Source organism: Pantoea sp. VS1 (assembly GCF_002207995.1).
Lineage (GTDB): Bacteria > Pseudomonadota > Gammaproteobacteria > Enterobacterales > Enterobacteriaceae > Pantoea > Pantoea dispersa.
This window is the reverse complement of sequence record NZ_NHZE01000045.1, coordinates 115344-228930: the sequence shown is the minus strand read 5'-3', so window position 1 is coordinate 228930 and position 113587 is coordinate 115344. Positions and strand designations below refer to the sequence as shown.

General features: G+C 57.5%; 107 protein-coding genes (2 of these 107 only partly in view). 57 read left to right on the top strand and 50 right to left on the bottom strand.

Annotated features, from left to right (window positions below; all coding sequences use genetic code 11):
- The 3 genes in view from CBW22_RS17820 to CBW22_RS17810 are tightly spaced (at most 14 nt apart) and all read left to right on the top strand, a layout consistent with a single transcriptional unit that may run on beyond the window.
- On the top strand, nt 1–1910 hold the 3' portion of the coding sequence (locus tag CBW22_RS17820) for an ABC transporter permease (protein WP_058781082.1). Its footprint begins 313 nt before the window's first position; the window shows 1910 of its 2223 coding nt (coding positions 314–2223); its start codon lies beyond the left edge, outside the window; the stop codon is at nt 1908–1910.
- Nucleotides 1907–2968 carry an ABC transporter ATP-binding protein gene (locus CBW22_RS17815; protein ID WP_021508950.1) on the top strand — a complete coding sequence of 354 codons (1062 nt, stop codon included), beginning with the start codon at nt 1907–1909 and terminating at the stop codon, nt 2966–2968. The genes CBW22_RS17820 and CBW22_RS17815 overlap by 4 nt, the downstream gene beginning before the upstream one ends.
- Nucleotides 2969–2982: 14 nt before the next feature.
- On the top strand, nt 2983–3783 hold the full coding sequence (locus tag CBW22_RS17810; RefSeq protein WP_021508951.1) for an inositol monophosphatase family protein: 801 nt from the start codon (nt 2983–2985) through the stop codon (nt 3781–3783).
- A gap of 113 nt (nt 3784–3896) precedes the next feature.
- Here CBW22_RS17810 and CBW22_RS17805 read toward each other — a convergent pair whose 3' ends face one another.
- Complete coding sequence (locus CBW22_RS17805; protein WP_058770305.1) at nt 3897–4535, bottom strand: LysE family translocator; 639 nt, start codon at nt 4533–4535, stop codon at nt 3897–3899.
- Between the two features lie 373 nt (nt 4536–4908).
- On the opposite strand from CBW22_RS17805, the gene CBW22_RS17800 reads away from it, so the two are divergent.
- The gene (locus CBW22_RS17800) at nt 4909–6018 is read left to right on the top strand and encodes a lactonase family protein (RefSeq protein ID WP_031279983.1); all 1110 of its coding nucleotides are present in this window, start codon (nt 4909–4911) and stop codon (nt 6016–6018) included.
- A gap of 8 nt (nt 6019–6026) precedes the next feature.
- On the opposite strand, the gene CBW22_RS17795 is transcribed toward CBW22_RS17800, so the two are convergent.
- On the bottom strand, nt 6027–6914 hold the full coding sequence (locus CBW22_RS17795) for an alpha/beta hydrolase (RefSeq protein ID WP_176428141.1): 888 nt from the start codon (nt 6912–6914) through the stop codon (nt 6027–6029).
- Nucleotides 6915–7098: 184 nt separating this feature from the next.
- Here CBW22_RS17795 and CBW22_RS17790 point away from each other — a divergent pair, with 184 nt between their 5' ends.
- The 7 genes from CBW22_RS17790 to CBW22_RS17760 all read left to right on the top strand — a co-directional run bounded on the left by CBW22_RS17790 (nt 7099) and on the right by CBW22_RS17760 (nt 15194).
- Complete coding sequence (locus CBW22_RS17790; protein ID WP_088517374.1) at nt 7099–8523, top strand: hypothetical protein; 1425 nt, start codon at nt 7099–7101, stop codon at nt 8521–8523.
- A 340-nt stretch (nt 8524–8863) separates the two neighbouring features.
- Nucleotides 8864–10069, top strand: coding sequence for an SfnB family sulfur acquisition oxidoreductase (locus CBW22_RS17785; RefSeq protein ID WP_088517373.1), 1206 nt, complete (start codon nt 8864–8866; stop codon nt 10067–10069).
- Nucleotides 10070–10078: 9 nt separating this feature from the next.
- Nucleotides 10079–11281: an SfnB family sulfur acquisition oxidoreductase gene (locus CBW22_RS17780; protein WP_088517372.1), complete on the top strand. Its 1203-nt coding sequence runs from the start codon at nt 10079–10081 to the stop codon at nt 11279–11281.
- The gene (locus CBW22_RS17775) at nt 11278–12639 is read left to right on the top strand and encodes an LLM class flavin-dependent oxidoreductase (RefSeq protein ID WP_088517371.1); all 1362 of its coding nucleotides are present in this window, start codon (nt 11278–11280) and stop codon (nt 12637–12639) included. Before CBW22_RS17780 ends, CBW22_RS17775 begins: the two co-directional genes overlap by 4 nt.
- A 20-nt stretch (nt 12640–12659) precedes the next feature.
- Nucleotides 12660–13460, top strand: a complete 801-nt coding sequence (locus CBW22_RS17770; protein WP_088517370.1) for a MetQ/NlpA family ABC transporter substrate-binding protein — start codon at nt 12660–12662, stop codon at nt 13458–13460.
- Between the two features lie 2 nt (nt 13461–13462).
- Nucleotides 13463–14560 (top strand): methionine ABC transporter ATP-binding protein, encoded by a 1098-nt coding sequence (locus CBW22_RS17765; RefSeq protein ID WP_088517369.1) that lies wholly within the window; start codon nt 13463–13465, stop codon nt 14558–14560.
- A complete protein-coding gene (locus CBW22_RS17760) occupies nt 14544–15194 on the top strand; it encodes a methionine ABC transporter permease (protein ID WP_021508962.1) in 651 nt (216 codons plus the stop codon). Before CBW22_RS17765 ends, CBW22_RS17760 begins: the two co-directional genes overlap by 17 nt.
- Nucleotides 15195–15201: 7 nt before the next feature.
- On the opposite strand, the gene CBW22_RS17755 is transcribed toward CBW22_RS17760, so the two are convergent.
- Nucleotides 15202–16104 carry a LysR family transcriptional regulator gene (locus CBW22_RS17755; RefSeq protein ID WP_058759045.1) on the bottom strand — a complete coding sequence of 301 codons (903 nt, stop codon included), beginning with the start codon at nt 16102–16104 and terminating at the stop codon, nt 15202–15204.
- A 100-nt stretch (nt 16105–16204) separates the two neighbouring features.
- Between CBW22_RS17755 and CBW22_RS17750 the strand changes: the two genes are divergently transcribed.
- Complete coding sequence (locus CBW22_RS17750; RefSeq protein WP_058759046.1) at nt 16205–17269, top strand: SDR family oxidoreductase; 1065 nt, start codon at nt 16205–16207, stop codon at nt 17267–17269.
- Between the two features lie 21 nt (nt 17270–17290).
- Here the strand turns inward: CBW22_RS17750 and CBW22_RS17745 are convergent, their stop codons facing one another.
- The 4 genes from CBW22_RS17745 to CBW22_RS17730 are packed head-to-tail and all read right to left on the bottom strand — an operon-like array spanning nt 17291 to nt 20292.
- Nucleotides 17291–17920, bottom strand: a complete 630-nt coding sequence (locus CBW22_RS17745; protein WP_088517368.1) for an NrsF family protein — start codon at nt 17918–17920, stop codon at nt 17291–17293.
- Nucleotides 17913–18464 carry a sigma-70 family RNA polymerase sigma factor gene (locus CBW22_RS17740; RefSeq protein WP_088517367.1) on the bottom strand — a complete coding sequence of 184 codons (552 nt, stop codon included), beginning with the start codon at nt 18462–18464 and terminating at the stop codon, nt 17913–17915. Before CBW22_RS17740 ends, CBW22_RS17745 begins: the two co-directional genes overlap by 8 nt.
- A gap of 17 nt (nt 18465–18481) precedes the next feature.
- On the bottom strand, nt 18482–19711 hold the full coding sequence (locus tag CBW22_RS17735; protein WP_088517366.1) for a protein-disulfide reductase DsbD family protein: 1230 nt from the start codon (nt 19709–19711) through the stop codon (nt 18482–18484).
- A gap of 14 nt (nt 19712–19725) precedes the next feature.
- Nucleotides 19726–20292 carry a peroxiredoxin gene (locus CBW22_RS17730; protein WP_088517365.1) on the bottom strand — a complete coding sequence of 189 codons (567 nt, stop codon included), beginning with the start codon at nt 20290–20292 and terminating at the stop codon, nt 19726–19728.
- Between the two features lie 184 nt (nt 20293–20476).
- Here CBW22_RS17730 and CBW22_RS26390 point away from each other — a divergent pair, with 184 nt between their 5' ends.
- Nucleotides 20477–20632, top strand: a complete 156-nt coding sequence (locus tag CBW22_RS26390) for a hypothetical protein (protein WP_021508969.1) — start codon at nt 20477–20479, stop codon at nt 20630–20632.
- Between the two features lies 1 nt (nt 20633).
- Here the strand turns inward: CBW22_RS26390 and CBW22_RS17725 are convergent, their stop codons facing one another.
- Nucleotides 20634–21296: a TetR/AcrR family transcriptional regulator gene (locus CBW22_RS17725; protein ID WP_058770292.1), complete on the bottom strand. Its 663-nt coding sequence runs from the start codon at nt 21294–21296 to the stop codon at nt 20634–20636.
- Nucleotides 21297–21374: 78 nt separating this feature from the next.
- Here CBW22_RS17725 and CBW22_RS17720 point away from each other — a divergent pair, with 78 nt between their 5' ends.
- The 5 genes from CBW22_RS17720 to CBW22_RS17705 all read left to right on the top strand — a co-directional run bounded on the left by CBW22_RS17720 (nt 21375) and on the right by CBW22_RS17705 (nt 24869).
- Complete coding sequence (locus tag CBW22_RS17720; protein ID WP_088517364.1) at nt 21375–22892, top strand: MDR family MFS transporter; 1518 nt, start codon at nt 21375–21377, stop codon at nt 22890–22892.
- A 259-nt stretch (nt 22893–23151) separates the two neighbouring features.
- Entirely contained in the window at nt 23152–23703 is a 552-nt protein-coding gene (locus CBW22_RS17715) for a C40 family peptidase (protein WP_021508972.1), read from the top strand.
- 320 nt (nt 23704–24023) lie between these two features.
- Nucleotides 24024–24239 carry a YdgH/BhsA/McbA-like domain containing protein gene (locus CBW22_RS17710; RefSeq protein ID WP_058759052.1) on the top strand — a complete coding sequence of 72 codons (216 nt, stop codon included), beginning with the start codon at nt 24024–24026 and terminating at the stop codon, nt 24237–24239.
- A 141-nt stretch (nt 24240–24380) separates the two neighbouring features.
- The gene (locus CBW22_RS26385; RefSeq protein ID WP_165899342.1) at nt 24381–24539 is read left to right on the top strand and encodes a hypothetical protein; all 159 of its coding nucleotides are present in this window, start codon (nt 24381–24383) and stop codon (nt 24537–24539) included.
- 114 nt (nt 24540–24653) lie between these two features.
- On the top strand, nt 24654–24869 hold the full coding sequence (locus CBW22_RS17705; protein ID WP_058770290.1) for a YdgH/BhsA/McbA-like domain containing protein: 216 nt from the start codon (nt 24654–24656) through the stop codon (nt 24867–24869).
- A gap of 351 nt (nt 24870–25220) precedes the next feature.
- Here CBW22_RS17705 and CBW22_RS17700 read toward each other — a convergent pair whose 3' ends face one another.
- The 4 genes from CBW22_RS17700 to CBW22_RS17685 all read right to left on the bottom strand — a co-directional run bounded on the left by CBW22_RS17700 (nt 25221) and on the right by CBW22_RS17685 (nt 30640).
- A complete protein-coding gene (locus tag CBW22_RS17700; protein WP_088517363.1) occupies nt 25221–25499 on the bottom strand; it encodes a hypothetical protein in 279 nt (92 codons plus the stop codon).
- A gap of 175 nt (nt 25500–25674) precedes the next feature.
- A complete protein-coding gene (locus tag CBW22_RS17695; protein ID WP_088517362.1) occupies nt 25675–27612 on the bottom strand; it encodes a MacB family efflux pump subunit in 1938 nt (645 codons plus the stop codon).
- Nucleotides 27609–28784 (bottom strand): efflux RND transporter periplasmic adaptor subunit, encoded by a 1176-nt coding sequence (locus CBW22_RS17690; RefSeq protein ID WP_088517361.1) that lies wholly within the window; start codon nt 28782–28784, stop codon nt 27609–27611. The genes CBW22_RS17695 and CBW22_RS17690 overlap by 4 nt, the downstream gene beginning before the upstream one ends.
- Nucleotides 28785–28927: 143 nt before the next feature.
- Nucleotides 28928–30640 carry an ABC-F family ATP-binding cassette domain-containing protein gene (locus CBW22_RS17685; RefSeq protein WP_088517360.1) on the bottom strand — a complete coding sequence of 571 codons (1713 nt, stop codon included), beginning with the start codon at nt 30638–30640 and terminating at the stop codon, nt 28928–28930.
- A 331-nt stretch (nt 30641–30971) separates the two neighbouring features.
- Between CBW22_RS17685 and CBW22_RS17680 the strand changes: the two genes are divergently transcribed.
- Nucleotides 30972–31190: a DUF7661 family protein gene (locus tag CBW22_RS17680; protein ID WP_088517359.1), complete on the top strand. Its 219-nt coding sequence runs from the start codon at nt 30972–30974 to the stop codon at nt 31188–31190.
- A 299-nt stretch (nt 31191–31489) separates the two neighbouring features.
- Entirely contained in the window at nt 31490–32131 is a 642-nt protein-coding gene (locus CBW22_RS26805) for a hypothetical protein (protein ID WP_088517358.1), read from the top strand.
- A 232-nt stretch (nt 32132–32363) separates the two neighbouring features.
- On the opposite strand, the gene CBW22_RS17670 is transcribed toward CBW22_RS26805, so the two are convergent.
- The 5 genes from CBW22_RS17670 to CBW22_RS17650 all read right to left on the bottom strand — a co-directional run bounded on the left by CBW22_RS17670 (nt 32364) and on the right by CBW22_RS17650 (nt 37936).
- The gene (locus CBW22_RS17670) at nt 32364–34055 is read right to left on the bottom strand and encodes a HEPN domain-containing protein (protein ID WP_088517357.1); all 1692 of its coding nucleotides are present in this window, start codon (nt 34053–34055) and stop codon (nt 32364–32366) included.
- Nucleotides 34056–34392: 337 nt separating this feature from the next.
- Nucleotides 34393–35490 (bottom strand): CBS domain-containing protein, encoded by a 1098-nt coding sequence (locus tag CBW22_RS17665; protein WP_088517356.1) that lies wholly within the window; start codon nt 35488–35490, stop codon nt 34393–34395.
- Between the two features lie 594 nt (nt 35491–36084).
- Nucleotides 36085–36381, bottom strand: coding sequence for a hypothetical protein (locus CBW22_RS17660; protein WP_071813630.1), 297 nt, complete (start codon nt 36379–36381; stop codon nt 36085–36087).
- A gap of 230 nt (nt 36382–36611) precedes the next feature.
- On the bottom strand, nt 36612–37142 hold the full coding sequence (gene blc, locus CBW22_RS17655) for an outer membrane lipoprotein Blc (RefSeq protein WP_088517355.1): 531 nt from the start codon (nt 37140–37142) through the stop codon (nt 36612–36614).
- A 98-nt stretch (nt 37143–37240) separates the two neighbouring features.
- Complete coding sequence (locus CBW22_RS17650) at nt 37241–37936, bottom strand: RipA family octameric membrane protein (protein WP_088517354.1); 696 nt, start codon at nt 37934–37936, stop codon at nt 37241–37243.
- A 232-nt stretch (nt 37937–38168) separates the two neighbouring features.
- On the opposite strand from CBW22_RS17650, the gene CBW22_RS17645 reads away from it, so the two are divergent.
- Nucleotides 38169–39032 (top strand): substrate-binding domain-containing protein, encoded by an 864-nt coding sequence (locus CBW22_RS17645; protein ID WP_088517353.1) that lies wholly within the window; start codon nt 38169–38171, stop codon nt 39030–39032.
- 173 nt (nt 39033–39205) lie between these two features.
- Complete coding sequence (locus CBW22_RS17640) at nt 39206–40633, top strand: alpha,alpha-trehalose-phosphate synthase (UDP-forming) (protein ID WP_088517567.1); 1428 nt, start codon at nt 39206–39208, stop codon at nt 40631–40633.
- A gap of 24 nt (nt 40634–40657) precedes the next feature.
- Here CBW22_RS17640 and CBW22_RS17635 read toward each other — a convergent pair whose 3' ends face one another.
- Nucleotides 40658–40948, bottom strand: a complete 291-nt coding sequence (locus CBW22_RS17635; protein ID WP_021508990.1) for a hypothetical protein — start codon at nt 40946–40948, stop codon at nt 40658–40660.
- 305 nt (nt 40949–41253) lie between these two features.
- Here CBW22_RS17635 and CBW22_RS17630 point away from each other — a divergent pair, with 305 nt between their 5' ends.
- Nucleotides 41254–41637, top strand: coding sequence for a type II toxin-antitoxin system RelE/ParE family toxin (locus CBW22_RS17630; RefSeq protein ID WP_021508991.1), 384 nt, complete (start codon nt 41254–41256; stop codon nt 41635–41637).
- Complete coding sequence (locus CBW22_RS17625; RefSeq protein WP_058770279.1) at nt 41630–41956, top strand: helix-turn-helix domain-containing protein; 327 nt, start codon at nt 41630–41632, stop codon at nt 41954–41956. The genes CBW22_RS17630 and CBW22_RS17625 overlap by 8 nt, the downstream gene beginning before the upstream one ends.
- 165 nt (nt 41957–42121) lie before the next feature.
- On the opposite strand, the gene CBW22_RS17620 is transcribed toward CBW22_RS17625, so the two are convergent.
- Nucleotides 42122–43021, bottom strand: a complete 900-nt coding sequence (locus tag CBW22_RS17620) for a LysR family transcriptional regulator (protein WP_088517351.1) — start codon at nt 43019–43021, stop codon at nt 42122–42124.
- A gap of 169 nt (nt 43022–43190) precedes the next feature.
- On the opposite strand from CBW22_RS17620, the gene mgrA reads away from it, so the two are divergent.
- Nucleotides 43191–44225, top strand: a complete 1035-nt coding sequence (gene mgrA, locus CBW22_RS17615; protein WP_088517350.1) for an L-glyceraldehyde 3-phosphate reductase — start codon at nt 43191–43193, stop codon at nt 44223–44225.
- A gap of 28 nt (nt 44226–44253) precedes the next feature.
- Here the strand turns inward: mgrA and CBW22_RS17610 are convergent, their stop codons facing one another.
- Entirely contained in the window at nt 44254–45186 is a 933-nt protein-coding gene (locus CBW22_RS17610) for an AraC family transcriptional regulator (protein ID WP_254919532.1), read from the bottom strand.
- A gap of 108 nt (nt 45187–45294) precedes the next feature.
- Between CBW22_RS17610 and CBW22_RS17605 the strand changes: the two genes are divergently transcribed.
- The 3 genes from CBW22_RS17605 (at nt 45295) to CBW22_RS17595 (ending at nt 49160) form a co-directional block, all read left to right on the top strand.
- Nucleotides 45295–46329, top strand: coding sequence for an SDR family oxidoreductase (locus tag CBW22_RS17605; RefSeq protein WP_088517348.1), 1035 nt, complete (start codon nt 45295–45297; stop codon nt 46327–46329).
- Nucleotides 46330–46419: 90 nt separating this feature from the next.
- Entirely contained in the window at nt 46420–47619 is a 1200-nt protein-coding gene (locus tag CBW22_RS17600; RefSeq protein ID WP_088517347.1) for an FAD-dependent oxidoreductase, read from the top strand.
- Nucleotides 47620–47963: 344 nt separating this feature from the next.
- Nucleotides 47964–49160: a cupin domain-containing protein gene (locus CBW22_RS17595; protein WP_088517566.1), complete on the top strand. Its 1197-nt coding sequence runs from the start codon at nt 47964–47966 to the stop codon at nt 49158–49160.
- A gap of 131 nt (nt 49161–49291) precedes the next feature.
- On the opposite strand, the gene CBW22_RS17590 is transcribed toward CBW22_RS17595, so the two are convergent.
- From CBW22_RS17590 to CBW22_RS17575, 4 genes are all read right to left on the bottom strand, one after another.
- Nucleotides 49292–52372: an efflux RND transporter permease subunit gene (locus CBW22_RS17590; RefSeq protein ID WP_088517346.1), complete on the bottom strand. Its 3081-nt coding sequence runs from the start codon at nt 52370–52372 to the stop codon at nt 49292–49294.
- Nucleotides 52356–53525: an efflux RND transporter periplasmic adaptor subunit gene (locus CBW22_RS17585; RefSeq protein WP_088517345.1), complete on the bottom strand. Its 1170-nt coding sequence runs from the start codon at nt 53523–53525 to the stop codon at nt 52356–52358. The genes CBW22_RS17590 and CBW22_RS17585 overlap by 17 nt, the downstream gene beginning before the upstream one ends.
- 97 nt (nt 53526–53622) lie before the next feature.
- Nucleotides 53623–54795 carry an ATP-binding protein gene (locus tag CBW22_RS17580; protein ID WP_088517344.1) on the bottom strand — a complete coding sequence of 391 codons (1173 nt, stop codon included), beginning with the start codon at nt 54793–54795 and terminating at the stop codon, nt 53623–53625.
- Nucleotides 54792–55487, bottom strand: a complete 696-nt coding sequence (locus tag CBW22_RS17575; RefSeq protein ID WP_088517343.1) for a response regulator transcription factor — start codon at nt 55485–55487, stop codon at nt 54792–54794. The genes CBW22_RS17580 and CBW22_RS17575 overlap by 4 nt, the downstream gene beginning before the upstream one ends.
- A gap of 125 nt (nt 55488–55612) precedes the next feature.
- On the opposite strand from CBW22_RS17575, the gene CBW22_RS17570 reads away from it, so the two are divergent.
- Entirely contained in the window at nt 55613–56392 is a 780-nt protein-coding gene (locus tag CBW22_RS17570; RefSeq protein ID WP_088517342.1) for a MipA/OmpV family protein, read from the top strand.
- Between the two features lie 58 nt (nt 56393–56450).
- Here CBW22_RS17570 and CBW22_RS17565 read toward each other — a convergent pair whose 3' ends face one another.
- Nucleotides 56451–57179: an SDR family NAD(P)-dependent oxidoreductase gene (locus CBW22_RS17565; protein WP_088517565.1), complete on the bottom strand. Its 729-nt coding sequence runs from the start codon at nt 57177–57179 to the stop codon at nt 56451–56453.
- Nucleotides 57180–57280: 101 nt separating this feature from the next.
- Here CBW22_RS17565 and CBW22_RS17560 point away from each other — a divergent pair, with 101 nt between their 5' ends.
- The 3 genes from CBW22_RS17560 (at nt 57281) to CBW22_RS17550 (ending at nt 60002) form a co-directional block, all read left to right on the top strand.
- The gene (locus CBW22_RS17560) at nt 57281–57658 is read left to right on the top strand and encodes a winged helix-turn-helix transcriptional regulator (protein ID WP_088517341.1); all 378 of its coding nucleotides are present in this window, start codon (nt 57281–57283) and stop codon (nt 57656–57658) included.
- Nucleotides 57659–57938: 280 nt separating this feature from the next.
- On the top strand, nt 57939–58517 hold the full coding sequence (locus CBW22_RS17555) for a YceI family protein (RefSeq protein WP_058759072.1): 579 nt from the start codon (nt 57939–57941) through the stop codon (nt 58515–58517).
- Between the two features lie 417 nt (nt 58518–58934).
- Nucleotides 58935–60002, top strand: coding sequence for a mechanosensitive ion channel family protein (locus CBW22_RS17550; RefSeq protein ID WP_058759073.1), 1068 nt, complete (start codon nt 58935–58937; stop codon nt 60000–60002).
- Between the two features lie 307 nt (nt 60003–60309).
- Here the strand turns inward: CBW22_RS17550 and CBW22_RS17545 are convergent, their stop codons facing one another.
- Together CBW22_RS17545 and CBW22_RS17540 are read right to left on the bottom strand one after the other, a co-directional pair.
- On the bottom strand, nt 60310–61986 hold the full coding sequence (locus tag CBW22_RS17545) for a DUF4041 domain-containing protein (protein WP_088517340.1): 1677 nt from the start codon (nt 61984–61986) through the stop codon (nt 60310–60312).
- A 556-nt stretch (nt 61987–62542) separates the two neighbouring features.
- Complete coding sequence (locus tag CBW22_RS17540) at nt 62543–63184, bottom strand: HD domain-containing protein (protein ID WP_088517339.1); 642 nt, start codon at nt 63182–63184, stop codon at nt 62543–62545.
- A gap of 112 nt (nt 63185–63296) precedes the next feature.
- On the opposite strand from CBW22_RS17540, the gene CBW22_RS17535 reads away from it, so the two are divergent.
- Nucleotides 63297–64265 (top strand): GlxA family transcriptional regulator, encoded by a 969-nt coding sequence (locus tag CBW22_RS17535; protein WP_088517338.1) that lies wholly within the window; start codon nt 63297–63299, stop codon nt 64263–64265.
- A gap of 47 nt (nt 64266–64312) precedes the next feature.
- Here the strand turns inward: CBW22_RS17535 and yddG are convergent, their stop codons facing one another.
- Nucleotides 64313–65227 (bottom strand): aromatic amino acid DMT transporter YddG, encoded by a 915-nt coding sequence (yddG, locus tag CBW22_RS17530; protein ID WP_088517337.1) that lies wholly within the window; start codon nt 65225–65227, stop codon nt 64313–64315.
- Nucleotides 65228–65568: 341 nt separating this feature from the next.
- On the opposite strand from yddG, the gene CBW22_RS17525 reads away from it, so the two are divergent.
- Nucleotides 65569–66549 (top strand): alpha/beta hydrolase, encoded by a 981-nt coding sequence (locus tag CBW22_RS17525; protein ID WP_369974302.1) that lies wholly within the window; start codon nt 65569–65571, stop codon nt 66547–66549.
- A 48-nt stretch (nt 66550–66597) separates the two neighbouring features.
- On the opposite strand, the gene CBW22_RS17520 is transcribed toward CBW22_RS17525, so the two are convergent.
- On the bottom strand, nt 66598–67452 hold the full coding sequence (locus CBW22_RS17520) for a Vmh family MBL fold metallo-hydrolase (protein WP_088517336.1): 855 nt from the start codon (nt 67450–67452) through the stop codon (nt 66598–66600).
- Between the two features lie 123 nt (nt 67453–67575).
- On the opposite strand from CBW22_RS17520, the gene CBW22_RS17515 reads away from it, so the two are divergent.
- Entirely contained in the window at nt 67576–68457 is an 882-nt protein-coding gene (locus tag CBW22_RS17515) for a LysR family transcriptional regulator (RefSeq protein WP_088517335.1), read from the top strand.
- A 31-nt stretch (nt 68458–68488) separates the two neighbouring features.
- On the opposite strand, the gene CBW22_RS26800 is transcribed toward CBW22_RS17515, so the two are convergent.
- Nucleotides 68489–68620 (bottom strand): hypothetical protein, encoded by a 132-nt coding sequence (locus CBW22_RS26800; RefSeq protein WP_254919531.1) that lies wholly within the window; start codon nt 68618–68620, stop codon nt 68489–68491.
- Between the two features lie 38 nt (nt 68621–68658).
- Here CBW22_RS26800 and leuE point away from each other — a divergent pair, with 38 nt between their 5' ends.
- The 4 genes from leuE (at nt 68659) to biuH (ending at nt 73003) form a co-directional block, all read left to right on the top strand.
- Nucleotides 68659–69297: a leucine efflux protein LeuE gene (leuE, locus tag CBW22_RS17510; protein ID WP_088517334.1), complete on the top strand. Its 639-nt coding sequence runs from the start codon at nt 68659–68661 to the stop codon at nt 69295–69297.
- 254 nt (nt 69298–69551) lie between these two features.
- A complete protein-coding gene (locus CBW22_RS17505; RefSeq protein WP_088517333.1) occupies nt 69552–71000 on the top strand; it encodes an amidase in 1449 nt (482 codons plus the stop codon).
- A complete protein-coding gene (locus CBW22_RS17500; protein ID WP_021509019.1) occupies nt 70993–72303 on the top strand; it encodes a purine-cytosine permease family protein in 1311 nt (436 codons plus the stop codon). Before CBW22_RS17505 ends, CBW22_RS17500 begins: the two co-directional genes overlap by 8 nt.
- Nucleotides 72296–73003 carry a biuret amidohydrolase gene (biuH, locus tag CBW22_RS17495; protein WP_088517332.1) on the top strand — a complete coding sequence of 236 codons (708 nt, stop codon included), beginning with the start codon at nt 72296–72298 and terminating at the stop codon, nt 73001–73003. The genes CBW22_RS17500 and biuH overlap by 8 nt, the downstream gene beginning before the upstream one ends.
- Before the next feature lie 125 nt (nt 73004–73128).
- Here the strand turns inward: biuH and CBW22_RS17490 are convergent, their stop codons facing one another.
- The 9 genes from CBW22_RS17490 to CBW22_RS17450 form a co-directional block, all read right to left on the bottom strand.
- Nucleotides 73129–73923: a hypothetical protein gene (locus tag CBW22_RS17490; RefSeq protein WP_088517331.1), complete on the bottom strand. Its 795-nt coding sequence runs from the start codon at nt 73921–73923 to the stop codon at nt 73129–73131.
- Nucleotides 73924–73957: 34 nt separating this feature from the next.
- Nucleotides 73958–75109: an MFS transporter gene (locus CBW22_RS17485; RefSeq protein ID WP_217899531.1), complete on the bottom strand. Its 1152-nt coding sequence runs from the start codon at nt 75107–75109 to the stop codon at nt 73958–73960.
- 503 nt (nt 75110–75612) lie between these two features.
- Entirely contained in the window at nt 75613–75996 is a 384-nt protein-coding gene (locus tag CBW22_RS17480) for a VOC family protein (protein WP_058759086.1), read from the bottom strand.
- A gap of 72 nt (nt 75997–76068) precedes the next feature.
- Entirely contained in the window at nt 76069–76410 is a 342-nt protein-coding gene (locus CBW22_RS17475; RefSeq protein ID WP_021313439.1) for a type II toxin-antitoxin system RelE/ParE family toxin, read from the bottom strand.
- Nucleotides 76373–76615, bottom strand: coding sequence for a ParD-like family protein (locus CBW22_RS17470; protein WP_071813632.1), 243 nt, complete (start codon nt 76613–76615; stop codon nt 76373–76375). The genes CBW22_RS17475 and CBW22_RS17470 overlap by 38 nt, the downstream gene beginning before the upstream one ends.
- A gap of 117 nt (nt 76616–76732) precedes the next feature.
- Complete coding sequence (locus CBW22_RS17465) at nt 76733–77437, bottom strand: helix-turn-helix transcriptional regulator (RefSeq protein WP_088517329.1); 705 nt, start codon at nt 77435–77437, stop codon at nt 76733–76735.
- 40 nt (nt 77438–77477) lie between these two features.
- Nucleotides 77478–78794 (bottom strand): MmgE/PrpD family protein, encoded by a 1317-nt coding sequence (locus CBW22_RS17460; protein ID WP_088517328.1) that lies wholly within the window; start codon nt 78792–78794, stop codon nt 77478–77480.
- Nucleotides 78791–79942, bottom strand: coding sequence for an amidohydrolase (locus CBW22_RS17455; protein WP_088517327.1), 1152 nt, complete (start codon nt 79940–79942; stop codon nt 78791–78793). Before CBW22_RS17455 ends, CBW22_RS17460 begins: the two co-directional genes overlap by 4 nt.
- A complete protein-coding gene (locus CBW22_RS17450) occupies nt 79939–80484 on the bottom strand; it encodes a GNAT family N-acetyltransferase (protein ID WP_088517326.1) in 546 nt (181 codons plus the stop codon). The genes CBW22_RS17455 and CBW22_RS17450 overlap by 4 nt, the downstream gene beginning before the upstream one ends.
- A gap of 252 nt (nt 80485–80736) precedes the next feature.
- On the opposite strand from CBW22_RS17450, the gene CBW22_RS17445 reads away from it, so the two are divergent.
- Genes CBW22_RS17445 through CBW22_RS17435 form a run of 3 tightly spaced genes read left to right on the top strand, consistent with a single transcriptional unit; the run spans nt 80737 to nt 84360 of the window.
- Nucleotides 80737–81807, top strand: a complete 1071-nt coding sequence (locus CBW22_RS17445; RefSeq protein ID WP_088517325.1) for an iron-containing alcohol dehydrogenase family protein — start codon at nt 80737–80739, stop codon at nt 81805–81807.
- A gap of 34 nt (nt 81808–81841) precedes the next feature.
- Entirely contained in the window at nt 81842–83140 is a 1299-nt protein-coding gene (locus CBW22_RS17440) for an LLM class flavin-dependent oxidoreductase (RefSeq protein ID WP_058770255.1), read from the top strand.
- 20 nt (nt 83141–83160) lie between these two features.
- Nucleotides 83161–84360, top strand: coding sequence for an aminotransferase class I/II-fold pyridoxal phosphate-dependent enzyme (locus CBW22_RS17435; protein ID WP_088517324.1), 1200 nt, complete (start codon nt 83161–83163; stop codon nt 84358–84360).
- Nucleotides 84361–84516: 156 nt separating this feature from the next.
- Here CBW22_RS17435 and CBW22_RS17430 read toward each other — a convergent pair whose 3' ends face one another.
- Nucleotides 84517–84918: an H-NS family histone-like protein gene (locus CBW22_RS17430; protein ID WP_021509031.1), complete on the bottom strand. Its 402-nt coding sequence runs from the start codon at nt 84916–84918 to the stop codon at nt 84517–84519.
- A gap of 712 nt (nt 84919–85630) precedes the next feature.
- Here CBW22_RS17430 and fhuE point away from each other — a divergent pair.
- Nucleotides 85631–87829 carry a ferric-rhodotorulic acid/ferric-coprogen receptor FhuE gene (gene fhuE / locus CBW22_RS17425; RefSeq protein ID WP_088517323.1) on the top strand — a complete coding sequence of 733 codons (2199 nt, stop codon included), beginning with the start codon at nt 85631–85633 and terminating at the stop codon, nt 87827–87829.
- A 134-nt stretch (nt 87830–87963) separates the two neighbouring features.
- On the opposite strand, the gene CBW22_RS17420 is transcribed toward fhuE, so the two are convergent.
- Entirely contained in the window at nt 87964–88902 is a 939-nt protein-coding gene (locus CBW22_RS17420) for a nickel/cobalt transporter (RefSeq protein WP_088517322.1), read from the bottom strand.
- A gap of 124 nt (nt 88903–89026) precedes the next feature.
- On the opposite strand from CBW22_RS17420, the gene fetA reads away from it, so the two are divergent.
- Nucleotides 89027–89695, top strand: coding sequence for an iron efflux ABC transporter ATP-binding subunit FetA (gene fetA, locus CBW22_RS17415; RefSeq protein WP_088517321.1), 669 nt, complete (start codon nt 89027–89029; stop codon nt 89693–89695).
- Nucleotides 89682–90443 carry an iron efflux ABC transporter permease subunit FetB gene (gene fetB / locus CBW22_RS17410; RefSeq protein ID WP_021509035.1) on the top strand — a complete coding sequence of 254 codons (762 nt, stop codon included), beginning with the start codon at nt 89682–89684 and terminating at the stop codon, nt 90441–90443. Before fetA ends, fetB begins: the two co-directional genes overlap by 14 nt.
- Nucleotide 90444: 1 nt before the next feature.
- Here fetB and CBW22_RS17405 read toward each other — a convergent pair whose 3' ends face one another.
- Genes CBW22_RS17405 through CBW22_RS17370 form a run of 8 tightly spaced genes read right to left on the bottom strand, consistent with a single transcriptional unit; the run spans nt 90445 to nt 98852 of the window.
- The gene (locus CBW22_RS17405) at nt 90445–91293 is read right to left on the bottom strand and encodes a VOC family protein (RefSeq protein WP_088517320.1); all 849 of its coding nucleotides are present in this window, start codon (nt 91291–91293) and stop codon (nt 90445–90447) included.
- Nucleotides 91294–91316: 23 nt separating this feature from the next.
- Nucleotides 91317–91694 carry a peptidase dimerization domain-containing protein gene (locus CBW22_RS17400; protein WP_166719462.1) on the bottom strand — a complete coding sequence of 126 codons (378 nt, stop codon included), beginning with the start codon at nt 91692–91694 and terminating at the stop codon, nt 91317–91319.
- A 2-nt stretch (nt 91695–91696) separates the two neighbouring features.
- Entirely contained in the window at nt 91697–92800 is a 1104-nt protein-coding gene (locus tag CBW22_RS17395) for an alkylhydroperoxidase domain protein (protein ID WP_088517318.1), read from the bottom strand.
- 12 nt (nt 92801–92812) lie between these two features.
- On the bottom strand, nt 92813–93817 hold the full coding sequence (locus CBW22_RS17390; protein ID WP_088517317.1) for a putative FMN-dependent luciferase-like monooxygenase: 1005 nt from the start codon (nt 93815–93817) through the stop codon (nt 92813–92815).
- Entirely contained in the window at nt 93814–95424 is a 1611-nt protein-coding gene (locus CBW22_RS17385; protein WP_088517316.1) for a dipeptide ABC transporter ATP-binding protein, read from the bottom strand. Before CBW22_RS17385 ends, CBW22_RS17390 begins: the two co-directional genes overlap by 4 nt.
- Entirely contained in the window at nt 95421–96278 is an 858-nt protein-coding gene (locus CBW22_RS17380; protein WP_088517315.1) for an ABC transporter permease, read from the bottom strand. Before CBW22_RS17380 ends, CBW22_RS17385 begins: the two co-directional genes overlap by 4 nt.
- Nucleotides 96275–97219, bottom strand: a complete 945-nt coding sequence (locus tag CBW22_RS17375; RefSeq protein ID WP_176428151.1) for an ABC transporter permease — start codon at nt 97217–97219, stop codon at nt 96275–96277. Before CBW22_RS17375 ends, CBW22_RS17380 begins: the two co-directional genes overlap by 4 nt.
- A 10-nt stretch (nt 97220–97229) precedes the next feature.
- Complete coding sequence (locus CBW22_RS17370; protein ID WP_088517314.1) at nt 97230–98852, bottom strand: TIGR04028 family ABC transporter substrate-binding protein; 1623 nt, start codon at nt 98850–98852, stop codon at nt 97230–97232.
- Between the two features lie 418 nt (nt 98853–99270).
- Between CBW22_RS17370 and CBW22_RS17365 the strand changes: the two genes are divergently transcribed.
- The 8 genes from CBW22_RS17365 to CBW22_RS17330 all read left to right on the top strand — a co-directional run bounded on the left by CBW22_RS17365 (nt 99271) and on the right by CBW22_RS17330 (nt 106907).
- A complete protein-coding gene (locus CBW22_RS17365; RefSeq protein ID WP_058770234.1) occupies nt 99271–100266 on the top strand; it encodes an MsnO8 family LLM class oxidoreductase in 996 nt (331 codons plus the stop codon).
- Nucleotides 100267–100278: 12 nt separating this feature from the next.
- Nucleotides 100279–101415 carry an amidohydrolase gene (locus tag CBW22_RS17360; protein ID WP_088517313.1) on the top strand — a complete coding sequence of 379 codons (1137 nt, stop codon included), beginning with the start codon at nt 100279–100281 and terminating at the stop codon, nt 101413–101415.
- A gap of 79 nt (nt 101416–101494) precedes the next feature.
- Nucleotides 101495–102808, top strand: coding sequence for an LLM class flavin-dependent oxidoreductase (locus tag CBW22_RS17355; protein ID WP_058770232.1), 1314 nt, complete (start codon nt 101495–101497; stop codon nt 102806–102808).
- 17 nt (nt 102809–102825) lie between these two features.
- A complete protein-coding gene (locus CBW22_RS17350) occupies nt 102826–103758 on the top strand; it encodes an ABC transporter substrate-binding protein (RefSeq protein WP_058759106.1) in 933 nt (310 codons plus the stop codon).
- A gap of 9 nt (nt 103759–103767) precedes the next feature.
- Nucleotides 103768–104280, top strand: coding sequence for a GNAT family N-acetyltransferase (locus tag CBW22_RS17345; RefSeq protein ID WP_088517312.1), 513 nt, complete (start codon nt 103768–103770; stop codon nt 104278–104280).
- An 11-nt stretch (nt 104281–104291) separates the two neighbouring features.
- Complete coding sequence (locus tag CBW22_RS17340) at nt 104292–105218, top strand: amino acid ABC transporter permease (RefSeq protein ID WP_021509060.1); 927 nt, start codon at nt 104292–104294, stop codon at nt 105216–105218.
- Nucleotides 105202–105996, top strand: a complete 795-nt coding sequence (locus CBW22_RS17335; protein ID WP_058770231.1) for an amino acid ABC transporter ATP-binding protein — start codon at nt 105202–105204, stop codon at nt 105994–105996. Before CBW22_RS17340 ends, CBW22_RS17335 begins: the two co-directional genes overlap by 17 nt.
- Nucleotides 105996–106907, top strand: coding sequence for an ABC transporter substrate-binding protein (locus tag CBW22_RS17330; protein WP_088517311.1), 912 nt, complete (start codon nt 105996–105998; stop codon nt 106905–106907). The genes CBW22_RS17335 and CBW22_RS17330 overlap by 1 nt, the downstream gene beginning before the upstream one ends.
- Nucleotides 106908–107724: 817 nt before the next feature.
- Here CBW22_RS17330 and CBW22_RS17325 read toward each other — a convergent pair.
- Nucleotides 107725–109083 carry a putative bifunctional diguanylate cyclase/phosphodiesterase gene (locus tag CBW22_RS17325; RefSeq protein WP_088517310.1) on the bottom strand — a complete coding sequence of 453 codons (1359 nt, stop codon included), beginning with the start codon at nt 109081–109083 and terminating at the stop codon, nt 107725–107727.
- Nucleotides 109084–109455: 372 nt separating this feature from the next.
- Between CBW22_RS17325 and CBW22_RS17320 the strand changes: the two genes are divergently transcribed.
- From CBW22_RS17320 to CBW22_RS17305, 4 genes are all read left to right on the top strand, one after another.
- Nucleotides 109456–110016, top strand: coding sequence for a non-canonical purine NTP pyrophosphatase (locus CBW22_RS17320; RefSeq protein WP_010618047.1), 561 nt, complete (start codon nt 109456–109458; stop codon nt 110014–110016).
- On the top strand, nt 110013–110807 hold the full coding sequence (locus tag CBW22_RS17315; protein WP_088517309.1) for an SIR2 family protein: 795 nt from the start codon (nt 110013–110015) through the stop codon (nt 110805–110807). Before CBW22_RS17320 ends, CBW22_RS17315 begins: the two co-directional genes overlap by 4 nt.
- 77 nt (nt 110808–110884) lie before the next feature.
- Complete coding sequence (locus CBW22_RS17310; protein ID WP_058775925.1) at nt 110885–111214, top strand: YebG family protein; 330 nt, start codon at nt 110885–110887, stop codon at nt 111212–111214.
- A 464-nt stretch (nt 111215–111678) separates the two neighbouring features.
- A protein-coding gene (locus CBW22_RS17305) for a methyl-accepting chemotaxis protein (RefSeq protein ID WP_088517308.1) crosses the window boundary here: on the top strand, nt 111679–113587 show its 5' portion. Its footprint extends 32 nt past the window's final position; the window shows 1909 of its 1941 coding nt (coding positions 1–1909); its start codon is at nt 111679–111681; its stop codon lies beyond the right edge, outside the window.

Below are 113587 nucleotides of genomic sequence, written 5' to 3'. Positions count from 1 at the left end.
GCGGCTGGAGCTGGCTGTGGCTGGAAAACCGCTTCGGCGCGCTGCCGCAGGGACAGCCAGCGATGGGCGCTGGCGCGCTCCTGCTGCTGACCGTGTTTTTGCTGCTGTTCTCGTTTGCGCTGGCCGAACGCGGCGTGCTGAAAGGCGATGCCTTTGTGGTGGCGTCGCTGGTGCTGCTGACTGCGCTGGTTAGCATCTTCGTACTCTATCCGGTGCTCAGCATGTTTGTGGTGTCGGTGCAGGACGTTGACGGCAGTTTCAAACCGGACGGTTTGATCAGCAATTTACAGGATCCGTCGATCTGGAGCCTTGCCTGTCTGAAAGGCGGCACCTGCGGCACCGCGTGGCGCACGCTGTGGCTGGCGCTGATGACCGCCAGCGGTTCGACGCTGCTGGGTCTGGCCTTTGCCCTGGCGGCAACGCGCACGCCGCTGCCCTGCAAGAAAGCGCTGCGCATGCTGACCATTCTGCCAATCATCACGCCACCGTTCGTGATTGGTCTGGCGCTGATTTTGCTGTTCGGTCGCTCGGGCGTAGTGACGGAGCATCTGGCGGCGCTGTTTGGCATCGAGCCCGGCCGCTGGCTGTATGGCCTGACCGGTATCTGGATTGCTCAGGTGCTGTCGTTCACGCCGATTGCTTTTCTGGTGCTGATTGGCGTGGTGGAGGGCGTCAGTCCGTCGCTGGAAGAGGCGTCGCAAACGCTGCGCGCCAACCGCTGGCGCACCTTCAGCCGCGTTTCGCTGCCGCTGATGGCGCCGGGTCTGGCTAATGCCTTTTTGATCAGCTTCATCGAAAGCATGGCCGATTTTGGTAATCCGATGGTACTGGGCGGCAGTCACGGCGTACTTTCGACCGAAATTTTCTTCTCGGTGGTAGGCGCGCAAAACGATCCGAGTCGCGCCGCGGTGCTGGCGATGATTCTGCTGTGCTTCACGCTGGCCGCCTTTGTGCTGCAGCGGCTGTGGCTGGGTGGCAAAAACTTCGCCACGGTGACCGGCAAGGGCGACGGCGGCAAACATGGTCAGCTGCCGCGTCTGCTGCGCTACGGCGTATACGGCATGGTGATTCCGTGGGGTCTGTTTACCCTGGTGATCTACGGCATGATTGTGGTCGGCGGCTTTGTGCAGTCGTGGGGCCTGAACGATGCGCTGACCATCGAGCACTATGTGCGCGCTTTCCGCGTCAGCGTCAGTGACGGTCATCTGCTGTGGAGCGGCGTGGCGTGGAACTCGTTCTGGACCACGCTGGAAATTGCCCTGATTGCCGCACCGCTCACCGCCGTGGTGGGCCTGCTGACCGCCTGGCTCATCGTGCGGCAGAAATTTGCCGGTCGTCAGACGTTTGAGTTTCTGCTGATGCTGAGCTTTGCCATTCCCGGCACGGTGATCGGCGTTAGTTATGTGATGGCCTATAACCTGCCGCCGCTGGAGATTACCGGCACGGCAATGATCCTGATTGCCTGCTTTGTGTTCCGCAATATGCCAGTCGGCGTGCGCGGCGGTATCGCAGCGATGAGCCAGCTGGATAAGAGCCTTGATGAAGCGTCACTGACGCTGGGCGCCAGCAGTTTCCGCACGCTGCGCAAAGTGGTGCTGCCACTGCTGAAACCGGCGATCAGCGCGGCGCTGGTGTACGCCTTTGTCCGCGCCATTACCTCGATCAGCGCGGTGATCTTCCTTGTCAGCGCCCAGTACAACATGGCGACGTCCTACATCGTCGGGCTGGTAGAGAATGGCGAATACGGCGTCGCCATTGCTTATTCGACAGTACTGATTGTGGTGATGCTGCTGATCATTGGCGTGTTCCAGTGGCTGGTGGGCGAGCGTCGCCTGCGCCGCGTGGCGCGCCCGGTGGACGTCGCCGCGCCACCTGCTTCCCCTTCGTTAACTCAGGAGAGTGCCGTATGACCGCGATTACTGCTGGTTCCGTGGTGTTTGAACACGTCGAAAAACGCTTTGCCGGTTTTACCGCGCTGCCGGATTTATCGCTGACGGTGGAGCCGGGTACGCTGGTGACGCTACTGGGGCCTTCCGGCTGCGGTAAAACCACCACGCTGCGCCTGCTGGCCGGCCTGGAACATCCGACTTCGGGGCGCATTTTGATTGGTGGCAAAGACGTGACGCATCTGCCAGCCAACGAGCGTGACGTGGCGATGGTGTTTCAATCCTACGCGCTGTTTCCGCATATGAGTGCGCTCGACAACATCATGTACGGCCTGCAATCGTCCGGCATGAGCAAAAAGGAAGCGCAGGATCGTGCGCGCGAAGGGCTGAAACTGGTCGGGCTGGAGAGTCAGGGGCAGCGGCTGCCGTCCGAACTCTCTGGCGGGCAGCAGCAGCGTATTGCGGTGGCGCGCGCGCTGGTGCTGGAGCCGCAGGTACTGCTGCTGGATGAGCCGCTCTCCAATCTCGACGAGCGCCTGCGTCGCCGGGTGCGCACGGATATTCGTGATTTGCAGCAGCGGCTGGGCTTCACGGCGGTGTATGTCACGCACGACCAGGAAGAGGCGCTGGCGGTGTCGGATAAAATTATTGTCATGAAAGAGGGCGATATTGCTCAGCAGGGCGCGCCGGAAAGCCTGTATCACGCGCCCAATTCGGTGTTCATCGCTGACTTTATGGGCGAAGCCAATATTCTGCCGTGCGAAGTCGAACAGGTAGAAGGCAGCGAAGCGCTGGTGCGACTCGGCAGGCAGCGCTATCGCGTGCGCGGTAACGGCGTCGCGACCGGCTCCGCGCAGCTGTCGGTCAGACCGCAGTTCATTACCCTGCACAGCGGTGCTGAAGGCGCACTGCGCGGCGAGGTGACGCATGCCACCTGGCTGGGCGATCACATCGAATACGAGGTCAACACGGAACTGGGCTCGCTGTTTATCGTCGATGCGCAGATGGAGCAGCAGCTGCCGCTGGCCGCACGGGTGGCGATTGATTTTAAACCTCAGGGTCTGGCCCTGATTGCCGGTTAATTTAAGGATAACGCATGAGTGATACGAAAAATGACGCGCTGCAATCGCGTCTGCTGCTGGCCGAACGCGTCGCGCGGGCGGGCGGGGAGAAGGCGCTGGCCTACTTCAATCAGCGTGACACGCTGGTGGTCGAAACCAAGCACGACCTGCAGGATGTGGTATCACGCGCTGACCGCGAGGTGGAACAGATGATCGACCAGCAGATTCGCGCCAGCTTCCCGGACGACGGTTTTCTTGGCGAGGAGTACGGCCTGCAGCCGGGCACGTCAGGCTATACGTGGGTGGTTGACCCGATTGACGGCACCAGCCCGTTCCTCAACGGTATGCCAAACTGGTGTGTTTCCGTTGCGGTGCTGCATGACGGCGTACCGGTGATTGGCGTGATCTTTGCGCCGACCTATCAGGAGTGCTACGTCGCCGCGCTCGGCCAGGGCGCAACGCTGAATGGCCGCCGTTTGCAGGTGGACCCATCACGTACGCTGCAAAATCACGTTACCGGCTTTGGCGCTAATAGCTATGTCAGCCCGGAAGAGGTAGGCCGCCTGCTGGCGTCACTGCTGGCAGCGGGTGGCAACTTTATCCGTATCGGATCTGGTGCGCTGATGCTGGCGTGGGTGGCAGCCGGACGCGTGGTGGGCTATTTCGAACCTTACATGCACGCGTGGGATTGCCTGGCCGGTTACTGTCTGGTGAAAGAGGCCGGCGGCTGGTATCACCCGTTTAATACTGAGGGCGACCGGCTGTTGAAAGGCGCGCAGGTGCTGGCGGTGGCGCCGGGTGCACAGGCGGAGCTGAGGCGGATTGCCGGCGTTTAAGTGGTGCATTTCACGGCCGCGCGGCGTTTTTCAGGTCGCCATCCATGGCGACCTTACAACGCTTGCGCTGTCGTTACTGGATAATCGCTGATTTTTAACGATTACGTGGTGACTCAAACCGCCACGAACTCGCGGTATCCCGACCAAATCACATACACCGCGAAATAACAAAAAATCAGCGCTGAGGCGAGATACGAATACTTCAGCAGGCGCTCGCCTAACAGCTTTCCGCCCATGCTGCCGATCAGGCAGATCACACAGGTCCACACCACCCCGGCGAGGAAAAACCCGCTTAGAAACCATGAGGTTGCACCGGCATCGCTGTGGCCGATGCGGGCTATCAGCGCGCCGCCCACGCTGGCGAACCACAGAATCGCCGTCGGTGACGACATCGCCAGCACGATGCCGCGCCGAAATTCGCGCAGCAGTGAACGATAAGGCTGGGTTTCAGCCGTGGGAATATCGATTTTTTTGGCCAGCGCGGCGTAAAGCATTTTAGCGGCAAACCACAACAGTAAGATGCCGCCGCCAATCCATAACAACCAGCGCACCGGCGTAAACTGCAGTACCACCGCCATGCCAGCCATCGCCAGCAAGGCGTAAATTAAATCGCCCACGCAGGTGCCCATGCCCAGCCAGAAACCGTGCAGATAACCGCGCTGCATCGCCAGCGTCAGCATGGCGATGTTGGCGAGTCCGATATCCAGACACAGCGATAAACTCAATAAAAAACCATTAGAAAACGGCAGCATAACGTCGTGACCATCCCTGAGTTCGGTAAAGGAAAGATTAAAGCATGCGTGCCGGGGCTTTTTACACTGCTTCCTGCCATCCATAACCAAACGCTATGACCTATTAGCAAAGGCACAATTAAATAAACCGATTTGTGAAGCCGATCGGCCTGCGCTGATTTGCGCGCAGGGAATGCCACTATAGTCGTTAACGAGACGTTAACAACGTCCGTTTCAATACAAAAAAATCAACCTGGTTTGGGCGCAGGCCCGTGAAAATTCCGATTATGGTGGAAAGACAATGAGTGGATACCCAAAACCGGCAACTGGCGGTTTAGCAACAAACTTAACCGTGGCAATATCACTGGCTCTATTGACGCTGGCGGGGAGTGCTATGGCGCAGAACACGGAACATCATCAAACAGCATTAGTCGGCACCTGGACCAGTATTCCGGATGCCCCTGCGGTACAAAAGCCGGATCGACCCAGTGAAGGTTTGTATCGCATGCAGGTCAACAGCGACGGGACGCTCAAGCCGCTGGAGGTGATCAGGATGAAAAGCCCGTCGTGGATCGTTAAATCACGCGACGGGCGGTTTGCTTATACCACCAATGAAGAGAATGCCGGTGCCGTTACCGCGCTGGCGATCGATAAACAGGGCGCAGTGCGTGTGCTGAATCAGGTCGACAGCCACGGCGAGCAGCCGACGCACGCCACTCTTAGCCCGGACGGCAAATTCCTGTTTGTCGCCAACTATTCGGTGGCGAAAGGCGGAGCAGGGGTAACGGTGTTCCCGATTGCGTCGGACGGCAAGCTGGGCGAACAGGTCCAGCATTTCGCGTTCAGCGAAGGCAGCGGCGTGGTAAAAGATCGGCAGGATGGCGGCCATGCGCACTCCACCACCTTTACCCATGATGGCCGCTATCTGTATGCGGCCGATCTCGGTGACGACAAACTGCATGCCTATCGCTACCACGCGGATCGGCGAGAGCCGCTGCAGGCGGATACCAGCCGTGATGTGAGCTTTGCGCCAGGTGCGGGCCCGCGCCATATGGTGTTCTCCGCCGACGGTAAACACGCTTATGTGATTACTGAAATGGCGGGCGAAATCGTGGTGTTCCGCGTCACTGATGACCGGCTGGAACGGCAGGCACAGGTAGCGCTGAATACGCAAAACAGCAGTGCCGCCTATAAAAGCGGTGGCGGCATCATTCTCAGCCCGCAGGGTAAATTCCTGATTGCCGCTAACCGCGGATCTGACAATCATCTGCTGGTGTTTAAGATTGCCGCCGATGGCAGCCTGACAGATCCACAGCGCTATGCCGCCGACGGTATTGAGCCGCGCGCGCTGGCGTTTGATAACAGCGGTAAACACCTCTATGTCACCAACGTGTTTACCAACACCATTACGCTGTTTGATTTTGATGCGCACAGCGGCAAGCTGAGCGCGCGCGGTGTGGCGGCGAAGCTGGCAACGCCAACCGACATCAAATTCTTTAACTAACTTCCCTTTCACTCATCCGGTGCGCGTGACGGCGCACCGTCTTCCGCCATAGCCGACAGCGCGCTTTCCAGCGAAGCCGGAAACATCTGGCCGTGACTGAGCCCGGGAAACAGCTGGAAGCGAGCCGCCAGGCCGTTCTCCTGCATGCCGTCGAGAGTGGTGCGAATCCGGCTCAGCACATCGCTGACGCCAGAACGGGATTCGCCGTTGCCTTCCATCAGCACCAGCTGCTTCTGCTTAAACGATGTGGGCGTCACCGCCGCCATTTGCTGCAACAGCGTTGCGTCGCCGCGCAGGGAAGGACTGGCGGCAAAATAGCGCTGGAAAAATCCGGAGGTCAAATAGCTGTCCAGCACAAACAGCCCGCCGTAAGAGTGGCCCCACAGCGCACGCTGCTGCGCATCGATCGGCAGATTCTGTTCGGCACGCGGCGCGATAGTCTGTTCCAGCAGCTGGCGGAAGGCGGCACTGCCGCCGGCTGGCCGGCCGCGACGATCCTGCATCTGTTGTGGCGGGGTGTAATCCAGCGTGCGCGCAGCGAGATCGAACGGCAGCGGGGTCTGATAGCCTACCGCCACCAGCACCGGCGGGTTGCCTGCCGCCAGCTTCTGCAACAGTGCTTCGCTGAGATGGTTCATCACCGCGTTGCCATCCAGCATATACAGCACCGCGTAACCGTTGGCCGGTGCCGGGTTACGTGGCACCGCCGTCCACACCTTGTAGTGGCGCTGGCCGTCAGCGGAATCAAACGTGTTAACAGTGAAGCGATACCAGGCAGAGCCTTTGTCGGCAATGTTGGGTCCGAGCGGCGTCATATCAGGCCGGGCGAAACCGACAGCGGGGCTGAGCAGCAGGCTCAGCAGGGTGAACAGCGGAATGATAAGGCGATAAATCATGGCGCTTCCTTACTAGCTGGCGAGTCAATTACTTCCGTGTCACAGCGAAAGCGCCAGACAGATTAGTGATAATGATTATTAATTTCAACAACCATTTTGCACCGTCACGCGCCGTGCGGAAGTGTAAAGATTTCGTCAGGATTGCCGATAACGTAGCGGTATAATACCAGCGAGGATAGTCAGGGTGATTAACGGTATCGGACCGGGTAGTTTCTCACCGCTCCATCTCAGCAGCGCCAGCGCACGCGTGACCAGCAGCACGGCAAGCAATGCGACCCGGCAAAATAGTCTGACGGCAGACGCCTCAGCGAAAGTCACCTTTAGCGAAGCCACCGACGCCATCTCTGCGGTGTACCAGATGACGCCGGCGCGCGTCACCGCCAGCACGCCTCTTTCGCCTGATATGCAGACGCAGGCGATGGGTGCGCTGCGCAGCTCGGGCGTCAGCATGAACGGCATTGGCAGCGCGTTGCTGAGCGCACTGACGCAGCAGCGTGACGATGTCACCATCAGCGTACCGGCCAGCGGCGGCGCGCAAACTGACACGCAGAGCGCGGTGGCGCTGGAGATTACCACTCAGTCCGGCGTGAGCCTCACCCTGCAGATGACGCGGCAGCAGGATGGCGTAGCGGTGGCGCTGAAAACCACTCACGGTAAGCTGAACGATGACGAAGCTGCGGCAATTGCCAAACTTTCCGGCGCGCTGGAGAAAACCCTGAGCGGGCTGGATAACGGCAACGGTAAACTGGATGTCGGTGACCTGCTCAGTTTTGACAGTAACCAGCTGGCCAGCGTAGATCTGAAAACCGACCTGCGTCGCAGCGGCGAAGTGATGCAGTCGCTGAATCTGCATGCCGACCCGGGTTCACGCTGGCTGGGTTTCCATAATGCCGACGCCAGTTTCAAACTGACGACGGACATGCGCAGCCTGGCGCAGGCCAGCAACGCCGGTCAGCAGCAGAGCGCCCTGGCGCAGTGGAGCGCGAAATTTGATCAGGCCGCTTCGCGCGGTCACGGCGATCGCGCGGCGCTGGCACTGTTTAAGCAGGGTTTCGAGAGCTTAAACAGCACCAGCGCGGCGGCCGGCCTGGCGATGCGCACCCCGCAGGCGATCACCGTAGGCGCGCATGCGGCGCAGGCCGGTGCTATCAGCGGCCTGGCGGATTTCTCGGCCAGCTATCACCAGACGGCGCGCTCCAGCAATCCGCTGAAGCCGGAAGAAGAAGATACTTTCGCTCTGGATGTGGCGCAGCGCAGCAGCCAGCAGAAGAACGGCGATACGCAGCGCATGACGCAGGAAACCCTGTTTAAGCTGAACGCCAGTTTTCATACCGCGCTGAGCGCCAGTTCGCCGCTGGCGCTCAATGAAACCAAAGAGTCACAAAACTATCACTACCACCAGATTCACGATGAAACGCGCAGCACCACTGAGGTGACGCAGGATGCGCAGGGCAATCTCACCGCCCGTTTCGCCCGGCAGCTGACGCAGCAGGAAACGGTGAAGACCTATCAGCTGGCGAAGCTGATTGACAGCACCAGCACACCGCACAGTGAGAAGAGTGAATCGACGCGCCACTATTCCCCGGCGATGTATCTGGCGCAGGCGTAATACCAGGATAACGTAATGCCCACTTTATTGCGCCAGCCCATGGCGCAATAAAACAATAATGTCATTTATCACTATCGATAGCGGAATTAATACTTAAGATTATTCACCCGTGTCACTCAGCGTAATAACCTTGTATCTCCGCGCCCGCTAACGCCTTCTTATCCCTGATAAATTCTTTATTCTCTTTCTGCATGCCGTTTGCCGGATATAGCATAACCGCGCTCTTTACCGCTGTTATTCCCGCTGATTATCATCGCGCTCAATCTGTTATTAAATTACGGCTCTCTGCCCTGGCAGAATGAGCCTGTGAATCACAGCAAAATAAAAAGTGAATCCAGCGATGACGCAAATCAGGGCTCAACAACTTCAGCGCGCGGCGGTGATCACGTCTGACGCGGCGGCAATCGACGCTGCCCGCCACCTGGCGGAACAGGCGAAAGCCGGGGCAGCCGAACGCGACCAAAAGCGTATCTATCCGCGTGAACTGCTCGATCAGTTCACCCAGCTGGGGCTGGGCAGTATCAGCGTGCCGCGCCAGTTTGGCGGCGGCGGTTTGTCGTTTGGTACTGTGGCGGAGGTGTTCCGCCTGATCTCCGCCAGCGATCCGTCGCTTGGCCAGATTCCGCAAAACCACTTCGGGCTGATCCAGTTCATCCTGGGGGAAGGCAGCGTGCAACAGCAGCAGCGCCTGCTCAGCGCGGTGGTACAGGGCCAGCGGCTCGGCAACGGCGGTCCGGAAAAGAACAGCAAACACACGCGTGATGTGCAGGCGCAGCTGGTGTCAGGTCCGGAGGGGTTACGGCTCAGCGGTGAAAAGTTTTATTCAACCGGTGCACTGTTTGCCGACATTCTGGTGACCACCGCGCAGCAGGAGGGCCAGCCGGTGATGGCGTTCATTCCGCTGCCGACGGCAGGGGTGGAGATTATCGATGACTGGTCGGGTATCGGTCAGCGCACCACCGCCAGCGGCACGGTGAAGCTCCAGCAGGTGGCGGTCGACGCCGGTTTGACCATCGCGCTACCGTCGCCCGATAAGCCAACGCTGCGCGGTGCCGTATCGCAGCTGATCCAGGCCGCGATTGACGCCGGGATCGCCCAGGGCGCGCTGGATGAGGCGCTGGCGTTTATTCACAGCAGCTCGCGTCCGTGGGTGGACGCGGGCGTGAGCCGCAACGCTGACGATCCTTACATTCTCGCCGATGTCGGGCGTATCAGCACCGAACTGAGCGCCGCCAACGCGCTGCTGGTGCGCGCGGCGCGCGTACTGGACAGCATTGACCCGCACGCGCTTACCGCTGCGCACTGCGCACGCGCCTCCATCGCGGTTGCAGAAGCCAAAGTGCTGACCACCGAAATTGCGCTGAAAGCCAGTGAAAAGCTGCTGGAGTGGAGCGGCAGCCGCGGCACATTGCTGAAGCATGGGCTGGATCGCCACTGGCGCAACGCGCGCACCCATACGCTGCACGATCCGGTGCGCTGGAAAACGCACGCCATCGGCAACTATTACCTCAATGATGTTCTGCCCGCGCGTCATGCGTGGATTTAAGGAGCGATGATGACGCAGGTTTTCGCTAAACAGCCGGCAGCACGCATCCGCAGCGCGCAGCAGGCCCTGCAGGTGGCAGAAGAGCTGGCTGAACGCTTTCGCAGCGGCGCAGCGCAGCGCGATCGGCAGCGTGAGCTGCCACATGCTGAACTTCAGCACTATTTCCAGTCCGGCTTAGGTGCCATTACCGTGCCGCGTGCGTGGGGCGGTATTGAGATTTCCAGCGCAGAACTGGCGCAGATTTTTGTCATTCTCAGCGCTGCCGATGCATCGATCGGTCAGGTGCCACAAAATCACTTCTACGCGCTGGAAGTGCTGCGCGTTAACGGCAGCGACGTCCAGCAGCAGCGGCTGTACAACGAAGTGCTGGCGGGCGTTCACTATGGTAACGCGCTGGCGGAGTTCGGCTCTGCGGCGGCGCATCAGCGCACCACCGCCTTCAGCCAGACCGCCAGCGGGCTGCGCCTCAATGGCGACAAATTTTACTGCACCGGGGCGCTGTTTGCCGACCGCATCCCGACGCTGGCCATCGCCGATGACGGCAAAGAACAGCTGGTATTTGTGCCGCGCCATCAGCCGGGCGTGACGGTGATTGATGACTGGAGCGGTTTCGGCCAGCGCACCACCGGCAGCGGCAGCGTGCAGTTTCGTGATGTGGCGATCGCGCCGGACGATGTGGTGCCGTTTCACAGCGCGTTTGAGCGGCCGACCACCGTCGGACCGTTTGCCCAGATTATGCATGCGGCCATCGACCAGGGCATTGCCCGCGCGGCCTTCAACGACATGCTGGCTTTTGTGCAGCAGCGCGCGCGGCCATGGCCGGACAGCGGCGTCGAGCGAGCCTGTGACGATCCGCTGACGCTGGATCGCACCGGGCGGCTCGCCGCACGACTCAGCGCCGGTGATGCGTTACTGGATGTCGCCGGGGAGGCGGTCGATGTCGCCCAACGCAACCCGAGCGCTGAACACGTCGCGCTGGCATCGGTTGAAGTGGCGAAAGCCCGTGCCTGGACCACTGAGGTGGCGCTGGAAGCCGGCAACCTGCTGTTTGAGCTGGGCGGATCGCGCGCCAGCCTGCGCGAGCACAATCTCGATCGCCACTGGCGCAACGCGCGTACCCATACGCTGCATGACCCGGTACGCTGGAAATATCCGGTCATCGGCAACTATCTGCTTAACGGCGTGCTGCCACCGCGACGGGGAACGCTATGAGCCGCAAACAGATTCTGCTTAATGCTTTTAACATGAACTGCGTGGGGCATATTCACCATGGCATGTGGACCCATCCGCAGGACCGCTCAGTGGAGTTCAATTCGCTGGCGTACTGGCTGGATTTAGCGCGTCTGCTGGAGCGCGGCCTGTTCGACGGACTGTTCATTGCCGATATTCTCGGCGTTTACGATGTGTATCAGCAGGGTATCGACCTGACGGCGCGCGAGTCCATTCAGCTGCCGGTGAACGATCCGCTGATGCTGATTTCCGGCATGGCCAGCGTGACGCAGCACCTGGGCTTTGGCGTGACCGCCAATCTGAGCTACGAAGCCCCTTATCCTTTTGCCCGCCGCCTGTCGACGCTCGACCATCTGACCAATGGCCGCATCGGCTGGAACATCGTGACCGGCTATCTCGACAGCGCGGCGCGCGCCATGGGGCAGCAGCAACTGCTGGCGCACGATCGGCGCTACGACCAGGCCGATGAGTTTCTTGATGTCACTTATCAGCTGTGGGAAGGCAGCTGGCAGGACGATGCGTTGCTGGCCGACAAACAGCGCCGGCTGTATGCCGATGCGCAGAAGATTCACGCGATCAATCATCAGGGCGAATTTTATCAGGTGCAGGGCTATCACCTGAGCAGCCCTTCGCCGCAGCGCACGCCGCTGCTGTTCCAGGCAGGCTCATCCGCGCGCGGCGTGGCGTTTGCTGCGCGGCACGCCGAGTGCAGTTTCGTGAATGCCAGCTCGCCGGCGGCGCTGCGCGAGCAGGCGCAGCGTCTGCGCCACGCGGCGGTGGCGGTGGGTCGCCAGGCGGACGACTTACGCATCTTTATGGGTGTCAGCGTGATCGTCGCCGCCAGCGAACGCGAAGCGCAGGAGAAGCACCGCAGCTATCTGGAATACGCCAGTGCCGAAGCCGGCATTGCGCACTTCTCCAGCTCAATTGGCGTCGATCTCGCCGCGTTTGGCCTCGATGAACCGATTCACAGCGGCGACACGCGCGCCATTGAATCAGTGAGCAAAGCCTATAACGGCTGGACGCGTCGCCAGCTGCTGGAGCAGCATGCGCTCGGCAGCCGCTATCCGGTGATTGTCGGCAACCCGTCTCAGGTCGCCGACCAGTTGATCCGCTGGATTGATGAAGGCGACATCGACGGCTTCAATCTGACGCGCATCCTGAATCCGCAAAGCTACCGCGATTTTATTGAGCTGGTGGTGCCGGAACTTCAGCAGCGCGGCCGCTTCAAAACCGCCTATCAGCCGGGATCGCTCCGGCAAAAAATTTTTCAGCAGCAGGATCGTCTGCCCGCGCGCCACCCGGCCGCGCGCTGGCGGCCTGCGGCTGACGTTCGTTAATTTAACCTCAGGGAGTCAGGATGAAATTTGCCTCATTAGTGGCGTTGAGCGCCGCAATATTAACCGCCAGCGCGTTTGCCGCCGGTGACTACAGCGGTGCCCTCAAAGTCGGTACCACGGCGGCTTTCGCGCCGCCGCTGGAAACCGCCGTGGCTGAAGCGAAAAAGCAGGGACTGCAGGTGGAGCTGGTGGAGTTCACCGACTGGACTGCGCCGAACGTGAGCGTGGAAAATGGCGACATTGACGTCAACCTGTTCCAGCACAAGCCGTTTCTTGATAATGCCAACCGCGAGGGCGGTTTCCATCTGGTGCCGTATGCGCCCGCCATCATCAATAACATCGGGCTCTATTCGAAGAAGCATACGGCAATCGATCAGATTCCGGACGGCGGCACGGTGGCGATTGCCAATGACCCGATTAACGGTGCGCGCGGATTGCTGCTGTTGCAAAAAGCGCAGCTGATTACGTTAAAACCGGGCAGCGGGCTGAAATCCACCGTGGATGATATCGCCAGCAATCCCAAACACCTGAAAATCATCGAAGTGGAGGCGGTGCAGCTGTCGCGCTCGCTGGATGAGGTCGACCTGGCGCAGGGATATCCGCACTATCTGCGTTTGTCGAAGACCATCGACCCCAACAAGGCCCTGTTATTTGATGGCCTTGAGCATCCGGAATATGTGATTCAGTTCGTGATTCGTGACGGACATCAGGACGATCCGCGACTGAAACAGTTTGTTGATATCTATCAGCACTCGCCGGTGGTGCGCGCGAAGCTGGATGAGTTCTACGGCAAGCTGTATCAGCCGGGCTGGAGCCAGTAATCATGGTCAGCCTGACTCTTCCTGGCGAGCAGACGGCGCTGCACACCACGACGCCGGTTGCGGGCCGTGCGCATGTGCAGATCCGCGGGCTGAGCAAACGCTATGACGGCCAGTCGCAGGATGCGCTGAAGCACATCGACCTGCAGGTTAAACGCGGCGAGATTTTTGGCATCATTGGCCGCAGCGGCGCGGGCAAATCGACGCTGATCCGCTGTCTGAACCGGCTGGAAAATCCGACGCAGGGTGCGGTGGTGATTGATGGTATCGATCTCAGTTCACTGAGCGCCAGCCAGCTGGTGCAGTGGCGGCGCCGCACCGGCATGATTTTTCAGCACTTCAATTTACTGTCCGCTAAAACGGTGCGGCAAAACATTGAGCTGCCGATGAAGGTGGCCGGCATACCGGCGGCGCAACGGCGGCAAAAAGTGGATGAGCTGCTGGCGCTGGTTGGGCTGGAAGCGCGCCAGCATGCCTGGCCGGCGCAACTCTCTGGCGGGCAGAAGCAGCGCGTCGGCATTGCGCGCGCGCTGGTGCACGATCCGGAACTGCTGCTGTGCGACGAGGCAACCTCGGCGCTGGATCCGGAAACCACGCGCGCCATCCTCGCGCTGCTGAAAAAAATCAATCAACAGCGTCATATCACTATTGTGCTGATCACCCATGAGATGGACGTGGTGCACGACTTGTGTCACCAGGTGGCGGTGATCGATCAGGGTGAAATCATTGAGCGCGGTCCGGTGTGGCAGGTGTACAGCGATCCGCAGCATGAGACGACGCGGCAGTTGCTTAATCCGCAATTCGGCGCGCTGCCGGAGGCCATCCAGCCGCTGCTGACGCCACAACGTCAGGACGTGGACTCGCGTTTGCTGGTCCGGCTGCGCTACAGCGGGCAGGGCGCGCAGCCTGATCTGGCGGCGATCAGCGCACAGGTCAGCGGCGAGCTGACGCTACTGTATAGTGCGGTTGAATGGGTCGATCGCAAACCCACCGGCCAGCTGTTGCTGCTGCTGGATGCCCGGCACGACGCGCCGGCAGCCCTTACCGCGCTTCATCCGCTGGCGGACCAACTGGAGGTTGCAGGTTATGTCACTGGCTATTGATCGTTTATGGCAGGGGTTGCTGGATACGCTGCTGATGGTCGGCGTGTCGTCGCTGCTGGCACTGCTGATCGGTTTACCGATGGCGGTGATTCTGGTGGTGACCGGGCGCGGCGATCTGTTCCCCAATCCGCTGCTCAACCGGCTGCTGGGCTGGCTGGTGAACCTGTTCCGCTCGATTCCGTTTTTGATTCTGATGGTGGCGCTGATCCCGTTTACCCGCTGGATTGTCGGCACCACCTACGGCGTCTGGGCGGCCGTGGTGCCGCTGACGCTGGCGGCGACGCCGTTTTTTGCCCGCATCGCGGAGGTGAGCCTGCGTGAAGTGGATAAAGGGCTGACGGAAGCGGCGCAGGCGATGGGCTTTCAGCGCTGGCATATTGTCTGGCACGTGCTGCTGCCGGAAGCGCGGCCTGGCATCGTCAGCGGTTTTACCATTACGCTGGTGACGATGATTAATGCCTCGGCGATGGCCGGTGCGATTGGCGCCGGCGGGCTGGGCGATCTGGCTTATCGTTACGGCTACCAGCGTTTCGATATGCAGGTCATGCTCACGGTGATCGTGGTGCTGGTGGCACTGGTCACGCTGCTGCAGCTGTGTGGCGACCGGCTGTCACGCCGGCTGAACCATCGCTAAAGGCGTTTTACCTGATCTGCAGGCCGTCAAGCGCCGCCAGCAACGCGTCGACCTTCGGCAGCAGCTGTTTGCGCCGCGGCCAAATCACCGACAGCGGCAGACCGTCCGGCTGCTGCTGCGGCACAATCACTTCCAGCGCGCCGCTCGCCAGCGCGTCACGCACCAGCCATGACGGCATCTGCGCCACCCCAAGGCCAGCGCACAGCGCCTGCATTTGTGCATCCACGTCGCCCAGCGCCATGCGAGACGGCACCTGACGCCAGTGCGGATGTCCATCCTCCGTGGTGAACAGCCACGGCTTGGTACTGCCGTCAACTCGCTCGTACAGAATCGCCCGATGCTGCAGCAACTCACTCTCGCTGGTCGGTCTGCCTGCGCGCGCCAGATAGTCCGGCGCGGCGCAAAACACCATACGCTCGCGCCCCATCGGCCGGTAGCCGAGCGAGGCGGGCAGATCGGGCGAACCGCCGATGCGCACTGCGACATCAATGCCCTCATCAAACAGATCAATAAAGCGATCCGAGAAGGTCAGGCTGAGTTCCACATCCGGATGCTGCTGACAGAACGGAATCAGCAGCGGCATGACGCCGAGGCGGCCATAGGTATTCGGCACCGCCAGCCGCAATCGCCCGGAAGGAATGGTGCGCTGCGCCGCCAGTACCGCTTCGGCTTCCGCCAGCTCCTCCATAATGCGCAGGCAGGTCTGATAATAGGCGCTGCCGGCGTCGGTGAGCGTCAGGCTGCGGGTGGTGCGCTCCAGCAGGCGAGAGCCGAGCCGCGCTTCCAGCCGCGTCACGCTTTTGCTGATGGCGGAACCGGTCAGGTGCAGACGCTCAGCAGCAGCGGCAAAACTGCCGCTTTCAACACTGGCGACAAAAGGAACGATGTCTTTCAGACGCTGATCGTGCATGTATTGGTGAATCCAGTTCAGGAATGATGTGAATTAATGCCACGGCTAAGAATTTAATTCTCTATTACGCTAAGGATAACTGCAACAGAGGAGATTCGACATGCAAAAACAGGCGTTAATCGTGGGGATCAGCGGGGTTATCGGTCGTGCGCTGGCGGAAAGGCTGCAAAGTGAGGGCTGGCAGGTAACCGGTTTGTCGCGCGGACGCGGTGCCATTCCGGAAGGTTGCCGCAGTCTGACGGCCGATCTGACCGATGCAGAAGCGGTGCGCAATGCGCTGGCGCAGGAAAAACCGGATGCGCTGTTCTTTAGCGTCTGGTCACGCCAGGCGAATGAAAAAGAGAACATTCGCGTTAACGGCGGCATGGTGCATAACGTCATTGCTGCGCTCGGTGAGCGGCTGAACGGCGCGCATGTGGCACTGGTGACCGGGCTGAAGCACTATCTTGGTCCGTTCGAAGCGTATGGCAAGGGCGCGGTGCCGGTGACGCCGTTCCGCGAAGAGCAGGGACGTCAGCCGGTCGATAACTTTTACTATGCGCAGGAAGACGAAGTGTTTGCCGGCGCAGAGCAATATGGCTACAGCTGGAGCGTGCACCGTCCGCACACCATCATCGGTTATGCATTGGGTAACGCCATGAACATGGGGCAGACGCTGGCCGTTTACGCCACGCTGTGCCGTGAAAAAGGCTGGCCGTTTATCTTTCCCGGCTCGCCGCAGCAGTGGAACGGTCTGGCCGATGTCACCGAAGCCGGTTTACTGGCGGAACAGCTGCTGTGGGCGACCCGTGCTGAAGGGGCTGCCAATCAGGATTTCAACGCGGTGAACGGCGATGTGTTCCGCTGGAACTGGCTATGGCCGCGTCTGGCAGACTATTTCGGTATTGAAGCTGCAGACTATCCGGCACAGATGATGCCGCTGGAAGGACGCATGCAGGAAGCCGCAGCGGCCTGGCGTGAGATCGCTGCGCGCTATCAGCTGCGCGAAGCGGACATCGATAAACTGGCGTCGTGGTGGCATACCGATGCGGATTTGGGACGGCCGATGGAGGCGTTTACCGATATGAGCAAGAGCCGTAAAGCCGGCTTTACCGGCTATCGCGCCACGCTGGATTCCTTCACCCAGCTGTTCGACCGGCTGCGTGCGGAGCGCATCATTCCCTGATAGCGTCACTGGCCGGCCTCGTCAGGCGATCTGCACCCAGCGCCGGCCAAGCAATACGGTCAGCACGATGATGCTCACAATGGCCGCCAGGTGCTGCAGCAAATCCAACGCATGCAGGTGCACCGGATGACAGAACGCCAGCAGGCTTACCGCCATGCAGGCGACGCCCAGGCCCGCCATGGCCAGACTGCGGGCCGGATAGAGCGCCCGCGTCCGGCGCAGACTGATGATGGTCAGCAGTAGCATCGGCAGACTCACCACCAGCAGGAAAACAAAGCACGGCAGCGTGTCGTGCTGCTGCAGCGGCGTGGCCGTTTGCAGCAGACTGCTGGCGCTCAATCCCAGCCACAGCAGGCCCGGCGGCAACAGTAGCTTTGCGCTGATGCCGCGCCGCCCTGCAATGCTGAGTTCAAAGGCGCTGCGCATCGCCAGCAGCCCGAGGATAAAGGCCAGTATCAGTTGCAGCGCGGCCTGCATCGCGCCGGCCTGCGACCAGTCGGTCAGAGTGCGTGGCACCAGCAAACTGGCCGCGATGCCCGCCGGTAGCGCCAGCGCCAGCCAGCCCAGCACGCGTTTTCCGGTCGCCGGCGGGCGTTTCACCGGGCGCAGATCGCGCCCCAGTTTTTCAATCAGCAAATGATGGTCAGTCATGGTTTGCTCCAAAGCGGCGCAGATTGATGAGCGCACGGTGCAACAGCGATTTCACCGCCGACACGCTCAGATTATGGTGTGCCGCCGCCTCGTTCAGGCTCATTTCATGCAAATGAACATGCTCAACGATTTCGCGCTGACGCAGCGGCAGCTGGCTGAGATAGCCCGCCAGCTCCTGCCGGGTGTCCAGCTGCTGCTGTTCTGCCGTGCTGGCGGGATCGGCGGCCTGAGCGTCGTCAAGCGTACAGTGATGCTGGCGGCCGCGGCGGCGCAGGGCATCAATCGCGCGTGCCGAGACTATCGCCGTCAGCCAGGGCAGAAAAGGGTAAGCGGGATCGTAGGTATGGCGTACGCGATGCAGCGTAAGCAGCACATCCTGAATCACATCTTCCGTTAAGGCTTCATCGCTCAGCCTGCGCCGCACCTGCGCACGTATCACCGGCACCAGCGCCCGCAGCAGCCGGGTATAGGCACACTGATCCCCGGCCTGCGCGCGTTCCATCAGTCCGGGCCAGTTTTCACGTGCGCTATCGCCTGTGTGCATACGCTGCCTTGTTGCCGTTACGTCTTCTTCGCTGCCGCCTGGTTTAACGCATCCACTACGATGCCGGGTGTCAGCACCTGCGGCAGTACTTTCGGTGGTCCGCCATCAGCCGGATACACCAGGTACATCGGTAAACCGCCCTGACCAAACTCACTCATCACGTCATCAACGTTCGGGTTAAATTTAGTCGAGTCTGCCACCATGTACAGCGTACCGGTTTTCGCCAGTGCGGTTTTCACCGCCTGGGTCGACAGCGAGGTCTTCTCGTTCACCTGGCAGGTGATGCACCATGATGCGGTAAAATCGACAAAAATCGCTTTGCCATGCCCGCGCTGAGCAGCCACCGCCTGCGGCGTCCACGTCTGTTTGCTGACATGCGCCTGCACATCGGCTTGCAGCGCCGCGCCTGGCTTGATCAGCCCCGGCAGCGGCGCGATCACCGCAATCAGCAATATCGCCGTGACGCTGAACAGCGCTTTGTGCCCTTTTCCGGCAAAGCGGCGCTGCTGCGCCATGCCATACAGCCAGCCGGCAAACGCCAGCACCACCGAGGCGGCCAGCACAACAGCCAGCGCGCTGCTGCCCGCCTGCTGGGCCAGAATCCACACCAGCCAGGCCCAGGCACCGAGCATGGGAAAGGCCAGCCCGCGCTTAAGGATATCCATCCAGACGCCAGGACGCGGTAAAAATCGTGCCAGCGGCGGGAACAGCGACAGCAGGGTAAAGGGCGCGGCGAAGCCGAGCGCCAGCGCAAAGAAAATGGCCAGCGCAACCGCAGGGGGCTGCACCAGCGCGTAGCCGATGGCGCTGGCCATAAAGGGCGCGGCACAGGGTGTGGCTACGATGATCGCCAGTGCTCCGGTCAGCGCGGAACGCAAAAAAGCGCCGCGCTGGATGTCGATGGCCCCGACGCGCTGCACCGTTAGTCCCACCTCAAAGACGCCAAGCAGGTTAAGCGCGGCAGCCAGGATCACCAGCGACAGCAGGGCGATCACCAGCGGTGACTGTAGCTGAAAGCCCCAGCCGACCGCGGCGCCACCCGCGCGTGCGGCCAGCAGAATGCCAGCCAGCGCCATCATGGTCACCAGCACGCCGAGCAGGAATCCGAGGCCTTCCCGGCGCGCGCTGGCAGCCTGGCTTTGATGGCGCAGCAGGCCAAGCGCTTTCAGCGAAATCACCGGAAAGACGCACGGCATGAGGTTGAGGATGATGCCGCCCAAAAAGGCGGCCAGCATCGCGGTTAACATGGCTGGCCTCTCACTTACTGCGCTTGCGGATGTGCAGCGTCATACTCTTTCACTGCCGCCAGCGCTTTTTCGATGTGGGTATCCGGGTTTCTGTCGGTATAGCTCAGCAGAATATTGCCGTTGGGGGCAATCACATAAGAGGTGCGGTCAGACAGCGTTTTGCCTTTTATCTGCATCAGCGTTTTATATTCGGCGGCCACTTTGGCACCCGGATCGGCAGCTACGGCGAATTTGTCACGACACTCCAGCTTAGAAAAATCGCTGATCTGCTCGGTGTTACCGGCAGTGACGCCAATCACCGTGGCGCCCATTTTTTTGAAATCATCCGTGGCTTCGGCGAAGTCGTGCGCCTCAATGGTACAACCCGCGCTGAAGGCCGCCGGGAAGAAGTAGAGCACCACCGGCCCTTTTTGCAGCGCCTGCTGCAGCGAGAAAGTGAGCGGCTTACCGGCCAGCGCGCCCTGAAGTTCAAAGTCAGGTGCTTTGGCCCCGACGGGCAGCGCCGCGCCAGCAGCGAAGGCGGCGAGGCTCAGCGTGGTGCCGAGGGTGAGGGTAGTGATGAGATGCCTGATAGTTGTCATGATCTGCTCCTGCGGTGAAAGAGGTCCGGTTAGGGGTGTTCAGCCAGACAGTTCGCCGCAGTCGGTAAAAAGTTGCGCGGAGGGCAAAAAAAAAGCAGGGCAGATCCCTTTTTCCCGTCTCGTTTATTTATTCTTTGCGTGAAATCCTTACAATAATCGCCTGATGTTTTTTTAGGTTTTAGATATGTCTTCAACGTCTTGCGATAAACAGAACAGTGAAACCCAGCAGCTGCTGGCCTCCCTTGAACAGCACATTGCCGAGCCGCCTCCCCGGGTGCAGCCGGTGCCGGAAGATTTCTGGCAGCAGCTGGAGACGCTGACCCACGGCGACGACGCCTGACTCAGTTGCGCGGCTGTATACCGTGGCACACCATGCTCAGGGTGTGCTGCAGAATCATTTCGGTATCAAAGCCCGGCTCGTGGGCAAAGCGGGTAAAGGGCACCAGTACCATGCTGAGAATTGAGGTCATCAGCACATCGACATTCAGCTGGTTGTTCAGTAATCCCTGCTGCTGCCACTGAATCAGCAGCGCGCGAATTCGTTCGCGTCCGGCATGACCGTGACGCTGTTTCAGCGTGCCGCCCAGCCCCTGACCACTGGCGACTTCCTGCAGCCACAGCGGTGCGAACCAGTCATGACTCAGCACGATATCCGCGAACTCTTTAATAAACCCGCTGATCGCAGCGACAGGGTCACTACTCTCTTCGACAAAATGCGCTTCCAGCCGTTGCCGTAACGGCACAAAGCGTTCCGCGACCACGGTATCCAGCAGTGACTCGCGCGACTGAAAATAGTAATTCAGCATGGCCGGGCTGACGCCAGCTTTACGGGCTATGGCGTTGAGCGAGGTTTCCGCGATGCCGTTTTGCGCATACAGCGCGAGCGTGATGTCCAGCAGATGCTCGCGCTGCTGGGCATTGATTGCGCCGCCGCGTGGACGGCCCGGCCGGCGGGGTTTATCAGAAGGCGCTGTCTCGCTCTCCATCACTTTTTGTGCGGTCATCTTTACGTACTCACGGGTTTCGTGTCAGACTTCGGTTAATATTAATTGTGCATTTAATTAATTTCAAACGGTGTCGTTATGAAACCTCAATCTATCACATCGCAGCGCGACAGCGGGGCAACTAGCCCGCCTTCCATTCGCCTGCTGATGGGCGCGCTGATGCTGGTGATGCTGCTGTCCGCGCTTGATCAGACCATCGTCTCGACCGCGCTGCCGACTATCGTCGGCGAACTGGGCGGGCTGGATCGCCTGTCGTGGATCGTCACTGCTTACATGCTGGCCTCAACCCTGGTCGTGCCGCTGTATGGCAAATTTGGCGATCTGTTTGGCCGCCGAACGGTGCTGCAAATCTCGGTGGTGCTGTTTTTGCTGGGCTCGGTGCTGTGTGGGCTGGCGCAAAACATGCCGCAGCTGATTTTTACCCGCGCACTGCAGGGACTGGGCGGCGGTGGATTGATGGTTGTGAGCATGGCGGCGGTCGCGGATGTCATTCCGCCCGCCGATCGCGGCCGGTACCAGGGCCTGTTTGGCGGCGTGTTTGGTCTGGCGACGGTGATTGGGCCGCTGCTGGGCGGTTTTATCGTGCAGCACATGTCCTGGCGCTGGATTTTCTACATTAATCTGCCGCTCGGCCTGCTGGCGCTGCTGATCATTAATGCGGTGTTTAAAGCGGATAGCCGACGCAAACCTCATGAAATCGATTATCCGGGTGCGGTGTTTCTCAGCCTGGCGCTGGTGGGCGTGACGCTGTTTACCAGTGAAGGCGGCACGCTGCGCGAATGGTCAGATCCCCAGCTATGGTGCATTCTGGCCATGGGGCTGGTTGGCGTGTTGGGGTTTATTTATGAGGAGCGACGCGCGTGGGAACCCATCATTCCGCTGGATCTGTTCCGCAATCGCAGTTTTTCCCTCGCCAGTCTGATGGCGTTTATTATCGGCATGGCGCTGTTTGGCAGCGTGACGTTTTTGCCGCTTTATCTGCAGGTGGTAAAAAACGCCACGCCCACCGAGGCCGGACTACAGCTGTTACCGCTGATGGGCGGGCTGCTGGTCACCTCGATCATTAGTGGTCGCATGATTAGCCGCAGCGGGAAATACCGTTTGTTCCCCATCGCCGGGACGCTACTGGCCACAACCGGGATGGCGCTGATGACCACGCTGACGCTGGATGCGCCGCTCTGGCACATTTATCTGTTCTCCAGCGTGCTCGGCATGGGAATGGGCATGACTATGCAGGTGCTGGTGCTGGCGGTGCAAAATGCGGTGACGGCCGATCGCATCGGCGTAGCGACCTCATCGGTTACGCTGTTTCGCTCGGTGGGCGGTTCGATCGGCGTTGCGCTGTTTGGCGCTGTGTTCAGTCACGTGCTGAAATCCGGAGCGACCCGACTGATAGAGCAGGGTAACGTGCTACCGCCTTCGCTGGATCCGGTCGCCGTGAACCATTTGCCTGCAGCGCTGCGTCAGGCTTATTTGCTGGTGTTCAGCGATGCGGTGCATGCCGCATTTCAAATGGCCGCCGGCGTTATGCTGCTGGCGTTTATACTGTCGCTGCTGCTGCCGGAGTCGCCGCTGCGCGATAACGTGCGCAAATAAGCTTTCCGGTTATTTCGCAGCAGGTCCGTCGGTCAGGCTGCGGAATAAAATTTAAACGCAATTTGCCGGATAAATAAGCGCTGTCGGCGCAAAGCAGCAAAAGATATAGATTTTTATTCTAAATACATAGCGTTACCTTTCTGTAAACTTAGGTAAAAATAGTGAAGACAGCGAGAATTCGGGCGGAGACGCTTTATTTCTGCAACTTCTTTACGGTATAAATCTGCTATCCCTGTTATCCACTGTGAAACGTCACCTTATGATTGCTACTGCGGCCCGCAACCTGATTGCCTGCCTGATGTTATTAACCCTGGCTGGCTGCTCGTCTCACTCCTCGCCAGCACCGGAGCAGGAAAGTGTTGATACCTCGCAGGACGGTGGTAAACAGCCCGATTTAATTCCGGTAATAGCCGCTTTGCACGATCAAATGCATTCGTGGGAAGGCACCAAATATCAGTGGGGCGGGACGCAATTATCCGGTGTTGACTGTTCCGGATTTGTCTGGCGCACCTTAAAAGATCGTTTCAATATTCCCATGGATCGCGTCACAACGCGTGAACTGATTGCCATGGGTAAGCCGGTCGATCAGGCGCATTTACAGCCTGGCGACTTAGTGTTCTTCCGCATTAAGCATGAGCTGCACGTCGGCTTTTACGACACCGATCGCCAGTTCCTGCATGCCTCAGTCAGCCAGGGCGTGATGCGCTCGTCACTGAATAATCCGTACTGGAAATCGGTATATTTAGAAGCCAGACGACTTCCACGCGAGCAAAATTCGCAGATCAGTTTCAATTATAAAAATAAAGTCTGAGGTCAGACATCCCTCCTTAAAGCCGCGGCGCGACATTTTCGCGCCCATGCTCAGACCCATCTCCCCGTCAACCATTCGTCTCCTGTTTCAGTGACAATTCGCCTTCAACATGATGGCTGCTTTAACGCTCTGTGCCGCTTTATGGATATTGAAATCCAATCAACCTATTGATTATAAATAGTAAATTTAAATATCATGCATTAACAATTAGTGCGATCATAGTATTCGCACTAATTATCAATTTTGTAATAGTAAACATGGTTATTATTATCCCCATCGAAGGCGCAGCGCCTTCTCATCAAACACTAAGGAATATGACCATGAAAACTATCAAAACACTGACCATTGCCGCCGCCGCCGCGCTTTCCCTGATGTCTGCTGCCAGCTTCGCGCAAACCGTTTCAGCCACCTCCACCACACTGGATGGTGCCGAAGCGAAAATTGCCGCTCAGGCTCAGCAGCAGGGTGCGCAATATAAAATTCTGGAAGCCAGCACCAACAACCTGGTGCACATGACCGCTGAACTCTACAAATAACGGATGGTTGCACAGGGATGTGCCAGAACGGGTCGCCTGACGGGCGGCCTTTTTTGTCGTGCAGTCAGGCTCGCAGCGTATCAATCATTCAGGCGATATTGCTGAATTTGCAGCGCAGACTGTCTGGCAGGAGAACGCAATATGCTGAACAACGTGGATATCAACCGGCAGGCGCTGGCTTTTGCAGATGCATTACGCACGCAACGCCATGCTCACGTTCCGGTGATTCGTTTTGCCCACTGGCCGCAATTTATCGCGACGGTGCGCGCTGAGCTGGCGCAACCGGGCGATCAGAAATAATTAGCACGATCACGATAACCGCACTTATTATCAATTGCAGTATAGTAACCTGAGTTATTATTAGTTCCATCGAAGGCACACAGCCTTCAGCCACAACCATGAAGGAATAAGACCATGAAAACCATTAAAGCTATGTCAATCGCCGCTGTTGCCGCTCTTTCACTGATGTCAGCTGCCAGCTTTGCCCAGAGCGTAACCGTGACTTCCTCTACGCTGGACGGTGCAGAAGCTAAAATCGCCGCGCAGGCGCAAGAGCAGGGCGCTCAGTATAAAATTACTGAAGCCAACACCAACAACCGCGTGCACATGACGGCTGAACTGTATAACTAAGTTCAGACTGGTTCACTGCGTTAAGGCCGCCTTCGGGCGGCTTTGCTGTTTCCGGAAGGCTTGAAACAAACAAAAGCAGCAGGCTGGCGTTCGAAATTTGACCAATCCTGCTCAGCGGGCGCAACAGGCGGAGCCCAGGCGTTTATCCACAGGATAAGCCAGCCTCTTTGCACGTCAGTTGTGGATAACTGCTTTAATATCAGACCGTCAGGCGATAAACACTGAGTGGATTTCCCGACTTACACGTCGGTTATTTTGTCAGAAATGAATCCGGTTGCGGCTAAATAAACGCGAAGCGGGTGAGTTTATTTCACCATTTCAAAACACATTACGTTTGCGTAATCTGCACCGTTATTTTTTCTGATCGTCGTCAAAATGGCGAGAGGGAATCAGATTTTTCTCTCTATTAACCGGCGTTCTTTTCGACCGGCCTTTGTCCAGCAGGCAGTCGCGGCAACAGGCTATTTGCGGATGGTGGATACGCGCTACCGTCAGCGCCTGATGCACGGTATACAAAGAGCCGATAAAGCGCTTCTCTTCCTCAAATTCCAGTACGTAACAGCCTTTTTTATGCAATACCCAGCCGGCGTCCGGATCGTGACATAAATAAAAATAGTGCGGTTCTAACATAACTTACTCTCGGGCGAGTGATAGCCATCGAATAGATAATCGGTGATGTGTCTAAATTAGAGACGCGTTCAGTCTACGCCGATGATGACCTGCGGGGCTAATTGATTTAATGACTTTCGGATTAGACCTGAAATGACCGGACCAGCATGAATAATGTGCCGGTCCGGTTGTTGATTTATTCGCTGGCGAGCGCGGCGACCGGATCCATTCGTGCGGCTTTGCGCGCGGGCAGATAACCAAATATCATGCCGATGATTGTAGAGCAGGCAAACGCTGCGCCAGCCGATTGCCATGAGTAGATGGCGGTCAGCACGCCGCCAGCCAGCAGTGAAATGACCGGACCTATCACCAGCGACAGCGCCACGCCGAGCGATCCGCCCACCAGGCACACCAGCACCGCTTCAATCATAAACTGCTGCATGATGTCGCCGCGTCGCGCACCTACCGCCATGCGCACACCAATCTCGTGGGTGCGCTCGGTCACTGACACCAGCATGATGTTCATTACGCCAATACTGCCGATCATGAGCGCAATCGAAGCCACCAGTAAAATCAGCAGCGTCAGCGTGGCCGCCGCACCTTCTATCGCTTTGCGATACTTGTCCCGGTTGAACATCAGGAAATCTTTGGTGCCGTGGCGCGCCGTCAGCAGCTGGGTGAGCGATTCCACCGCCGCGCCGCTCACCACATCGTCTTTAAGTTTGATGCTGATGCTGGTGAGCGCGGTCTGACCGCTGATGCGATACATCACCGTGCTCCACGGCAGCCAGACGCTGAGACGGTTGGGCGACAGACCATCTTCATTATTGGCCACGCCAATAACCCGCACCGGCACCGATCCCAGCACAATCATTTTGCCAATCGGGCTCGGGCCCTGTTCGCCAAATAATTTATTGCGCGTGTTGATATCAATGATGATTTCCTGGCGCGCGTGCCGCTCATCGCTGAAGTTGCTGCCTTCCACCAGCTTAATGCCCTGAATGCGAAAATAGTCGACGCCCACGCCGGAAACTGAAGTTTTGGAGGCGTTGGCCATGTAGCGAATGGGCTGCGTGGCGATGATTTCTGGACTGACGGCGGCGACAAACTGCTGGCGCGCAATCACATCGGCATCGGCCATCACCAGGGTTTGTACCGGATGCGCATCGTCCTCGACATAATCGCCGCCGGCATAGATAGAAACCACATTGGTACCCAGTCCGGAAATGCTCTCCAGCGTTTTTTCCCGCGCGCCCTGGCCCAGCGCCACCACGGTGACGACGGCGGCAATGCCAAAGATGATGCCGGTCATTGTCAGTGCGGTGCGCAGGCGGTGGGCGTTCATGGCGTTCAGCGCCATGCGTAATGATTCGCGCAGCCGGTCAAGCAGACCGCGGAATCGGCTTTGCCGCTTGCGTGGCGCTGGCGTAAAGTGCGTTTTTGCGGCCGTGGCAGCGCTGCCGCTGTCGGCAAAAATCTCGCCGTCCTGAATTTCAATAATGCGTTCCGCGTGCTGCGCCACTTTCATATCGTGGGTAACGATAATCACCGTGTGACCTTCGCGGTTCAGTTCGCTGAGGATGCGCAGCACTTCTTCACCGGAGTGCGAATCGAGCGCGCCGGTGGGCTCATCGGCGAGGATAATTTCGGCACCGTTGATCAGTGCACGCGCAATACTGACACGCTGCTGCTGGCCGCCTGACAGCTCGCCCGGCTTATGCTGTTCGCGCCCCTGTAATCCGAGCCGTGCCAGCAGCTGTGCGGCGCGCTGACGGCGTGCGGTGCCGGATAAATTGGCGTAAATCGCCGGTATTTCAACGTTGCTCAGCGCGCTGAGATCCGGCATCAGGTGATAGCGCTGAAAGATAAAGCCGATGTGCTCGCGCCGCACTTGCGCCAGCGCATCGGGCGAGAGCGTGGCGGTATTTTTGCCGCCAATCAGGTAATCACCGCTGTCCGGCGCATCAAGGCAGCCAAGAATGTTCAGCAACGTGGATTTGCCTGAGCCCGAGGGGCCGATGATCGCCACCATTTCGCCGCTGGCAATCTGCAGATTAATGTTTTTCAGCACCTGCAGGGATTGCGAACCATTGACGTAGCTGCGCTGAATGTTGTGCAGTTCGATGATATTCACATCACCACCTTGTCCGCGCCCGGCTGCTGCGTGGCAAGGATCACTTTTTCCCCTAAGCGCAGCCCGCTCAGCACCTGAATGTCAACGCTATCGCTGATGCCGGTGGTGATGTAGCGCTTCTCTGGCTGATTATTTTGATCCGCGATTTCGACGTAAGTACGACCATCGCTGGCCTTTTTCGTGGCCTGCACCGGCACCAGCAGCGCGTTTTTCGCCTGGTCACGCAGCAGATTAACCTGCGCCGTCATGGAGATGCGCAGCGCATTATCCGGGTTCGGCACATCAAGCAGGGCGTTGTAATACACCGCCGCGTTCGTGCTGCTCACGGTATTGCTTTCGCTGTTACCCATCAGCGCATCATCTTTCATCACCGACTCAGGGGCCAGTTCGATGCTGCGCAGCGTGGCGTTGTAGCGTTTATCCGGATTGGCGAAGGTGGTAAACCACGCCTGCTGGCCGGGCTGAATATTGGTAATGTCCGCCTCGGAGATTTGCACTTTGATGGTCATGGTGCCGAGCTGCGCCAGTTTGGCGATGGTCGGGGCGCTCTGCACGGCGTTTACGGTCTGGCCCTGCTTCGTGACGATCGCTACCACCGTGCCGTCAATGGGTGCCATGATGCGCGTGTAGCCGAGATCGAGTTGCTTTTTATCCACTTCGATCTGGGCCTGAATCACCCGCGCCTGCTGCGCCGTCAGCTCTGCCTGGGCGATGCGCCACGCTTCGGCGGCGGTATCATAATCCTGGCGGGAAACGGCATTGGTTTTAACCATCTGCTGCAGGCGCTGAAACTGTGCCTGCTGGCGTACCAGCGTAGCCTGACGGGTCTGTAAATCCGCCTGCGCCACGCTCAGCGCCGCCTGCGCATTACGCAGATCGCTGCGCTGCGGCTGATCATCGATCTCCGCGATCAGCTGGCCCTTACGCACGTTGTCGCCGGCTTTGATATACAGCTTTTTCACCTGACCGGAGACCTGCGCACCGACGTTAACGCGCTCAATCGCGTCCATTTTGCCGGTGGCGGCAATCACGTTTTCGATGTCGCCCTGGCGCACCGCGGCGGTCATCAGCGGATTGGGTTTACTGCGTGACGCCGAATACGCCCAGAGAACCAGAATCATCACCAGCGCAGTTAGCGCGGCAAACAGCCATTTTTTCGTCATTGTGTGCATCATCGTCCCTTAAATTTAGCGAGAATAATAATCACTAAGCGGGACAAACTGGAGAAAAATTCTGCGGAATTTTGTCAGCCGCAGGGGAGTGCGCCATCCCTGGCGCAGTTTATGGGTTTGCGATACCCCGACAGTCAATCCGTTCAGAGCAGATTCAGCTGTTGCTTCAGCTGCGCAATCTCCCTGCGCCACTGCTGCTGCTGCGCCGGTTTCTGATGCTTTGCCTTACGCGCTTCGTCCTGCTGCAGCTTTTCTTCCAGCACCAGCAGCGCCTGCAACAGCGCATCCTCATCGCCCGGGCGGCCATCGACGGCGGCAGCGGCAAGCGGGTGATCGACTGGCACATGGGCGGTGGCCAGCCTGGCGGTCACCAGCGGCCAGTCGTGCCACTCGCTCAGCTGCTGCTGTTCAATCAGCCAGAAGCGATTGCAGCTGCTGGCGATCAGGCTGCGGTCGTGAGACACCAGCAGCACCGCGCCGGCGAACTGCTGCAGCGCCTGCGACAGCTCCTCTTTGCCTGCCATATCCAGATGGTTGGTCGGTTCATCCAGCAGCAGCAGCGAGTAGCGCGCCAGCGTCAGGCCGACAAACAGCAGGCGCGAGCGCTCACCACCGCTGAGTGAGGCAACCTTCTGCTGATGGCGCAGCCAGGGAAAGCCTGCGCTAATCAGTGCCATTTTGCATTGCTCATCGCTCAGCGCAGCGAAACCGTGCAATGCCGCGCTTAGTGTCTGGTCGTCACGCAACTGTTGCAGGCTCTGGTCGTAATAGCCGACGCGGGCGCGCGGATGAAACAGCGGGCTGTCGCCTTGCTGCCAGCTATGCCACAGCTGGCGCAGCAGTGAGGATTTGCCGCAGCCGTTGTGGCCGACAATCGCGATGCGATCGCCACTTTTCACCTGCAGCGCCGGCAGGGAAAAAAGGGTCGGCGCCCCGGCAGCAGGCTGAATCGACATCGGCGGCAGCGCCAGCACGCGATCCGCCTGCAGCGCTTCGCCCTGTAACTGCAGCTGCCACGGACTGCCGGCGCTGAGCGTGGTCTGCGCGGCTTTCAGCCAGTCGATGCGCTTCTCCATCTGTTTCGCTTTACGCGCCAGACCTTCGTTGTCATAGGTCCGGCCCCAGATCGCCAGCCGTTTTGCGCTGCTCTCAACCCGGGCAATCTCCTGCTGCTGTGCCTGGTGGCGCTGCGCATCGGCTTCATCCTGCTGCGCCAGCGCCTCGCGGGCGGCCGTGCAGGGCAGACGGAAAACATGCAGCGTGCGATCGCGCAGGATTGCGCTGCAGTTGGTGACGCGGTCCAGCAGCGCGCTGTCGTGGGACACCAGCACAAAGCTGCCCTGCCAGCCGATCAGAAAATTCTCCAGCCACAGCAGGGTCGGCAGGTCGAGATGGTTACCCGGTTCGTCCAGCAACAGTAAATCGGGCTGCAGAATCAGCGCACGCGCCAGCAACAGCCGCATATGCTGTCCGCCGCTCAGTGTCGCAGCATGTTGTGATTGCTGCGCTGTGCTGAAACCCAGCGTATGCAGCAGCGCCTCGGCACGCCAGCGCTCGCCGCTGCGCTGTGCTGCGGGCAGCCGGGCGATCACGCCATCCAGCAATGAGGCCCCGAATAACGTTTCCGGCAGGTGTTGTTCGATGCGCGCCAGCAGACAGTGGCTGGCTGGCGTGACGCTACCGTGACTGGCGGCCAGTTCACCGCTGAGAATTTTCAGCAGGGTACTTTTACCGCTGCCGTTGTCGCCAATCAGGCCGATGCGATCGCCTTTTTTCAGGCTGAAATCCAGGGAATGAAAAAGCGGGCCAAAGGCATTGTCGAAGCCGACGGCATGTGCGGAAAGGAGTGTGCTCATCTACTTACTCTCAAGTTGCAGGCGCAAAAAAGCCTGACGTCAGAATTTCGCTGACGACAACCCGGTAAGCCGGAGAGAAGGGATTAGATTGTCAGAACTTCGCTCAGGCGGATTATCGCAGCACGAGTGCGGTAAAACCTGAGCGGGTCCAGTCACCATAGAAGTGTGAGTAAACAAACAGTTCACACGACGGCATAGGGATCCTCCTTAGTTATCAGCAGGTGAATAAGTCAGCCGATAATAGTGGCGGTGTGCGGCTTTTTCCAGCGATTTGTATCGGCGCTGGTATAGTATGGCGTCAAAGCCTGATTGATATCACAGGAGAGTGAATATGCTGATTTATGACGTTTTTGGCCGGCACATTGGCGTTCTGCGTAAGGAGGATGGCTGGCAGGTATTTCGCGTCGACGTGACAGAAAGAAAATTCTCACGAATGTTTGATATCGCTATTCCAGATGATATGCCAGAAGACGAAATTGCAGGCTGGCTGGGTGATATCTTTCATGAAGCTGCAACCGAGCATCATCCCGATGTGAAACGCATCGAATAAAACCTGGTTATGTTGAGATGTTTGCCTTTGGCATAAAGCGGACGGTGCACAAGTATATGTCCGTTTTAGACGAGGAGCGGAAGTTCGGAAACGGGATTACTCGATAGATGAATCTAAGGTTCGTGTTAATCCTCAAGTAATAGAGTTACAGTCGAAGATACGGGCATTCTTTAGGCCGAGAACTTTTGATAGGGAGCATAATCGCTATAGAGTTTAATTTTTAAGGAGCCAGATTCTAATTAACTTTTAAAAAATGAGATAATATTTATTTCGAAATGTTGATGAGCAGGAGAAAAGCCATGATAGCGTTAATAAAGGACATCTTCAGTATCCCGGTTGTATCCGCAGTAATTCTTACCATCATCGGAGCGATTACAAAAAAGTATATTCAGTTTCATCGTAGAGATTTTTTTTCACGCTCTTCTTCCGAGCAGATAAAAGCAGTCGAATGGTTTAGAACCTCTTCTGCACCAACGTCCGATCCGTTAGCTAAGGCGGAGCAGCAGTTTCATCTACAGTCGTTCGGACTGCACAGGGATCGGGATTTATCTTATAAAATCATATGCTTCCACTCAGACCATGCGCAGTCATTAACTCCGTCCTTGAAGGCAGTATTACGTTATCAGGGCATGTATACAATTGCTGAGGGGAATATATACCCTCATAAATTCCAAAAGTGGTTAGTACCTTTTGTGTTAATATGGTTGCTATTATTTATCGGTGCTGAGGCATACAGAGGTTCTTCACAGAGTGATAGCATAGAGATTTTAAAATCTCTATTCGTCTTTGTTGTGGCTTTTATAGTATGGTGTTGGGTCGCTGCTTGTACTCTGAAAGTATCAAGAATCAGTAAAAAGCTCAATTCATACATCCCACCCGCAAACGATTTTAAATCCAGTACAAACGATTTCAGTTCAATACTCAATAATAGATATCCGTAGCCAGGCTGATCTGCTTCCCATTAATACTTATATCCGGCAGTTAACGACGTCCGCTTTTGGCACAAAGCGGACGCGTAGGCCACCGTTCGTTGTGAGCGAACAGCGACATTCGCAGTTATTCTGAGAGGCAATGCACGATATTACTAACCTTCGCCATTTATTAATGAGTTAGAAAAATTATCACATAATTGTTAATGTTTCCAAGTTTTCTTAAATAAGAGAACAAGAAGTACTAATGTTTGATGATGACTGCACCAAAGTGCTCAGTCTCTATACCACCGCTTTCAATGTATGCCTTATTCAAAATCTCAAAATCCTCATCAACTTTTTGAGAATAGATACTCTTAATATAATCAAGCAAGATAGGTATTCCGCTCTTATGCCATTTCACATGAAGATTCTCCGTGATTTCTTCATTCAGATACCATTTCCCATCTTCCTTAGAATGATCTAATATCACCATATCATAATTTTTTAAAATTATTTCTCTAGGTGGCTTAGTAAGTTTTATGAACGTAACTCCGCCGCTTAATCGATCTAATTCGCGCATGTTTAAATTTGCGTTGCGAATGAATGAACAGTGAGACTTCTGAAAGAACGAAGCGATCTCATTCTCAGAAAACCCCAACTCCAAATAGACGAAGCACATCAACAAAACTAACAAGCGGTCGCTTAGCTGCATTTCGTAACTAATATCGTTGCCTTGGCTGTGTCTTTCATATTCATCACCATGTGCTGTACTGTCACGGAGGTTTTTTATTCTATTAAAGTCACTGTCAGTAAATGAGATGGCCTTTCTAAAGCTAGTGCTGAGTTGCTCCATCAGGGCGTCATACTTTTCTCTGAGAGTAGGGAGTGATGTATTTTTCGTGCTCAGGATCGCTTTTGCCATTCCTTCATAAACAATACGGTCATCGCTGGATAAATCTCTTGATGCTGAGAAAGATTCGATTGTTTCGTGAAGTGCTTTCATAAAATCACGATTAATTACTCTACTTAGCTTGAGTTTTCTGTCGGCAGTTTTCACGCCAGCATAGATTTCCAATATTATAACTCGGGATAAAATGTCATACTCCCATGCGCCCATTTCTCCATATGAAGGCACAAGTCTGTTCCAGATGTTCCTGAAAGTATCATTGCCAAAATACTTAGAAAGTATACCCTCCCACTTTTTACCCTCAATTAAGCTTGAGAAGTCGCAGACTGCATGAAAATCATATTGTAAGGGATATTTTGCATATAATACCGATGGAAAATAGAGCCATTGATACTGTGCTGGGTTAGCATGACTAAAAACCCATACATCACGCACTGACAGTGCGTGTCCAGTCAATAGGGAAAACAGGTTGCGTAGTTCGTGAGCTAACTCTCTACATTCTGTAAAATAGAAATTCCCCTCTTTTTTTTGAATGACTAACGTGTGTTCAAATTCAAAATGGCATTTAACTGGTGATTCATTATGAGTGTTTATGTGAAAATTGGTTGTAAGAAAATAACTTTGAGAGCGAAAAGAGAACGGCTCACTAAATCTTTCCGTGCTGATATCCCTTTCCAGTCGATCGCTGTTACGCTGAAAACCTCTACGCCCCTCTATCCAGACAGATAATCCAGTCAAATGCAGTTCTATTTTATCGAATCTAGGCAGCATTTTTCCTTTGGTAAGATAATCTGCAAAAATACAACTATCTCCTAGCGTTATGCCATGCAGCGTGATGATTTCTCCTTCCGAAAGCGTGGTGCATGTAAGTTCTTCGTTATCACGAACGTGATTATAAAATTCTGTTGTATCGGGCAGCGTATCAATTCTTAACGTTGGGATCCCAAAATCACCATATTCCAGCTTTGCACAAATAATTTCGCTTTCAATATCAACATGTACGTCAACTATCTTTTTTAGGTAAAAACTATTGCTTTCACTCTTCATATTATAGTTCCTTCTATATGCAATTTTGTTTGTTCACCCATTATAAGTGTCTCTGACCAACAGATTTTTAACGAGGATAAACCGTTATAATAATCTACGCTTTTGGCACAAAGCGGGCTGACAAATAGGCGTATATACACTAAATGCGAGTAACGAAGTTCACAGATGATCTCGCAGCCAAATAGTCGCAATACTCATATTGCTTCCTGTTGATCAACGGATTACAGGTCACCCAGTGTAAGTCATTAGCTACTAAAGCGTGGCGATATTTGGTGTAGCCACCTAGCACAAACGCACAATTCGAACCTGTTACCACATTAGGTCATATACAACACTCTTATTTTCTTGACAAGCTTTGTATAGTATGAATAAACCTTACAAAGTTATGGAGGAGCTCGTGATTTTCCTCTGATATACCATCCGGATCGAAGTGCATCACGTCGTTACGAATTATCCTGACCTTATCGAGCTCTTTAGTAAAGGTTTTTTTATCTATTTGAAGTTCGGTTTTTTTCCACAACTCTGGATTTTCAAAAATTCGTATATATTCCCCAAAGGTTAAATCTGCTACTGACTCTATAACCCGCTCGCTGTCAGATGGATTAACGATGCTAACAAGCTCATCTTTCGTAAATTTCCCGTCTATCAGCTTACGAATATGATTTTCGATTTCGGAGAGTAAAAGAAAAGGTTCAGATAGCTGTCTGAACTGAGAACTAAGATCGGTAGTTGTTATAATTCCACTAATTCGTTGATCGGAAGATCGCACTAATACGTAAGCATACTCAATAATTCTAGGCAGTGCAGAAAAAATAGAGTCGCTGGCGTTTATTTCCCTGTGTGGCTTCATATAATCACGCACTACCGCAGATTCGGATTTGGTCAACGCTAGTTTTGGAGCAATGCTTTCCCAGCTAATAACACCTTTAACATCTCTCTCGCTGGTCATTACGGGTAGTTGAGAGTAGTCATGTTGTAACATCAATGTGATAGCTTCTGTTAATGTAGCGTCAGGTTTAACGGTCACTAGCTTTACATCCGATGCTTCAAGTCGGCTGACTCGGAAGGCTGGCTCAGAAAGTGCACCGGAAATTAGTTCTACTTGCGGCAGGAATACTGTTTCCGGTGTAGCCAATTCTGAGTTACTTGATTCGGTTGCTTCGTTTAAACATTCACCTGCTTCAAGAGTCATAGTGTCATTCACCGAAGGTGCATAGATCGTAATTTTTGCATCCAGCGGCACACTATCAAAATCAGGTTTGGTTTTAACTCCCAAGCTTTCTAATGCCTTGCGAATTTTGTACGCAACCATGTTGCCTCGACGCTCTGCGCCAAACCAGCTTATGAACTCTCGCACTGATATTGGGTTTGAAGACATACCTTCTTTTAGTTCACGAAGGATTTCGTCAAGTCTTTCTAGGTTTTCTACTGCCATAAATTTTCTCCATGTAGGTTGGCGGCTACTGTTAGCTTTCTGTCTTGATTCAGGCTTCTCACGCTATTTTAAAATCTGGTCGGTGAGGCTGCATTGACTTTTTCAACTTATGTCAGATTGCACCATCCCATACACATAGTTCAGGTTCCTAATGCTCAGTAAAGGAGGCCAGAATACGAATTGCCCTTACCGCTATTGCCTGCACGTTGAGTTTAGTAGATGCCTTATTCATTTAGAATTAAATCAAAATTGCCTGCACGTTGAGTTTAGTAGATGCCTTATTCATTTAGAATTAAATCAAAATGAAAAGTTTGGACAACAGGCTGCAGTATTAACCATTATTTTCCACTCGAGGCTCACTAATCGCTCCTGACATAAAGCAGGCATTTACAGCAACTCCACATATCCAGAGGCTAAGACTAACGGGCAGTGCGCAGCCAGTCCATTGTATTCCGCATATCAAAACGCTCTGGTTGAGCAAACTTACCGCCAGCCTGCTGCTGTCACTTAAAGAGTGACTGAAACCGTACATGACGGGGAAATAACTAACACCTTGGCCCGAACATGCACTTACCCCGGCAACAGGCTAGCGAATTAAGCGCCGGTTACCGTCGGCTGATGAACTTTCATCGAATCATGCTTGCCTGGATTGCACTCCTGAGTGGTACCTGGCAGATAAAATTTTCCGTCCGCATCAGGATCGGTGCCGCCGGGACATCCCGGCCTGCCGGCAGAGCCATCAGTATTACCTCCATCTGAGCCGTTTCCACCGTCAGCGCCGGATTCTCCCGCATAGCCGCCGTTTCCTCCCTGACCTCCAGCTCCTCCCTGTCCAGCGCTGACAGAGCAGGCGAACAGTGCCAAAAAGCAGGCCAGAAAATACTTACTCATTGGTAGCCTCTCGATTCGTAACGGGCAGCTCAGGCTGCCGCGGCGGGTAATACTCACGAAGAGATACACTAACATCCGTTTTATCTCTGCTGACTTAACAGATCATCAACACCCGTTTTTCAATAAAAAGTAAGGCCGTCAATTTACGCAGTGCCTGCTACTGACCTTACTCTTATTAGTGCAAGGGTAATCACTGAAGCCCGCGCGGGAGTCACTGGCGCTGCACCCACTTATCGTGACTGATTAACCCAAATCAGTTGATCGGTTGCGAAGCCCAGTTGTTGGGCATAGGCGAGATAGCGTTGTTTGACTTCAGCCGGAATGGTGGGCTGGCGCGACAGAATCCACAGATACCCCCGGTTCGGCCCGGCGACCAGTGCATACTGATAATCTTCATCCAGTGCAATCACGTTATAACCGCCATAAAAAGGTCCGAAGAACGAGACCTTCAGCGCGGCGACGTCAGGTTTACCGGTGAAGTAAGCTTTGCCTTCGCTCTCGCTCCACGCTTTTTTCTCAGGATCGTAACCGCGATTCAGCACGCTGATACCGCCGTCGCTGCGTTTGCCGTAGGTGGCGGTCACATGATCTTTACCGCGTTCGAAACGGTGATCGAGGCGGGCAATTTCATACCAGGTACCGAGATAGCGATCGGCATTGAAGTGGGTGATGGGCTGCACCCCTTTAGGTGGCGTCGGGGATTTACAGGCGACCAGAGTAACAGACAGCGCCGTGATGGCGACTAACGGCCAGATTTTCATCGCAACTCCTTTATATCTCTCAAAATCCTGTCTGAAGTATAGATAAGGATAGCGAAACCGGCGCGGCGCAAAACCTTACGCCGTTGCCGGTCTGTCGATTAACGGCGTTTCTCAACCTCATCTTCTGGCGGAATCACCGGCTCATCGATAGCGATCGATTTGCCGGATTTCAGCAGCTGAATATCCAGAATCACGTAAGTCATAGTGGTAATAAACAGCGAGATCACACTGCCAATCACGCCGCTGGTGGTGAAGGTGAAGTAGTTATACATCACCACCCAGGTGAGGCAGATAAACATCGCCAGCGCCACGGTAATCGCCGACTGCGAGTAATGCGTGGTGCGCGCCCCCATTTCATTAATCTGCAGATTCAGGTTGCAGCCGCTGTATTTTTCCAGCAGCACGATAGTGTGATCCCAGTTGTGCAGGCGGCGTGCGCTGCCGCGCGCGGCGAACAGAAACAGCAGCGACAGGAACAGACCAGAGAAGGCGATCAGGACCGGTACCGCTTCCAGCGCATAGGCAATGCTTTTATGGCTTGACGCTTGTGCGACCGCGCTCAAATCCAGCGTCAGCGAGCAGCCCAGTGCGCCATACAGGAACACAAACAGCAGCAGATAGAGCGCGTTGCGTTTCCAGTCGAGCTCTGCTTCATGATTTCTCTGTAACCGCGCATCCTGCAACGCCTGTTGCAGGCGCAGATGTTCGTCAGACGTGGAATCGATACTGGCGATCTCTTCGCCCAGTAAGCGGTGAATAAAAGGCTGATCGGCCTGATCGAGGGTGATGCGCATAAATTTTCCGCTGGCAAAATATTCGTGGCGTCAGTGTAACGTAAAACGAAGCTAACCGGGCGTCCGGTGCAGCGGCTGCGCATTTTGCCGCCGTCAACACGCACCGGGTGAAAGGAGAACAGCAATCCTTCGCATCCACCGATTGGCGATATCTGATTATTCGGGTAACGTGGAATTTCATACTAATACGTCAAAATTTTTCCCGTACCCTACGTAACAGGAGAGGTCAGTTATGTCCGTCCATTCGCCGCTCATCGGCATCGTCAGCGATGATGTCAGTCATCCGCACAGTATGCACATGCTCAAAGAAGTCACGCGTCAACTCAGTGCGCGTGATCTGCTGCCGGTGCTGCTGTGCGCCGCCACGCGCGAGGATTTTCAGGTCGCGCTGCGGAACGCGGCGTCGCTGCCGCTGGGCGGGCTGCTGTTCCTGAGCTCGCCGTGTCGGGGTGCGCAGGACATCGCCGCGCACCTGCTGCCATCGCTGCGCGCGGTGCATCTGTGCCCGAACGACAGCGCGGGCGCTGATGTGGTGGTTGCCGATGCGTATCACGCCGGGCAGCAGCTTGGCGCACTGCTGCTGTCGCAGGGCCATCAGCGTTTGGGCGCTATGCAAGTGCAGGCAAGTGACACGCCGCCGCGCCAGGTGCAGGGTTTTATTGCCAGCCTGCAGGTGGAAGACAAGACGCTGCACGCAGCACTGCACGCCGGCGCCCTTCACCGTGAGCAGGCTTATCAGGCGATGATGGCTTATCTGAAGAAAACCCGTGCGGCAGAACGCATCAATGCATTGATGTGCGAATACGACGAGCTGGCTTTTGGCGCACTGCAGGCCGTGCGCGACTTCGGTCAGGGCGCGCATATCGCCGTGGTGGGCTTTGATGATGCTGACGAGGCGCGCGGCTCCACATGGCACCTGAGCAGCTGGGCACCGCGCCGTGATTTACTGGTGACGGAAGCCCTCAACCGGCTACTGGATCAGCGTCCGGACCACAGCCGCGCCTGGCAGCAGGGTGAGTTGCAGGTGCGCCATTCGCATCACGGCAAATATGTGCCTGGCGAAATGTCGCAGTGCGGCTGCGCCATCCGTCACTGATCGCTGCAAGTCTTTCCCCCTTGGGCGCCGGGTTGATTTCCACACACTGGCGCTGATCTTTGCCGGATTTTTATATCCGCGCAGGTTTTCTTTACGCCTTTTTTATATTGCCGGCGGTTAAATCAGCGCAGCAGGCGGCACTGTGGCGCGCCTCAACCTCAAAGGGAAATATCATGCCCGGCACTATTCTGGTCACACATAATCAGCATCAGTCTTCCACGCTGGCAGCCATTTACGATCGCCTGATGGCGCGACGCGGTGGCCTCTGGGTCTGCTGGGATGGACAACGTACCGTCGCTGCGCAGGAAGCGGCGCGCACGCTTAGCTTTCAGCAGGGTAACGAATACGACAGGCTGCAGTTTGCGCTGACGCGCGCAGAATACGAAGAGGGCTATCACGGCTACGTCCATCAGGGCTTGTGGCCGGTGTTTCACCAGCGTCCGGACCTGGCACGTTTCACCAGCGCCAGCTTCCAGGCCTATCGCCAGCTGAATGCGGCTTATGCCCACGCCATCGCCGAATATGCCATGCCGGACGATGTTGTCTGGCTGCAGGATTATCACTTCATCCCAACGGTAAAAATGCTGCGTGATACCGGCTTAACTAACCGCATCGGTTTATTTTTACATCAGCCGTTTCCGTCCGGTCAGCTGTTTGAAGCGATCCCTGACTGGCGCAGCCTGGCAGAATCGCTGCTGTGCTGCGACCTGATTGGCTTCCAGACCGGGCAGGATATGAATAACTTTCTGCTGTGGCTGGAGAGCGAGTTTCGCGCTGAACGCTTAGGCAGGAACCGTCTGCGCGTGCACGGTCACATCATCACCACCGGCGTGTTTCCGGTCGGGATCGATCTGGCTGAGGTTCAGGCGTTACTTGAGAGTAACAGCTGCCAGTATATGGAACAGCAGAGCCGCGAACATTTGCCGGCCAACACGGTGCTGAGCGGCGGTCATCTCGACGACAGCGCAGGTCTGCCGTATCGCATCAGCGCGCTGGAAGTGCTGCTGCGCCATCATCCCGACTATGCGGGCAACATGATGTTATTGCAGCTGGCTTCTGCTGCCAGCGGACACCCGCACCGGCAGCAGGCGATCAGCCACAATCTGGAAAATCTGTGCGGTGAGGTTAATGGCGTGCACGGTATGCTCAACTGGTATCCGGTCAGCTATCTCAACCACGATTATCGCCGTGAGGAGCTGGCCGGGCTGTATCGCGCGGCGCGGGTGGCACTGGTGACGCCACTGATGGCGGGCATGAGCCTGATGGCGAAAATGTATGCTGCGCTGCAGGATCCCGCAAATCCCGGCGTGCTGATTCTGTCACAGTTCGCGGGTGCGGCCGAACAGATGGATGGCGCGCTGATCGTTAATCCTTACGATCCTGATGCAATGGCGGATGCCATCCATACGGCGTTGCGGCTGCCGCTCAGCGACCGTCAGAACCGTCATGCGCGCTTGCTGAATAATCTGCACCGCTATGATTGTCACTGGTGGGCCGACAGCTTCCTCGCCCTGTTAATGGATGAGCAGCAGCCGGAGAGTGTGCAGCTGTGTAGCCGTCACCTGTCGGGCGCAGGCATAAGCGGGCGGTTACGTTATTGATAAGCAGACTGGGGCAGAGCGGGGCTAATGTCGGGTGTTTTTGCCCGTATTATCACGGTTGCGAAAAATATGGGTCACGTTATCGCTACCTTTTAACGCCACTGCTTCGCCCTGTGGCGCACTTTTGCTGTTCTGCACTTCAGCAATCGCATAGCGAAACGCGCGCTGGCGTGCCGGATCGGTTTCTGATGCCGCCATCGCGCGCAGTTTTTCCAGCAGCGCGAGAGTGGTTACCGGTCCGGCTTGTTTTAACAATTGCAGCACGGCATCGCCCATGACAATGTCGGCCAGTTTTTCATCTTCACTTCTATACATAAAAGCTCTCAGTATCCGCGTTGCGTTTAGCATTGCCTGGTGCAGGTAAACCAAAGCCTAATCAACGACTGATAGTGTCGCTCTTCCTCTGTCGGAAATGTGTGACCTGCTGAGCGAAATTTTTCCCCGACAGCACCCTTAAACTTATACAACAAAAGCGCTTCTGTACAGGCGGGAGTGTCATCCCTTTCACTCTTTAGCGCTTTAATGCGCGCTGGCGTTGCAGACTGCTATTGTACTTAGTAGTATAGATGGTTCAGGCAAGGACAAGGACAGTCCTCTTCTTCATAAAGCAGGGAAACAGCATGGCCATTTATGTATTGAAGCCCTTCGACCGAAATTTCAAAGGTGACATGATTGCGGACATCAAGCTCTGTCTGGCTGCCCGCGAATTGATTGCCGGACAGTATGAGGCCAGCCTGGGGGGTGGTGTTTACAAAAAACGTATTCCGCTCGGTGCCGGCAAAAGCGGCGGAGCCAGAGCCATTGTCGCGTTCAAATCGCAAAAACATCTGTTTTTTGTTAATGGTTACGCTAAATCGACCACGAAGAGTGGCATACGTGAGATTAAAGAGGATGAGCTTAATCTCTACAGGCAGGTAGCCAGTCAACTGTTTGCCATGACGACTGAGCAGGAAAGAGCAGCGATAAAGGCGAGAAAAATGCGAGAGGTAATATGCGATGGTTGATCATCTAAAAGATCTGCAGGAAATCGCGCATGATTTTAACCCGCTGGGGGTGATTAGCGATGAGCTTACCGAAAAAATCGATTCACGTGTCAGATTACGTGAGCTGCGTACCTCTCTGCCGGTTTTACAACTGATGTCAGGCGAGGCTATTCGTGAGTTACGTGAGCGTCATGGTCTGAGTCAGGCCATGTTAGCCGCCTATATTGGCCTGTCCCCGGCCACCGTGGTGAAATGGGAGCGCGAGGAGAAAAAGCCAAATGGCGCTGCGCTGCGCCTGCTTAACCTCATTGATAGAAAGGGTCTTGAGGTGTTGCGTTAATCAATTTTTGTGGCCACAGGATAAGGTGGCCTGACATTGCGTGACACAACGAATTTGTCGTGACGCCGCAGCCAAAATCACGCTGTGACGCTGGGCTGAAGTGATGAAAAACAGGCATAGATCTTATGCCTGTTAGTATCTATCCCGCCGTTACCCGCCCCGGCGCTAATCGCTGCTGCCCAGAATATCCATAAACTCCTGCACTGGCCGGTCGTAGACGTTCATACTGCCGGGACGATCGCTGAGCCAGGCCACAGCCAGTTCCCAGCACACATCAACGTCGCTGATGCGGCAATAATGCAGCGTCGTGCTGCGCGCTTTCACTACCTGTTCGGGCAGCAGGGCAATCCCCATATTGCGCTCCACCAGACTCAGCAGGGTTTCCAGATCGCTCACTTCAAACGTCACCTTGCGGCTCAGCCCCTGCAGGGCAAAACTGTTGTCATTCACCTTGCGCGTGCCCTGGCCGGCTTCGAAATCGATGAACGACTGCTGCGCCAGGTGTGCCATGGTGACGTCCTGCTGCATCGCGGTGAATCCGGCATAATCCGCGGCGAACGCTACCACGATTTCATCGCAGGCGATGATGCGCGACGACAGCCGGTCGGAGACTTCCTCCACCGGCATAATCGCCAGATCGATCTGTTGATTGTGCACTTTTGCGTTGAGCTTCGCCGATGATCCCTGGCACAGCTTGACGTCAAAATCCGGAAAGCGACGAATAAAGGTTTCCAGTAATTGCGGCAGATCGATAAACGGCGGCACGCTTTGCACCGTGCCAATCGACAGCGTTCCGGTCTTAAGCGCCACGATCGCCGCCACTTCCTGTGACGCTTTTTCGACAACGGCGCCGATGGTTCTGGCGTAATCGAGAAACACTTTCCCGGCCATGGTCAGGCGCACCTGGCGAGTGGAGCGGATAAAAAGCGGCGTGCCCAGTTCCTCCTCCAGCTGTTTGATCGAGGTGGACAAGGCCGATTGCACAATATGCATACTCTGTGCGGCGCGGGTGAAATTTTCATGTTCCGCCACGGCGATAAAGTGCCGCATCTGGCGCAATTCCATCAGTTATCTCCATAAAAGATGAATTTAATCACAATAATGAATTTTACAGATTAACGATACGCGGTAAAAATTTGTCCGGCAATCGCCTGTTCGCCGCGCGGTTTTGCAGGAAGGCAGAACAATGTCTTCTGTGCACCTGTACGGCGGCATTTAATGAGAGGAATCTGTTATGAGTTATGTTGCATCGCCAGCGCGTTATCAGACCAACATGCAGTACCGTAAAACCGGCAAAAGTGGCCTGGTGTTGCCGCTGATCTCGCTGGGGCTATGGCAGAATTTTGGCGGCGTTGACGTATTTGAAACCGGCAGAGCGATCCTGCGCCACGCGTTTGATAACGGCATTACCCATTTCGACCTGGCGAATAACTACGGTCCGCCAGCGGGATCGGCTGAAGAGAACTTTGGCCGCTGGCTGGCGCAGGATTTTGCCCCATATCGTGATGAACTGATCATCTCGAGCAAAGCCGGCTGGGATATGTGGCCGGGTCCGTACGGTGGCCCGACCGGCACCCGCAAACATCTGATTGCCAGCTGTGATAACAGCCTGCGCCGCATGGGGCTGGATTATGTCGATATCTTCTACAGTCATCGCGTCGATCCGAATACGCCGCTGGAAGAAACCATGGGCGCGCTGGTACAGCTGCATCGTCAGGGCAAGGCGCTGTACGTCGGCATCTCTTCCCATTCGCCAGAGCTGACGCGTCAGGCCGCTGCGATTCTGGCCGATGAGAAAGTGCCGCTGTTTATTCATCAGCCCAATTACTCGATGCTAAACCGCACTATTGAGCACGGGCTGCTCGATACGCTGGCGGAGCTCGGCAGCGGTTGCATCGCCTTTTCCCCGCTGGCACAGGGCATGCTGACCAGTAAATACCTCAACGGCGTACCGCAGGGCGCGCGCGCCGGCGGCAGCGATCCGCGTCTTTCTGCCATGCTCAGCGAAGAGAACCTGGCAAAAATTCGTGCGCTTAACGCTATTGCTGAAGCGCGCGGTCAGACGCTGGCGCAGATGGCGATCGCCTGGGCGCTGCGTGATGAGCGGGTCACTTCTGCGCTGATTGGTGCCCGCACGGTTGATCAGTTAAGCGATTCCCTGCGCGCGCTGGACAACCTGACCTTTACGGCACAGGAACTGGCGTACATTGATCGCTACGCCACCGAAGGCGGGGTGGATATGTGGCGCGTCTCTTCTCAACTTAAATAATGCCCGGCGCCGCGCAACGCGGCGCGCTTTATCGCTGCGCCTGCTGTAACCGCACGGCGCGGCGAAATGCATTGGGTGACTGACCCGTTTCACGCTTAAAAGCATGGCTGAAGGCGCTCTCTGAGGCGTAACCCAGCGTCTGCGCTACCACGGCCACCGCCTCATTTTCCTCCTGCAACGCACGCTCTGCCAGCCGCATGCGCCACGCCGTCAGATAGGCTATCGGCGTGATGCCGACCACCTGGCGAAAATACTGGGCAAAACGGGTGCGCGACATGGCACAGGCACGCGCCAGTTCGTCCAGATGCCAGTTGCGCGCCGGATCGCCATGCAGCCGCTGTAACGCCGGTGCCAATCGCGCATCGTTCAGCGCCCGCAGCCAGCTGGCGGGCAGTGCGCTGCTGGTTTGCAAATGCGCCCGCAGAATCTGGATGAACAGCAGTTGTGCCAGCTGGGCCGTTGCCAGCTGCGATCCCGGCTGGACATGCTGGCCTTCCTGCACCAGTTGATCCAGCACCCAGCGGAATGACGCCGCCTGCGGTGACGCCGCCGGTACCTGAATCCAGGGAGGTAATACGTGCGTCAGTAAACGACCACTGGCAGGATCAAGCAGTACATGGCCACCGATATGGACAAAATCATCACCGCTGCCAATCGGCGCATGGCCTTTTCCTGCGCTATAAAACACGCTCATGGCGTCAACCGGCGACTCGTCCGGATGGCTGGCCAGCACGAAGGCGCGTTTAGCGCTCAGCAAGCCGACGTCGCCGGTGGCAAAGTGGAACGGTTCAGGTTCGCCTTCCAGTATGACCCAGCAACTGCCTTTGATAATGGCGAAGAATTTAATTTTATCGGGTGCAGGGAAACGCAGCGCCCAGCGTCCGCCCGCGGTAAAACCGCCGGTCAGCAATGATTCAGCGCGAACGAATCGCAGAATGTCGGAAAAGGGATCAAGGCTCATTTCTGTACTATCACGCAAGTAAAGTGCATTGGCAAGCATTCAAAATCCGCCTTCCGCCGCTTAACGTAAAGCGCGTCGAATGAACGATGCTTGTGATGAGGAAGTAAAATGAGTAATGAAAAGGTTCTGGTTACCGGCGGCAGCGGGTTTATCGCCCAGTACTGCATTATTGCGCTGCTGCAGCAGGGCTATCAGGTGCGAACCACCTTACGTGATGCCGAACGTGAAGCTGAAGTCAGGGCGCATCTGTTGCAGGCCGGGGTGGCCGCAGGCGAGGCGCTGCAATTTGTCGTTGCCGATTTAACGGCAGACGCGGGCTGGGAAGACGCGGTGGCGGGCTGTCGCTTCGTGCTGCATGGCGCTTCTCCCACCCCGACCGGCAGCCAGGTAAGCGAAGCTGACTGGGTGAATCCGGCGATTGAAGGAAATCTGCGCGTATTGCGCGCCGCGCGCGATGCAGGCGTTAAACGTGTGGTGCTGACCTCGGCGTTTGGCGCGGTCGGTATCGGACATCCAGCGGACTATCCGCGCCCCTTTACCGAGCGCGACTGGAGCGATGTCAGCGGCGATGTATGGCCCTATCAGAAATCGAAAACCCTGGCGGAACGCGCTGCCTGGCAGTTTATCGCTGAGCAGGGTAACGGTCTGGAACTGGCCACGGTGAACCCGGTGTCGGTGCTGGGGCCGGTGCTGGGTGCCGACTATTCACATTCGATTCGCATTGTGAAGGAGCTACTGGAGGGGCAGCCAGGCTGTCCTGACATCAACTCATGTTTTGTTGATGTGCGTGACGTGGCCAGTCTGCACGTGCTGGCGATGATCCACGCCGCCGCGCAGGGTCAGCGTTTCCTTGCCAGTTCGGGGCACAGTCTGCCGCTTATTGAGGTGGCGCGCACGCTCAAAACCCATCTGGCAGCAGAAGCAGAGAAGGTTTCGCTGCAGCCAATGAGTGACGCCATGGTGCGGGCGGCGGCAGCGCAAAATCCGCTGATGACGGGAATGGTAAAACTGCTGGGCGTTGATATGAACGTTAGCGCCGCTAAAGCCGGCTGGTTACTGAACTGGCACCCGCGCAGTCCGCAGGAGGCCATTCTTGCCACCGCGCGCAGCCTGATTGCGCTGGGGCTGGTAGCAAACCACTAGTCTGACTGCGGCATTTATCATCACCCTGGTGACGCGCAGATGCTATATAAATGATAACAATTATCATATATAGCGATTGATGAGGACATCATGCCGTCTCCACAGGTGATAAACGCCGACTGCTGTATCGTCGGCGGCGGTCCGGCCGGCTTAATGCTGGCCTATTTACTGACGCGCGCCGGCCTGCGCGCGGTCGTGATTGAGAAGCACGCCGATTTTCTGCGCGATTTTCGCGGCGACACCATTCATCCCTCAACCCTGGAGATCATGCACCAGCTGGGTCTGCTCGACGCGCTGCTGGCGCTGCCGCATCAGCGCGCGGAGAAGTTACAGGCGGAAGTGGGCGGGCAGGAGATCACCATGGCCGATTTCTCCCGTCTGCCGTTGCGCTGCCGTTTTATCGCCTTCATGCCGCAGTGGGATTTCCTCACTTTCCTCGCCGCCCAGGCGGCGCACTATCCCGGTTTCACGCTGCTGCAATCCACCGGTTTTGACGATTTTCTTTATCAGGATGGCGTAATCGCAGGCGTAAAAACGTTACAAGGTCACGAAATTCACGCGCCGCTGGTAATAGGCGCTGATGGCCGTCGCTCGGCGGTGCGGCAGAAAGCCGGGCTGGTAGGTAAAAGCTTTGGTGCTCCACGCGATGTGGTGTGGTTCCGGCTGGATAAACAGCCGGACGACCCCGAGCTGGGGATGGGCCACAAGGGGCCGAAGCAAAACTTCATCGTCATTGACCGCGGCGAATACTGGCAGTGTGGATTCACCATTCAGAAAGGCGAATTCGAGGCGCTGAAGCAGGCCGGGCTCGACGCGCTGAAAAATCGCATGGCAGAGGTTGCGCCGTTCAGCGTGGCGCGCATGGCGCAGCTGCAGGATTGGCAGCAGCTGAGTCTGTTATCCATCCGTATCGATCGGCTGGATAAATGGATGAAGCCCGGCGTGCTGTGCATTGGCGATGCCGCACATGCGATGTCACCGATTGGCGGCGTGGGCGTGAACCTGGCGATTCAGGACGCGGTGGCCAGCGCCAATTATCTGACGCAGCCGTTGCAAAACGGCACGCTCACGCTGCGCGATTTAGAGAACGTGCAGCGGCGGCGGCAGTTTCCGACCGTGGCGACGCAATTCCTGCAGATCAAAATGAGCAGCGGCAAGCGCCCGCGTACCACGCCCAGTAAGGTTCCGCAGCTCATCAGCCGCTATCCGTTTTTACGCCATCTGTTTGGCCGGTTGATTGGCATGGGCTTCCGCCCGGAACGGCCACGTCTCGCCGGAAAAAAAACGTAGCCGGGTAATTATTGCAATTGCGATGCTTTTGTAACATTAAATTAACTTTTGCGGCGAGCTATCATTAAAAAAATTGCTTAATCGGAGAGGGGATTTAATCACTTTGTGCCTTATTTGTCGGCTGATATAACCTGAACGTCAACGCGATCTCAACGAAGCGTAAATGGCGTGAGGCGGGTGAAGAGCGGGATTACGCGATGATAAAGGTTTTCTATTGATTTCAGCGGTGACACAAGGTTGGCGAAAGCCACAGTTTGATTATGGTTAAGGGGCATGACACAAACCATAAGAAACTGAGGAAGACGGCAGGTATGAAACTGGAAAACTTATCTCGCAGAAGCTTTATGGCCTTCGCGGCTGGTGGCACCGTGGCGCTGGCCGCCGGCAAAGTCCATGCCCACGACGGCAAGGTGGCGACTTATCCGGCGAATGATCCCAACCATCCGCGCGACCCTGGCCCGCACGATCCGGTGCGCGAAGCGCTGAATCCGGATCTGGTCGATCCGCCAGCAACCGACAGCGGCACATTACCCAACCTGCGCTTTTCGTTTAGCGATGCGCACGTGCGCAAGGGCAGCGGCGGCTGGACGCGCCAGGTGACGCAGCGCGAACTGGGCATTTCCACCACCATTGCTGGCGTCGATATGCGGCTGGATAAGGGGGGCATCCGCGAACTGCACTGGCACAAAGAGGGCGAGTGGGCCTACATGCTGTACGGCAATGCGCGCATTACCGCGCTGGATACCGCAGGTGGCTGGTTTGTCGATGACGTCGGCGTGGGCGATTTATGGTATTTCCCGCCGGGCGTGCCGCACTCGATTCAGGGGCTCGGACCGGACGGCTGCGAATTCCTGCTGGCCTTCGACAACGGCAATTTCGATGAAGACAGTACCTTTCTGCTCAGCGACTGGTTCAAACATATCCCGCCTGAAGTGCTGGCAAAAAACTTTGGCGTGCCGGCTGAGGTGTTTAACACGCTGCCCTCGCCGGAAGAGGAGTACATCTTTGCCGGGCAGGCACCGGACGGCGCGCCGGCTTCGGCGGTGAGCGGCGGGGTGAAATCGAAGCAGGTCTTCTCGCATAAAATGCTGGCGCAGAAGCCGTTGACGCTGCCGGGCGGCACGGTACGCATTACTGATTCCAGTAATTTTACGGTATCGAAAACCATCGCCGCCGCGCTGGTGGAACTGGCTCCCGGCGCGATGCGCGAACTGCACTGGCATCCCAATAACGACGAATGGCAATACTATCTGGAAGGTCAGGGGCGGATGGGCGTGTTTGCCTCGTCGGGTCAGGCGCGTACGTTTGACTTCCGCGCCGGTGATGTCGGCTATGTGCCCTTTGCCATGGGTCACTATATCGAAAACACAGGCGACAAGCCGCTGCGCTTTCTGGAACTGTTTAAAAGCGATTATTACGCGGATATTTCGCTTAACCAGTGGCTGGCCAGCACGCCACCGGCGCTGGTGCGTCAGCATCTGCATCTCAGCGACACCTTTATGAATGCGCTACAGCAGGAGAAGCATCCGGTAGTGAAATAGCCCGTGACCACGCGCAGCCGATGCTGCGCGTTCTCTCCTGATACTGTCCACATCTGGCGTGCATATCCCGCCCGAAACCCTGTGGATAAACCTTTCGTTGCCCCGTGCCAGCAGGGCTGACCAGCAGGCGGTTATTTTATGAACGGCCGCCAGCGCAGCGATTTCAGTTTGTCACGACGGGCTGCTGCCTGCATCACCAGACTCATCGCGGCGGGTAAAACCGTGAGCGTCACCAGCGTCGCCACTAACAGCCCACCGATAATCGCCAGCGCCATCGGTCCCCAGAAAACCTGACGCGAGATGGGGATCATACCGAGAATCGCTGCACTGGCGGTGAGCACAATCGGCCGTGCGCGGTGTTCGGCGGCAGCCGCAATGGCGGCATTTGGCGGCATACCTGCATCAACGTTGTTATCTGCCTCGCTGATCAGGATCACCGCGTTGCGAATGATCATGCCAGCCAGAGCAATAACACCCAGCAGCGCCACAAAGCCCATCGGTGTGCCGGTCGGCAGCATGGCCAGCACAATGCCCGGCAGACCAAAGGGCGCCATCAGCAGGGCCAGCAGCATGCGGGAAATCCGCCGCAGTTGTAACATCAGCAGCAGAAGCATGCAGAGCAGCGTGACCGGCAGGATGGCGAACACCGACTGGTTGCCCTTGTCAGACTCTGCTACCGCCCCGTCCTCGCTCAGGCGGTAACCGGCCGGCAAGCTGGCCCTGAAGGTGGCAATCAGCGGCGTGAGGGCGGCGGAGACGGCTTCCGCGCGCAAACCCGGCGCCGTATCGGTCTGTACGGTGATAAACGGCAGGCGCTGGCGTCGCCAGATAACGGGATCCTCCAGCCCCCACTGCGGTGTTGCGACCTGCGTCAGCGGAATTTTTGCGCCCGACGGCGCGGTTAGCAGCAGTCCGGACAGGCTGCTCAGGTCATGGCGCGCTGCAGCGTTGCCCTGTAGCACCACATCAATCAGCCGGTTGCGATCGCGTACCGTGGTGATCAGCGTTCCTGACCAGAGCGTATGCAGATACTGAGCAATCAGGTCAGAAGAGAGGCCGGCTGCGCGCGCTGCCGTCTGATTCACCTGCAAGGTGATTACGCGTTCGGGCTCACCGGCGGTTTGATTGACGTCACGCGTCAGCGCTGAGCTGCCGAGCGCGGCGGCCAGCCGCTCTGCCAGCTGCTGCACCTGGCGATAATCCGGACCGCTGATGCGATAACGAATCGGCCAGCCTACCGGCGGACCGAGCTCGAGCGGCGCGACGCGGGTGGTGATGTCGCTGAAATCCCGGGCAAGCACCGCATCCAGTGAGCGCTGCAGTCGTTCACGGGCGGCCAGGCTTTTGGCCACCACCACCAGCTGAGCGCTGTTTTCATCGTCCAGCAGCACATCCATGGGCAGGTAGAAGCGTATCGCACCGGTGCCGACGTAAGACGAATAGTGGTCAACATCCCGGCTGGCGGAGACAATCCGCTCAAGGCGTTGCACCTGACGCAGGGTGGCCTGCTGCGACGCGCTGGCAGGTAGCGCCAGGCTCACCAGCAGCTCCGGCCGATCGGAGGCCGGGAAAAACTCGCCCTGCATATACGTGGTACCGACGCCGGCCAGCAATAGCGCCAGCAACGCCATCGCCAGCGTCAGCATGCGGTGGCGCAGCACGCTGCTCAGCAGGCGGCGATAGAACTGGCTGAGGCGCCCGTTTCCGGCGCGGTGCTGCTTTAGCGTGGCCGGCAACAGCCAGCTGCCGGTCAGCGGTGAAAACAGCACCGCCACCAGCCATGAGCTGATGAGCGCCATCAGCACCACCGCAAACAGGGTATAGCAATATTCGCCCGCGCTGGATGCGGCAAAGCCGACCGGAATAAAACCGGCAATCATCACCAGCGTACCGGTCAGCATCGGGAAGGCGGTGGTACTGAACGCCCAGGTCGCTGCGCCGGTGCGGGAATCGCCGGCCTCCAGCCGCGCCACCATGGTTTCCACCGTGATCATTGCATCGTCCACCAGCAGGCCCAGCGCCACGATCAGTGCGCCCAGCGAGATGCGCTGCAGGCCGATACCGGCCAGATGCATGCCGATAAACGTCATGGCGAGTACCAGCGGGATCGCCGCCGCGACCACCAGGCCGGCGCGCAGTCCGAGCGAGACAAACGAAACCGCCAGCACGATGATTACCGCCTCGCCCAGCACATCGACAAATCCGCTGACCGCCTGTTGTACTACCGCTGACTGATCGGCGATGCGCGTCATCTCAATGCCGTGCGGCAGCTGGCTGGCTTCGCTCTCCATGCGCGCCCGCAGTGCCTGGCCAAAATCCAGCATGTTGCCAGTGGCGGCCATCGACACGGCCAGTCCGATGGCCGGCTGGCCGTTAACGCGAAAAAGCGGGGCAGGCGGCTCGGCGGGGCGGCGCGTGATGGTGGCGATCGCCGTCAGCGGAACATAGCGATCGTTAACGTGCAGCGTAACCGCCCGCAGGCTCGCCTCGCTGTTGAACGCGCCGCTCACGCGCAGGGCGATGTTATCGGTGGCGGTGCGCACGCTGCCCGCCGGCTCGACGACGTTCTGCGCCCGCAGCGCCTCTGCTACCTGCTGCAAATCCAGCCCCATGGCGGATAGCTGGCGCGGGGAAAAGGCCACCACCAACTGCTCTTCCTGCTCGCCCAGTAGCTGGATCTTACCCACATCCGGCAGACTCATCAGATCGCGGCGAATATCGTCCACCCGGTCCCGCAGCTCACGCGGAGAAAAACCGTCAGCGGTGAAGCCGTAAATCGTGCCAAAGGTATCGTCAAACTCATCGTTGACCGCCGGGCCCTGCACGCCCTGCGGCAAAGCCGGGGTCACATCCTGCATTTTTTTACGCACCTGGTACCAGATGCCGGCCACCTGCGCGGGTGGGGTGTCGTCACGCAGATTGACGAAAATGACCGTGCGGCCAGCGTGCGTTTCACTCTGCACATAATCCAGCCAGGGAATTTCCTGCAGCTTTTTCTCCAGCGGATCGGTGACCAGTCTGACCGTATCGTTGATGTCGGCACCTGGCCACTGCGCTGACACCACCGCAGTTTTGATGGTGAACGCCGGATCTTCGTTGCGCGAGAGCTTTTCATAGCTGACGATCCCTGCTGCCACGATCAGCAGCATAAGAAAGGCCATCAGCTGCTGCTGCTTCAGCGCCCAGGCAGAAAGGTTAAACGCCGGTTTCATGCTGATCCTCCTGGCTGCCGGCAACGCGTTCACCGTCACGCAGGCTTCTGACGCCCGCCGTGATCACCCGATCGCCCGGCATGATGCCGGCGCGAATCCATACCGCATCTGCCGTATAGCCGGCAATCGCAACCGTGCGCCGGATAACGCAGTTTTTCACCGGGTCAAGAATAAACACCGCCGGCTGGCCTGCGTGGCGGGTAAGCGCGGTGGCCGGAATCGCCATCACCGCATCTGTCGTCGCGTCGATCTGCGGCAGGGTGACGGCGACGCTGGCACCCAGCACCATCTCCGCAGGAGGATTGTCCAGTGTGATGCGCACCCGCCAGCTGCGTGTCTGGGCATCGGCCTGCGGACTGACGTCACGCAGGTGCGCTTCGGCCATCACGGACGGATTCTGCAATAGCGCAACGCGGAAACGGGCACTGGCCCGGCGATCGAGGGTTTCAGGTGTGGCAACGTCAAATACCACGTCACGGCCTGTGCCGGTCGCAACCGTAAACACCGTCTGCCCGGAGCTGACCACCTGACCGGCTGCGGCGCTGACGCCCGTCACCACGCCATCCTCAGGCGCGGTAAGGTGGGTCCAGCGCAGGCTATCCTGCGCATTTTTCAATGCCGCTTCACTGCTCTGCCGCCGCGCCAGCGCAGCCTGCCAGTCGGCGCTGGCGCTATCGAGCTGAGCACGGGCAATTGCCCCGGACGGCATCAGAAGGCGCATGCGGTGCAGATTGAGGGCCGCCACCTTTTCGGCCGCGCGGCTGCTGTTCAGCTCCGCCTGTGCGCTCGCCAGCTGATTCAGCGCGCCGGGACTGTCAAGCACGGCGAGCGTCTCTCCCTGCCTGAAGCGGCTGCCGACATCGGCGCTGCGCGTCAGAATCCGCCCCTCCAGCCTGAAACTGAGCGAGGTTTCATCGTGCGCGCGGATCTCGCCGGTCAGGGTTTGCTGCCCGGCGGGCGCGGGCGGGCCAACCGTGATGAACTTTACCGGACGCGGTGGCGGCGGCATGGGCGAACGCTTGCGGTCACAGCCGGTCAGCAGCAGGGCCGTCAGCAGCAGACAGGGCAGCAGCGGCAGCAGGGAAACCAGGTGGCGCGGGTTAAGCAGGTGGCGCACACCCTGTTTGATCAGGCAGGGAAGCTCGTCGGTCATGGCGCAATTCCTTTATCGGTATTTGCGCCATTACACCGTGCGATTATCAAGAATCCGGCGATGTTCCATCAAGAGCGTGTCAAGAAGGGCAACAACGTCAGGCGTTGCGCGGCAACAAAATCTGTATCTGCAAACCTCCCGCTGCGGGCAGCGTGGCATTAATCGTGCCGCCGTGCGCCTGGCAAATCGCCCGCGCAATCGACAGGCCCAGCCCGCTGCCGCCCGAGTGGCGGGCGCGTGACGCCTCACCGCGCGCAAAGCGCTCAAACATCAACGCCAGAAACGCCGCAGGAACGCCCGGACCGCTGTCCTGCACGATGATTTCGTAATGATCAACGGTGTTGCGCGTGCGCAGCTGCAGCTGGCTGCCGCTTCCGGCATAGCGCAGAGCGTTTTCCAGCAGGATGGTGAAAACCTGCCCGAGACGGAACGGATCGACCGGCAGTAATGTCTCCTCAGCCAGCGCTACCCCGGTGCTGATGCGCGCTTCATCCAGCTGCGGTTTGATCCACTGCAGGCGCTCGCGCAGGATATCGGCCGGGTTGCAGCGGACTTTCTCCAGCGTGAGCTGGCCGGCATCCGCCAGTGACAGCAGATGCAGCTCATCGATCAGCCGGTGCAGACAACTGAGCTGCGCCATGATCAGGGCGAGCTGACGTGAATCAGCGCTGAACACGCCATCAAGCAGCGCCTGCAGACGCACCATGGCGGCGTTGAGCGGCGACCGCAGCTCATGCGCCATGGCGACATGCGACGTACGCAGCTCTTTGTCGTAACGCGCCAGCTGGCGCGTCATCGCGTTGAAGTTGTGCGCGAACTGCACCAGTTCGGCGGGCGCTGCCGGTGTTAACGCCGCCTGCGCACCGAAGTCGCCTGCGGTCACCTGGTCTGCCGCTCGTCTGAGCTGGCTGAACTGTGCAGAAAGCGGGCGCGCGTGGCGCAGCCCGAAATAGGCAATAAACGGAATGGTCACCAGCACCAGGATGCCGACGGTGATCCAGTCCGAGGAAGCAATGGACGGGTCGGAGTAGCGTATGCCCCACCAGCTATCGATGATCTGGTGAAAGCGCGCGGGATCGCGTTCCGGATGCGCACGCAGGGCGAGAAATTCATGCAGAACCGCCGGCGGCATATGGTGCGTGATCCACAGGTACTGCACCGTGAAGCGCAGCCACATGCACAAAGCAATCAGTACCACGGTACCGATAGCCAGCGTCAGAATGCGCAGACAAAGCCAGCGCCAGAGCGTTTGTGGGGATTTTTCTGTCATGGCTGGCGGAACCGGTAGCCTACGCCGCGCACGTTGAGCAGCACGCCCGCCATACCGGCCGCCTCTAACTTTTTGCGCAGGTTATATACGTGGGTATCAATCACCCGTTCCAGCGCGTCGCTGTCCGGCATACACTGCTCCAGCAAAAACGGGCGGCTCAGCGCGCGCACCGGTGCGCGCATCAGCGTGACCAGCAGCGTGAATTCGGTTGGCGTGGTATCAACGCAAAGCACGTTACCCGAGGCCTGCGTGACGGTAACCGTCATCGCGCCGCTGTTCACCTCCAGCCCCTGCCAGCGCAGGATCTCTTCCTGCGGCGTTTTCACCGCGCTGCGCCGCAGCACTGCCTGCACGCGTGCCACTACTTCGCCGGGATGATAAGGCTTGACCACATAATCATCCGCGCCGTAGCGCAGCGCACCGATGCGATCGGGCGTATCGCCCATGGCCGTGACCATAATCACCGGCACCTCGCTGCTGCGCCGGAGTTTTGCCAGCACCTCGGTGCCGTTCAGGCCGGGCAGCATCACATCAAGCAAAATCAGATCGGGCTGCCAGCGCAGGGCCAGCTCAAGTCCGCTCAGGCCATCCGCAGCAACACGCACCGCATAATTTTCGCGCTGCAGATAGGCCTCCAGCACCTCAGCCGCGTCAGCGTCGTCCTCAATAATCAGGATATTTTTGGTCTGCATAACTCACCTTGACAGTTTCTTCATAAATCCCTGGCTGTTTGTTGACACAGCCCCGGGATACTTCGGCTTCGCGCTGCGGCTGCCCGGGTAAGGGGCGGTAAACGGACCGATGAAGAGGTGACACGATGATAACCAGAAAAACGCTGATGTACATGACCCATCTGCTACTCATGATTTCCGCTGCCGCCAGGGCGGATGGCGACGCACAGACCAGCCTGACGCTCGGCGCGGGGGCGCAATTCGCGCCACGCTACAGCGGATCGAATAAAACACGGGTGCAGCCGGTACCGATTTTCCAGGCCAGAGACGGCGCATTTTTTGCTGATGCCCAGAAAGGCATCGGGTACGACCTGCAGAGCGACAGTGGGTTTTATCTCGAACACACGCTGGGTTATGGCCTGGGCCGAAGCGATAAAGATTCAACGTGGCGCGACGGCGCCAGCCGGCTGCAAGGCATGGGAAACATCAATGCGACGGTCAATACTGCACTGGCGCTGGGCTGGCAGCTCACGCCGTGGCTGAGCGCAGAGGGCAAAGCGGTGCTGCCGCTCAGCGATGATCAGGGCGTGAACTATCAGGCATCCGTTACGCTGGTGCCTCTCCAGCGCGACAGCGATACCGTTGCACTGCAGACGGCGGCGCTGTTTGGCGATGCGCGTTATATGAATACCTGGTATGGCGTGAGCGATGTCCAGAGCAGGCGCAGCCGGTTTTCACGCTACGATGCCGGCGGCGGCTTCTACGGTATTGCGACTACGCTCACCTGGAGCCACCAGTTTGATGCTCACTGGGGCACGCTGGTCAGCGCCGGTTACAGCTGGCTGGGCGATCGCGCCGCGGACAGCCCGATCGTGTCCCGGCGCGATCAGGTCACCGGCACGGTCGGCTTTAGCTACACCTTCTGAGAAACGTTATCGGTGGCTGCACAACGCCCGGCCGGCGCGCTGTGCAGCACGACAACTATTACGCGGACATGCCGCCATCAATCACCAGTTCGCTGCCGGTAACATAGACACTTTCGTCCGATGCGAGGAACAGGGCGGCCGCCGCAACTTCGTCAGGATGGCCGAGGCGTTTGGCCGGTATCTGCGCGCTGAATGTCTGTCGTATCTCGTCGCTGACCTGGTCAAACATCGGCGTGTCCGTCGGGCCGGGACTGAGCGTATTGACGCGAATGCCGCGCGGTGCCAGTTCGCTGCTCCAGGTGCGGGCATAGGCGCGCACCGCGGCTTTGCTGGCCGAGTAAGCGCCATAGCCGGGATTGGCCATGCCGCCCGCAATCGATCCCACCAGCACGATGGCACCGCCTTCCGTCATGTGCTTCACCGCATGCTGTACGGTGAATACCATGGCACGCACGTTTAGGCCGAACGTGCGGTCAAAGTGCTCTGCGCTGGTCTCTTCGAGGCTGGCGGGTTCAGCCACGCCAGAGGAGTTCACCAGAATATCGAGACGTCCGGCGCGGGCCTGCACGGTGTCAAACAGACGGGCAACATCGTCTGCGCTGGTGAGGTCGCCCGCTATTGCCTCAATGCGGCCGCCAGTCAGCGTGACGGCTTCGGCCAGCAGCGCTTCGCGTCGCCCGGTGATGAAAACGTGGGCACCTTCCTGCACAAAACGGCGCGCGATGGCGAGGCCGATACCACTGCCGCCGCCGGTCACCAGCGCGACTTTTCCTTCGAGTTTCATGATGGCTGCTCCAGAATGAGAGGGGTGGACGGCTGATGATACATTTCGTATATTTAGTGTCAATTACGCACCTTATCTACATTAGATATACATAAGGAAACCCCATGCCGACTGATATCGCGGCGCTGCTGGCAGAGATCAACAGCACCCGTCCAATCCTGGAACAGGTCGCCAATAAGTGGTCGGTATTAATTCTGACCGTGCTGTGCACTGAACCCGCGCGCTTTAACGCGATCAAGCGCCGTCTTGATCCGATTACCCACAAGGCACTGACGGAGGCGTTGCGCCGGCTGGAGCGTAACGGCCTGATCAGCCGCCGCGTGATCGCCTCGTCCCCGGTGGCGGTGGAATATGCCATTACGCCGCTGGGCCAGACGTTGCAGGATCCGTTTGTTGCGCTGGTGAAGTGGGCCAGAGAGCAGGGCGACGCGATTGAAAAGGCACAGATTGTCTATGATCAACGTCGTGCCAGCGAAGAATAAAGCGTGGCGGCCGTCGGCTATTCAGGCGGTCTGTTAATCGCATGCTCAACATGATTTGCCGTTCTTCTCCTCGCCGCTAAATTAGCCCACATAAAAACGGACTTATTAAATTCGACTCGCCGGAATTTAATTAAGTCATTTCAGTAAATTTCACGTTGCGTTATTATTTGCGTGCGGGGAAAACGGTTAAAAATTTTGAATGGGTAAAGCAAATGATTTCAATAACACCTCAGCAGGTTTGCGCTACAGTATTAGCACTTGATTATTTGAGGATGTTTCCATGAAATTTTTGAAAAAAACGGCGCTACTTTCTCTGGTGGCATTATATGTTCCCCTGTCACATGCCGCAGCGACGGAATATAACCTTGACCCGCAACATACTTCTGTGGTGATCGCATGGAATCACTTTGGTTTCTCTCATCCAACTGCTGATATTTCTGATGTTTCCGGTCAGCTGGCTTTTGACAAAGAAAACCCGGAAAAGTCACAGGTTAATGTGACCCTGCCGTTAAAAACGATTGACACGCATGTGCCAGCGCTGACCAAAGAGTTTTTGGGTAATGAGTATTTTGACGTTAAAAAATATCCTCAGGCCACCTTCCACAGCACCCATGTGGAAAGCAAAGGCGATAATAAATATGATGTGCAGGGTAATTTAACCATCAAAGGTATCACTAAGCCGGTTGTGCTGCATGCCACGCTGAACAAGCAGGATATGCACCCTATGGTTAAAAAGCAGGCGATCGGTTTTGATGCCACCGGCGTCATCAAACGCTCGGATTTTAAAATCGATAAATATGTTCCGGCCGTGGGCGACGAAGTGACGATTACGCTCTCTACCGAGGCGTACGCCAAATAAGGCATTGCGCGCTTAATCGCGCGCTTTTTCTCTGCATCAACCTGCTGCGCTATGCGCGTGTTCAGCGCGAGCTGGCGCAACAGGTTGTCTGTACGTCTTCCCTGGGTGCAGCATCACTGCCTGCCAGCGCATTTCTCGTCAGCACCCTCTGACGCTTTGCCTCATCACCTGCCTGCAATTTCAGACCTTTAGCAATAAAGCCGAAAAAAACCACCAATTCATACCCTTGCGATGACCGCCAGCACTGCACCTGATTACCTGATGGGTTTTTACCCTGCTAACAGCGGCCAGTGAACTATATTTTTACCCACTGAAGTGCGAAATCATGGGTTTAGCAGATAACCGGCACGATAACGGTTACTGATTTTGGTGACTTATCTGACAACCGCGGTTGTTAGCTGAACAGAAGGGAATATCATGCCATTACTGCTTGGTGAGTTATCTGGTGCGCCGACATGGGTACCTGCTGTATTGCTCGTCACACTCTCGCTACTGCTGGGTTTTCTGGCCCGCTTTATTCTTCTCAGGTTTATTCGCTACTGGCAAAGCCGCGATCGCAAGCTGTTTAAATCGCTGGAAAAGCATCTGCGGGGATCGTTATTTTTATTCATTCCATTACTGCTGATCAATATGGGGATGAATTATGTGCATCTCGATCCGGGCTCACTGAGCTTTATCGCCACCACGCTTAATATCTTTATCATCTTATCGTTCTGTTCCATTTTGATTCGTCTGATTAACGTAGCGCAGGATATGTTGTTTATTCGCTACGATATCAACCTGTCGAACAACCTGCGTGCGCGTAAAATTCGTACGCAATTAATCTATGTTAAAAAAGTGGCTATCGTCATTCTGGTACTGTTTTGCCTGAGTTTAATTCTGCTCAACTTCCCTGGTGTACGTAAATTCGGCACCACCATCCTCGCGGGTGCCGGGGTCGCCGGTATCATTATTGGTTTCGCTTTGCAAAAGTCGCTGGTGAATCTGTTTGCCGGCATTCAGATTGCGTTCACCCAACCGATAAAAATTGACGATGCGGTGGTGGTCGAAAAGGAGTGGGGCTGGATTGAGGAAATCAATCTGACCTATGTCGTGGTGCGCATCTGGGATTTACGCCGTCTGGTGCTGCCCATCACCTATTTTACCGAGAATGCATTTCAGAACTGGACGCGAAATAATGCGCAAATATTGGGGTCTGTGTTTCTCTATGTTGATTACTCGATGCCGCTGGCGCCGCTACGTGAGCATTTTGAAAAAATCCTCAATGAGACGCGGCTCTGGGATCGCGAAACTCAGGTGTTACAGGTGACCGATACCACGGAAAAAACCATGACCATCCGTTTACTGATGACCGCGCAGAACTCACCGACGGCATGGGATCTGCGCTGCTATGTACGCGAGAAAATGATTGAATTCATTCAGCAGAATTACCCGCAGAGTCTGCCACAGGTGAGAGCCACCCTGACCGACGCCGACAAAGCATAGTGCAGGCTGGCGATGGGGCATTGCACGGTAGTTGCTCAGGTTGCCATTGCTATCCGGCGTCATTATCAGGGCCCTTGTCGGGGCCCTGAACAGGGCGTTTTCTCCGTCCGTTTTTACTGACTCTTTTCCTTATCCGCCTCCGCTGCCTTTGGCAGATCTTTACGCAGTTTTGCCACCTGATTCGCGCTTACCGCAGGTGCCTGATTGCCCCAGCCGTTACGAATGAATGTCACCAGATCCGCCACTTATTCCTACATTCACAATGACCTGACGTATCATCATCAGGTCATATCCTGGCTACAAAACATTATGCAACAATCAACTGTTCGCTTTCTTTTAACGCTGTGTTGCGTTCATTTTCGATGGCTAAAGACTCTCTGTACTCTTTAGCTTCTGCAGAAATTGTCCAATGCACATCAATGCTCATTTCCTGAATCGTGGATTTGATGTCTTTAATACCGACATTAAAGAACTCTTTGCGAGAGTTAACTTTGTTTACCTGTTTATCGTTAAACACTTTGTGAAGGTGGTTTTCAAGCGAAGGAGCATCATCACTGTAGATCATTGCATGTACATCGAATGAAAACGGGACGCTGGCATCGCCAAGTTCACGAACCCGGTCGAGCGGTTCGAGCCTGCGTGTCATCCCAATTTTATAAACGTTTTCTCCAAACGAGCCGATATTACTGATCACATACACATGACCTGAACGTGTTTGCTGTGCCATCGAAATTGCTCGTTGGTTTTTGGCTTCAGCTTCTTCGTATTTAATTTGTAGCTCAGCCAGTCTTTGTTCGAGGGCTATACGTTGTTCTTCGCCTGCGAGCATCAGTTCTTTAGTTGCTTTATCAATCGCCTGCTGAATTGTTTTTTCTTCTTTTTCAGCTTCTTTTATCGCTTTTTCATACTCGCGACGCGCCTTTTCTTCTTCACGCAACTGTTCTTTGATTCGTCTTTGTTCTTCTCTTTCTTCAAGCATAATTTCATTTACAGTTACTCCCCATTTAAGCTCGTTGAGTCGGGCCTGCAAGCAGATATCAGTGATCCTGGCTGACCTAAAGGCTGAACCGTTAAAATTAACAAGCTCAAAGGCATCTTTTATTTCCTGGGATAATTTGCCGTAATTGTTGTGTTTAATTTTTGAGAGGGTACTGTCGACTTTTCCATTGAAAGCATCCAGTACAAATTTGATGGCGGTGTTTCTTCTGTTTGGTTCGACGTAATCACAGCTTGCCGCTTTGTTCGTTTTGATAAGAGACTTAGTTAACTCTCTGGCTTTTTGCAGTTCTTTTCCTGCATCCGTAAATTCATAATTCTCTGCCAGTTCGTCCAAAACGCTTCGGTTTGGCACTATCCATTCATCGCCGTACCCTTCAATTTTATTTTTCATTGACCTGGCGACAGCCTGATAGGTCTCTGCAAACTCTTTCGCTTCATATGCGGAGCCAGCTATTTCCATTGCACGTATCTCTGCATCCGCGATTATTTTCATCGCATTATCATTTGCGTTGGAGATCAGCTCATCCGCTTTACTATTCGCGTTATCGAGTCGTTCTTTGGCTTTCAGGCGAGCATCACGCGCATCCTGGGTGATAGCGACAGCTTCGCTATTGGCGTTGCTTATTGTTAATGCAGCCTGTTCGTGAGCTTCGTTTACCGCTCTTGTCGCTTGTTTTTGCGCTTCATCCAATTTTTCTCTGGCAATAGCGTCAGCGGTTTTAATCTTTTTTTCCGCATCTAATACTGCATCGTGTAATTCCTGATACTGCCACAAAGGAGTGGCTTTTCCTTCAAGTTCTGCGTGGTCACGTACAGCCTGAGCTAATTTTTTCTGCGTTTCACCTAATTCTTCGCCAAGCGTATTTTTGCCGGAGATTAAAAGAGCTATTTCCTCTCGGTATTTTTTGCTTTTTTTGAAAAGTATGACAGATAAAACCGGAGCCAGAAGTGCTAATAAGAGTACTGCTACTAAAAATAATTCCATTTCAAAGTCCTTTTACTCTATCAATTTGTAACAGCTGTGCTTCCTAACTATGTTATCACTTCTATATCTGAAAAAGCACATTCAAAAATATCATTTACAGGGGAAAGTTTGAACCTGCCTCTGGGCGACCGGGGGATGAGTCTAATGAAATTGTAATGAAGAAATACCTATAGCATGGTCGAATTGTTATGAATTGATTGCTTTGGTTAACACCGTGTCCGTGCATGACCCTCTGTTAACTGAACGTACAAGGACGACCGCAAAGGCATTGCTGGAAGCAGGGGAATCAAGCCGTTTGAAACCTGCGGCGTAAGAGGTTTGGCAGCAGCGCGATGGTGCATTTTTCGGAAAAAAATGCCCGCAGAGCGGGCATAACAAAAAACTACAGGAAAAATTCTCGTCGCAACGCTTGAGCTGTGTGTTGCGTCACTATAGTAGCAACGAAAATTCTCCCCTGCTGACAATGTTCGATGAGTTAATTTTGTTGCCGGGATTCACAGCGCACGCTTCCGTCGCCATTTCTCCCGTTCGCGATGAGCTATCTCCGCTGTCCATGTTAACCCGCCCAGCGCGACTGGCGGATAATCCGGCAAAAATTCATCGGGCGAAATGCCGGTTGCTTATCAGCGATGACGTCAGCTTTCACGTTGCCGAAAGTCGTCGCCGGTTTGTGTTGAATGCCTTCATAAAATGCCTGGATAATTTCTTCTTTAAACTGTGCCGGACGGGGATGCTGCTGCACCACGGCTTCACGTTGCTCATCGCTGAAGTGGTCATAGTCAATACCCAGCACATCCATCTCAACGCCGGCCGTCACCAGGGCGATTTCCCCGGCCATAAATTGCGGAATGCCGGGCGTCGTGTGCAGGGCAATCGCCGTCCACACTTTATCAATGTCCGCCTGGGCAACCCCGTAATGTTGCAGGAAATCGCGCGCCGCATTGGCGCCATCGACTTCAAAGCGCTTATCGCAACTGCAATGCTGTTGCGTCAGGCCCACATCATGAAACATGCAGCCAACGTAAAGCAGCTCGGCATCCACTTTGACGCCCAGTCGCTGACCTGCCAAAGCGCCCCAGTAAAAAACGCGGCTGGAGTGATGAAATAACAGATCCGATTCGATGTCACGTACCAGCGCGGTAGCATCGCGCGCCATTTTGCTGTCCGGAATACGAATGCCGTTAATAGTAAAACTCATGATGATGTCTCCGCTTAGTGAAGTTGCGTTCAGCATAAAGCCGCGCGACAATGTCATGAATCTCTGTTTAACGATGATTTCTGACATTGCGATTTAAGCGGACAGCCAGACAATGACTCACCATCACATTACCCTTTTGGCCGTTCCCGGCGCCCAACTGCTGGATATTTCCGGGCCGCTGGATGTGTTTGCCGAGGCAAATCGGCTGCTGCATCGTCAGGTGTATCAGCTCAGCGTGATGTCGCTGCAGCACACCAGCATCCGCTGCTCGTCTGGTGTCCGGCTGGAAGCCTACGTTGCGCTAACTGCGGCGACACAGCATCGCGCCGATACCTTTCTGGTTGCCGGAGCACCTGACGCCAGCCAGATGCAGCTTTCCGCCAGTGAGCGCCAGCAGATTATCGCGCTCTGTCAGCGCAGCCAGCGTTACGGCTCGGTGTGTACGGGGGCGCTGCTGCTGGCGCAAACGGGTTTGCTGAACGGCAGGAAAGTCACTACTCACTGGGCGTGTGCGGAACGGCTGGCATTACTGCTACCCGATGCGCAGGTCGAAGCCGATGCGCTGTATGTGGCGGATGGTGCATTACGCACGGCAGCGGGGGTGACGTCCGGACTGGATCTGGCGCTGCGGCTGGTGGAAGAGGATCTCGGGCGCGAGCTGGCGCAGGAGGTGGCCGCCAGCCTGGTGATGTTCTTCCAGCGCCCGGTCACACAGGGACATTTTGTGCGTAAACAGCAGGTGTCCCTGGCCGGACGCAGCGCCTTTCAGGAGATGCAGCGCTGGGCAATCGCGCATCTGGCACAGATTCGCGGGCTGGAAGACCTGGCAGCGCACATGCACCTCAGTACGCGGCATTTAGCGCGTCTGTTTCAGCAGGAGATGCAGATCCAGCCTGGCGCATGGCTGGAGCAGGCACGCATCAGCCACGCGCGGGCTTTGCTGGATGCCGGTGAGCTGCCGCTCAAAGCGATCCCGGCGGCCTGCGGTTATCACAGTGCAGATGTGATGCGCCGCGCGTTTGTCAAAGTGACCGGCATGACGCCGTCGCTGTATCGCAAAATGTTCCCGCCGCCGCGCTGAGTCTGCACCACTGTCCGTATTCTCCTCCGGCTGCGCCATCCAGCCGGTTATTCCAGCATATTGCTTTCCAGCTTACGCGTTGCGGTCCCGCGCGTTGACCACCAGCAGAGCAGCGAACCGAGGCAAACCATCGCCGTGCCTTGCCAGAAGGAGAAGGTCAGGCTGGAGTTAAGGATAAAAGCGGCTATCAGCGACGAAATGATAGGGATAAAGTAGGAAGCTGCGGCTAACAGCGTGACATTGCCGTGCAGAATGCCGACGTTCCACGCCGCATAGCCGAGCCCCATCGCCATCGCTGCCAGAGCCAGGCTGATGCACGCCTGCAGCGAAAACACCACGGGCGGCTGCGGTGATAGCAGCGATTTCAGCCACAGCGTCAGCGCAGTTAACATGAAAAACAGCGTAATGCCGTTACTGCCTTTCGCGCTATTTTTTGTCACCACACAATAAACCGCCCAAATCATCGCACCGCCAAATGCCAGACCATAACTGAGCGGATTATCCATCACGTTGTCGATCATTTCGCCCAGTGAAAATCCCCGATCGCCGCTCAGTACCCGACAAATACCGGCGACGGCCAGCAGGAGGCCGGGAATAATCAACGGGCTGGTCTTTTGCCGGTTAACCATTACCGTCAAAACGATGGTCATCGCCGGCCACAGGTAATTAACCATGCCGACTTCAATCGCCTGATGGCCGCTATGAGTAAAACCCAGCGACAGCGACAGGCAGAGCTCATAGCAGACAAACAGCAGGCTGCCGATCAGCAAATAGCGTCGGGGAAACTGGCGCAGGTCAGGAAAACCCACGGTGAGCAGCAACAGCAGGGCGCTGGCGCTGTAAATTAGCGCGGCACCGGTTACCGGACCAAAACTTTCACTGACGCTTTTTATTAATCCTACAATCGTGCTCCACAGCAGAATGGCCAGCAGACCAGTCAGGGTAGCTTTACTCTGCGGCATTACCCGTTACCTCAATGTGTGAAAAATCGCGGCGTGCTCGCCAGTGTGGCTGCTGGCGGGGACGCAGACAAGATGAATCTGCAGGTTGCCGATGTGGCTGGCCGGAAAGCGCACCCGCCTGCAGGCAAAAATTTGAAAAATATCCTGATTAAAATCAGTGTAATAGAGTAGTGATGTAAATCTTCGCTAAAAAATATCTTGCTATTAAATAGCGCGCTATATAAATTCAGTCTCAGTTCAGAACACGACCATCAAGTCATTATCATTTAAATAGCGTGCGATATAATCGCAAAAAACATTAAAGGAGTAACACCATGAAATTACAACACTCTCTGCTTGCCATGGCGATGGCTACTGCGTCGGTAAATAGCTTTGCTGACGCACCACAACCTGAACGTCACGTGCAGCAGTTTTTACAGGCGCTGAACAGCAGCGGCGGCAAACCGATTGAGCAACTGTCACCGCAGGCGGCGCGCCAGGTCCTGATTGATGCGCAGAAGGGCGTAACGCTGCCGCCGGCCGACGTCACTGAAAAAACCATTCAGGTAAACGGCCAGCCCATTAAGCTGAATATCGTAAAACCGCAGGGCGCACAGGGTACGCTGCCGGTATTTATGTTCTTCCACGGCGGCGGCTGGATCCTCGGTGATTTCCCGACCCACGAACGTCTGGTGCGCGATCTGGTGGTGGAATCTGGCGCTGCGGCTGTGTTTGTGAACTATACGCCGTCACCCGAAGCGCATTATCCGCTGGCCATCAATCAGGCTTATGCGGCGACACGCTGGGTGGCGGAACACGGTAGCGAGATTGGTGTCGATGGTAAGCGCCTGGCGCTGGTTGGTAACAGCGTCGGCGGTAACATGGTGGCGGCGGTCGCGCTGCAGGCTAAACAGCAGCAAACGCCAGCGATTCGTTATGACATCATGCTGTGGCCGGTAACCGATGCGCGCTTTGATACCGCTTCGTATCACCAGTTTGCCAACGGATATTTCCTGTCGCGTAACATGATGAAATGGTTCTGGGACGCCTACACCACCAAACAGAGCGAGCGCGACAATATTCTCGCTTCGCCGCTGCGCGCCACAAAAGAGCAGCTGCAGGGCTTACCGCCAACGCTGATTCAGACGGCAGAACTGGATGTGCTGCGTGATGAGGGTGAAGCCTTTGGTCGCAAACTGGACGCCGCCGGTGTGGATGTCACCGTGACGCGTTATAACGGTCTGATTCATGACTACGGTCTGCTCAATCCGCTGAGCGAGGTGCCGGCAGTCCGCACTGCGATTCGCCAGGCGGCGGAAGAGCTGAAAACCCATCTGCAGTAAGCTTCAGGCCAGGCGCGGCGGCGTCTGGCCCGTTTATTTATCCTCGCGTCACTTCCACTTCATCTCACCGGTATTCACCTTCGCGCTCAGCTCCAGCGAGCTGACATCCGCTAAGGTTGGCCACGCCTGTTTCATCGCCTGAATCACCGCCGCGGAGCCTTTGTGCTGTTGCAGCGCCCGCTCAAAACTTTGCAGATAATCCAGCGTAAAGGTGACCGCCTTATCGCCCGCCGGACGCGCACCCAGATAGTGGCCGGGGATCACCACCTGCGGCTTCAACTGCTGCATTTCTCGCAATACCTGACGCCACTCTGCGCGGCTGGCTGCGGTCTGGGTGTCCGCGGTCCAGACGTGAATGCCGGAATCCACCACTGTGCCACCGAGTATTGCCTTACTGGAGGGAATCCACACGTAGGCTGATTTTTCTGCCGCGTGGCGCAGTTCAATGCGCTCACCATCGACGCTAAACCGCGTCTGGTGGGTAATCTGCGGCACATACAGCTGGTGCGGCGCAGCGCCGTTCATCTGCGGTCCCCAGTACTGCAGCTTGGCATCTTTGGTCGCTTCGATATGTTCCACTACCAGCGGCGAGGCGACAATTTTGGCCTGCGGGAACGCCCGCACCAGCGGCTCAAGACCGAAGTAGAAATCCGGATCGCCCGAGGTGATCACGATGTGGGTCAGCTGCTTGCCGCGCGCTTTAATCAGTTCCACCAGCTTCTCGCCATCCTTGGGGCTGAACTGCGCATCAAACAGAATCGCTTCATGCGGACCGGAGACCAGCGTCGACGAGACCGGAAAAACTCCCTGATCCTTTGGGTTATACACGTCTAACTGCAACGGAGCGGCAAAAGCCGGCGCGGCGGCTAAGGTGACCAGCAGCGCGAGTGATTTCATCTTCATGGCATCTTCCTTTTTACGGCAACGTGCCGTCACTGAAAGACGCTATTGTAAGCAAATCGCCAGCTGGCAGAATTCCCGCAATCAGATATGATCAGTTGCATAAAACGATCAGATGGAGCCTGCATGGACAGAGTGACGGCAGCGCGGGTGTTTAACCGGATTTGTGAGCTGGGAAGCCTGAGCGCGGCGGCGCGCGCGCTGGATATTTCGCGCCCGATGGTCAGTCGCTATCTTGATGAAATGGAGAAGTGGGCAGGCGCACGCCTGCTGCACCGTTCTTCACGTCGGCTGACCATTACCCCGGCGGGTGAGCAGATTTTGCATAAGACACGCGCGCTGGCCCGGCTGGCCGACGAGATTGAACAGCAGGGCGATGAGGGCAAACCGCAGGGCACGTTGCGCGTGGCCTGTGCACATTCAACCGCCACCCACATTCTTGGGCCGATGATTCCGGCGTTCCTTGCGCGTTACCCGGCGGTACGTATTGAGCTGGAGATCAATAATCAGCCGGTCAGCCTGGTGGGCGAGCGCATCGATGTGGCTATTCGCATTACCGACGATCCGGAGCCAGGCGCGATTGCCCGCAGGCTGGGTGAATGTGCCTCGGTAGTCTGCGCTGCGCCGGCCTATTTAACGCAGCAGGGCGAACCGCAGACGCCAGCGGATCTGGCACAACATAATTGCCTGCACTACAGCCGCTTTGCCGGGCAGCGCTGGCAGTTTCACGATGCGCAAGGCGAGGCGGTTTCCGTGGTGGTGAGCGGCAATTTCAGCGCCGGTATTTCATCCGTGTTATGTGATGCCGCTATCGCCGGCTGTGGGGTTGCCATGGTGCCGGCAATGGAGGCACAGGCTGCGCTGACCAGCGGTCAGTTACGTTGCGTACTGCCCGGTTTTCAACCGCGCACCTTAGGCATTTATGGCCTGTATATGTCGCGCGAACGACAGCCTGCGGTATTACGGGTATTTCTGGATGCGGTGATGCAGCAGTTGCAAAACCTCTGAATCATCACTGTGACAACGTCACTGGTGCCTGTCACGCGCTGTATGTGTTACGTAACAGCGTTTCGACCACCAGAACCGTGGCGTGAAGCGACAAATCTACCGCACAACTGCTACTATGCGCCGCGCCGCGGCAGTTGAGCAGCGCGCCGGATTCCACTTTCACTCATTTTTACCTGCTTAACGGCATGGGGTAGCACCGTAATGTTTCACGATTTAGGCATCATTAATCTCTGGACTTTCCTGGCGGGCGCGCTGGTGATCATTCTATTACCCGGACCCAACAGCCTGTATGTGCTGCGCACCGGGATGAGTCGAGGGGCAAAGCCGGCCTGTCAGGCGATAGCCGGGGTGATGGCGGGCGATTTGATTTTGATTTTCCTCGCCTGGGCGGGCGTCGCGACGCTGATCCGTACCAGTCCGCATATTTTTATGGTGGTGCGTTATCTTGGTGCCATGTTCCTGCTGTATCTCGGCGTGAAGATTATCATCGGCGCGCTGCGCAAACGCAGCGGCGATAAACCGGCTGAAGCGGTAAAACAGGAAAACTATTTCCTGCGTGCGCTGCTGCTTGGCGTAACCAATCCCAAGGCGATTCTGTTTTACGTTTCGTTCTTCATTCAGTTTATCGATCCGCGCGTAACCCATACCGCGCCGGCGTTTGCCACCCTGGGTGCGCTGATTCAGGTGATCAGTTTCAGCTACTATTCCCTGTTGCTGGTGGCTGGCGCGGTGATGGTGCGCTATCTGCGCAGCCGCACCCGCCTGGTCAAGCTGGCGAACATGCTGACCGGCATGCTGTTTTTTGGCTTCGCCGTGCGGTTAGTCAGCGCGCAAAGCTAACCCTTCTGACGCACGCCACGGCAGCAACGCCGCCTCCGCAGGCTGCACCCTAAAATGGCAACGCGATGATGCAGGCAATGCGCACAGCTTGTGCGCATTGCCTGCATCAGTATGACTGCCGCATCCATAAGTATTCCATCTTGTATCCCAGACCGTATCCTATCTGGTCCGGCGCATAACGGCCGCGCACATCACGCTATTCTGGCACGCAAACTGCACTCCTCCCGGTAGCCAATTAACCCGGGAGAACGATCATGTTTGATGCACTGCTGGATGAAGATGCCACCCAGCTGGCGGCGCGGGTGCGCGACGGCGAGGTTTCCGCGCGCGAGTTAACCCAGGCGACGCTGGATCGCCTGGAACAGCGTGAGCCGCTGATTCAGGCGTTTTGTACCCTGACGCCGGAGCGGGCGCTGGCACAGGCAGAGCAGATCGACCGCCGTCGTGCGCGCGGCGAGCCGCTGGGCGCACTGGCGGGCGTGCCGCTGGCGGTAAAAGATTTGATCTGTACCGCCGGTGTGCGAACCACGTCAGGATCGGCCGCCTACGCCGATTTTATTCCCGAAGAAGATGACATCACCGTTGAGCGCCTGCTGGCGGCGGATGCCATCCTGCTGGGCAAGACCACCGCGCCGGAATTTGGCTACAGCGGTGTCGGCCATAATCCCCTGTTTCCCTCACCGCGTAATCCCTGGGATGTGAGCAAAACGCCGGGTGGATCGAGCGCGGGTTCCGGCGCGGCGCTGGCGGCGCGGCTGTGTCCGATTGCGCTCGGCAGTGATGGCGGAGGATCGGTACGTATCCCGGCGGCCCACTGCGGTGTCTATGGACTCAAGGCCTCGATGGGGCGGGTACCGCTGTGGCCGGGCTGCCGCGATGAGCGTTATCCTGGCGTTTCCAGCTGGGAATCGCTTGAACATATCGGTCCGATGACGCGTAGCGTGCGCGACAGCGCGCTGATGATGTCGGTGATGGCCGGTCCGGACATGCGCGATCGGCACTCCATCCCATGCAGCGATGTTGACTGGCTGGCCAGTCTGGATCGGCCACTGCAAGGGTTGCGCATCGCTTTCAGCGCCGACTTTGGCTATATCGCCGTCGATGCGGAAGTGCGCGCCGTGGTCACCGCGGCCGCGCGTCGTCTCGCTGCGGCGCTGGGCGCAGAGCTGGAGGAGGTGGATCCCGGCATCGCTGACGAAAGCGCCAGCTTTGCTGCGCTGGTGGCGTTCGAAAGCGATCTGAGCGGCATGCGCCAGATGCAGAACCAACTGGGAACAGCGATGTCACCGCACCTGAGTGCCATGCTGCAGCGCGACTGGCGCGCGGAGCATTTCACCGACGCTAACACCACGCGCAAAAAGCTCTGCAACCAGCTGTGGCGCTTTATGCAGCGCTACGATCTGCTGCTGTCGCCGACGCTGGCGGTGCCGCCGTTTGCGCTGCACATGCAGGGCCCGGAAGTCATTGATGGCCGCATGGTGCGCAGCGATCACTGGCTGTCGTTCTGCTTCCCGTTCAATTTTACCGGTCAGCCTGCCGCCTCGGTGCCTGCCGGCTTCACGGCCAGTGGTCTGCCGATCGGTATGCAAATTGTGGGTCGTCATCTGGACGATGGCCTGGTGCTGGCGGCCAGTGCCGCTTTTGAGCGCATCCAACCATGGAATCATCACTATCCTGCTGCTATTGGAGTTCTCCATGAGTAACAAATCTTCCCCTGCGCTGGAGCAGGAGTTCGAGCATGAGCCGGTGCCGCTTAGCCATCGCCACTCGACGGGTTCGGTGTCGGCGGTGTGGTTTGGCTTTCCGATGATCCTCACCAATGCGCTGTTCGGCGGCATTATCACCTGGCACCTTGGCTTCTGGCCGGCACTGCTGGCGATTTTGCTGGGTAACCTGGTGCTGTTTGCCTATGTCGGCGCACTTAGCTGGTTCGCCGGACATACCGGTATGAACTTCGCGCTGCAGGCGAAGCGGACCTTTGGCACCAAAGGCTATATTCTGGTGTCCGGCTTTCTTTCTACCGTGGTGATAGGCTGGTACGCCTTCCAGACCGGCCTGACCGGGACGGTGATCAACCAGACTTTTGGCTGGAACGCGCTGGCGGTCACCGCATTTGCCATGGTGCTGTATACCGGCGTCACCTTTCTCGGGGTGCGGGCGCTTTCGGTGCTGGGAATGATTGCCGCACCGCTGTTTGTGGTGCTGGGGCTGGTTGCGCTGTGGCTGGTGAGCAAGGATCATGATTTCACCACGCTGACCCAGTGGCAGGGCAGTCCGGCAGCCGCTGGCGCCATGAGCATGGGCACGGCGGTCACCATGGTGATTGCCGGCTTTGCGGATTCCGGCACCATGACAGCGGATTTTACCCGCTGGTCGAAGGACGGCAAATCAGCGGTGATCGCCGCGTTTTCCGCGTTCCCGCTGGCGAATGTGATTTCCTATCTGTTTGGCGTGGTGATTGTCGCCGTCGGCGCGGCGGTCGATCCGCTCAGCAACGGCGGTAACTTCCTGCCGCTGCTGATGGGGCATGGCATGCTGCTCTCCGTTATTGCCTTTCTGTTTGTGTTTATCAACCTCGGTTCGGTGTGCACGCACTGCCTGTATAACGGCGCGGTCGGTTTCAGCCATCTGTTCAGCAGCAAAATGCGCCTGTGGACGCTGATCCTCGGGGCCATCGGTGGCGTGCTGGCGCTGGCCGGCGTGTGGTCCTGGTTCCTTGAATGGCTCAGCCTGCTCGGCATGGTGGTGCCGCCGTTTGGCGCAGTGATGATTGTTGACCTGATCTTTATGGCGAAAATCAGCGAACAGCGTCAAACCCGGCGCCTGCGCGGCAGCGCGTTCGCCGCCTGGGCCATTGGCAGCCTGTGTGCGGTGATGGCCCACCTCGAATTCCCGCAGTTTGGTGAAGCGGTTATCGGGCTGGTCACCGCGGCACTGAGCTATACGCTGATCGTGAAATGGAAACCGGAAAGTAGCACGGCGGTAATGGAGAAAAGCAATGCCTGATTATATCGTTGATTCAACCCCCTATCCGTGGCCGTTTGACGGCAACTGCACGGTGCAAAACACCGCGCTGCTGGTGATTGATATGCAAACCGACTTCTGCGGCAAGGGCGGCTATGTTGACACTATGGGTTACGACATCTCCCTGACGCGCGCCCCCATCAAACCGCTGCAGCAGGTGTTAGCGCGCATGCGCGACTCCGGCTTCCCGATCATCCATACCCGTGAAGGCCATCGTCCGGACCTGAGCGATCTGCCGGCCAACAAGCGCTGGCGATCGCGGCGGATGCAGGCGGAGATTGGTGCACCAGGGCCCTGTGGCCGCATTCTGGTGCGCGGTGAGCCAGGCTGGGAAATCATTCCCGAGCTGGCGCCGCTACCGGATGAAGTGATTATTGATAAACCCGGCAAAGGCTCTTTTTACGCCACCGACCTTGAGCTGATTCTGCACAGTCGCGGTATCCGCAACTTAATCATCAGCGGCATCACCACCGACGTTTGCGTGCATACCACACTGCGCGAAGCCAACGATCGCGGCTTTGAATGTCTGGTGCTGAGCGACTGCTGCGCGGCGACGGAGTTGAAGCATCATCAGGCGGCGCTCAGCATGATTCATATGCAGGGCGGTATATTCGGCGCAGTGGCGGACTCTGCAACGCTGCTGGCCGCGCTGAACAGCCCGGCAGCTGCGCGGGTGAGCTAATCCGGCAACGGACGCGAACGGCGGGCTGGCCAGGCGTTGAGGTGCCGGGCCAGCCACAACCGAACACCAACCCTGAACGGGCGTGATGATGCAGTCTGACCGGCCTCCGCCGGTCATGGCCAACCTCAGCCGACGTTGCCGGCAATCGTCAGATAGTCGGTATACATTTGCGGTGCGCCGGAGAACGAGGCCATGGTGCGCCATTCATCATACATACGCTCGCTCTCCTGATGGTTTTTCACAAACGTCAGCGATTTTTCGGTTGAGACGTCCATCGCCGGATGGAAGCTGTTGAGCGAGTCGAGGCTCTCGATCACCAGCATCACCGCATACTGCTCACTTCGATTACCGCCGGTGCCCTTCAGCATGTGAAACTTCCAGCCGGGATAGTCATCAATGCGCGCGACGTTCTCAATCATAAAGCGATCGAAGTCGGCAGCCGTCACGCCCGCGCGTAGCGCCAGATGATGAAAACCGACCACGCGTGCCACCTTAGGGTGAGCATCGGGCTGAAAGTTTGGGCCGGGCGGCAGTGAACTGTGGCGGTTTTCTGCCAGCAGCGAGAAGGTGGAGAAGAGCGTTGGTAACTCCCCATAGGTGGCAAAGTTTTTCCACTCCTCAAGCAGCGCGCACGCCTCGGGCCGTTGTTGCCAGAAGGCGATGGCCTCAGCCGTGAGTTCGCCAGCCGGTGTGATATAGCGGTCATAGTCTGCCTGGCTGGGAGCCTGATACAGCATCAGGTATTGTTCCTGGCGTTCGCCACGCAGGCCTTTTAACAGCGACCATTGCCAGCCCGGATAAGCAGGAATCTGCGTGCCGCGCGCCTTGAGAAAGGCTTCGAAGGTCGCTGCATTAACGCCTTTCTTCAGATTGAGCCCGACGTAGTGCAGGCTGAACACCGGTTGCGTTGAGGTTGTCATAGAAACTCCTTGTGAATATGACAGGGCAGAGGCGCTATTTCGCTGCCAGAGCGAAACGCGCCGCGAAAGTCACCAGCAGCAACATCACGATGCCGGCGCTGAGCGTGGTGGTCAGGGACGTGAGCTGGGCGCTAAAGCCAATCAGCGCCGGGCCCAGCAGTAGCCCGGAGTAACCGCACAGCGTGACGGCCGGTATGGCGTAATGCGCGGCGACATTGCGCTGGTTACCCGCCGCGTTGAATAAAATCGGCACGATATTGGCCAGACCAATACCCACCAGCACGAAGCCGAGCAGGGCGCTCCACAGCCAGACGGAGAAAATCGCTAATGCCAGCCCCCCGCTGGCGACGAGACCGCCCCAGGTGAGCACGCGGCGACTGCCATAGTGATTAATCAGCCGATCGCCAAACAGGCGCAGCGTAGCGACAGCCGTGGCGTACAGCGTGAAGCTGAAACCGGCCAGCTGCATCGACATGGCGCGTTCACTGTTCATAAACACCGCTGACCAGTCGAGCATGGCGCCTTCGGTGAGGGACAGCAGGAAACACAGCAGGGCAATCAGCACCACGTTACGGTGCGTCAGGGCGCGCAGCGTACCGCGCGTTGGTTTTGCATCCGTGCGACGACGGGGCAACAGGGCGGTATGGCTCATCAGCAGCAGCAATACAATCAACGCACACAGCGGCAGCAGCGCCAGCAGGGGCGCAACCTGCAGCCACAGCAACAGACTCACCGCGCCGGCGCCAGCAATGCTGCCAAGACTGTAAAAGCCGTGAAAGCCCGACATCTTGCTGATCCCGGCCTCGCGCTCCACGATCACCGCCTGATAATTCATGCTGACATCCATCAGTCCGTTGATCGCGCCGAAGAGCAACAGCGCGCCCGCCATTGGCAGCGGTGAGTTCAGCAGCATCAGCAGCGGCAGATTCAGGGCCAGTCCGGCACCGCACAGCAGCAGCAGCGTGCGACAGCCAAAATGGGCAATCAGCGCGCCGGTAAAGGGCATAACTGACATGGAGCCTGCGGCGATACAGAACAGCAGCAGCCCCAGCATGCCGTCATTGATCGCCAGTTGCGCTTTGGCGAAGGGAATAAGCGGCGCCCAGGCGGCCATGCCCAGTCCGGCGATAAAAAATAGCGTGCGCGTCGCGCGCTGCTGGCGCAGGTTAAGCAGATTACTGGTCATCATCACATCCCGGTGTAGTACGGCGTTTCATTGCCTGGCCTTCTCCATGGTCGGGCTACAGGTACACTGCAGCCTGTGCAGAGGCCCATAAAAACGTAATTAATATTTAACAGTAACAAGACTTGTCCTGGAAATGACGTAGCGTGTTCAGGTGGCTGTATTCAGTAGATTTTATTTATGGCATACACGGAAGGCATTTTAAAAAAGCGCGATGTGGGATGGGAGCGGTAATGACGGGTAAAGTCAACGATGACAAGAATTACTTTAATGAACTGAAATATATGGTAATTATCCTGAGGTAATACAAGCATCTCGCGCACTGTGTAGCGGTGCAACTTATTGCGCGATAAATCGCACCGCTATCTACCTGGATGAATTACCTGCACATTGCTTAACTTAACAGCAGCGTTTATGTTCTTAATCGGCAATTAAAAATATAAATATAGTTAATGATTACTCAGCGTATTTAACAACCTGCAACCGTCAGCGCCAGGTCTCTTCACTTACTCATCCAGCTGTAAATAGCAGACACGCAGGCGGTGCCCGTCCGGGTCCAGCGCGGTAAAGGTGTAGCCAAAGTCCATGCGCACCGGTGACTGAATGATGGTGATTTCGCGCAGCACGCCCCATTCGTGATAAAGAAAATCGACATCGTCTTTGCGCGCGGTTTTAAATACAATTTCGCTACGCGCCGCACTGGCGGGCAGGGAGAGCGCGGGTTCAACGGTATACTGCGACCAGATACCCAGTTTAAAGCCGCTCTCAAACACAAACATGGCAAAGGTCGGGCTGAGTTCTGCGGGTTTGATGTCGAACAGCGCGGCATAAAAGTCAGCACTTTTCACGACGTTGGGCACATAAATAATGGTCATGTTAGCGGTAAGCATGGTGATCTCCTTGTGTGTTTACCGCTGCATAGTAGGGGGAGGCTGTGACAGATTTTGTCAGGAGTCGATGGGTTAACTGATTATTTTCAGATCGGCTTTACGGTGCTTTTTCTGTTCCTGATAGAAATTTTCATGGGGTCCGATATCCAGCAGATACAGTTCCAGTTTATTTTCCACCCAGCTATAGCCCAACAGCGTCAGGCGGTTATTCAGCTGAAATTTGTGCACGCGTAAAAAGTTTAAGTCACCTCTTTTAAGCTCACCGATTTCAGGCGCATCAACAATCCTGTCGATCTCATCCTCGACGATGGCACGCTGTGTATCGGGCAATTTATCGAGCGTTTTTTCAAAGCGGCGTGTTTGATAAACCTCAATGCTATTTTGTGGTTTTGGATCGGGGTGTTCGGCGGACATACGGCGAAACCTTCTGATTATCGACTTCAGCCTGGGCGATCAATACTTCAGCGATGAAGCTATACGGTAAGTCCGGATTATCCTCAGCAATCCGACCGATTTTAGCCCAATGCTCAATCTGCTTTGGAATGCTGCGGCTGGCGGCTTCAGCGTGAATTTTTACGTCGCTCACGAAGTCATCGTCTAAACGAATACTTGTGGCCATGAATATTACCTCGCGGATGAAAGCGGTGATGGACTGACTGTTGTAATGTTGAGTTGCGATTACTGCTGCACGCGGCCAAGTATGCGACATTTTGTCGCTTATAGCAACGTTATGTCGCTACCGCGTCGCGCTGTCCACCGGGTGACGTAAATGGTGATAATCCCGCCAGCGTTTCAGCAACTGGTGACGCGTGCCGGGATAGAGTTCGCTGGTGACGCTGATCGCTTCAATGCGATCGACGCGGAAATTGCGAAACTCCTGGCGCAGTTCGCACCAGCCGCACAGCAGGCGCACGCGTTCAAAGTAGCCAATCACCACCGGCCAGATGGTGCGCGTGGAGAGGTTATCCTGTAGATCTTTGTAGCGCAGGTTGATCTTGCTGCGCTGATGGATCGCCTGGCGAATCTGCGGCAGATGGGTTTCGAACAACGCTTCGCCCAGGGAGGCGATCAGCAGCGACTGGTGATCGATACTCTGCGTAAGATGGGGCGGAATCACAGCCTGGACTTTGGCCAGCGCATGGCGCGCGGCGGACTTAAGCTCATCGTCAGTGTGTCGGGTGACCCAGTTGAGCCCGAGCACCAGCGCATCAATCTCCTGCCGGGAAAACATCAGCGGCGGCAAATGGCCGTCGGATTTCAGTAAATAGCCAACGCCCGCGCTGCCCTCAATCTCCACGCCCTGCTGCTGCAAACTAAGAATGTCACGATAGACGGTGCGCACGCTGATGTGCAGCTGTTCGGCGAGACGCTGCGCCGTCAGCGGATAGCGATGACAGCGCAGCAATTGCAGCAGTTCGGGAAGCCGCTGAGTTTTAGACATGATACGCCAGCCTTAAGCGAAGAACGCGCGCCGCCAGGATTCAGGCGCGCAACAGTTGGCTTAATGTAGCCAAATCCGCCGTGCTTTGCAGCTCGCTGATAGCCAGTAATTGCTGCTGGCGCGCCGGCACTTCATGGCGCAGCGCCTGACGCAGTTTGGCCGCCACATCTACGCCATCCGCCAGCGACTGCTGCCGCGTGCGGCGCTGCTGCAGCTGACGACCCTCTTTCAGCGTCAGCGTGACGAGATGAAAACGCCGCGCCGGGTTGAGCGCATCGGGCGGCGCGGACGCATCCGGCGTGCGACGCACTTTGGCCGCCAGCGGCATCACCGCCGGATTAAGCGCACCTTCGGCAAAATCTTCCAGCCGCAAATCGTCATACATCAGCATGGCGGCAATCACGTATTCCAGGCTAAAGCGTGCTTCGATGCCGTTAGCCGGCACGCGAACTGCCGCCGCGATATCGCCACCCGGCGGGAAGGCGACCGTGATGTCATCAATATTTTCCAGCAGCGAGTCCAGCGAGTGACCTTCCGCCAGCCAGGCGCGCCGCAGCAGTCGTGCCGCTTCGGCAGCGCTGTGAGTTCCGGCGCAGGTGGGAAAGGGTTTGAACTCCAGACCGGGGGTACTGATGCGCCACGGCGCGCCCCAGTTTTCCACCAGCCGTTGCGGCTGCGCCTCGCCGTTACTGCTGGCGGCGAGAAACGCGTCGATCACGCCTTCATGCCGGCCATCGAATTTCGCCAGCGTCAGCTGCGCCGCCATCACCGCACGCTCTGCCGCCAGTCCGGCGTGCAGCGGCTTCACCGCCGAACCAAACTGAGCGCGCAGTCCGCTGGCCTGGGTCGCCGCGATGCCGATCAGCGTGGCGCAGTCGGTTGCATTAAGCTGCAGCAGGCGTGCCAGCGCGGCCGCCGCCGCCAGCGTGCCCAGCGTGGCCGTGTTGTGATAACCCAGCGCATAGTGCTGCTGGCTGGCGGCCAGTCCCAGCCGGCCAGCCACTTCCACGCCGATGATATAAGCATCAAGGAACGCTTCGGCAGTGGCGGGCTGCTGCTGCTGCCAGGCAAACAGCGCGGGCAGAATCGCCACGCTGGGATGGCCGCGAAAATCGGCATGGAAATCATCGTAATCCAGCGCATGACCGGCATAGCCCAGCAGTAACGCCTGTGAGCGTACGCTGCCGTCGCCATAAACCTGACGCAGCGCCGGTAAACCGCTGTCCGGCACCTGCTGCTGTAACACCGGCCAGCTCACAGCCAGAAAATCCTGCACGCCAGTGCGCGCGGCATCACGTGCCGCCGCATCCGGCTGGCTTTGCAGGATGCGCTCAGCCAGCGCGTGGCTCAGGTTCATGCCCGCTCCAGACTGCGCAGCGCCGCCACGGCGAGCTGCGCGAGGTAGCGTGAGGTGGGCAGCAACACCGCATCATTGATGCGAAAAGCCGGATGGTGCAGCGCATAAGGTTCGCCAGTGCCGATCATCACAAAGGCGCCGGGCAGTTGTTGCTGATAAAAAGCAAAATCTTCGCCGATCGGGCTGGCTTCCACCACGCGCGCTTCAAGTCCGCTGGCGGTGGCCTGCTGCAGAGCAAAATCCGCCCAGTGCGCATCATTCACCACCGCAGGCGGACCGGCGTGCCAGTTAAACTCAACCTCGGCGGCAAAAGCCGCACCCAGGCCGAGCACGATTTCGCGGAAGCGCTGCTCCAGTCGCTCACGCGTGGACTGAGAGAAGGTGCGCACCGTGCCTTCCAGCCAGGCGCTGTCCGGAATGACGTTCCAGGTGCTGCCGCTGTGCAGCTGGGTGATCGACACCACCGCGTTGTCAGCGGAGGGGGCGTTACGGCTAATCAGCGTTTGCGCCGCGGAGACAATCTGTGCCGCGATAACGATCGGATCGTTGCCCTGATGCGGTTTGGCGGCATGGCTGCCGGTGCCGGTGATGCGGATATCGAAGCGATCCACCGCCGCGGTCAGCGCACCGGCTTTGCTACCCACCACGCCAGGCGGCAGCGACGGATCGTTATGAATGCCGAAAATCGCCACCGCCTCCTGCAGCGCGCCGGTGGCGATGACATCCGGCGCGCCCTGGCCGGTCTCTTCGGCGGCCTGGAACAGAATCCGCACGCGGCCGGGCAGCGTTGCCTCCTGCTGCTTAAGCAGAATCGCCGCGCCGAGTGCAGCGGAAGCGTGAAAATCGTGGCCGCAGGCATGCATCACGCCGGGACGCTCCGAACGAAAAGTGACGTCCGACTGCTCCTCAATCGGCAGCGCATCAATATCCGAACGCAGCACAATCAGCGGTCCCTGTGCCGGGCCGACTTCCGCCACCAGACCGGTTTTCAGTGGCAAATCAACGATGCGAATCTGGTGCTGTTCCAGCTGCTGGCGCAGGCGGGCGGTAGTTTCAAACTCCTGATTAGAGAGTTCCGGAAAACGGTGCAGTTCGTGGCGAAAGGCGATCAACTGCTCGCCCAGCGCTGTTTCATTCAGTTGGCTCATGCCTGGCTTCCTTGTGATGCCGCCTGGCGCGTCAGCCAGGCATCGTGCGCGGTTTCATCCAGCACTTTTTTCATATATTGCGTGATGTGGCCTTTGCCGAGATCAGTGGTGTGCATGAGCACAAATCCGCGCTTGCGATACATCTCAATCAGCCACGGATGGCTGATGGCGGTACCGAGCGAAACTGCCGGTGAGCGTAACTGGCCGCGTAAAATTTCCTGCTCCAGCCGATCCTGAACCTGGCGGCCAAACTGCTGCCCCGCGTAGTCCGGGTGAGCGCCAAACCAGCCGATATGCGGCAGGCCGAACGGACCCGGCAGCGGGCCCCATGGATAACGCACGGTGACCGAGGAGACCATCACGCCCTGGGCATACAGCGCATATACGCCGTGGCTTTGCAGATGCCGCAGCGTTTTCTCGCGGTCAGCGGTGGCCGCATCAAATTTGATCCCCAGCGCCAGCGTGGGCGCATAGGCGGCATGCATCAGCGCCTGATAAGTGTCCACTTCGTCTTCTGTGACCTGACGAAACTCAAGTGTCATAGCTATCCCCGGAAAACCGCCCGGCGGGCGATAAAGAAAGAAGGCTCAGAGTAGCAGTAAAGCGCTGACGGGCTATATGTGAAATCCGGATAAGCTAATGCAAATTTGTGAAAATGAAATGGCGGCTTTTTCATTGCACAAATCGCCATTTACCGTAGTATGCATAAAATACATAGCGCTATAACTATTTCGCATTAATCCTCTGAAATATAACAATTTTGTTATGGCGTTTTTCCTAATCAGGGTGACAACGTGTTAGCGATTAAATCTCCGCGTGCCTACGCACACGAACCGGGACTGCGTGCGCGCACCGGTGAATTCATTAAACCTTATGCTACGCATATCCGTATCTTCACCTCTCCGCGCGCCTGGCAGGCGGTTAATCCGCAATTAACGCAAAGTCTGGAAACCTGTGGTATTCGCTGGGAAATCGAGTATTTGCATGGCGAATGCACCGATGCGGCCATTGATACGCTAAAAAGCAATCTGCAACAGCAGCAGGCTGAACTACTGCTGGCAATTGGCGGCGGGCGCGTACTGGATGCGGCTAAAGCGGTCGGCAGCCAGTTACCGGAAATCACCGTCGTCAATTTCGCCACCGTCGCGGCGACCTGTGCCGCCTGGTCGCCGGTGGCGATTATTTATGACGCGCAGGGCGGCCACGTGCGCAGCCAGCCGCTGGGCAAAATGCCTGAACTGGTACTGGTAGACAGCGAAGTGATTGCGCAAAGTGACGTGCGTTACCTCAAAGCGGGCATTGTCGACGCGCTGGCTAAATACTACGAGTTCTCTCCTTATCTGCGGCACAACCCCCACGATCTCGCCCTCGATCTTAAAGTGATGACCGCGGAGCGCGCGCTGGATGTCTATCGCCAGCACGGTGCCACCGCCGTGCTGGCCAACCAGCAACAGCAGGTGACGCCGGAACTGGTGAAGGTGATCGATGCCAGTATTGTGCTGGCCGGCCTGGCCAACAGCGTGCGTGATGTGCTGCCAACGCCAGGCTTTGCCCATGCGATTCATAACCGTCTGACCCATCAGCCGGAGCTGCACCACTGGCTGCACGGTGAAAAAGTCGGTTACAGCCTGCTGGTGCAGTCGCTGATTGAGCACGACGGTGAGCCGGACGCTGCGCTGCTGGCGCTGCTGCGGCAATATGATATGCCGCTGACCTTAGCGCCGCTGCACGGCGATCGTCGCGCAGCCATCAGAAGCATTGCTGAACAGATCAAATTCCCGGCGGCCAGCGCCGAACGTCTGCCGTTCCGCATCAGCGCGGATGCCTTAGAGCAGGCGCTGCTGGCGACCGAGAACGCCTTTTAATTGTTATTGACCCTTTTATTGACCAGGAAAAAATATGGCTACTTCATCTTCACGCCGCATCCGTTTAGGGCTGTTTGTGCAACCGGTTGGACAGCACGTGAGCGGCTGGCGGCTGACGGAAAATCTGGGCGATCCGACGGATATTGACTGGCTGATCACCATCGCGAAAAAAGCCGAAGCCGGTAAGTTTGATCTGTTCTTCGTGGGTGATGCACTGGCGACCAGCATGTATCGTCTGCCTTCCACCATGGCGCGTCTGGAGCCGTTAACGCTGCTGTCGGCGCTGGCGGTCAACACCAAACGTATTGGCCTGGCGGCGACCGCCTCGACCACCTTCAGCGACCCGTTCACCATGGCGCGCAGCTTCTCGTCGCTGGACCACATTAGCCGCGGCCGCGCAGCCTGGAACGTGGTGACGTCGTTCTCTACCGATGTGGCGCGTAACTTCAGCCGCAGCGATATGCCTAATCATGCGGAGCGCTACGCGCGCGCGCGTGAATTCCTTGATGTCACCTATAAGCTGTGGGACGGCTGGCAGGCGGGGGCGGTGCAGCCCAACAAAGAGACCGGTCAGTACTTCATTGATGACAAAATTCAGCCGATTAACCACGTCGGCGAGCACTTCCAGGTGCAGGGCCCGCTGAACATTACCCGCTCACCGCAGGGGCGTCCGGTGATTATCGAAGCCGGTTCTTCCAGCGATGGGCAGAAGCTGGCGGCAGAGACCGCCGAGGTGATTTTCACCGCCTCGGCCAGCCTGGAAGAAGCACAGAGCTTCTACCGTTCGCAGAAAGATCAGGTGATTGCCGCCGGACGCAATCCGGATCACGTGGTGATCATGCCTGGCGTGATGCCGATTGTGGGGCGCACGCGCGAAGAGGCCAAAGCGCTGTGGAAAGAGCTCAACACGCTGGTTGATATAGACAACGGTCTGCGTCAGCTCTCGCTGCGCTTCAATATGGATCTGAGCCAGTATCCGCTCGACGGTCCGGTGCCGGAAGTGCCGCTGGGTGAAGGCAACCAGAGCCGTGTGAAACTGATGACCGACATGGCGAAACGTGAAAATCTGACGCTGCGCGAACTGGCCGCGGTAGCCGCCGGATCGCGTGGTCACCGGGTAATCGTCGGTACCGCGCAGGATATTGCCGATGACTTTGAGCTGTGGCTCAACGAGGGCGGCGCCGATGGTTTCAACATCATGCCGGCGATCATGTCCGAGCAGCTTGATTTGTTTGTGGAGCTGGTGATTCCGGAACTGCGCCGTCGCGGTCTGTTCCGCGAAGAGTACGAGTTCGCCACGCTGCGTGAAAACCTCGGCCTGCCGGTGGTGTGAGAGACAGACAGGAGCGGAACATGATCACCCTATCGAAGCGCGTACAGTCTGTGTCGCTCTCGGCTAACGCGGCGGCACGCCAGCTGACGCGCCAGCTAAAAGAGCAGGGCGTGGATATTCTTGACCTCACCACCGGTGAGCCGGATTTTGATACGCCCGCGCACATCCGTGCCGCCGCCAGCGCCGCGATGGATGGCGGTGAAACCCGTTATACGCCGACCAATGGCACCACCGCGCTGCGTAAAGCAGTGCAGGCCAAACTGGCGCGCGAGAACCAGCTGCAGTACGCGCTGGGTCAAATCTGTATCGCCAACGGCGCAAAGCAAATTATCTTCAACGCGTTTGCCGCGACGCTAAACGACGGCGACGAGGTGATTGTGCCCACGCCATACTGGCCAACCTTCCCGGACAGTGTGCGCTTCAACGGCGGCGAGGCGGTGCTGCTGTCTTGTCCGCTTGAGCAGCAGTACAAGCTGCAACCGGCGCAGCTGGCGCAGGCAATCACTGAGAAAAGCCGCTGGCTGGTACTGAACAATCCCGGCAATCCCTCTGGCATGGTGTACAGCGCACAGGAGTTGCAGGCCCTGGCGACGGTGCTGCGCGATCATCCCAATGTGCTGATTATGCTGGATGAGTTGTACGAACATATCCTGTTTGACGATCGTCAGCACGTTAGCCTGCTGCAGGTGGCACCGGATCTGGCTGAACGCGTTTTGCTGGTGGGAGGCGTGTCGAAAACTTATGCCATGAGCGGCTGGCGCATTGGCTTTGCTGCCGGACCGCAGCCGCTGATTGATGCCATGGTAGTGGTGCAGTCGCAGAACAGTTCTGGTGCCAGCGCCATCAGCCAGGCGGCGGCGGTTGCGGCCTTTAACGGTGGGCTCGATTTTCTGCCCCCGCAGCGCGCCGCGTATCAGGCGCGACGCGATGTCATTGTGCAGCAGTTGCAGCAGGTGGCCGGCATTGAAGTGCTGCAACCTCAGGGCGCATTTTTTGTCTTTTGTCGCTGTGCTGGTCTGCTGGGCAAAACCCGGCCTGACGGCGCCGTACTGGATGACGAACAGGATGTGCTGAATTATCTGCTGGAGAGCGGTGTGTCCGGCGTGGCGGGCAGTGCTTACGGCCTGTCGCCGTATTTCCGTTTGTCGATCGCCACGGATATCGATAGCGTGCAGGAGGCGGGTAAACGTATTGCGCGCGCCTGTGCAGCGTTAATCTGACGGGCGGGTGTGGGAAGGCGTAATGGCCTGATCACCTCGCGGCACACTGTATGAAAGGAATGCATGAAAGGATTGCATGAAAGCATTTAGGGTGCCGCGATACAGGGGCGGTGATGCGGCAATTAGCCGGTTCCGCCCCGATTTCCTGCGACTGGATTAAATCAGAAAATCATCCAGCGAACCGCCAGCGTCAATCGCTGACTTTATCGGCGAGGGAGTACGACCCTGACCGGTCCAGAATTTCTCATTACCCTGTTCGTCGGTAAATTTATACTTCGCCGGACGCGGTGCACGTTTTGCTTTGCTCTTCGTTTCACCCTGGTTTAATTGCGCCAGTTCATTAATTGTAATGCCGTCTTTGCGCAGCATCTCTTTATATAACGCCAGCTTCTCTTCTTTTTCGCGCTGTGCAGCACTCTCTGCAGCCGTCTCTTCGCGGCGTTCGGCGACCACCACGGCAAACTTCTCCAGCATTTCGTTTAATACCGCAACCTCAATATTACGTGCTTCAGCACGCAGCGTACGAAGATTGTTCAATGCCTTGAGTGCATCGCTCATGTATAAACCCTTATTACTGATACCACTGATTTGAAAACGTGCATTCTACGGCAATTTTATTCAAATGGAAATATTCACCCGCCGACAGATTTGTCCGGAAATATGCCCCGACCTGTACAGTTTTTGATTGGGCGTAAAGATTTTTGTCTCTTCATTGATTACGCATAAACATGTTAGCGGCGGATTTAATATTACCAGCCACCTACGTTAAGCCGTTCATTTAACATCGCGGCATCTCACACAATATACGTCACGGCGATTTACAGCTTAATAAATGGCGCCATGTTAACAACGCAGCGATTGCTGCAGGATTAAAAGCATAACTGGTCCACCTTAGCGCAGAAAAGGAAACTTTATAAACACCTTTCCTATCGGCAGCGTAATTATAAATCAATGGCGGTGACCGGGTACGAAGCTGGTACATGCGTGGTGTTCAGATGCCAGATCAGGATGCAGGCACAGCCGTTCAGGCGGGGAGGCCGTAGGTCACGCACCGGTTGACTCAGATTAAGGATGATTTCAGGCGTGATAGTTTCCTGTAAAGCAGCCTCAGGGCCGTTACTCCCTGAAGCATAAGTTTTTTTCACAGTGTAAAGGCGTCAGAAAGGCCGTAACAATTTCTTGCAATGTTAATCTTAATGCGTATATTTCTCATTTGCTTTCTTAACCATATGCTCACCACAAAATAACGATAAGCCGATTGAGGAATATTATGTCTTGCAAAGAGATGCGCGTCAGGGACGCAGGTCTTGCGCCGCAGCGCGCGCTGCGCCTGTCACTGCTGGCAGTGCTGGTTGCCTCGGGTGTCGCTCAGGCGGCCGATACGCAAAACAGTGAGGCCACCCTGACCGTTGATGCCAGCGCCAGCGCGGAAGCGCAGCAGGCGCAGGCCGCAGCGGATTACAGCGTACCGGTGACGCGGGCCGGCACCAAAATGGCGCTGACCGCACGTGATATTCCCCAGTCGGTCACCATCGTCAGCAAGCAGCGCATGCAGGATCAACAGCTGCAGTCGCTGAACGACGTACTGAGCAACACCACCGGCATCCACGGTGTGGCCGCCGATATGGACCGCATCAATTACTATTCGCGCGGTTTTCTGATTGATAATTACATGACCGACGGCATTCCGACCGCGTTTGCCCAGCGCTGGAACCTCGGTGATGCGCAGACCGATACCGCGCTGTACGAACGCGTCGAAGTGGTGCGTGGCGCAACGGGCCTGCTGACCGGACCGGGCAATCCTTCTGCTGCCATCAACATGGTGCGTAAACATGCCGACAGCAAAGAGTTTACCGGTAGCCTTGAAGCTGGCTATGGCAGCTGGAATAAGCAGCGTTACGTCGCCGATCTTTCTGCACCGCTGTCACCGGAAGGCAACGTGCGCGGTCGCCTGGTTGCCGGCTATGAAGACAAAAACAGCTTCATTGAACGCTACGGCGCCGATAAGAAGTTTATCTACGGCGTGGTCGACGCTGACGTGACGGACGCCACCAGACTGTCTGTTGGTTATGAATTCAGCCAGGTGAACACGGATTCACCGATGTGGGGCGGTGCGCCGCGCTGGTACACCGACGGCACGCAGATCCACTCCCGTCGCGGCTATAACACCGCGCCAGAATGGGCTTACAACAACAAAGAAAATAAAAAGGTCTTTGTTAACCTGCAGCAGAATTTCGATAACGGCTGGAACATCACCCTTAACGGCACGCATAACGAGATGTTCCTCGACAGCAAGCAGCTGTATCTCGACGGTTACTTCGATAAAACCACTGGCGCAGGCGTCTCTGGCTATGCCGGCTATCCGGTGGTGGGCGGAACCGGCTACAACACCGGCAAACGTAAGGTGGATGCGGTCGATGCCTTCGCCAGCGGTCCTTATGAACTGCTGGGTCGCCAGCATGAGCTGATGGTCGGGGTGAACTACAGCCGTCAGGACAACAAATATTACAGCGCCTGGGCCAACATTTCGTCAGCCGAGCTGGGCAACTTTAATCAGTTCAACGGTGATTTCCCGGAAACCGACTGGAATCCGCGTGAACCTGCGGCCGACACCCAGCTGGTGCGGCAGAAGTCAGCATATCTCGCGACGCGCATCAATCTGGCCGATCCGCTGCACCTGATTGTCGGGGCGCGCTACACCAACTGGAACCGCCAGACGCTGACGGCAGAGATGGAGAAAAACAACATCACGCCGTACGGTGGGGTAATTTGGGACTTCTACGATAACTGGTCTGCCTACGCCAGCTACACTTCGGTGTTCCAGCCGCAGGATTATCAGGATGCGTCAGGCGCTTATCTCTCGCCGGTGATTGGCAAAAACTACGAAGCCGGCGTGAAGTCTGACTGGTTCAACAGCCGTCTGACCACCTCGGTATCGATCTTCCGCACCGAACTGGATAACGTCGGTCAGAGCACCGGACAGACCAATGCGCAGACCGGTAACACCATTTACGTGGCGAAGAAGGGCGTGGTAAGTCGTGGCGTCGAGTTTGAGGTGAATGGGGCGCTGACCGATAACTGGCAGATGACCTTCGGCGGGACTTCGTATGTGGCGGAAGACGCCAACGGCGATCGCTATAATTCACAGCTGCCGCGCACGTCGTTTAACCTGTTCACCAGCTATCGCCTGCCGATGCTGGACCAGCTGACGCTGGGCGGCGGGGTGAACTGGCAGGCAGGAACTTACGCGGATATCAGTGGCCCGGATGGCAATGGCACCTGGCGCACCCGTCAGGGCAGCTATGCGCTGGTGGATCTGTTCGCGCGCTACGACGTGACCAAAAACCTCAGCCTGCAGGCCAACCTGAATAACCTGTTCGACAAAGAGTACGACGAAAACGTTGACAGCACCGGCATCGTCTACGGCGAACCGCGCAATTTTATGCTGTCCGCGAAATACCGTTTCTGATCATTAAGCCCGTGCCCAAAGCGGCACTTAACGTTCCCTCTCCCGGGGAACAGGCCGCACCTGACGTCCCCTCTCCCGCGTGCGGGAGAGGGTTAGGGTGAGGGGAAAACCGCACCCTCCCCAACCCATACACCTCAGCATCCCGCCGCAATATAATCCCCGTTGGCACTCACCGGCACCACGGTAAAAAACAGCACCAGCGCAAACATCACCAGCAATGTCCCACCGGCGATCCGCACCGCTCTCAGCAGCAATGCCGCCTGCGGCGAGCGGTCTGCCAGCCACAGCTGTCCGGCGCGCTGACGATAATGCTGCACAAACAGTGCCAGCGCCACCAGCGCCATGCCGGTACCGAGCGCCATACTCATCACCGCCAGCATGCCCCAGCGCGTAATGCCGATGACGCTGGCGAACAGCAGCACCGTCAGCGCACCGCTGCACGGCCGCACGCCGGTGGCAATGATAATACCCGCCCAGCTTTTCCAGTCGCTGCCGTGCCCAGCCCCGACGCCATGCGCGTGGCCGCAATGATCATGATGATGATGCTCCGCTGGCGGCCTGCGCCAGGCTTGCAGCAGCAGCATCACGCCCAGCCCGGCGATGAACACAGCGCTGGCTTTCTCCAGATACCAGCGGCTCAGGCTAAGATCGCCGGTGGTCAGGTTAAAACCAACCGCCAGAATAAAGACAAAGGCAATCGCGCTCAGCCCTTGCACCAGGCTGCCCAGCAGCGGCACGCTCAGCGCCACGCCGCGCGGGGGCTGATGGGTGGTCAGCCAGGTGGTAACGATAAATTTACCGTGGCCGGGGCCCACCGCGTGCAGAATGCCGTAAATGAAGGTCACAGCCAGCAGCCACAGTCCGGCACTGTACTGGCCGCTATTGATTTGCAGTAAATGGGTAACCAGCAGCCGGTGCAGCTGAATCTGACTTTGCAGCGCCCATGCCTGAAACGCGCTCCAGTGCAACGACAGCAGTGTCAGCGCGCTCAGCAGCAGCACGCTCGCGCAGAGAAATCCGGTTTTGGTGGCGGTCATAGTAATGAAAAAAGTGGTCCTGAATGTCACCAGCATGCGGATTTCTGCCGCGTTGTAAAGCCACGGCGGTTAAACGGCAGCCGCTCTCCGCGTCGTGACGCATTCCCCTGCCTTGTGCAGCTGTCTATAATCTGCCGACAATTTCTCACGGATGCCTTTTATGTCTGCTGATTCTCCTTTGCTGGCGGTACAAGACGTCACGCTGGCCGTGCAGGGGCGCACCTTGCTGGCGCCGGTATCACTGCAGCTGTGCGCAGGTGAAACGCTGTTGCTCACCGGCCCGTCCGGCAGCGGCAAAAGCACGTTGCTGAAAATTATTGCCTCACTGCTGGAGCCCGATAGCGGCCAGATCCTGTTTCAGCAGCGGGATATTCACACGCTGAAAGTCGAACACTATCGCCAGCAGGTCTCCTACTGTTTCCAGACACCGCAACTGTTTGGTGACACGGTCTACGATAACCTGGCGCTGCCGTGGCAGCTACGTCAGCAACAACCGTCGCGCGAGCAGCTGGTGGCGGCGTTGCGCAGTCTGCATTTATCCGCCGACATGCTGGACAAAAACGTTGCCGGACTCTCTGGTGGTGAAAAGCAGCGGGTGGCTTTGCTGCGCAATCTGCAGTTTCTGCCACAGATATTGCTGCTGGACGAAGTGACCAGCGCACTGGACGAGCCCAATAAACAACGGGTTAACCAGCTGATTGCCACGCTGGTGGCGGAAAAAGGGCTGGCGGTGATCCGTATCAGCCATGACGTACAGGAGATTGATGCCGCTGAGCGTATTCTGCGGCTGACCCCACCCGCAGCGGGAGAACAGTATGAATCAGCATAATATCAGCGACAGCTCGCTGCTGCTTTCACTCATGCTGGTGCTGGTAGCGCTGCTGATTAGCCAGAAAGAGAAGCTGGGGATGAGCAAAGACATTCTGTGGAGTGTCACGCGCGCCATTATCCAGCTGGTGATCGTCGGTTATGTGCTGAAGTCAATTTTCGATGTCAATAATGACTGGCTGACGCTGCTGATGGTGCTGTTTATCTGCGTCAATGCAGCGCTGAATGCGCGCAAACGCAGCCGGCGGATCGATCATGGTTTTATCATCGCGCTGGTGGCGATTACCAGCGGTACGGCACTGACACTAACGGTGCTGCTGCTGAGCGGCGCCATTGCCTTTGTTCCCATGCAGGTAATCCCCATTTCCGGCATGATTGCCGGTAACGCCATGGTGGCGGTCGGGCTGTGTTTCACCAACCTCAATCAGCGCTTTAGCGACAACCAGCAAAAAATCATGGAGATGCTCAGCCTCGGCGCGCCGATCAAACGCGCATCCGCCGGGCTGATGCGTGACAGTATTCGTGCCGCGATGATCCCCACCGTTGACGGCGCGAAAACGGTGGGGCTGGTAAGTCTGCCAGGCATGATGTCCGGGTTGATTTTCGCCGGGATCGATCCGGTAAAGGCCATCAAGTACCAGATCATGGTGACGTTTATGCTGATTGCCACCGCCAGCCTGTCGACCATCATCGCGGCGTACCTGTCCTACCGTCGCTTTTACACCGCGCGGGCGCAGCTCAAACCGTAGATTACGCCTGAAACCGCAGCGCCACGCCGCTGGCCTGTTCCGCGCTGACCACGATGGCATCCGACTCTTCGCGAAAAGGCACATCGCCCAGCAGCAGGCTGGCTTTCACCCTGCGTAAGTCGCTGCTGCGCAGCGTCAGCGCGGCCATACGCGCACTGCCGTCATAATCGGGCGGCAGGCCGGTAAAGCGCTGCGTCACATAGTGCGCAGCGGCAAAGCGCACGGTGGCCACGCCCGCTTTCAGCACAAACGCGCCCTGCTGGCAGGCGGTGAGCTTATCGGCACCAAATAAACGACTGTAGGGCAGCGCGGCGGCTGCCGGATCCTGGGCCACCACCACAAACTCAATAATATCGGTCACCGCGTTGGGATGCTGCTGCCACACTGGCTGCCAGACCGCCTGCGGTGTCTCATGCTGGCAGAAAAAACTGCGTCCGTTTGGCACCAGTGCGGGGCGCAGGCGAACGGTGCGAAAACGCGCCTGCTGTGCGCTGCCATCCGGCAACTGCACCGGCCGGTAAAAACTGGCGGCGGGATCGCCATCAATATCCTGACTTTCCAGATAGCGCCACACCGCATCGGCATCGCCGGTTTTCCAGACCAGACCGCTCAGGCCCGCCGGTGCCTGCCAGATATCCTGACGCTGGTGCGCACGCCCGGCTTCATAGCCCAGCAGTTCCAGATAATTATCACCAAACACCGCCAGATGATTACTGGAACCCAGCGAGTGATGGCCGCGTGGCGTGAGCTGGAAACCGAGCCGGCGATACAGCGCGCTGGCGTCATCCAGCCGATCGGCAACATTGATCACTGCATGATCGAGCTGTGGAACGGGTACCGGTATCGCCATTATCTGCCTCCTGGTTCGCATCATTACGATGACCGCGGTGTCGCGCTGCGTTCGGCTTCGCGTTGCGGTTGCCAGGCGAGCTGCGCTTCGGCGCCGAACGCCCGGGCAATATGGCTGACCAGCGTCGCGGCCTGCGCCGATGACCGCTGGCGCGCACTGGCATCCTCGCTGTGCAGTACGCCTTCCACGACGACCTCTGGCGGCAGCACGTTCCAGCTGTTGCCGCCCTGAAAGCGGGTGACATCCAGTCCGGCGGCCGCCAGCGCGCTGACGATGTGGCTGCCGGTAACGATACTGTCGATGCCCTCATGCGGACGTGCAGCGTGAGCGCCTTTGCCGTGAATGGTGATTTGAAAATGGTCAGTAAACGCTGCCGGGGTGGCAGATAACGTGTGTGTCATGGTCATCCCTGCGGCTGTTCGGGTAAGAAAGGTTCGCCCAGCGTTAGCATCAGGCGGTTGGCCCAGGCAAAAAACGCGGCGGACTGGATCAGGTCCAGCAGCTGCAGCGTATCCAGTCCGTGCTCGCGCAGCGCCTGCAGCTGGGTCTGGCTGCTGGCGACCGGGGTTAGCGATAAGGTGGCGACAAAATCGATAATCGCCGCCCAGCGCGCGGACTGGCCGTGTGCCAGCTCGGCGCCTGGCGCGACATTCAGGAGTTTTTGCACCGCAGTCTCATCTTTTGACAGCTGACTGGCTTTGCGGGCATGCACGGACGCGCAGTAAATGCAGCCGTTGACTTTACTCACCACCGTGGCCGCCAGTTCACGCTCGGCGCGAGGTAAACCGCCCGGCGTATAAAAAATGCCTTTATCCGTCAGCGTGCGTTGTTCCAGCAGCGGCAGATTGCGCGCCAGCAGACGGAAATAGTCGGACTCGCTATGACCGTTTTTTGCCAGCGTCGCCTGTTCTTCCGCCGTAAACTCGCTGAGCGGTTTGGCTGCCAGCCACGGCTCCCAGCCCAGCTCCTGCTGGGTAAATGCGGTGAGCGCAGTCTGACCGCTGGCCGTGAGCGGGGCGCTATGCCATTTGCCGGCCACCGCATGCGGCTGCGCGCGCGATGCTTCACCGCTCAGCAGGCGCAGGCCGGTCAGCAGGCGACTCTGAAAGCTGACAAATCCCACCAGCTGCGCCAGCGTGACGATGCCGCGCGGCGTCCAGCCGGCATGGTGCAGCGTGGTCAGTTGTTGCGGCGTGGCGTCGACCGGATGCAGGCTCAGCAGTTCCGCAAAGGCGCGACCGGCGGCAAAGCGCGCATCTGGCGGGCTTTCGCTGGATTGCTGCTGATAGTGTGCCTGCAATGACGTAACGCCGTGCCAGCCCGCGACCTGCCCGGCGAGCGCGTAGCGCTGCGCCAGCGGGAAATCGTCGTCATCCTGGCCAAACAGCACCTCATAGCTGCCCTGGGCGTGGCGGGTCGCGGCCTGACGCACGTTGCGCGCCTCTGCCAGTTGCGCCGCCGGGTCGATATCGGCCAGCGCCGCCAGTAAATCTGTAGCCTGAGACATGGTTTTCTCCTGTTAAGCGGTACCCAGCGCACGCAGCGTGGGGGCAATATGTTCAGCAATTAACGCCACCGAACGCAGCGTATCGGCGTGCGGCGGATCGATAGAGTGCACCTGGAAGGTGATGTCGGTGGCGCGCGTCAGCGTGCTGTCGGCCAGCAGCGAAGCCAGCACCGCGTCGGCATCGCCGATATGCGCATCGAGCTGGCGCGCGTGGCTCTCCAGCGTGCTGCCGGTGATGTCGTGGCCCGCCTTGCGAAACTGCTCCGCCTGGCGCTGCAGGCCGGGTACGGCAAGGCGACGCGCGTAGTCGTTCGAGTCGGCAACAAACGCGGTGCGTGAAGCCAGGATACGGGGCGCCACGCCCGACGGCAGCGCCGCGAGATAAGCATCGATCATCGGGTTTTGCAGCTGCTGCAGCGACAGGTCCGGCTGGCCCGCCGGCCGCGGCTGGGTGCGCGATAACATCAGCCCGTGACCGGCCTGGCCGGCACGCGTCGCGCCTGCAACGGAAAAGGTGGCGATCCACACGCGCTGCGCCAGCGTGGGAGCCGGCGGATAGAGATGATTGTCCGGATGGGCCAGCGTGTCGCCGCGCCACGCGCTGAGCAGCGTATGCAACTGGTCGGCAAACACGCCGGCGCGCTGTTCGCTGGTCAGGCCAAACGGCAAAAATGAGGTTGGCGTGCCGCCGGAGCCGAGCCCCACCTCCAGTCGTCCGTCGCTCAGCAGGTCCAGCACCGCCGCGTCTTCGGCCACGCGCAGGGCATTTTCCAGCGGCAGGGTGATGATGCCGGTGCCGAGGCGGATATGACGGGTGTGCGCGGCCACGTGAGCAAGAAACACCAGCGGTGAGGGCAGCCCGCCTTCCTTTTCATGAAAGTGGTGCTGCGCGATCCAGGCACTGTCAAATCCGCAGCGTTCAGCGTGCTGAATTTGTTCCGTCGCCAGCCGGTAGCGCTGTTGCGCCGTGGTGTCGTCGAGCAGGCGGGTAAAAAAACCGATGCGTTTGCGCGTCATGCAGACTCCTTAATCAGCGGACGGAAAACCGGAATGGCGTCAATCAACGCGCGGGTGTAGGGATGCTGCGGCGCATTGAACAGTGTGACGGTGTCACCTTGTTCAACCACTTCGCCGGCGCGCAGCACGGTAACGCTGTGTGCCAGCCGTCGTACGGTGGCTAAATCGTGGGTGATAAACAGATAGGTGAGGCCCAGCTCGCGCTGCAACTGTTGCAGCAGCTGCAGAATCTGCGCCTGCACCGTGACGTCCAGCGCCGACGTTGCCTCATCCAGCACCAGGATCGCCGGTTGCGGGATCAACGCCCGTGCGATGGCGACGCGCTGACGCTGGCCGCCGGACAGCTCGCGCGGCTTGCGCGTCAGCAGATCCAGCGGCAGTGCCACGCGCTGCGCCACCTCGTGCACCCGCTGCTGGCGTGCGGCGGCGCTGAGCGAGCCAAAGTTGCGCAGCGGTTCTTCAATGATGTTAAACAGCGTCTGGCGCGGATCGAGCGAGGCGAACGGATTCTGGTAAACAAACTGGATTTTGCGCCGCAGCTGGCGCAGCGCTTCGCCGCGCAGGCTGCTGGCATCAATGCCGTCGATCACCACTTTGCCGCGATCGGCGCGTTCAAAGCCAAGCAGAATGCGCGCCAGCGTGGTTTTGCCGGAGCCGGATTCACCCACCAGCGCGTGCGTCGTGCCGCGTGGCACCGTCAGGCTGACCGCTTTCGCCACCGTCAGCGTCTGCTGCCCGCCAAGCGCAAACTGTTTATCGATGGCGTTGAGCTGAATCGCCGGTGTGGAAAAACGGGCTGCGGACGGATAAGGCAGAGCGGTGGCGTCGGGCACCGCGTCCTGTAACAGCTGGCGGGTGTAAGGATGCTGTGGCGCGCTGACCAGCGTCGCTGCGCTTCCCTGTTCCTGGATCTCGCCGTGACGAAACACCAGCAGACGGTCAGCGCGTTCCGCGGCCAGCGCCAGATCGTGGGTGACAAACAGCACGGCGGTGGCGAACTCACGGCGTAGCTGGTCGAGCAGATCGAGAATGCGCTTTTGCACCGTGACATCCAGCGCACTGGTCGGCTCATCGGCGATGATCAACTGTGGTTGCAGGGCGAGGGCGATGGCAATCAGCACGCGCTGCTTCATCCCGCCAGAGAGCTGATGCGGATATTGATGCAGGCGCTGCTCAGGATGGCTCAGCCCAACTTTTTGCAGCAGCTCCAGCACGCGCTGCTGGCGCGCGGTCCGGCTAAGCTTCTGATGCAGCTGCAGGATCTCGCCAACCTGATCGCCAATGGTCTTCACCGGATTAAGCGAATTACCGGGATCCTGCGGCACCAGGCTGATATGCACGCCACGCACGCTGTCCATGCGCCGGGATGACCAGCCGGCGATATCGGTGCCGTTCAGCAAAATTTTACCGCTATCGTGCCGGGCATTGTCCGCCAGCAGACCGATAATCGCCTGGGCCGTGGTGGTTTTGCCTGAGCCGGATTCACCGACCAGCGCCACCATTTCGCCCGGCTGCAGGGAAAAGCTCACGTCATGTACCACTTCACGCCACACGCCGCGCTGGCGATAGCTGAGGCTGAGGTTTTCCACGCTTAATAGCGCTGTCATGCGTCACCTCCTGCCAGCTGACGGCTGACGCGATTCGCCGCCAGCACCACGGCGACCACCACCACGCCGGGAAAGGTAGTCAGCCACCACGCGGTAGCCAGATAGTTGCGGCCTTCGGCGATCAGCAAACCCCATTCGGGGGTCGGTGGCGGCGTGCCATAGCCGAGAAAGCTGAGGGTTGAGAGCGCCAGAATGGCCTGACCGAACTGCAGTGCGGCGAAGGCAATCACCGCGGTCAGCGAGTTCGGGACAATGTGGCGCCACAGTACCTGCCAGAAACGGCCGCCACTGCCGAAAGCCGCTTCCACATATTCACTGCGGCGTACCCGCACCACTTCGCCGCGCGCCAGCCGGGCAAAACTGGCAATCGAAGCGATGCCCACCGCCAGCGCAGCGTGCACGGTGCCAAAACCCAGCAGGATCAGCAGGCTTAATGACAGCAGCAGCGCCGGGATTGAAAGCAGCACATCCACCAGTCGCATCAGCGCCTGTTCAGTGCGGCCGCCCACGGCCCCGGCCAGGACGCCCAGCGCGGTACCGCCAGTGAGCCCCATCGCCACCGCCGCGACCGCCGCAGAGAGCGACTGCGAGGCACCATAGACGATGCGCGCCAGCAGGTCGCGTCCGAGTTGATCGGTGCCGAGCCAGTGCGCACTGTGCGGCGCTAAGCGCTGCGCGCCGGCAATGCCTTCGGTCGGGCTATAGTGGGTGAACAGTTGCGGTGCCACGGCCGCCACGAATGCCAGCGCCAGCACCGTCCATGCCAGCCACAAGCCGGGCTGCAGGCGACGGGCACGATCGCGCCGCAAGGCCGTCTGTCCCTGACGCGCGGTAGAGTAATCGACCAGACTCATGAATTTCCTCCGGCTACGGTTTGCAGACGTGGGTCGAACAGCGGCATCAGCAGATCGACCAGCAGGTTGATCAGTACAAACGCCAGTGCGGAGATCATCACCACCGCCTGTAACACCGCCACATCCTGATTGTTGACCGCCTGCTGGGTCAGCTGGCCGATGCCGCTTAAGCCGAACACGGTTTCGGTAATCAGCGCGCCCGCGATCAATTCCCCCAGCAGCAAACCGGCCACATTGAGCACCGGCAGCAGCGCGTTGCGCATGATATGGCGCCACAGCACGTGTTGTGCGCTGGCTCCTTTGGCGCGGGCCACGGCGACAAACGGCTGAGTAGCAACCTGATCGATGCTGCGCAGCAGAATCTGGGCCAGCGGGGCGGAGATGGGCACGGCGACGGTCAGCACCGGCAGAATCAGTCCCTGCAGGGGCGATGGGTTGATCACCGGAATCCAGCGCAGTTGAAAGGAGAACAGCTGAATCAGCGCGATGCCAAGCCAGAACGTCGGCAGCGAAATAAACAGTGCCGGCAGCGACTGCAATAGCGTACGCAGCAGGCGCAGCGCAGGCAGTCGCGCCAGCGCCGCCAGTGCGAAGGCGACCACGCAGGCAACGGCAAATCCCGCCAGCGCCAGCTGCAGCGTGGCGGGCAGATTGCTGCGCAGCAGATCGCTGACCGGCACACCTGCCTGCACCGAGTAGCCAAAGTCACCGCGCAGCATCGCCAGCAGCGTATGCAGATACTGCTGCCAGATCGGGCTATCGGCACCGTAGGCCTGCCGCATCTCTGCAATTTGCTGCGGGCTGAGACCCAGATCCGGATTCTGGAACTTGATCAGCACCGCATCGCCCGGCAGCACCTGCAGCAGCAGAAACGACAGGGTAAACGCCGCCCATAACACCAGCAGGCTTTGTCCCGCTCTATGCAGCAGTGCGTGTCGCATCATCATCCTCTCAATGTTTTTCCAGCCATGCGCCGTAGAACGACGGTCGGCCTACGGCTTCAAAGCTCACGCCCTTCAGCCACGGCGCGCCGGCAAACACCTGCGGCTCTTCAAAGATCGGGATCACATAAGCCTGATCCAGCAGATAACGCTGGGCGTCTCCGGTGAGCGCCAGACGTTTCGCCGGATCGACTTCGGCCGAGATCGCCACCAAAAGCTTGTTGAGTTGGTCGTCACGGAAATGCCGGACTTTGTCGCTGGAGCCGCCTTTTTGCAGCAGCGCATCGCGGTTGGCGGGATAAAACATGCTCTTCACCACGTCCGGGTCGGCGCGGCCCACTTCCGAGACGGTGAGCGGGGTTTTTAGCGGATCGAGGTTGTCCAGCGTGCGGCTGCCGGCGTCACCGGCTTTCACCGTGAGCTGGACGCCAACCTGACGCCACTGCTGGGCCACCAGCTGCAGCACTTCTTTGTTCTGTGGCTGTGGCAGCGATTCATACACGGTCAGGGCCAGCTTTTGCCCCGCTTTGGCGCGGATGCCGTCGCTGCCAGGCTGCCAGCCAGCCTCATCAAGCAGTTGCCTGGCGCGGGCGGGATCGTATTTCAGTTTGTCCGCGAGGTTGACATACCCGGCGGCCGAGGCGGCGAGTACCGAGGTGGCCTGCGGATAGTTAGGTGAAAACAGGGTTTGCACCACCTGCTGCGCGTTGGTCGCGTGCAACAGCGCCTGACGTACGCGCAGATCGCTGACCAGCGGGTTATCCGGGCGGAAGCTGATGCTGTCGTTGACGCCACGCGTCGGCGCTGCGTAAACCGGGAACGCCTGCTGCTGTGCCTGTTTTTCGTCATACGCCTGCACCTGGCGAATAAAATCGGCCTGACCGGCCAGCAGTGCGCCGATGCGCACGCTATCTTCCGGTGTGACGATAAATTTGATGCCAGCCAGATTCGCCGGTCCCTGCTGGGTGCTGTTTTTCGGTCCCCACTGGTAATCTTTGCGCGCGGTTAAATCCACTTCCCGTCCAAGCTTTTCATCGCTGACCACAAATGGCCCGGAGCCAATAATATGGCGCGCATCGCCGAGCTGGTCGAAACTGCGCTGCAGCGTGCTAAGAGAAACCAGCCCGGAGCCAATGGTGGCGGTGCCCTGTAAAAATCCAGGTGAGGGCTGTTTGAAATAAAACTTCACCGTCTGGGGATCAATCACTTCGCTGCGTTGGTAATTATTAATCACTTCAGATACCGGCAGGCGCTGGGCTTTATTACCGAGTCCGTAAGTATCAAAGTTTTTCGCTACGGTATTCGCATCCAGCGGCGTGCCATCGGAAAAGGTGACGCCAGGACGAATTTTAAAGGTATATTCCGTTTTATCCGCGTTGCTGCTCCAGCTTTCGGCAATCCACGGTTCCACCTGCAGCGTTTTCGGATTTTGCCACGTCAGTTTGTCGGTGATCTGATTAAGAATGCCGCCGTTGGGATAAAAACCCCCGGCCGGCGGATAAAGATTGGTATGTGCCTGCTGTTCCAGATAAATCAGCGTGCCGCCTTTGACCGGCGTCTCCGCCGCGTGGGCGCTAAATATCCCTGTCAGCAGGGCTAAGCTCAGCGCCCGCAAGTGAAAATGCGTCTTCATGATGATTTCCTTTGTTATCAAGTGCCCGGTGGGCTGAAATCATCATCAAATGTGCAACCCGTGAGTTGAACCAATGAATTGCACTAAGCTTTTGCGAAAATAACAAAAGCGGACAATTAATTGTATGCCGCAATTATCGGGTTGTTTTCCTGTCTCGATAAAAATTGTTTTTTCTCAACCTGAAAACCTGCACTGATGTTATTGCTGCTGCGGATCATTACCGGCTCGCGTAATGTTAACCCGACAGAAAGCGAAATCCGCTTTACGAAAAATCAGGCTTTCATCCACCAGTATTATGACTATTTCTCATTTCCTGAATCGCTTTGCCGATTTAGTTGTTTTACGAAATATAAATCTCCCCGCCACACTAAGCGCCATATTCATCGCAACCCTATTCATCGAAATAAGGAACAGGCGCATGTCATACCGACTGAGTTTGCTCGACAAATCACCGATTGCAGCAGGTGAGAGCGCCACGCAGGCCCTGCATCGCACACTGCAGCTGGCTCAGCGCGCGGAAGCCTGGGGTTATCACCGCTTCTGGCTGGCGGAACACCACAACAGCGACCAGCTGGCGAGTCCTTCGCCGGAATTGTTGATTGCCTGGATCATTGGCCAGACCCGGCATATCCGCGTGGGTTCCGGCGGCGTGATGTTGCAGCACTACAGCCCTTATAAAGTGGCGGAAAACTTCAACCTGCTGGCTGCGCTGGCACCTGGACGTATCGACCTGGGCGTGGGGAAAGCGCCCGGCGGACTGCCGCTTTCCACCCGCGCGCTGCAATTGGGGGTGCACCAGCAGGAGAAAGGCAGCTTTGCCGAACAGCTGGCGCTGCTGGATAGCTGGCTCAGTGTGCCGCCGGTGGGGGATGAGGAGATCCTGCGCGCCACGCCGCAGCCGCCGCGTCCGGCCAATCGCTTTCTGCTCGGAGCCAGCGAAGCGAGCGCCCGACTGGCGGCAGAGCTCGGCTGGCAGCTGGTGTTCGCCGCACACCACAACGGCGATCCGCAACTGATGGCGCAGGTGCTGAACAGCTATCGCCAGCACAGTCAGGGTCAGCGTGCGCTGGTGGCGGTACAGGTGGTGGTGGCGGATTCGCCGGCAGAAGCTGACCTGCTGGTCGACACACTGCGTATTTATCACGTCAGCGTGACGGGCGGACAGAGCGTTAACGTCGGCAGCATTGAACAGGCTGAGCGCTATGTGCGTCAGGGCGGTTTCAGTGACTACGTGATTGAGCCACGCACGCCGTCGCTGCTGAAAGGGACCGCGGCACAGGTGCACGCGCAGCTTGATGCGCTGCACCAGCGCTACGGCATTGAAGAGTTTGTTATTGATACGCCGGTGGCGGAGGAGCAGGCGCGGGTGAAATCCCTCGAACTGCTGGCGACGCATCGTCTGGTTAGCGCCTGACCGGGAGGTCCTGTGACGATAGTAAGCGAACAGCAGCTGATTGACTGGCGGCGCGAGCTGCACAGCTGGCCGGAACTCTCCGGTCATGAAGTGGAAACCAGCGCGCGGCTGCGCCGCTGGCTGCAGCAGGCTGACGTGCGCCTGCTGGATTATCCGCTGCACACCGGCGTGGTGGCGGAAGTGGGTCAGGGCGCGCCCCTGATCGCCCTGCGTGCCGATATCGATGCATTGCCGATCCATGAAGCCACCGGGCTGCCTTTTCGTTCACGGCAAGCCGGCGTCATGCACGCCTGCGGTCACGATGTGCACAGTGCGGTGATACTGGGTGCCACGCTGCAGCTGAAAGCACGGGAAGATCAGCTAGCGGGGCGGGTGCGCATCCTGTTCCAGCCGGCGGAAGAGATTGCCCAGGGCGCGCGCCAGTTCATCGACGCGGGGGTGCTGGATCAGGTGCAGGCGATTTTTGGCATGCACAACGAACCGGGTTTGCCCACGGGCACCTTTGCCACGCGCAGCGGTGCGTTTTATGCCAACGCCGATAAATTTGTGGTGCGCGTGCACAGCACCCGCGCGGACGTGAACAGCATCCTGGTCGCCAGCCAGATTATTCAGGCGCTGCAATCCCTTACCAGCCGCAGCTTTAATACGCTGGACAGTCTGGTGCTGAGCGTCACGCGGATTGATGCGCACAGGCACGACGGTCAGCAGACGGCTGAAGCGGAATTTGGCGGCACGGTGCGCACGCACGATAAACAGGTGCGCGCGCAGCTGGAGCAGCGTGCGCGCGAGGTAGTGGTCAATATCGCCGCCGCCAGCGGTGCCACGGCCACCTTTAGCTGGCATCCGGGGCCGCCGGTGCTGGAGAACGACGCCCACTGGGCACAGTTTGCCAGTCAGGTGGCGCAGCAGGTGGGTTATCAGGTGCAACAGGCTGAGCTGCACCTTGGCGGCGAAGATTTCGCTTATTACCTGCAGCAGCTCCCGGGCGCGTTTGTCAGCATTGGCAGCGCCAGTGAATTTGGCCTGCATCACGGTGGCTTCAACCCCGATGAAGCGCTGATCGCCCCGGCGGCACACTATTTTAGTCAGCTGGCGCAACAGGCATTGCAGCAGCTAAATGCGCGATGTCGCGACGCCATCCTTAACTGATTTCCTTCCATTTCTGGCAGCGCTGTACGGCGATAAGGCTATCGCCGGCAGGCTGCGCCATGAGCAAAGAGAGACGATTATGACTGCAAGACAACTGCGCCTCGGCACCATTCTGCACGGCGCATCCGGCAACATGTCCGCCTGGCGTCATCCGGCGGCGCAGGCGGATGCCAGCATCAGTTTTGATTACGCCCGCCGTATCGCCCGTAAAGCCGAGGCTGGCAAACTGGATTTCCTGTTTGTCGCCGATGGCCTGTTCATCAATGAGAAATCGATCCCGCACTTTCTTAACCGCTTTGAACCGCTGACGCTGCTGTCGGCGCTGGCCGGCGTCACCGAGCATCTCGGTCTGGTCGGTACGGTGTCCACCTCCTACAGTGAGCCGTTCACCGTCGCCCGCCAGTTCGCCAGTCTCGACCATCTCAGCGGCGGGCGTGCGGGCTGGAATGTGGTGACATCGCCGCTGGAGGGCTCGGCAAAAAACTTTTCGCGTCAGCAGCATCCCGAGCATGCGCTGCGCTACCGCATCGCCGACGAATATCTGCAGGTGGTGAAAGGGTTGTGGGATTCGTGGGAAGAGGGCGCGTTTGTGCGCAATAAAGCCAGCGGTCAGTTCTATGCGCCTGACAAACTGCACACGCTGAATCATCACGGTGATTTTTTCCAGGTACAGGGGCCACTGAACATTGAGCGCACACCGCAGGGCCGGCCGATTATCTTTCAGGCGGGCGCCTCGGAAGATGGCCGCAAGCTGGCGGCGCGTCATGCTGACGCCATCTTCACCCATCAGCCAACGCGCGAAGAAGCGCAGGCGTTCTACCGGGATGTGAAGCAGCAGCTGGTGGCGAACGGGCGTGAACCGGGCGATCTGCACATTTTCCAGGGCGTCAGTGTGATCGTGGGGGAGGATGACGCAGATGTCGAGCGCCAGTACCAGACCACCGCGGCGCTGGTCTCGATTGAGGATGCACTCAACTATCTCGGTCGCTTCTTTGACCATCACGACTTCTCGCAGTATCCGCTCGACCAGCCGTTCCCGGACATTGGCGATATTGGCCAGAACAGCTTCCGTAGCACCACCGACGAAATCAAACGCAAAGCGCGCGAACACGGCCATACGCTGCGCCAGGCGGCGCTGGAAGCCGCGACGCCGCGTCCGCTATTTCACGGCACGCCACAGCAGGTGGCGGATGGTCTGCAGCTGTGGTTCGAAACCGAAGCCACTGACGGTTTCATTATTCAGGGCGGCACGCCGGACACCTTCGAGCGTTTTGTTGATCAGGTGATTCCGGTTCTCCAGGCGCGCGGCCTGACGCGTCGTGAATACCCGGGCAGCACGCTGCGCGCCAGCTTTGGTCTGAAACAACCGCTCAACCAGTTCACACCACAATAACGATGAGAAAATACGCTATGCAGAAAAAATCCCTGATTGCGCTGCTGTTACTGGGCCTGAGCAGTGCGGCACTGGCCGAGGACGTGGCCGTCAATGGTCAGCAGGTGAGTCTTGCCGCCAATAAAACGCCCATCAACACGCCAGAGAATCCTGCCGCCGTGGCGCAAATTCCGGCGGGTCACAAATTTGCTGTGCCGGGATCGTTCACCGTGGCGGTGGCGGCACTCAACTCGCCGCCGCTCACGGTATTCAGCGACGATAATAAAACGCTGCTGGGCAGTGAGGTAGATATCGCGCGTCTGGTGGCCGACAGCCTCGGGCTGAAGCTCAACATCGTGCCCACCTCGTGGGAAGACTGGCCGCTGGGCGTGGCATCGGGCAAATATGACGCGGCGATCACCAACGTGACGGTGACCAAAGATCGTAAACAGCGTTTTGATTTTGCCACCTACCGCAAAGATTCGCTGGGCTTCTATGTGAAAACCAGCAGCCCGATTACCTCGCTGAGCAAGGCAGAAGATATCGCCGGCCTGCGCATCATCGTCGGCTCCGGCACCAATCAGGAGGCCATCCTGCTGGCCTGGGATAAAGAGAATCAGGCTAAGGGACTGAAGCCTTTCACACCGGTTTATACCAAAGATGACGCTGCGCAGACGCTGGCGCTACAGGCCGGGCGCGCCGACGCTTACTTCGGCCCTAACGTGATTGGCGCATGGAAAGCGGCGCTGACCAAAAAGACCCGGCTGGTGGGTAGCGTGGACGGCGGCTGGCCGAAGGCGGCGCACATCGCGGTGACGGTGAAGAAAGACAACGGGCTGGTGCAGCCAATTAACACCGCACTCAATGGCGTGATCAAAAACGGTGACTACGACAAGGTGCTGAACCGCTGGGGTGAAGGCGTGGAGCGTCTGGATCGTTCCGAGATCAATCCGCCCGGACTGGGCGATTAAGGAGGCGGCATGAGCCAGCAATTTTTCCGCGAAGTGTCACCGGAAGTGCCGGAGCTGCAGCCGATTCTTGACGGTCTGTTTGGTGAATATGCAGCACGCTACGGCGATTTCTTCAGGAAACACAATGAAGTTGAGCTGACCGAGTGGTATTTGCCGCCGCGCGGGCTGTTCATCGTGCTGGAGCGCGACGGTGAGATCATCGCCATGGGCGCCTACAAACCGTGGGATGCTACCACCGCCGAACTGAAGCGCATCTGGACGCGGCGTGACCTGCGCCGTCAGGGACTGGCACTGCTGATTCTGCAGGAGCTGGAGCGCCGGGCGCTACGCGCAGGCTATCAGCGCGTGTTTCTCACCACCGGTTTCCGTCAGCCGGAAGCGGTACAGCTGTATATCGGCCACGGCTATCAGCCGCAGTTTGAGCTGCGCGAAGATATGGAGATTTACGGCCAGCCGCCGCACGATGGCCGGCTGCGTTTTCTCAAAGTGATTGATGTGCACAACGTGGCGCAGGCCAGCTAAGGAGAGCCACCATGAGTAAGCAACAACCTTTGACCGTGGTGCCCGCACGCTATCCGGCGCGTACCGTCGGTGCCATCATCGCGCTGTTTATCCTTGCGGCGGTGATCGATTCCGTGGCTTTTAATCCGCGCTGGGAGTGGAGCGTGTTTGCCCGCTGGTTTTTCGATCCGGTGATTCTTAATGGCCTGGGACAAACGCTGCTGCTGACGCTGTGCGGCACGCTGCTGAGCCTGATATTCGGCGGCCTGCTGGCCCTGGCGCGGCTCTCGTCATCGTGGCTGCTGAGCACGCTGGCGTTTGGCTATATCTGGCTGTTTCGCTCGCTGCCGCTGATTGTGGTGCTGATCATTCTGTATAACTTCTCGTACCTGTACGACACGCTGTCGTTCGGTATTCCGTTCACCGCCCTGTCGTGGGGGCACTTCCAGACCATCAACGTGCTCGGCCAGTTCCCGGCGGCGGTGATTGGCCTGACGCTGGTGCAGAGCGCGTATAGCGCGGAGATTATTCGCGGCGGGTTTCTAGGCGTCGATCACGGTCAGTTTGAAGCCGCTTCGGCGCTGGGATTATCGTCGTCGCGCCGCACGTTTCGCATCATTCTGCCGCAGGCGCTGCGCGCGATTATTCCCACCACCTTTAATGAGATCATCAGCCTCGCCAAGGGCACCTCAATGGTGTACGTGCTGGCGATGCCCGAGCTGTTCTACACCATCCAGATGATCTACAACCGTACCCAGCAGGTGATCCCGCTGCTGATGGTCGGAGCCGCCTGGTATCTGATCATCACCACCGTGCTGTCGCTGCTGCAGCACAGCGTCGAGCGCTGGCTGGCACGCAGCGTCACGCGTGAACCGCAACCTTCGCGCTGGCGCCAGTGGCGCAACCGCAGCGTGAACCCTGCCGTCAACGAGGAGCTGTCTCATGTCCGAAGCCATTGATTACCGCTATCTGCATACCACCGGCGCCATCAGTATTACCGGCGTCAGCAAGACGTTTGGCCGGCATAAAGCGCTCGATGATGTGTCGCTTGAGCTGGCTCCCGGTTCGGTGACGGTGATCCTCGGGCCGTCCGGTTCTGGCAAATCGACGCTGCTGCGCACCATCAATCATCTGGAGCGCGTGGATGAAGGCTTTATTCAGATCGATGGCGATTACATCGGCTACCAGCGGCGCGGCGATAAACTCTATGAGCTGAAAGAGAAGGCGATTTTGCGGCAGCGCATCAACGTCGGCTATGTGTTCCAGAACTTCAATCTGTTTCCGCACCTGACGGTGCTGGAAAATCTGATTGAAGCGCCGATTGCCCATCGTCAGCTGTCGCGCCGGGCAGCGATCGATCGCGCCGGTGAGCTGCTGGATGTGGTCGGCCTGCGGCACAAAGCCGATGCCTGGCCACGGCATCTCTCTGGCGGTCAGCAGCAGCGCATTGCGATTGCGCGTGCGCTGATGCTCAACCCGCGTGTGATGCTGTTTGATGAGCCGACTTCGGCGCTCGACCCGGAACTGGTGGGCGAAGTGCTGGATGTGATTAAAAAGCTGGCGCGCTCCGGCACCACGCTGGTGATTGTCACGCACGAGATCGGCTTTGCGCGCGAAGTGGCGGATAACGTGGTGTTTATGGTTGACGGGCGCGTGGTTGAGCAGGGCAGCAGCCAGCAGGTGCTAAATCAGCCGCGTCATGAGCGCACCAAACGTTTCCTCGCCAGGGTGCTGTAATGAAGCAAGTGATCATAGTCGCGCTGGCGGGTGCGGTGCTGGCGGCACCCGCGACAGGCGCGCAACAGCTGGACGCCAGTCATAACGAAACGCCGATCACCATGGCGGCCAATCAGCAGGCGATCGCGAAGATCCCCGCCGGATTTCATTTTGTTCACCCCGGCTATTTAACCGTCGCCACTTCAGCCAATAATTCACCGCCGATTGGCCTCTGGGCGTCCGATAATAAAACGCTGATCGGCAGCGACCCGGACATTGCGCGCCTGCTGGCCGACAGCCTCGGACTGAAACTCAGGCTGGTGCCGGCGGCGTGGGAGGACTGGCCGCTGGGCATCACGGCAGGGCGCTATGATGTGGCGATGTTTAATATCGCAGTGACCGAGGAGCGCAAGCAGAAGTTTGATTTCGCCACCTATCGCGCGGATAACCATGCCTTCGCGGTGAAAGCGGACAGTAAAATCAGCGCGATTCGTCGCCGGGAAGACGTGGCCGGCAAACGGATTATCGTGGGCTCCGGCACCAATCAGGAGCGAATCTTACTGAGCTGGGATGAGAAGAATCGGGCGCAGGGCCTGGCCCCGGTGCAGCCGATTTATCTCAACGATGATGCCTCCGCCACGCTGGCGCTGCTCTCTGGCCGGGCCGATGCGTCATTCGGCCCGCAGGCCATGGCGGCGTGGAAAGTGGCTTCGCGCGGGCAAACCAAAATTGTCGGGCACGGACCGTTTCGCGCCTGGGTGGCGGTCACCACGAAGAAGGGCAATGGTCTGGACGTGGCGCTGCAGCAGGCGATCAACGGCGCTATTGCTGGCGGCCAGTACCACCAGGTGCTGGCAAGATGGGGTGAAGAGGGCGAGGCGGTGGAGATTTCGCAGGTTAATCCGCCCGGGATTGTTTATCAGGAGAAGTAGGGCGGGGTGGCAGAGCGGCGAGATGAGTTTTCATCCGTTCAACAACACAGGCAATAGCGGTAACGGCACAATTCATTGCGCTATGCCGGGAGGGCATGGCGCTTCTGAACATTCGCGCGATAAATCGCGCCGCTACAGGATGTGCGGTTTACAAGTACCGGAATGACACTTCGCACGTAGCGTAGCGGCGCAATTAATTGCGCTATGACGGGATGTGCATGGCGCTTCTGAACATTCGCGCGATAAATCGCGCCGCTACAAGATGTGCGGTCTATAAGTACCGGAATGACACTTCGCACGTAGCGTAGCGGCGCAATTTATTGCGCTATGTCGGGATGGGCACGGTGCAACTGAACATCAGCGCGATAAATCGCGCTGCTACAGGATGTGCGGTATATAAGTACCGGAATGACACTTCGCACGCACCGTAGCAGCGCAATTTATTGCGCTATGACGGGATGGGCATGGCGCTTCTGAACATCAGCGCGATAAATCGCGCTGCTACAGGATGTGCGGTTTACAAGTACCGGAATGACACTTCGCACGTAGCGTAGCGGCGCAATTTATTGCGCTATGCCGGGATGGGCATGGCGCTTCTGAACATTCGCGCGATGAATCGCGCCGCTACAGGATGTGCGGTTTACAAGTACCGGAATGACACTTCGCACGTAGCGTAGCGGCGCAATTTATTGCGCTATGACTGGATGTGCATGGCGCTTCTGAACATTCGCGCGATAAATCGCGTCGCTACAGTTTCGTGCAATGTGATGTATTGCGTGAGGACACAGCAATCCGTCCACACGTCATCCCGCCCGATTTATCCTGCTTTTTTTATCCACTGCAATGCTTCGGCGGCGGGCAGCGGGCGGGCAAAATGGTAACCCTGGAATAAATGGCAGCCCTTATTGCGCAGGTGCTCGAAATACTCCTCGCTCTCAATCCCTTCCGCCAGCACGTTCAGCCCCATCGCGCGTGACAGCTCAATGGTCTTTTGCACCACAATCGCCGCCGATTCGTTTTCAAAAATGTGCATGATCAGGGATTTATCAATCTTAATATCATCAATAGCGAAATCACTCAGCGACTTAAGCGAAGAGTAACCGACGCCGAAATCGTCGATCGCCCACTTAATCCCTAACTGGCTGAAATGGTTGATGACATCCCCAATGCGCTGCTGATCGTAAATAAAGGTGGTCTCGGTAATTTCAAACTTCAGCCGCTCGGGACGGATTTTGTAATGCGACAGCGTCAGCAGCGTGTCATGGGTGAAGTCGCGGTGCATCAACTGCAGCGGGCTGATATTGATGGAAAACACCAGCGGAGGCAGCCGCAGCACACGATCCCACTCGACGATTTGCTGCAGCATGCGCTCCAGCACCCACTTGCCAATATCAATAATAAGCCCGCTTTTTTCGGCTACCGGAATAAACACCTCCGGCGAGATAAAGCCTTTCTCCGGATGCTTCCAGCGCAGCAACGCTTCAAAACCGATGAGGTTTTTGTCGCCATCGACCTGCGGCTGATAATAGAGCTCCAGCTGCTTGCGCTCGATGGCGGACGCGAGTTCGCGCTTGATAAGATCGGTGGCGGAATAATTGCCGCCATAGGTAAACACGGTCGACAGCAGTGCCGTCACCGGCACTGCACAATTGAAAACGGTAAAAACGGCTTCCTGCGGAATATTGAGATGAAAACGATTATTTTCCCAGATCAGACCGGTGGTGACAAAAAACAGATAACACAGCAGGCACAGCAGCGGAAATATTTTACTCAGATAAAAGGATTGCTGGCGCAACACCAGTGCCGAACCGACGATCAAGGCCACCAGATAGTTATATTCTGAACGCTTGCCGGCAGCGTGATGATTATCCACCAGCAACAGCACGATGATGGTGAATAATAACGCATGGGTAATGATCGCCAGATGCCGCTCCAGCCGGTCGCTGAAGGCGCCGATGATGATGTAGCCCCCCAGCGCTATACTGGCGATATACAGACAGCCAATGTCATGATGACCGCGACTGAAATCCAGTGTTGCCATAAAGATACCGGCCACGATACTGGCGACGCCGGCAATCAGCAGCGTCAGGCGGAGCTTTTTTTCCGGGCTATCACCCTGCAGAATGAAGGGCAGATTACGGATGCGCGACCAGGCTGAACTCAACAAAGGGTTCATAAACGGTTCCGGGATTTATTGTCATGACGCGTGAAGGTGTAAACGCCACATAATATATTTAAGCGAGACGACTGTCATAATTGTTTTCAGATTATTTGCGCGTTAAGCGCGGATTTTTATATTTGACATAAGCGGCGTCAAATAGCGCTATTAACGCATTCAGGCGCAATATTTAACGCCGCCAGCGATAAGCGATGCGCTATCCCGGCGAAGGCGCGCGCAGCACGACCCGATTGTTCCTCGCCAGTGACGTCGCCGCAGAGTAGAATGACCACGCGGCGCGGCGACAGCGTGCCGGACAATAACAGCCGGAACCGCAGCCGGATACGCGTCACCAGGTTGGACTAACCCACTTTCAACATACTGATTGCAATGAAAATTCGTTTCTTATCTGCTAATGAACTCAAGCTGGCCGAGGTGCGTACCATCCTTGAGCCGGTGGGTGTCGAAGTGGTGCCCATTGCGCGCCGTATTGAAGAGATTCAGACCGAAAATGAGGTGGAGCTGGTTCGTGACAAACTGACTAAAGCCTTTTCAATCATTGGCCGCCCGCTGTTTGTCGAGCATACCGGCCTATATCTGGATGGGCTCAATGGCCTGCCCGCCGGTCTGACGCGCATCTTCTGGAGCCGGCTGAATGCGGAACGCTTTACCAAACTGGTGAACGGGCTGGATAGCCCGGGCGTGACCGCGAAAACCGTCCTCGGCTACTGTGACGGGCGCAAAATGTACCAGTTTGAAGGCCAGCTGCGCGGCACCATTGCACGGGAGCCGGCGGGGCCGCGCGAATTTCAGTGGGACTGCGTCTTTATCCCGGAAGGGCACACCCAGACATTCGCTGAAATGGGCGAACTGAAAAACGAAATCTCGATGCGCCGCCTGGCGCTGGATCGCTTTGCCACCTTTCTGAAAACTTCGCGGGGACTGGCATGAAACCGGAACTCAAACGCGCTTACGATGCCGGCAAACTGGTTCTGTTCGCCGGTGCGGGCATCTCACGCAATCTCGGACTGCCGGAGTGGCACGAGCTGATTGCACATCTGGCTAATGAGCTGGGTTACGATCCGAAAATCTTCAATACCTACGGCACCCATTTGTCGCTGGCGGAGTATTACAAACAGCGCAAAGGCTCGCTCGGCCCGCTGCGCAGCTGGATGGATCGCGAGTGGCACCGTCCGGACATCGACGTGCGCAGCTCTGAAATCCACACCATGATCACCCAGGGCAATTTCTCGCGCATCTATACCACCAATTACGACCGCTGGCTGGAGATGGCGCATGAAGCGCACAACGTGCCGTACAGCAAGGTCGCTAATGCCGCCGATCTGGTGTCGCTGACCGAAGATAAGCGCCATATTATTAAACTTCATGGCGATTTTGACGATGATACCTCCATCGTGCTGGATGAGAGCAGCTACTTCGAGCGGCTCTATTTTGACTCGCCGCTGGATATCAAACTGACCCATGATGTTATGGGTAATTCCGTGCTGTTTGTTGGCTACAGCATCAGCGATTTCAATATCCGCCTGCTGTTTTATCGCCTGACCAAGATGTGGGGCCGCACCGGGCTGGCGACCGCACGGCCTAAATCCTACCTGTTCACCAACCGTAATAATCCGGTGGCGAAAGAGGTACTGGGGCAGTGGGGCATTGAAATGATCGTGTCTGAAGAGGACGATCCGCGCAAAGCGCTGGCAACCTTCCTCGAAGAGCTGCTGGCTTAAACGGCAAGCAGAAAACCGTTGGCGAAATAAAGCTGAATGAAATATACTGTATATAAACACAGTAGATGAGGTGCATCATGGCAGTCGAAACCAAATATGTTGTGGTCAGAAAGGGTGAAGAGAAGATGACGTTTGCCAATAAAAAAGACGCAGATGCATGGGACAAAATGCTCGATATGGCCGACGCGTTCACCGACTGGCTGCAGCAACATCAGCCAGCGATGGATGAGGCCCAGGCCGAAGCGCTGGGTATGCTGCTGGCCGAACAGAAAGACGCGGTGCAACACATTCTGCGCACCAGCAAACTGCCGGACGCGGTGAAAGACAGCGGCGAAACCGCTGCTGACGACAGCGATACGGCTGCGCCGGAAAAAGAGAAGAAGGTGCGTGCGGTCAAAGCCGCCTGAGGAACAGCGCGTTCGCTTTGCACTGCTGCTGAATCCGGGCCAGACTCTGTGCTGGCCTGGGAACCGTGCTAAGGATCAGTGCGTGAAAAGAGAGAAGGTGCCTGAGTAGTAACTGACCATCCACGCCACATACACCAGCCAGACCACCATTAACCCTGCCAGACTCAATTTACCTGCCATGTTGCATTCCTCTTGTTATGCGGCGCGTTGCGCCCGTACGCAATAACCTGACAGCACAACGAAGTGGCGATCTTGCGCCAGATCAAATTCCCTCTTTTTTTACTGCATCGTCTTAGCGTTTTTAATGGCGACCCGACGCCACAACAGCGGTTGATGGTTTTCTGATCGGACCTGCCAGGCCATTAAGTTCCCGGATTGTGCGCCGATAGAGTGATTACAGGGATGCAGGTGCACAGGGCGTGATTCTTTTTCAGTAATAAAGTGTCAACACCAGGAGCGCCGACATGGCCACAACCGTATCTAATAAGAAAAAAATGAGCACCCGCACACAAATGCTGCTGACGGGCGCCTTAACCATCACCCTCGGCTTCGCCGTGACTATCGGCGTGCTCAGCTGGCAGTCCAGCAATGAGCAAAAATCGCTGGCGGAAAGTTACTTACAGCAGATTGCGCAGAGTCAGGCGCTGCAAATCCAGCAAGAGCTGAGTTACGCACGCGATGTCGCACACAACCTCGGCCACAGTCTGATTGCCCTGCCGGCTGCCGGCGTGCAGGACCGCAAAGTGGCCGATAAGCTGCTGGTTTCTGCACTGCGTGATAATCCGGATTATCTCTCCATTTCGGTCATCTTCGAAGAAAACGCGTTTGACGGACGCGATGCTGAGTTTGCCTCTCAGGCTGGCGCGGCACCTAAAGGACGTTACGCCTATTTTGTCGATCGCGACCAGGGCGGCAATTTTGCCCTGCATCCGCTGACCTCAATCTTTACGCCAGGCCAGGGCGATTACTATCTGCTGCCGCAGAAAAGCCAGAAAGATACGCTGATCGAACCTTATAGCTATGCCTATAACGGTGTGCCAACGCTGCTGACCTCGGTGGCCGCGCCAATTATCAGCCAGGGCAAACTGTGGGGCGTGGTGACGTCCGATATCTCACTGGCGTCACTGCAGGAAAAAGTGAACAGCATCAAACCGTGGGAAGGCAGCGGTTACGCCATGCTGCTCTCGAGCGCGGGCAATGTGGTGTCTTATCCGGACAAAAGCCAGACCAGCAAAGCCTCGAAGGGCGACACACATAATTTCAGCAGCACGGTCACCGAACAGCATGACGCTATTCTGGGCGAGGATGCGCTGGTGGCCTGGCGGCCGGTGGTGATCGGTAACAGCGATCAGAAATGGTATCTCGGCGTGGTGGCCCCGGTGAGCAAGGTGATGGAAGCGGCGCACCGTCAGCTGATTAACGCGGTGATTTTAATGGTGATCAGCATCCTGGTGGTGTGTGCACTGCTTGGGCTGGTATTTAGTCGTAAAGTGCTGAAGCCGATTGGCGGTGAGCCACTGACCGCAGCCACCATTGCGCTGGCGGTGGCCGATGGCAAACTGGATAACGTCATCCCGCTGAAAGCGCGCGACAACAGCAGTCTGTTCTTTGCCTTGCACACTATGCAAAACCAGCTGCGCGAGATTGTCGGACAGATTCAGGATGCCAGCGCGTCGGTGCGCCAGGGCGCGGGTGAAATCGCCAGCGGCAACCTCAACCTCGCGTCACGTACCGAAGAGCAGGCGGCCGCACTGGAACAAACTGCCGCCAGTATGGAGCAGATTACCGCGACGGTAAAACACAACGCTGCTAACGCGCATCAGGCGACGACGCTGACCGATAACGCCACGCACATCGCCAGCCGCGGTGAGTCACTGGTGGGCCAGGTGGTGCAGACCATGGCGCAAATTGACGACAGCGCGAAGAAAATCGGCGACATCACCGCCATTATCAACAGCATCGCCTTCCAGACCAACATTCTGGCGCTTAACGCTGCGGTTGAAGCGGCGCGCGCCGGGGAACAGGGACGCGGTTTTGCCGTGGTGGCGTCGGAAGTGCGTAATCTGGCACAGCGCAGCGCCAATGCGGTGAAGGATATCGCTGCGCTGATTGAAGAGTCCGGGCAGCGCGTCGGCAGCGGTGTGCAGCTGGTGCAGGATGCCGGTAAAACCATGCAGGAGATGACGCAGGCGGTGAACTCGGTGCGCACCATTATCGGCGAGATTGTTACCGCGTCAGACGAGCAGGCGCGCGGCATCAGCCAGGTAACGATAGCGGTGAACGAGATGGATGGCACCACCCAGCAGAACGCCGCGCTGGTCCAGCAGATGTCAGCCGCCGCCAGTTCGCTGGAAGACCAGGCGGCACAGCTGG

Coding starts and splice junctions, on each gene's coding strand:
- CBW22_RS17815 (WP_021508950.1), top strand. CDS start 1,907: ATGACCGCGATTACTGCTGGTTCCGTGGTGTTTGAACACGTCGAAAAA.
- CBW22_RS17810 (WP_021508951.1), top strand. CDS start 2,983: ATGAGTGATACGAAAAATGACGCGCTGCAATCGCGTCTGCTGCTGGCC.
- CBW22_RS17805 (WP_058770305.1), bottom strand. CDS start 4,535: ATGCTGCCGTTTTCTAATGGTTTTTTATTGAGTTTATCGCTGTGTCTG.
- CBW22_RS17800 (WP_031279983.1), top strand. CDS start 4,909: ATGGCGCAGAACACGGAACATCATCAAACAGCATTAGTCGGCACCTGG.
- CBW22_RS17795 (WP_176428141.1), bottom strand. CDS start 6,914: ATGATTTATCGCCTTATCATTCCGCTGTTCACCCTGCTGAGCCTGCTG.
- CBW22_RS17785 (WP_088517373.1), top strand. CDS start 8,864: ATGACGCAAATCAGGGCTCAACAACTTCAGCGCGCGGCGGTGATCACG.
- CBW22_RS17780 (WP_088517372.1), top strand. CDS start 10,079: ATGACGCAGGTTTTCGCTAAACAGCCGGCAGCACGCATCCGCAGCGCG.
- CBW22_RS17775 (WP_088517371.1), top strand. CDS start 11,278: ATGAGCCGCAAACAGATTCTGCTTAATGCTTTTAACATGAACTGCGTG.
- CBW22_RS17770 (WP_088517370.1), top strand. CDS start 12,660: ATGAAATTTGCCTCATTAGTGGCGTTGAGCGCCGCAATATTAACCGCC.
- CBW22_RS17765 (WP_088517369.1), top strand. CDS start 13,463: ATGGTCAGCCTGACTCTTCCTGGCGAGCAGACGGCGCTGCACACCACG.
- CBW22_RS17760 (WP_021508962.1), top strand. CDS start 14,544: ATGTCACTGGCTATTGATCGTTTATGGCAGGGGTTGCTGGATACGCTG.
- CBW22_RS17755 (WP_058759045.1), bottom strand. CDS start 16,104: ATGCACGATCAGCGTCTGAAAGACATCGTTCCTTTTGTCGCCAGTGTT.
- CBW22_RS17750 (WP_058759046.1), top strand. CDS start 16,205: ATGCAAAAACAGGCGTTAATCGTGGGGATCAGCGGGGTTATCGGTCGT.
- CBW22_RS17745 (WP_088517368.1), bottom strand. CDS start 17,920: ATGACTGACCATCATTTGCTGATTGAAAAACTGGGGCGCGATCTGCGC.
- CBW22_RS17740 (WP_088517367.1), bottom strand. CDS start 18,464: ATGCACACAGGCGATAGCGCACGTGAAAACTGGCCCGGACTGATGGAA.
- CBW22_RS17735 (WP_088517366.1), bottom strand. CDS start 19,711: ATGTTAACCGCGATGCTGGCCGCCTTTTTGGGCGGCATCATCCTCAAC.
- CBW22_RS17730 (WP_088517365.1), bottom strand. CDS start 20,292: ATGACAACTATCAGGCATCTCATCACTACCCTCACCCTCGGCACCACG.
- CBW22_RS26390 (WP_021508969.1), top strand. CDS start 20,477: ATGTCTTCAACGTCTTGCGATAAACAGAACAGTGAAACCCAGCAGCTG.
- CBW22_RS17725 (WP_058770292.1), bottom strand. CDS start 21,296: ATGACCGCACAAAAAGTGATGGAGAGCGAGACAGCGCCTTCTGATAAA.
- CBW22_RS17720 (WP_088517364.1), top strand. CDS start 21,375: ATGAAACCTCAATCTATCACATCGCAGCGCGACAGCGGGGCAACTAGC.
- CBW22_RS17715 (WP_021508972.1), top strand. CDS start 23,152: ATGATTGCTACTGCGGCCCGCAACCTGATTGCCTGCCTGATGTTATTA.
- CBW22_RS17710 (WP_058759052.1), top strand. CDS start 24,024: ATGAAAACTATCAAAACACTGACCATTGCCGCCGCCGCCGCGCTTTCC.
- CBW22_RS26385 (WP_165899342.1), top strand. CDS start 24,381: ATGCTGAACAACGTGGATATCAACCGGCAGGCGCTGGCTTTTGCAGAT.
- CBW22_RS17705 (WP_058770290.1), top strand. CDS start 24,654: ATGAAAACCATTAAAGCTATGTCAATCGCCGCTGTTGCCGCTCTTTCA.
- CBW22_RS17700 (WP_088517363.1), bottom strand. CDS start 25,499: ATGTTAGAACCGCACTATTTTTATTTATGTCACGATCCGGACGCCGGC.
- CBW22_RS17690 (WP_088517361.1), bottom strand. CDS start 28,784: ATGCACACAATGACGAAAAAATGGCTGTTTGCCGCGCTAACTGCGCTG.
- CBW22_RS17685 (WP_088517360.1), bottom strand. CDS start 30,640: ATGAGCACACTCCTTTCCGCACATGCCGTCGGCTTCGACAATGCCTTT.
- CBW22_RS17680 (WP_088517359.1), top strand. CDS start 30,972: ATGCTGATTTATGACGTTTTTGGCCGGCACATTGGCGTTCTGCGTAAG.
- CBW22_RS26805 (WP_088517358.1), top strand. CDS start 31,490: ATGATAGCGTTAATAAAGGACATCTTCAGTATCCCGGTTGTATCCGCA.
- CBW22_RS17670 (WP_088517357.1), bottom strand. CDS start 34,055: ATGAAGAGTGAAAGCAATAGTTTTTACCTAAAAAAGATAGTTGACGTA.
- CBW22_RS17665 (WP_088517356.1), bottom strand. CDS start 35,490: ATGGCAGTAGAAAACCTAGAAAGACTTGACGAAATCCTTCGTGAACTA.
- CBW22_RS17660 (WP_071813630.1), bottom strand. CDS start 36,381: ATGAGTAAGTATTTTCTGGCCTGCTTTTTGGCACTGTTCGCCTGCTCT.
- blc (WP_088517355.1), bottom strand. CDS start 37,142: ATGAAAATCTGGCCGTTAGTCGCCATCACGGCGCTGTCTGTTACTCTG.
- CBW22_RS17650 (WP_088517354.1), bottom strand. CDS start 37,936: ATGCGCATCACCCTCGATCAGGCCGATCAGCCTTTTATTCACCGCTTA.
- CBW22_RS17645 (WP_088517353.1), top strand. CDS start 38,169: ATGTCCGTCCATTCGCCGCTCATCGGCATCGTCAGCGATGATGTCAGT.
- CBW22_RS17640 (WP_088517567.1), top strand. CDS start 39,206: ATGCCCGGCACTATTCTGGTCACACATAATCAGCATCAGTCTTCCACG.
- CBW22_RS17635 (WP_021508990.1), bottom strand. CDS start 40,948: ATGTATAGAAGTGAAGATGAAAAACTGGCCGACATTGTCATGGGCGAT.
- CBW22_RS17630 (WP_021508991.1), top strand. CDS start 41,254: ATGGCCATTTATGTATTGAAGCCCTTCGACCGAAATTTCAAAGGTGAC.
- CBW22_RS17625 (WP_058770279.1), top strand. CDS start 41,630: ATGGTTGATCATCTAAAAGATCTGCAGGAAATCGCGCATGATTTTAAC.
- CBW22_RS17620 (WP_088517351.1), bottom strand. CDS start 43,021: ATGGAATTGCGCCAGATGCGGCACTTTATCGCCGTGGCGGAACATGAA.
- mgrA (WP_088517350.1), top strand. CDS start 43,191: ATGAGTTATGTTGCATCGCCAGCGCGTTATCAGACCAACATGCAGTAC.
- CBW22_RS17610 (WP_254919532.1), bottom strand. CDS start 45,186: ATGAGCCTTGATCCCTTTTCCGACATTCTGCGATTCGTTCGCGCTGAA.
- CBW22_RS17605 (WP_088517348.1), top strand. CDS start 45,295: ATGAGTAATGAAAAGGTTCTGGTTACCGGCGGCAGCGGGTTTATCGCC.
- CBW22_RS17600 (WP_088517347.1), top strand. CDS start 46,420: ATGCCGTCTCCACAGGTGATAAACGCCGACTGCTGTATCGTCGGCGGC.
- CBW22_RS17595 (WP_088517566.1), top strand. CDS start 47,964: ATGGCCTTCGCGGCTGGTGGCACCGTGGCGCTGGCCGCCGGCAAAGTC.
- CBW22_RS17590 (WP_088517346.1), bottom strand. CDS start 52,372: ATGAAACCGGCGTTTAACCTTTCTGCCTGGGCGCTGAAGCAGCAGCAG.
- CBW22_RS17585 (WP_088517345.1), bottom strand. CDS start 53,525: ATGACCGACGAGCTTCCCTGCCTGATCAAACAGGGTGTGCGCCACCTG.
- CBW22_RS17580 (WP_088517344.1), bottom strand. CDS start 54,795: ATGACAGAAAAATCCCCACAAACGCTCTGGCGCTGGCTTTGTCTGCGC.
- CBW22_RS17575 (WP_088517343.1), bottom strand. CDS start 55,487: ATGCAGACCAAAAATATCCTGATTATTGAGGACGACGCTGACGCGGCT.
- CBW22_RS17570 (WP_088517342.1), top strand. CDS start 55,613: ATGATAACCAGAAAAACGCTGATGTACATGACCCATCTGCTACTCATG.
- CBW22_RS17560 (WP_088517341.1), top strand. CDS start 57,281: ATGCCGACTGATATCGCGGCGCTGCTGGCAGAGATCAACAGCACCCGT.
- CBW22_RS17555 (WP_058759072.1), top strand. CDS start 57,939: ATGAAATTTTTGAAAAAAACGGCGCTACTTTCTCTGGTGGCATTATAT.
- CBW22_RS17550 (WP_058759073.1), top strand. CDS start 58,935: ATGCCATTACTGCTTGGTGAGTTATCTGGTGCGCCGACATGGGTACCT.
- CBW22_RS17545 (WP_088517340.1), bottom strand. CDS start 61,986: ATGGAATTATTTTTAGTAGCAGTACTCTTATTAGCACTTCTGGCTCCG.
- CBW22_RS17540 (WP_088517339.1), bottom strand. CDS start 63,184: ATGAGTTTTACTATTAACGGCATTCGTATTCCGGACAGCAAAATGGCG.
- CBW22_RS17535 (WP_088517338.1), top strand. CDS start 63,297: ATGACTCACCATCACATTACCCTTTTGGCCGTTCCCGGCGCCCAACTG.
- yddG (WP_088517337.1), bottom strand. CDS start 65,227: ATGCCGCAGAGTAAAGCTACCCTGACTGGTCTGCTGGCCATTCTGCTG.
- CBW22_RS17525 (WP_369974302.1), top strand. CDS start 65,569: ATGGCGATGGCTACTGCGTCGGTAAATAGCTTTGCTGACGCACCACAA.
- CBW22_RS17520 (WP_088517336.1), bottom strand. CDS start 67,452: ATGAAGATGAAATCACTCGCGCTGCTGGTCACCTTAGCCGCCGCGCCG.
- CBW22_RS17515 (WP_088517335.1), top strand. CDS start 67,576: ATGGACAGAGTGACGGCAGCGCGGGTGTTTAACCGGATTTGTGAGCTG.
- leuE (WP_088517334.1), top strand. CDS start 68,659: ATGTTTCACGATTTAGGCATCATTAATCTCTGGACTTTCCTGGCGGGC.
- CBW22_RS17505 (WP_088517333.1), top strand. CDS start 69,552: ATGTTTGATGCACTGCTGGATGAAGATGCCACCCAGCTGGCGGCGCGG.
- CBW22_RS17500 (WP_021509019.1), top strand. CDS start 70,993: ATGAGTAACAAATCTTCCCCTGCGCTGGAGCAGGAGTTCGAGCATGAG.
- biuH (WP_088517332.1), top strand. CDS start 72,296: ATGCCTGATTATATCGTTGATTCAACCCCCTATCCGTGGCCGTTTGAC.
- CBW22_RS17490 (WP_088517331.1), bottom strand. CDS start 73,923: ATGACAACCTCAACGCAACCGGTGTTCAGCCTGCACTACGTCGGGCTC.
- CBW22_RS17485 (WP_217899531.1), bottom strand. CDS start 75,109: ATGACCAGTAATCTGCTTAACCTGCGCCAGCAGCGCGCGACGCGCACG.
- CBW22_RS17480 (WP_058759086.1), bottom strand. CDS start 75,996: ATGCTTACCGCTAACATGACCATTATTTATGTGCCCAACGTCGTGAAA.
- CBW22_RS17475 (WP_021313439.1), bottom strand. CDS start 76,410: ATGTCCGCCGAACACCCCGATCCAAAACCACAAAATAGCATTGAGGTT.
- CBW22_RS17470 (WP_071813632.1), bottom strand. CDS start 76,615: ATGGCCACAAGTATTCGTTTAGACGATGACTTCGTGAGCGACGTAAAA.
- CBW22_RS17465 (WP_088517329.1), bottom strand. CDS start 77,437: ATGTCTAAAACTCAGCGGCTTCCCGAACTGCTGCAATTGCTGCGCTGT.
- CBW22_RS17460 (WP_088517328.1), bottom strand. CDS start 78,794: ATGAACCTGAGCCACGCGCTGGCTGAGCGCATCCTGCAAAGCCAGCCG.
- CBW22_RS17455 (WP_088517327.1), bottom strand. CDS start 79,942: ATGAGCCAACTGAATGAAACAGCGCTGGGCGAGCAGTTGATCGCCTTT.
- CBW22_RS17450 (WP_088517326.1), bottom strand. CDS start 80,484: ATGACACTTGAGTTTCGTCAGGTCACAGAAGACGAAGTGGACACTTAT.
- CBW22_RS17440 (WP_058770255.1), top strand. CDS start 81,842: ATGGCTACTTCATCTTCACGCCGCATCCGTTTAGGGCTGTTTGTGCAA.
- CBW22_RS17435 (WP_088517324.1), top strand. CDS start 83,161: ATGATCACCCTATCGAAGCGCGTACAGTCTGTGTCGCTCTCGGCTAAC.
- CBW22_RS17430 (WP_021509031.1), bottom strand. CDS start 84,918: ATGAGCGATGCACTCAAGGCATTGAACAATCTTCGTACGCTGCGTGCT.
- fhuE (WP_088517323.1), top strand. CDS start 85,631: ATGTCTTGCAAAGAGATGCGCGTCAGGGACGCAGGTCTTGCGCCGCAG.
- CBW22_RS17420 (WP_088517322.1), bottom strand. CDS start 88,902: ATGCTGGTGACATTCAGGACCACTTTTTTCATTACTATGACCGCCACC.
- fetA (WP_088517321.1), top strand. CDS start 89,027: ATGTCTGCTGATTCTCCTTTGCTGGCGGTACAAGACGTCACGCTGGCC.
- fetB (WP_021509035.1), top strand. CDS start 89,682: ATGAATCAGCATAATATCAGCGACAGCTCGCTGCTGCTTTCACTCATG.
- CBW22_RS17405 (WP_088517320.1), bottom strand. CDS start 91,293: ATGGCGATACCGGTACCCGTTCCACAGCTCGATCATGCAGTGATCAAT.
- CBW22_RS17400 (WP_166719462.1), bottom strand. CDS start 91,694: ATGACACACACGTTATCTGCCACCCCGGCAGCGTTTACTGACCATTTT.
- CBW22_RS17395 (WP_088517318.1), bottom strand. CDS start 92,800: ATGTCTCAGGCTACAGATTTACTGGCGGCGCTGGCCGATATCGACCCG.
- CBW22_RS17390 (WP_088517317.1), bottom strand. CDS start 93,817: ATGACGCGCAAACGCATCGGTTTTTTTACCCGCCTGCTCGACGACACC.
- CBW22_RS17385 (WP_088517316.1), bottom strand. CDS start 95,424: ATGACAGCGCTATTAAGCGTGGAAAACCTCAGCCTCAGCTATCGCCAG.
- CBW22_RS17380 (WP_088517315.1), bottom strand. CDS start 96,278: ATGAGTCTGGTCGATTACTCTACCGCGCGTCAGGGACAGACGGCCTTG.
- CBW22_RS17375 (WP_176428151.1), bottom strand. CDS start 97,219: ATGCGACACGCACTGCTGCATAGAGCGGGACAAAGCCTGCTGGTGTTA.
- CBW22_RS17370 (WP_088517314.1), bottom strand. CDS start 98,852: ATGAAGACGCATTTTCACTTGCGGGCGCTGAGCTTAGCCCTGCTGACA.
- CBW22_RS17365 (WP_058770234.1), top strand. CDS start 99,271: ATGTCATACCGACTGAGTTTGCTCGACAAATCACCGATTGCAGCAGGT.
- CBW22_RS17355 (WP_058770232.1), top strand. CDS start 101,495: ATGACTGCAAGACAACTGCGCCTCGGCACCATTCTGCACGGCGCATCC.
- CBW22_RS17350 (WP_058759106.1), top strand. CDS start 102,826: ATGCAGAAAAAATCCCTGATTGCGCTGCTGTTACTGGGCCTGAGCAGT.
- CBW22_RS17345 (WP_088517312.1), top strand. CDS start 103,768: ATGAGCCAGCAATTTTTCCGCGAAGTGTCACCGGAAGTGCCGGAGCTG.
- CBW22_RS17340 (WP_021509060.1), top strand. CDS start 104,292: ATGAGTAAGCAACAACCTTTGACCGTGGTGCCCGCACGCTATCCGGCG.
- CBW22_RS17335 (WP_058770231.1), top strand. CDS start 105,202: ATGTCCGAAGCCATTGATTACCGCTATCTGCATACCACCGGCGCCATC.
- CBW22_RS17330 (WP_088517311.1), top strand. CDS start 105,996: ATGAAGCAAGTGATCATAGTCGCGCTGGCGGGTGCGGTGCTGGCGGCA.
- CBW22_RS17325 (WP_088517310.1), bottom strand. CDS start 109,083: ATGAACCCTTTGTTGAGTTCAGCCTGGTCGCGCATCCGTAATCTGCCC.
- CBW22_RS17320 (WP_010618047.1), top strand. CDS start 109,456: ATGAAAATTCGTTTCTTATCTGCTAATGAACTCAAGCTGGCCGAGGTG.
- CBW22_RS17315 (WP_088517309.1), top strand. CDS start 110,013: ATGAAACCGGAACTCAAACGCGCTTACGATGCCGGCAAACTGGTTCTG.
- CBW22_RS17310 (WP_058775925.1), top strand. CDS start 110,885: ATGGCAGTCGAAACCAAATATGTTGTGGTCAGAAAGGGTGAAGAGAAG.